General features: G+C 72.9%; 93 protein-coding genes, 1 tRNA gene and 5 pseudogenes (1 of these 99 running past the window's edge). 50 read left to right on the plus strand and 49 right to left on the minus strand.

Going from position 1 to position 114,453, the window contains the following annotated elements:
- From ACZ6O5_RS25830 to ACZ6O5_RS25855, 6 genes are all read left to right on the plus strand, one after another.
- A partial coding sequence (locus tag ACZ6O5_RS25830) for a carbohydrate-binding domain-containing protein (RefSeq protein WP_465980321.1) occupies positions 1-238 on the plus strand: 238 nt, incomplete at its 5' end.
- A complete protein-coding gene (locus ACZ6O5_RS25835) occupies positions 238-1,575 on the plus strand; it encodes an extracellular catalytic domain type 1 short-chain-length polyhydroxyalkanoate depolymerase (protein WP_465980322.1) in 1,338 nt (445 codons plus the stop codon). The genes ACZ6O5_RS25830 and ACZ6O5_RS25835, both read left to right, overlap by 1 nt.
- A 40-nt stretch (positions 1,576-1,615) precedes the next feature.
- A complete protein-coding gene (locus ACZ6O5_RS25840) occupies positions 1,616-2,626 on the plus strand; it encodes an alpha/beta hydrolase family protein (RefSeq protein WP_465980323.1) in 1,011 nt (336 codons plus the stop codon).
- Positions 2,623-2,856, plus strand: coding sequence for a cellulose binding domain-containing protein (locus ACZ6O5_RS25845; protein WP_465980324.1), 234 nt, complete (start codon positions 2,623-2,625; stop codon positions 2,854-2,856). Before ACZ6O5_RS25840 ends, ACZ6O5_RS25845 begins: the two co-directional genes overlap by 4 nt.
- Positions 2,857-2,884: 28 nt before the next feature.
- Positions 2,885-3,064 carry a hypothetical protein gene (locus ACZ6O5_RS25850; protein WP_465980325.1) on the plus strand — a complete coding sequence of 60 codons (180 nt, stop codon included), beginning with the start codon at positions 2,885-2,887 and terminating at the stop codon, positions 3,062-3,064.
- A gap of 558 nt (positions 3,065-3,622) precedes the next feature.
- The gene (locus ACZ6O5_RS25855; protein ID WP_465980326.1) at positions 3,623-4,924 is read left to right on the plus strand and encodes a hypothetical protein; all 1,302 of its coding nucleotides are present in this window, start codon (positions 3,623-3,625) and stop codon (positions 4,922-4,924) included.
- A gap of 236 nt (positions 4,925-5,160) precedes the next feature.
- On the opposite strand, the gene ACZ6O5_RS25860 is transcribed toward ACZ6O5_RS25855, so the two are convergent.
- A complete protein-coding gene (locus ACZ6O5_RS25860) occupies positions 5,161-7,038 on the minus strand; it encodes an RICIN domain-containing protein (protein ID WP_465980327.1) in 1,878 nt (625 codons plus the stop codon).
- Between the two features lie 11 nt (positions 7,039-7,049).
- Here ACZ6O5_RS25860 and ACZ6O5_RS25865 point away from each other — a divergent pair, with 11 nt between their 5' ends.
- Complete coding sequence (locus tag ACZ6O5_RS25865) at positions 7,050-8,051, plus strand: LacI family DNA-binding transcriptional regulator (RefSeq protein ID WP_465980328.1); 1,002 nt, start codon at positions 7,050-7,052, stop codon at positions 8,049-8,051.
- 78 nt (positions 8,052-8,129) lie between these two features.
- Here ACZ6O5_RS25865 and ACZ6O5_RS25870 read toward each other — a convergent pair whose 3' ends face one another.
- Positions 8,130-8,264, minus strand: coding sequence for a hypothetical protein (locus ACZ6O5_RS25870; RefSeq protein WP_465980329.1), 135 nt, complete (start codon positions 8,262-8,264; stop codon positions 8,130-8,132).
- A gap of 166 nt (positions 8,265-8,430) precedes the next feature.
- Positions 8,431-8,652, minus strand: a complete 222-nt coding sequence (locus ACZ6O5_RS25875; RefSeq protein ID WP_465980330.1) for a PLP-dependent transferase — start codon at positions 8,650-8,652, stop codon at positions 8,431-8,433.
- Here ACZ6O5_RS25875 and ACZ6O5_RS25880 point away from each other — a divergent pair.
- Both ACZ6O5_RS25880 and ACZ6O5_RS25885 read left to right on the plus strand, forming a co-directional pair.
- Positions 8,600-8,920, plus strand: coding sequence for an AbfB domain-containing protein (locus ACZ6O5_RS25880; protein ID WP_465980331.1), 321 nt, complete (start codon positions 8,600-8,602; stop codon positions 8,918-8,920). The genes ACZ6O5_RS25875 and ACZ6O5_RS25880 overlap by 53 nt on opposite strands.
- A gap of 133 nt (positions 8,921-9,053) precedes the next feature.
- Positions 9,054-10,496 (plus strand): RICIN domain-containing protein, encoded by a 1,443-nt coding sequence (locus ACZ6O5_RS25885; protein WP_465980332.1) that lies wholly within the window; start codon positions 9,054-9,056, stop codon positions 10,494-10,496.
- A gap of 121 nt (positions 10,497-10,617) precedes the next feature.
- Here the strand turns inward: ACZ6O5_RS25885 and ACZ6O5_RS25890 are convergent, their stop codons facing one another.
- Complete coding sequence (locus ACZ6O5_RS25890) at positions 10,618-11,754, minus strand: LacI family DNA-binding transcriptional regulator (protein WP_465980333.1); 1,137 nt, start codon at positions 11,752-11,754, stop codon at positions 10,618-10,620.
- Positions 11,751-13,697, minus strand: coding sequence for a heparinase (locus ACZ6O5_RS25895; protein WP_465980334.1), 1,947 nt, complete (start codon positions 13,695-13,697; stop codon positions 11,751-11,753). The genes ACZ6O5_RS25890 and ACZ6O5_RS25895 overlap by 4 nt, the downstream gene beginning before the upstream one ends.
- Positions 13,698-13,965: 268 nt before the next feature.
- Between ACZ6O5_RS25895 and ACZ6O5_RS25900 the strand changes: the two genes are divergently transcribed.
- The 10 genes from ACZ6O5_RS25900 (at position 13,966) to ACZ6O5_RS25945 (ending at position 23,880) form a co-directional block, all read left to right on the plus strand.
- On the plus strand, positions 13,966-16,014 hold the full coding sequence (locus tag ACZ6O5_RS25900) for a DUF2264 domain-containing protein (protein ID WP_465980335.1): 2,049 nt from the start codon (positions 13,966-13,968) through the stop codon (positions 16,012-16,014).
- Positions 16,011-16,817, plus strand: coding sequence for an ABC transporter substrate-binding protein (locus tag ACZ6O5_RS25905; protein ID WP_465980336.1), 807 nt, complete (start codon positions 16,011-16,013; stop codon positions 16,815-16,817). Before ACZ6O5_RS25900 ends, ACZ6O5_RS25905 begins: the two co-directional genes overlap by 4 nt.
- A 3-nt stretch (positions 16,818-16,820) precedes the next feature.
- Positions 16,821-17,315: a type 2 periplasmic-binding domain-containing protein gene (locus ACZ6O5_RS25910; RefSeq protein WP_465980337.1), complete on the plus strand. Its 495-nt coding sequence runs from the start codon at positions 16,821-16,823 to the stop codon at positions 17,313-17,315.
- 117 nt (positions 17,316-17,432) lie between these two features.
- Positions 17,433-18,296 carry a carbohydrate ABC transporter permease gene (locus ACZ6O5_RS25915; RefSeq protein ID WP_465980338.1) on the plus strand — a complete coding sequence of 288 codons (864 nt, stop codon included), beginning with the start codon at positions 17,433-17,435 and terminating at the stop codon, positions 18,294-18,296.
- A complete protein-coding gene (locus ACZ6O5_RS25920) occupies positions 18,296-19,192 on the plus strand; it encodes a carbohydrate ABC transporter permease (RefSeq protein WP_465980339.1) in 897 nt (298 codons plus the stop codon). Before ACZ6O5_RS25915 ends, ACZ6O5_RS25920 begins: the two co-directional genes overlap by 1 nt.
- A 3-nt stretch (positions 19,193-19,195) precedes the next feature.
- Entirely contained in the window at positions 19,196-19,876 is a 681-nt protein-coding gene (locus ACZ6O5_RS25925; RefSeq protein ID WP_465980340.1) for a hypothetical protein, read from the plus strand.
- A gap of 88 nt (positions 19,877-19,964) precedes the next feature.
- On the plus strand, positions 19,965-21,149 hold the full coding sequence (locus ACZ6O5_RS25930; protein WP_465980341.1) for a glycoside hydrolase family 88 protein: 1,185 nt from the start codon (positions 19,965-19,967) through the stop codon (positions 21,147-21,149).
- Between the two features lie 34 nt (positions 21,150-21,183).
- Positions 21,184-22,008, plus strand: a complete 825-nt coding sequence (gene iolB / locus ACZ6O5_RS25935; protein ID WP_465980428.1) for a 5-deoxy-glucuronate isomerase — start codon at positions 21,184-21,186, stop codon at positions 22,006-22,008.
- Between the two features lie 2 nt (positions 22,009-22,010).
- A complete protein-coding gene (gene kduD / locus ACZ6O5_RS25940; RefSeq protein ID WP_465980429.1) occupies positions 22,011-22,775 on the plus strand; it encodes a 2-dehydro-3-deoxy-D-gluconate 5-dehydrogenase KduD in 765 nt (254 codons plus the stop codon).
- 4 nt (positions 22,776-22,779) lie between these two features.
- The gene (locus ACZ6O5_RS25945; RefSeq protein ID WP_465980342.1) at positions 22,780-23,880 is read left to right on the plus strand and encodes a LacI family DNA-binding transcriptional regulator; all 1,101 of its coding nucleotides are present in this window, start codon (positions 22,780-22,782) and stop codon (positions 23,878-23,880) included.
- A gap of 569 nt (positions 23,881-24,449) precedes the next feature.
- Here ACZ6O5_RS25945 and ACZ6O5_RS25950 read toward each other — a convergent pair.
- Positions 24,450-25,148 (minus strand): ThuA domain-containing protein, encoded by a 699-nt coding sequence (locus ACZ6O5_RS25950; protein WP_465980343.1) that lies wholly within the window; start codon positions 25,146-25,148, stop codon positions 24,450-24,452.
- Positions 25,149-25,403: 255 nt separating this feature from the next.
- On the opposite strand from ACZ6O5_RS25950, the pseudogene ACZ6O5_RS25955 reads away from it, so the two are divergent.
- Positions 25,404-25,559, plus strand: a pseudogene (locus ACZ6O5_RS25955) (IS5 family transposase); the annotation flags it as partial.
- Here ACZ6O5_RS25955 and ACZ6O5_RS25960 read toward each other — a convergent pair.
- Positions 25,548-25,736 (minus strand): annotated as a pseudogene (locus ACZ6O5_RS25960) (transposase); the annotation flags it as partial. The pseudogenes ACZ6O5_RS25955 and ACZ6O5_RS25960 sit on opposite strands and share 12 nt — an antisense overlap.
- Here ACZ6O5_RS25960 and ACZ6O5_RS25965 point away from each other — a divergent pair.
- Positions 25,734-25,832, plus strand: a pseudogene (locus ACZ6O5_RS25965) (IS5 family transposase); the annotation flags it as partial. The pseudogenes ACZ6O5_RS25960 and ACZ6O5_RS25965 overlap by 3 nt on opposite strands.
- Positions 25,833-25,940: 108 nt before the next feature.
- Positions 25,941-27,311 carry a recombinase family protein gene (locus ACZ6O5_RS25970; protein WP_465980344.1) on the plus strand — a complete coding sequence of 457 codons (1,371 nt, stop codon included), beginning with the start codon at positions 25,941-25,943 and terminating at the stop codon, positions 27,309-27,311.
- Between the two features lie 49 nt (positions 27,312-27,360).
- Here ACZ6O5_RS25970 and ACZ6O5_RS25975 read toward each other — a convergent pair.
- A tRNA-Leu gene (locus tag ACZ6O5_RS25975) sits at positions 27,361-27,444 on the minus strand.
- 199 nt (positions 27,445-27,643) lie between these two features.
- On the opposite strand from ACZ6O5_RS25975, the pseudogene ACZ6O5_RS25980 reads away from it, so the two are divergent.
- From ACZ6O5_RS25980 to ACZ6O5_RS26005, 6 genes and pseudogenes are all read left to right on the plus strand, one after another.
- Positions 27,644-27,817 (plus strand): annotated as a pseudogene (locus tag ACZ6O5_RS25980) (hypothetical protein); the annotation flags it as partial.
- Positions 27,818-29,923: 2,106 nt separating this feature from the next.
- Positions 29,924-30,781 carry a hypothetical protein gene (locus ACZ6O5_RS25985; protein ID WP_465980430.1) on the plus strand — a complete coding sequence of 286 codons (858 nt, stop codon included), beginning with the start codon at positions 29,924-29,926 and terminating at the stop codon, positions 30,779-30,781.
- Between the two features lie 142 nt (positions 30,782-30,923).
- Positions 30,924-33,551 carry a fibronectin type III domain-containing protein gene (locus ACZ6O5_RS25990; RefSeq protein ID WP_465980345.1) on the plus strand — a complete coding sequence of 876 codons (2,628 nt, stop codon included), beginning with the start codon at positions 30,924-30,926 and terminating at the stop codon, positions 33,549-33,551.
- 28 nt (positions 33,552-33,579) lie between these two features.
- Entirely contained in the window at positions 33,580-34,575 is a 996-nt protein-coding gene (locus ACZ6O5_RS25995) for an AAA family ATPase (protein ID WP_465980346.1), read from the plus strand.
- A gap of 2 nt (positions 34,576-34,577) precedes the next feature.
- A complete protein-coding gene (locus ACZ6O5_RS26000) occupies positions 34,578-35,732 on the plus strand; it encodes a DUF58 domain-containing protein (RefSeq protein ID WP_465980347.1) in 1,155 nt (384 codons plus the stop codon).
- The gene (locus ACZ6O5_RS26005; protein WP_465980348.1) at positions 35,726-38,053 is read left to right on the plus strand and encodes a transglutaminase TgpA family protein; all 2,328 of its coding nucleotides are present in this window, start codon (positions 35,726-35,728) and stop codon (positions 38,051-38,053) included. Before ACZ6O5_RS26000 ends, ACZ6O5_RS26005 begins: the two co-directional genes overlap by 7 nt.
- 324 nt (positions 38,054-38,377) lie before the next feature.
- Here ACZ6O5_RS26005 and ACZ6O5_RS26010 read toward each other — a convergent pair whose 3' ends face one another.
- Both ACZ6O5_RS26010 and ACZ6O5_RS26015 read right to left on the minus strand, forming a co-directional pair.
- Positions 38,378-39,178, minus strand: coding sequence for an SDR family oxidoreductase (locus ACZ6O5_RS26010; RefSeq protein ID WP_465980349.1), 801 nt, complete (start codon positions 39,176-39,178; stop codon positions 38,378-38,380).
- 1 nt (position 39,179) lies between these two features.
- On the minus strand, positions 39,180-40,160 hold the full coding sequence (locus ACZ6O5_RS26015) for an LLM class F420-dependent oxidoreductase (protein WP_465980431.1): 981 nt from the start codon (positions 40,158-40,160) through the stop codon (positions 39,180-39,182).
- Positions 40,161-40,303: 143 nt separating this feature from the next.
- On the opposite strand from ACZ6O5_RS26015, the gene ACZ6O5_RS26020 reads away from it, so the two are divergent.
- Together ACZ6O5_RS26020 and ACZ6O5_RS26025 are read left to right on the plus strand one after the other, a co-directional pair.
- The gene (locus ACZ6O5_RS26020) at positions 40,304-41,515 is read left to right on the plus strand and encodes a low temperature requirement protein A (protein WP_465980350.1); all 1,212 of its coding nucleotides are present in this window, start codon (positions 40,304-40,306) and stop codon (positions 41,513-41,515) included.
- 129 nt (positions 41,516-41,644) lie between these two features.
- Positions 41,645-42,520: a DUF1028 domain-containing protein gene (locus ACZ6O5_RS26025; RefSeq protein WP_465980351.1), complete on the plus strand. Its 876-nt coding sequence runs from the start codon at positions 41,645-41,647 to the stop codon at positions 42,518-42,520.
- 51 nt (positions 42,521-42,571) lie between these two features.
- On the opposite strand, the gene ACZ6O5_RS26030 is transcribed toward ACZ6O5_RS26025, so the two are convergent.
- From ACZ6O5_RS26030 to ACZ6O5_RS26040, 3 genes are all read right to left on the minus strand, one after another.
- Positions 42,572-43,240: a maleylpyruvate isomerase N-terminal domain-containing protein gene (locus ACZ6O5_RS26030; RefSeq protein WP_465980352.1), complete on the minus strand. Its 669-nt coding sequence runs from the start codon at positions 43,238-43,240 to the stop codon at positions 42,572-42,574.
- A gap of 9 nt (positions 43,241-43,249) precedes the next feature.
- The gene (locus tag ACZ6O5_RS26035) at positions 43,250-44,131 is read right to left on the minus strand and encodes a phosphatase PAP2 family protein (protein WP_465980353.1); all 882 of its coding nucleotides are present in this window, start codon (positions 44,129-44,131) and stop codon (positions 43,250-43,252) included.
- Between the two features lie 346 nt (positions 44,132-44,477).
- Complete coding sequence (locus ACZ6O5_RS26040) at positions 44,478-47,375, minus strand: glycoside hydrolase family 48 protein (protein ID WP_465980432.1); 2,898 nt, start codon at positions 47,373-47,375, stop codon at positions 44,478-44,480.
- 836 nt (positions 47,376-48,211) lie between these two features.
- Here ACZ6O5_RS26040 and ACZ6O5_RS26045 point away from each other — a divergent pair.
- Positions 48,212-49,702 (plus strand): GH1 family beta-glucosidase, encoded by a 1,491-nt coding sequence (locus tag ACZ6O5_RS26045; RefSeq protein WP_465980354.1) that lies wholly within the window; start codon positions 48,212-48,214, stop codon positions 49,700-49,702.
- Between the two features lie 94 nt (positions 49,703-49,796).
- On the opposite strand, the gene ACZ6O5_RS26050 is transcribed toward ACZ6O5_RS26045, so the two are convergent.
- The 4 genes from ACZ6O5_RS26050 to wrbA form a co-directional block, all read right to left on the minus strand.
- Complete coding sequence (locus ACZ6O5_RS26050) at positions 49,797-50,219, minus strand: roadblock/LC7 domain-containing protein (protein ID WP_431932108.1); 423 nt, start codon at positions 50,217-50,219, stop codon at positions 49,797-49,799.
- The gene (locus ACZ6O5_RS26055; RefSeq protein ID WP_465980355.1) at positions 50,216-52,846 is read right to left on the minus strand and encodes a sensor histidine kinase; all 2,631 of its coding nucleotides are present in this window, start codon (positions 52,844-52,846) and stop codon (positions 50,216-50,218) included. Before ACZ6O5_RS26055 ends, ACZ6O5_RS26050 begins: the two co-directional genes overlap by 4 nt.
- Positions 52,847-52,947: 101 nt before the next feature.
- Complete coding sequence (locus ACZ6O5_RS26060; protein ID WP_465980356.1) at positions 52,948-54,348, minus strand: FGGY family carbohydrate kinase; 1,401 nt, start codon at positions 54,346-54,348, stop codon at positions 52,948-52,950.
- A 159-nt stretch (positions 54,349-54,507) separates the two neighbouring features.
- Positions 54,508-55,125: an NAD(P)H:quinone oxidoreductase gene (gene wrbA / locus ACZ6O5_RS26065; RefSeq protein WP_465980357.1), complete on the minus strand. Its 618-nt coding sequence runs from the start codon at positions 55,123-55,125 to the stop codon at positions 54,508-54,510.
- 89 nt (positions 55,126-55,214) lie between these two features.
- Between wrbA and ACZ6O5_RS26070 the strand changes: the two genes are divergently transcribed.
- Positions 55,215-55,706 carry a GNAT family N-acetyltransferase gene (locus tag ACZ6O5_RS26070; protein ID WP_465980358.1) on the plus strand — a complete coding sequence of 164 codons (492 nt, stop codon included), beginning with the start codon at positions 55,215-55,217 and terminating at the stop codon, positions 55,704-55,706.
- A 172-nt stretch (positions 55,707-55,878) separates the two neighbouring features.
- Here ACZ6O5_RS26070 and ACZ6O5_RS26075 read toward each other — a convergent pair whose 3' ends face one another.
- The 3 genes from ACZ6O5_RS26075 to ACZ6O5_RS26085 form a co-directional block, all read right to left on the minus strand.
- Positions 55,879-56,433 (minus strand): hypothetical protein, encoded by a 555-nt coding sequence (locus tag ACZ6O5_RS26075; protein ID WP_465980359.1) that lies wholly within the window; start codon positions 56,431-56,433, stop codon positions 55,879-55,881.
- A 10-nt stretch (positions 56,434-56,443) separates the two neighbouring features.
- Positions 56,444-60,508, minus strand: coding sequence for a polymorphic toxin-type HINT domain-containing protein (locus tag ACZ6O5_RS26080; RefSeq protein ID WP_465980360.1), 4,065 nt, complete (start codon positions 60,506-60,508; stop codon positions 56,444-56,446).
- 169 nt (positions 60,509-60,677) lie between these two features.
- Entirely contained in the window at positions 60,678-61,133 is a 456-nt protein-coding gene (locus tag ACZ6O5_RS26085; RefSeq protein ID WP_465980361.1) for a hypothetical protein, read from the minus strand.
- A 262-nt stretch (positions 61,134-61,395) separates the two neighbouring features.
- Here ACZ6O5_RS26085 and ACZ6O5_RS26090 point away from each other — a divergent pair, with 262 nt between their 5' ends.
- Positions 61,396-62,499: a winged helix DNA-binding domain-containing protein gene (locus ACZ6O5_RS26090; RefSeq protein ID WP_465980362.1), complete on the plus strand. Its 1,104-nt coding sequence runs from the start codon at positions 61,396-61,398 to the stop codon at positions 62,497-62,499.
- A 111-nt stretch (positions 62,500-62,610) separates the two neighbouring features.
- On the opposite strand, the gene ACZ6O5_RS26095 is transcribed toward ACZ6O5_RS26090, so the two are convergent.
- Genes ACZ6O5_RS26095 through ACZ6O5_RS26110 form a run of 4 tightly spaced genes read right to left on the minus strand, consistent with a single transcriptional unit; the run spans position 62,611 to position 66,942 of the window.
- Entirely contained in the window at positions 62,611-63,819 is a 1,209-nt protein-coding gene (locus ACZ6O5_RS26095; RefSeq protein WP_465980363.1) for an ABC transporter ATP-binding protein, read from the minus strand.
- A gap of 9 nt (positions 63,820-63,828) precedes the next feature.
- A complete protein-coding gene (locus tag ACZ6O5_RS26100) occupies positions 63,829-64,665 on the minus strand; it encodes a carbohydrate ABC transporter permease (protein ID WP_281938826.1) in 837 nt (278 codons plus the stop codon).
- Position 64,666: 1 nt separating this feature from the next.
- A complete protein-coding gene (locus tag ACZ6O5_RS26105) occupies positions 64,667-65,662 on the minus strand; it encodes a carbohydrate ABC transporter permease (RefSeq protein WP_465980364.1) in 996 nt (331 codons plus the stop codon).
- On the minus strand, positions 65,659-66,942 hold the full coding sequence (locus ACZ6O5_RS26110; RefSeq protein ID WP_465980365.1) for an ABC transporter substrate-binding protein: 1,284 nt from the start codon (positions 66,940-66,942) through the stop codon (positions 65,659-65,661). Before ACZ6O5_RS26110 ends, ACZ6O5_RS26105 begins: the two co-directional genes overlap by 4 nt.
- 206 nt (positions 66,943-67,148) lie before the next feature.
- Here ACZ6O5_RS26110 and ACZ6O5_RS26115 point away from each other — a divergent pair, with 206 nt between their 5' ends.
- From ACZ6O5_RS26115 to ACZ6O5_RS26130, 4 genes are all read left to right on the plus strand, one after another.
- Complete coding sequence (locus ACZ6O5_RS26115) at positions 67,149-67,727, plus strand: DsbA family protein (RefSeq protein WP_465980366.1); 579 nt, start codon at positions 67,149-67,151, stop codon at positions 67,725-67,727.
- 33 nt (positions 67,728-67,760) lie between these two features.
- Entirely contained in the window at positions 67,761-68,036 is a 276-nt protein-coding gene (locus tag ACZ6O5_RS26120) for a ribbon-helix-helix domain-containing protein (RefSeq protein WP_465980367.1), read from the plus strand.
- Positions 68,037-68,242: 206 nt separating this feature from the next.
- Positions 68,243-68,674, plus strand: a complete 432-nt coding sequence (locus ACZ6O5_RS26125) for a RusA family crossover junction endodeoxyribonuclease (RefSeq protein ID WP_465980368.1) — start codon at positions 68,243-68,245, stop codon at positions 68,672-68,674.
- A gap of 47 nt (positions 68,675-68,721) precedes the next feature.
- On the plus strand, positions 68,722-68,997 hold the full coding sequence (locus tag ACZ6O5_RS26130; RefSeq protein WP_405090278.1) for a hypothetical protein: 276 nt from the start codon (positions 68,722-68,724) through the stop codon (positions 68,995-68,997).
- A gap of 44 nt (positions 68,998-69,041) precedes the next feature.
- On the opposite strand, the gene ACZ6O5_RS26135 is transcribed toward ACZ6O5_RS26130, so the two are convergent.
- The 3 genes from ACZ6O5_RS26135 to ACZ6O5_RS26145 form a co-directional block, all read right to left on the minus strand.
- Complete coding sequence (locus ACZ6O5_RS26135) at positions 69,042-69,749, minus strand: AMIN-like domain-containing (lipo)protein (RefSeq protein WP_465980369.1); 708 nt, start codon at positions 69,747-69,749, stop codon at positions 69,042-69,044.
- 368 nt (positions 69,750-70,117) lie between these two features.
- Complete coding sequence (locus ACZ6O5_RS26140) at positions 70,118-70,903, minus strand: DUF4184 family protein (protein WP_465980370.1); 786 nt, start codon at positions 70,901-70,903, stop codon at positions 70,118-70,120.
- Between the two features lie 22 nt (positions 70,904-70,925).
- Positions 70,926-71,609 (minus strand): HAD family hydrolase, encoded by a 684-nt coding sequence (locus ACZ6O5_RS26145; protein ID WP_396771925.1) that lies wholly within the window; start codon positions 71,607-71,609, stop codon positions 70,926-70,928.
- 148 nt (positions 71,610-71,757) lie between these two features.
- On the opposite strand from ACZ6O5_RS26145, the gene ACZ6O5_RS26150 reads away from it, so the two are divergent.
- A complete protein-coding gene (locus ACZ6O5_RS26150; protein WP_465980371.1) occupies positions 71,758-73,086 on the plus strand; it encodes a hypothetical protein in 1,329 nt (442 codons plus the stop codon).
- Positions 73,087-73,110: 24 nt separating this feature from the next.
- Here the strand turns inward: ACZ6O5_RS26150 and ACZ6O5_RS26155 are convergent, their stop codons facing one another.
- The gene (locus ACZ6O5_RS26155) at positions 73,111-75,813 is read right to left on the minus strand and encodes an MGH1-like glycoside hydrolase domain-containing protein (protein ID WP_465980372.1); all 2,703 of its coding nucleotides are present in this window, start codon (positions 75,811-75,813) and stop codon (positions 73,111-73,113) included.
- 42 nt (positions 75,814-75,855) lie between these two features.
- Here ACZ6O5_RS26155 and ACZ6O5_RS26160 point away from each other — a divergent pair, with 42 nt between their 5' ends.
- The 4 genes from ACZ6O5_RS26160 to ACZ6O5_RS26175 all read left to right on the plus strand — a co-directional run bounded on the left by ACZ6O5_RS26160 (position 75,856) and on the right by ACZ6O5_RS26175 (position 82,803).
- Positions 75,856-77,799 carry an amylo-alpha-1,6-glucosidase gene (locus tag ACZ6O5_RS26160; RefSeq protein ID WP_465980373.1) on the plus strand — a complete coding sequence of 648 codons (1,944 nt, stop codon included), beginning with the start codon at positions 75,856-75,858 and terminating at the stop codon, positions 77,797-77,799.
- Between the two features lie 110 nt (positions 77,800-77,909).
- Entirely contained in the window at positions 77,910-79,235 is a 1,326-nt protein-coding gene (locus ACZ6O5_RS26165) for a glycosyltransferase family 4 protein (protein WP_465980374.1), read from the plus strand.
- A gap of 76 nt (positions 79,236-79,311) precedes the next feature.
- Positions 79,312-81,912, plus strand: coding sequence for a serine/threonine-protein kinase (locus ACZ6O5_RS26170; protein ID WP_465980375.1), 2,601 nt, complete (start codon positions 79,312-79,314; stop codon positions 81,910-81,912).
- A gap of 81 nt (positions 81,913-81,993) precedes the next feature.
- Positions 81,994-82,803, plus strand: coding sequence for a metal-dependent hydrolase (locus ACZ6O5_RS26175; RefSeq protein ID WP_281938795.1), 810 nt, complete (start codon positions 81,994-81,996; stop codon positions 82,801-82,803).
- Positions 82,804-82,814: 11 nt separating this feature from the next.
- Here ACZ6O5_RS26175 and ACZ6O5_RS26180 read toward each other — a convergent pair whose 3' ends face one another.
- From ACZ6O5_RS26180 to ACZ6O5_RS26190, 3 genes are all read right to left on the minus strand, one after another.
- A complete protein-coding gene (locus ACZ6O5_RS26180; protein ID WP_465980433.1) occupies positions 82,815-83,537 on the minus strand; it encodes a VOC family protein in 723 nt (240 codons plus the stop codon).
- A 101-nt stretch (positions 83,538-83,638) separates the two neighbouring features.
- Complete coding sequence (locus tag ACZ6O5_RS26185) at positions 83,639-87,061, minus strand: tetratricopeptide repeat protein (RefSeq protein WP_465980376.1); 3,423 nt, start codon at positions 87,059-87,061, stop codon at positions 83,639-83,641.
- Complete coding sequence (locus tag ACZ6O5_RS26190) at positions 87,058-87,489, minus strand: hypothetical protein (protein ID WP_465980377.1); 432 nt, start codon at positions 87,487-87,489, stop codon at positions 87,058-87,060. The genes ACZ6O5_RS26185 and ACZ6O5_RS26190 overlap by 4 nt, the downstream gene beginning before the upstream one ends.
- 131 nt (positions 87,490-87,620) lie before the next feature.
- Here ACZ6O5_RS26190 and ACZ6O5_RS26195 point away from each other — a divergent pair, with 131 nt between their 5' ends.
- Complete coding sequence (locus tag ACZ6O5_RS26195; RefSeq protein ID WP_465980378.1) at positions 87,621-88,610, plus strand: HIRAN domain-containing protein; 990 nt, start codon at positions 87,621-87,623, stop codon at positions 88,608-88,610.
- Positions 88,611-88,617: 7 nt separating this feature from the next.
- Here ACZ6O5_RS26195 and ACZ6O5_RS26200 read toward each other — a convergent pair whose 3' ends face one another.
- From ACZ6O5_RS26200 to ACZ6O5_RS26240, 9 genes and pseudogenes are all read right to left on the minus strand, one after another.
- Positions 88,618-89,292: a Scr1 family TA system antitoxin-like transcriptional regulator gene (locus ACZ6O5_RS26200; protein WP_465980379.1), complete on the minus strand. Its 675-nt coding sequence runs from the start codon at positions 89,290-89,292 to the stop codon at positions 88,618-88,620.
- Positions 89,243-89,398, minus strand: a pseudogene (locus ACZ6O5_RS26205) (Scr1 family TA system antitoxin-like transcriptional regulator); the annotation flags it as partial. The gene ACZ6O5_RS26200 and the pseudogene ACZ6O5_RS26205, both read right to left, overlap by 50 nt.
- 78 nt (positions 89,399-89,476) lie before the next feature.
- Positions 89,477-90,070 (minus strand): nucleotidyltransferase family protein, encoded by a 594-nt coding sequence (locus ACZ6O5_RS26210; RefSeq protein WP_107156896.1) that lies wholly within the window; start codon positions 90,068-90,070, stop codon positions 89,477-89,479.
- Between the two features lie 143 nt (positions 90,071-90,213).
- Positions 90,214-91,875 (minus strand): bifunctional 3'-5' exonuclease/DNA polymerase, encoded by a 1,662-nt coding sequence (locus ACZ6O5_RS26215; RefSeq protein ID WP_465980434.1) that lies wholly within the window; start codon positions 91,873-91,875, stop codon positions 90,214-90,216.
- 149 nt (positions 91,876-92,024) lie between these two features.
- Complete coding sequence (locus ACZ6O5_RS26220; RefSeq protein WP_374709224.1) at positions 92,025-92,981, minus strand: carbohydrate ABC transporter permease; 957 nt, start codon at positions 92,979-92,981, stop codon at positions 92,025-92,027.
- Between the two features lie 13 nt (positions 92,982-92,994).
- Entirely contained in the window at positions 92,995-93,936 is a 942-nt protein-coding gene (locus tag ACZ6O5_RS26225; protein WP_465980380.1) for a carbohydrate ABC transporter permease, read from the minus strand.
- Positions 93,937-93,959: 23 nt separating this feature from the next.
- On the minus strand, positions 93,960-95,369 hold the full coding sequence (ngcE, locus tag ACZ6O5_RS26230; protein WP_405090290.1) for an N-acetylglucosamine/diacetylchitobiose ABC transporter substrate-binding protein: 1,410 nt from the start codon (positions 95,367-95,369) through the stop codon (positions 93,960-93,962).
- 25 nt (positions 95,370-95,394) lie between these two features.
- Complete coding sequence (locus ACZ6O5_RS26235) at positions 95,395-96,144, minus strand: sugar isomerase domain-containing protein (protein ID WP_107156893.1); 750 nt, start codon at positions 96,142-96,144, stop codon at positions 95,395-95,397.
- Positions 96,141-97,088: a MurR/RpiR family transcriptional regulator gene (locus ACZ6O5_RS26240; protein WP_465980381.1), complete on the minus strand. Its 948-nt coding sequence runs from the start codon at positions 97,086-97,088 to the stop codon at positions 96,141-96,143. The genes ACZ6O5_RS26235 and ACZ6O5_RS26240 overlap by 4 nt, the downstream gene beginning before the upstream one ends.
- Before the next feature lie 158 nt (positions 97,089-97,246).
- Here ACZ6O5_RS26240 and ACZ6O5_RS26245 point away from each other — a divergent pair, with 158 nt between their 5' ends.
- Positions 97,247-98,236: an N-acetylglucosamine kinase gene (locus ACZ6O5_RS26245; protein ID WP_465980382.1), complete on the plus strand. Its 990-nt coding sequence runs from the start codon at positions 97,247-97,249 to the stop codon at positions 98,234-98,236.
- A 1,105-nt stretch (positions 98,237-99,341) separates the two neighbouring features.
- Here ACZ6O5_RS26245 and ACZ6O5_RS26250 read toward each other — a convergent pair.
- The 4 genes from ACZ6O5_RS26250 to ngcE (ACZ6O5_RS26265) form a co-directional block, all read right to left on the minus strand.
- Positions 99,342-99,866 (minus strand): hypothetical protein, encoded by a 525-nt coding sequence (locus ACZ6O5_RS26250; protein ID WP_465980383.1) that lies wholly within the window; start codon positions 99,864-99,866, stop codon positions 99,342-99,344.
- Positions 99,867-99,956: 90 nt separating this feature from the next.
- Positions 99,957-100,832: a carbohydrate ABC transporter permease gene (locus ACZ6O5_RS26255; RefSeq protein WP_465980384.1), complete on the minus strand. Its 876-nt coding sequence runs from the start codon at positions 100,830-100,832 to the stop codon at positions 99,957-99,959.
- Complete coding sequence (locus tag ACZ6O5_RS26260) at positions 100,829-101,740, minus strand: carbohydrate ABC transporter permease (RefSeq protein WP_465980385.1); 912 nt, start codon at positions 101,738-101,740, stop codon at positions 100,829-100,831. Before ACZ6O5_RS26260 ends, ACZ6O5_RS26255 begins: the two co-directional genes overlap by 4 nt.
- A 7-nt stretch (positions 101,741-101,747) precedes the next feature.
- The gene (ngcE, locus tag ACZ6O5_RS26265) at positions 101,748-103,163 is read right to left on the minus strand and encodes an N-acetylglucosamine/diacetylchitobiose ABC transporter substrate-binding protein (RefSeq protein WP_465980386.1); all 1,416 of its coding nucleotides are present in this window, start codon (positions 103,161-103,163) and stop codon (positions 101,748-101,750) included.
- Positions 103,164-103,308: 145 nt separating this feature from the next.
- On the opposite strand from ngcE (ACZ6O5_RS26265), the gene ACZ6O5_RS26270 reads away from it, so the two are divergent.
- Complete coding sequence (locus tag ACZ6O5_RS26270; RefSeq protein ID WP_465980387.1) at positions 103,309-104,658, plus strand: acyltransferase family protein; 1,350 nt, start codon at positions 103,309-103,311, stop codon at positions 104,656-104,658.
- On the opposite strand, the gene ACZ6O5_RS26275 is transcribed toward ACZ6O5_RS26270, so the two are convergent.
- From ACZ6O5_RS26275 to ACZ6O5_RS26285, 3 genes are all read right to left on the minus strand, one after another.
- Positions 104,630-106,120, minus strand: a complete 1,491-nt coding sequence (locus ACZ6O5_RS26275; protein ID WP_465980388.1) for a CoA-acylating methylmalonate-semialdehyde dehydrogenase — start codon at positions 106,118-106,120, stop codon at positions 104,630-104,632. The genes ACZ6O5_RS26270 and ACZ6O5_RS26275 overlap by 29 nt on opposite strands.
- Positions 106,117-107,415, minus strand: a complete 1,299-nt coding sequence (locus ACZ6O5_RS26280) for an aspartate aminotransferase family protein (protein ID WP_465980389.1) — start codon at positions 107,413-107,415, stop codon at positions 106,117-106,119. The genes ACZ6O5_RS26275 and ACZ6O5_RS26280 overlap by 4 nt, the downstream gene beginning before the upstream one ends.
- 182 nt (positions 107,416-107,597) lie before the next feature.
- Positions 107,598-108,284 (minus strand): Tat pathway signal sequence domain protein, encoded by a 687-nt coding sequence (locus tag ACZ6O5_RS26285; protein ID WP_465980390.1) that lies wholly within the window; start codon positions 108,282-108,284, stop codon positions 107,598-107,600.
- A 179-nt stretch (positions 108,285-108,463) separates the two neighbouring features.
- On the opposite strand from ACZ6O5_RS26285, the gene ACZ6O5_RS26290 reads away from it, so the two are divergent.
- From ACZ6O5_RS26290 to ACZ6O5_RS26300, 3 genes are all read left to right on the plus strand, one after another.
- Positions 108,464-109,207 (plus strand): TetR/AcrR family transcriptional regulator, encoded by a 744-nt coding sequence (locus ACZ6O5_RS26290; RefSeq protein WP_465980435.1) that lies wholly within the window; start codon positions 108,464-108,466, stop codon positions 109,205-109,207.
- A gap of 176 nt (positions 109,208-109,383) precedes the next feature.
- A complete protein-coding gene (locus ACZ6O5_RS26295; protein ID WP_107156882.1) occupies positions 109,384-110,013 on the plus strand; it encodes a DUF6230 family protein in 630 nt (209 codons plus the stop codon).
- A 2-nt stretch (positions 110,014-110,015) separates the two neighbouring features.
- On the plus strand, positions 110,016-110,492 hold the full coding sequence (locus ACZ6O5_RS26300; protein WP_465980391.1) for a DUF6114 domain-containing protein: 477 nt from the start codon (positions 110,016-110,018) through the stop codon (positions 110,490-110,492).
- A 57-nt stretch (positions 110,493-110,549) separates the two neighbouring features.
- On the opposite strand, the gene ACZ6O5_RS26305 is transcribed toward ACZ6O5_RS26300, so the two are convergent.
- Together ACZ6O5_RS26305 and ACZ6O5_RS26310 are read right to left on the minus strand one after the other, a co-directional pair.
- Positions 110,550-111,548 carry a hypothetical protein gene (locus ACZ6O5_RS26305; RefSeq protein ID WP_465980392.1) on the minus strand — a complete coding sequence of 333 codons (999 nt, stop codon included), beginning with the start codon at positions 111,546-111,548 and terminating at the stop codon, positions 110,550-110,552.
- Positions 111,545-112,528 (minus strand): hypothetical protein, encoded by a 984-nt coding sequence (locus tag ACZ6O5_RS26310; RefSeq protein ID WP_465980393.1) that lies wholly within the window; start codon positions 112,526-112,528, stop codon positions 111,545-111,547. The genes ACZ6O5_RS26305 and ACZ6O5_RS26310 overlap by 4 nt, the downstream gene beginning before the upstream one ends.
- 315 nt (positions 112,529-112,843) lie before the next feature.
- On the opposite strand from ACZ6O5_RS26310, the gene ACZ6O5_RS26315 reads away from it, so the two are divergent.
- Positions 112,844-113,692, plus strand: a complete 849-nt coding sequence (locus tag ACZ6O5_RS26315) for an AAA family ATPase (protein WP_465980394.1) — start codon at positions 112,844-112,846, stop codon at positions 113,690-113,692.
- Positions 113,689-114,453 carry the 5' portion of a vWA domain-containing protein gene (locus ACZ6O5_RS26320; RefSeq protein WP_465980395.1) on the plus strand. 396 nt of this gene lie beyond the right edge of the window, so the window shows 765 of its 1,161 coding nt (coding positions 1-765); it begins with the start codon at positions 113,689-113,691; its stop codon lies off the right edge, out of view. Before ACZ6O5_RS26315 ends, ACZ6O5_RS26320 begins: the two co-directional genes overlap by 4 nt.

A 114,453-nucleotide genomic window follows, 5' to 3' on the forward strand; every position in this document is an offset into this window, starting at 1 on the left:
ACACCCGTACTGCGCCAGCGCCGGCAGCGACCCCGACGGCGACGGCTGGGGCTGGGAGAACAACCGGTCCTGCGTGGTCCGGGGCGGACGGGCGGACAGCGGCACGCCGTCTCCCGCGGCCACCGCGCCCAACGGATACCCGTACTGCGCCAGCGCCGGCAGCGACCCCGACGGCGACGGCTGGGGCTGGGAGAACAACCGGTCCTGCGTGGTCCGGGGCGGACGGGCGGACTACTGATGGGCCGCCGCCGCGCCGCGAACCGGCTCCGCTCCCTGATCGCCGTCGTGGCCGCGAGCATCGTGGCCGTCGTCCTCGGTGCGCTGGTGGTGGCACCGCCGGCGGCTGCCGCCTCGCTCCAGGAGATCACCAACTTCGGCAACAATCCGAGCGGGACGCGGATGTTCCTGTACGTCCCGGCGAGCGTCACACCGAATCCGGCGGTCGTGGTGGGGGTGCACTGGTGTCACGGCACCGCTTCGGACTTCTACCGCGGCACCGGCTACGCGTCCCTGGCCGACCGCTACGGCTTCATCGTCATCTACCCGTCGGCGCCCAGCAGCGACGGGTGCTGGGACGTCCACTCCACCGCCTCGCTGAGCCACAACGGCGGCGGTGACTCCCTCGGCATCGCGTCGATGGTGAACTATGTCAAGCAGCGGTACGCCGCGGATCCGGGGCGCGTCTTCGTGACGGGTCATTCGTCCGGCGGCATGATGACCAATGTGTTGCTCGGCGCGTACCCCGACGTGTTCCGTGCCGGATCGGCGTACGCCGGCGTGCCGTTCGGGTGTTTCGCCGGCACCAGTTCGTGGCACACCGCCTGTGCCAACGGACAGGTCATCCGGTCGGCCCAGCAGTGGGGCGACACGGTACGAGCCGCCTACCCCGGCTACTCCGGTGCCCGACCACGGGTGCAACTGTGGCACGGCACCAACGACGACACCCTGCGCTTCCCCAACTTCGGTGAAGAGATCAAGCAGTGGACCAACGTGCTCGGCGTCAGCCAGACGCCGACATCCACGGAGCAGAACCAACCCCGCTCCGGCTGGGTCCGCACTCGCTACGGCAGTGGTGTCGAAGCGATCCAGGAGACCGGCCAACCGCACAACCTGCAGATTCTCGCGGACGAGACCATCCACTTCTTCGGTCTTGACGCCTCGACCACCCCACCGCCCTCGTCACCCTCGACGGCCGGCGCGATCGTCGGTGCGGCCTCCGGCCGCTGCGTGGACGTGGCCAACGCGTCACAGGTGAGCGGCACCGCGGTGGCGCTCTGGGACTGCAACGGCGGGTCCAACCAGCGCTGGGAACGCACCGGCGCGGGACAACTGCGGGTGTACGGCACCAAGTGCCTGGACGCCGAGGGCGGCGGCACGTCCCCCGGGACGAGGGCCACCATCTGGGACTGCACCGGCGGCGCCAACCAACTGTGGAACGTCAACGCCAACGGCACGATCAGCGGCGCCCAGTCCGGCCTGTGCCTGGACGCCGAGTCGGGCGGAACCGCCAACGGCACCCGGATCCTCCTCTGGACGTGTACCGGCGGGTCGAACCAGCGCTGGAGCCTCCGCTGACTGCGCGACGGGGACCTCTCACCGAACTGGAGTGACATCCATGCAACGACGCAACTTTCTGAGGCTGGGCGCAGCCGGCGCGGCGGGCGTGGGGGCGGCGTCCCTGCTCGGCACCTGGCAGGCCCAGGCCGACACCGTCGGCCCGCTGCGGACCGCGCCTACCACGCCCTTCGCGGTGGGTGTGCGCCAGTACAACTGGACGCGCGGCAGCCGCCAGGTGACCACCTTCGTCTACTACCCCGCTACCGGCCCGGCCGGCAGCGGCCCCACCACCAACGCACCGGTCGCGCCGGGCGTCTTCCCCGTCTGCCAGTACACGCACGGCAGTGGCGCCAGCCCTCAGGGCGCCCTGGCGCACATCCGCCCGATGGCGGCGGCCGGGTTCATCGTCCCGGCCCCCGTCTTCACCAGGGTCAGCGTCGGCGACACCTACAACGGCGAACTGCCCCGGGACGTCTCCGAAGCCATCACCCGGACGCTGGCCCTGAACACCGGCAGTGACCCGCTGGCCGGCCACATCGACACGGCAAACGTCGGTGTGTCCGGCTACTCCATGGGCGGCATGACCACCAACGCGCTGCTCACCGCGTTCCCCGACGCGCGGATCACGGCAGCGGTCGCGATGTCCAGCGTCAGGATGGGCAGTCCGAGCAGCGCGGTCCACGCCAACGTGCTGTTCATCCACGGCGACCGGGACCCGTTGACGACATACTCCTCGGCCCGCCAGTCGTATGCGGAGATGCCCGCCCCCAAGGCGTTCCTCACCTTCGCCGGCGGGGACCACAGCAGCTACTTCTCCGACAGCCGCGCCGTCAGAACCTACGTCGACTGGATGCGGTGGAGCCTGTACGGCGACACCACCGCCCGCGACCGCCTCGCCGCCGACGCGACGTCGTCCGGCACCAGGTGGGAGTTCGTCCCGGGCTCGGCCAGTCCGACGATCCCGCCGGTGACGCCGACACGACGACGACCACCCCGGCGCCCACCGGCCAGGTCAGCGCGACGTACCGAATCGTCAACACGTGGTCGGGCGGGTACCAGGCCGAGGTGACGGTGACGGCGGGCAGCGCACCGATCGACGGGTGGACCGTGCGGTGGACCCTGACCGGCGGCGCCACCATCAGCCAGCTCTGGAACGGCACGCTGAGCACCAGCGGTTCGTCGGTGACGGTGCGCAGTGCGGCGTACAACGGGTCGCTGGCCGCCAACGCCTCGACCACGTTCGGGTTCCTCGTCAACGGCGCACCACAGACGCCTTCGCTGAGCGTCACCACACCGTAGCGCCATTGTCGGCGGCAGCAGGACGGGCATGACCGGTTCGGAAGATCATCAAGGTTTCCACGCCGTGTTGATCAACGAATTGAGTCATGCCCATCCTGTCATCATCGCCGATCTCGTCATTCGCCGGCCCGGTGAGGTGCCGTGGCACCGGCTGCCGGCGGTGGTGTCTGCTGCGATGTACGCGGTCGCCACCACGCCGGCGATCTGACGCGTGCCGGCCGCCGCGAAGTGGATGCCGATCGTTGCAGAAGAAGGCAGCCACGCTTCGGCTGGAGGTTCGACGGCCTGCTCGCGTCGGGGGCCGGCGTGTCCGGTTCCCGGGTCCGGTTCGCCGACCTCAACGGCGACCGCAGGGCCGACCACCTCATCGAGGATCCAGGCGGGCAGAGCGACCGCGCCACCCGCACAGTCAGGTCAGCGTCTGCCGCCGGGTTTCCGAACGGGACACCGTCGATTTACCGGAGCCGCCCTCCGCCAGCGCCATACGATACGTCTCAGAGCCGGCCGACCGCGTCCCTGGACCGCTTCCTCGGGGGCGACTCAACCCGGAGGTGGAGACAGCGATGGTGGAGTCACCGGTGCGGGGTGGTCCACCCGGGCGACAAGCCGGGGTGTTGCGGGCCGCGCTGGCCCTGGTGCCGGTGGACCAGGGCATGGTGGCGGCGCCGGCAGTCGCCGATGCTCGTCGCCCTGTACCGCCGGCCGGCCAACCAACCACGCCGTGTGCCACCGGGCCGGCGCCGACGTCCGTCGTCGCGGTGAACCGGTGACCCGGGCCGGCCAGGCGTCGTACCGGTCCGCATTCTTCGTACCGCTGCTTCTGGTTGTGCTACTCGCGGCGTGCCTCGCCGCACCCGCCCGGGCGGCCGACGGACCCGGCGGCAACGGCCTGCCGCGCGCCGGTGACCTGATCGGAACCCCCACCGCCCTGCACAACGTGCCACCGGAGGTAGCGGCGGTGGCCGACGGCGAACTGATCGGGTATCAAATGCCGGGGATCCGCGGCGGGCCGGTTGACGCGACCGCGATGCTGTTCGTGCCGACCGCAGCGCCGCCGTCGGGCGGGTGGCCGCTGATGGTGTGGGGGCACGGCACGGTTGGCTGGGCGCCGGAGTGCGCGCCCAGCGTCCAGTTGGAGCAGCGCGGCGTCTGGGCGGACGGTCCGAACGCTGCCCTGTTCGCCGCCGTCCTCGGGATGGGGATCGCCATCGTGGCGCCCGACTACGAAGGGCTCGGCTACCCGGACCGGGGCGTTGTCGAGGGGCACGGCTACTACGACCTGTCCAGCGAGGGCCAGTCGATGATCTACGCGGCGGTGGCGGCGCAGCGGTACCTCGGCGCCCGCCTGTCCGGGCAGTGGGTGCCGGCCGGGTGGTCGGAGGGCGGCTTCGCGGCACTGGCCGCGGCCTCCTACGCGGAGGAGGCAAGCCAGGTCGACCCGGCCCTGGACTACCGGGGCACGATCACCCTCGCCCCGGTGCCGGACGTGCCAGCCATGAACCAGGTCCTGTGGCGCGACATCCGGGCCGCCGCCGGGTCTGGCCGGGAGCCGACCGCGCACCAGATCGACCAGTTGGTGTTCGCCAACGCGGAGACGATCTACTTCACCCGGACGCAGCGGCTCGCCGGCTACGACATCGACCCCGGGCAGGTGTACGGGCCGAACATGCTGCGGATCTACCAGGACAACTCGCGGGCCTGCCTGACCGACCTGAACCGGCTGGTCCGGCAGGACATCCTGAACTACCTGCGGGACGACCCGGCGCACCGCCTGGACACCTACCCAGGGGTACGTGGCGACGCGCCCAACGCGCTGCCCGAGAACCAGCGGTTCTACGCCGAGAACCAGGGACGGCTGGAAAACTCCAGGCTGCCCGGATCGATCCTGTGGCTGTACGGCACCGACGACATCACCAGTCCGGCCACGGTCACCTACGCCACCGTCAACAAGATGCTGATCAACGGGAACGACGTCAACCTCGGCGTGCTCGAAGGCGCCGGCCACTACGACGTGCCGATCGACGGACTCCCGCTCATCGAAGCCCGGCTCCGGCAACTCTTCACCTGACCGGTGATTTGCCAGTACGCGCGTTCGACCGTCCGTGCACTCAGCCGCGACGCCCTGTGCCTGGCTCACGTACGGGTAGCGAGCAGACCAGGCTGGCGTCTGTCCGGATCGGTAGCTCGTATCCCACCGCAATCGGATCGTGGCCGACTCGGGCGCACAAACCGTGCCCCCGAGTCGGCGCGACAATCGGCAGTCCGCTACCGGGCGGCCGAACTTGACACTCATCTTTGCCACTGTCAGGCGGGTACGAACTGCCACTGCTGGTTGGTCCCGCCGTTGGCGGTCCACTGCACGACTTGCGCTCCGTCGCTGGTCGAGGCGCCGGAGACGTCGGCCAGTAGTCCGCTGCTGCGGCTGACGATGGTGTAGTAGCCGTCGCTGGTGGGCCGCAGGTACCACATCTGGTTGGTGCCGCCGTTTGCCGACCACTGCTGCAGTTGCAGGCCCTGGGTGCTGCTGCTGCCGTTGACGTCGAGCACCTTTCCGGAGGCGGTGTAGCGCAGCGTGTAGGCGTCCTGTGTGGTGCTGATCGTCCAGGTGGGGGTGCCGCTCTGCTGGACGGTCTTGGCGCCGTCGGCGGTGGAGTTGCCGGCGATGGCGAGGGGCTTGCCGCTGTTGCGGTTGACGATGCGGTAGGTGCCGGGAGTGGGTCCGGTTCCGCTGCCTCCGCTGAGGTTGAAGTACTCGACTGCGTCGGTGAAGACGGTGCTGCCGGACTTCGTGGTCGATAGCTGCAGGTACACGCGGCTGCCGGTGGTGGGGGTGGTGAAGGACACCGGCTGGGTGGCCCGGGAGCCGAGCGGGATGGTCAGGGCCGTGCTGCCGGACGCCACGACCGCGCCGGTCGGGCTGTCGAGGCGCGCCGTCCAGGTGAAGCCCACCGAGGTGTCGACGAAGTCGTCGTTGAACACGGTGATGGTGCGGGTCACCGTGGCGTTGCGGGGGTAGCTGGGCACCGCCTGCGGCAGCGGGAAGGTGCCGTTCGAGTCCGAGTTGCCGGAGGCGGACCAGTAGGGGAGGTCGACCGCGGCCACCGGGTTGAACGCCGCCTGCACGCGTTGGATCTGTGGGTTGCTCCAGGGGTCGGGCAGGTTGTCGGCGCCGTAGATGGGGTGACCACCCTCCTCCGGGGTGAAGTCGGTGCTCCGCACGCCGGGCACGACGCTGGCCCAGGCGGACAACAGCGTGTACGGACGCAGGTCGGTGGCGCCCTTGCCGCGCTTGGCCAGGGTTGCCGTGGCGAACCACTCGAAGCCCTGCTTGTTGTTGCATGCCGGCCAGATGTACTCGCCCTCGCCGTCGGGCCGCCCATTCACGGTGATCAGGCCCTCCCCGTACCTGCCGAAGCCGTCGACGTAGTGCGGGATCACCGCGAAGTTGGCGTATGTCATCCCGGGATACAGGCTGACATTCCCGCCGACGCCCACCTCAACGATGATCGGCCGGGTGCCGTCGGCGCCGTTCATCGCCGCGTACAGGTCCTTCTCGAACTGTTCGGAATCCTGGCCGCTCTGGTTCGGCTCGTTGTTCTGACTCCACCGGACGATCGCGGGGTGGTTGCGGTCGCGCAGGACCAGCGCACGGGCGTGGTTGATCATGTTGTCGCGCCCGACGGAGTTCTGCCACTCCTGCGAGGATTGGGAGCCGCGAATCGCGACCTCGTCGATGATCATCAGGCCCATCTCGTCGGCGACATCCAACATGTACGGGCTCCCGGGCTCCTGGTGGATGCGCACCACGTTGTAGTTCAGCCGCTGGTAGTTGTCCACCGCCTGCGGCCAGCCGCCGTTGCCGGACGACGGGGGCAGGAAGCCAGGCAGGGTGTGGTATGCGTCGCCCTTGCCGCCGTTGTTGATCCGGTCATAGTCGGCACCCTGGAGGTTGTCGCCGCGGAAGTTCACGCGCACGCCGTTGAGGTAGTAGTAGTCACCGTTCTGGGTGGCCTCCCGGAACCCGAACCGGTACTCGGCGTCACTCGTCCGGCCGTCGTCGGTGACGGCATGCACCGTCAGCCCGTGCAGCTGCGCCCGGTACCCCGACCGGTACGGCACGTTGGGCCACCAGTACGAGGTGCTGTCGAGGTTCCACGCGACCGGCCCGACGGTCACGGTCACGCTCGGCCGACGTGCGCCGACGGGTCCTGGACGCCGCCGAGGAGCTCGGCTACCGGCGCAACCAGGTGGCCCGGGCGCTGGCCTCCGGGCGGACCCGGTCGATCGGCGTGGTGACGCTCGGCAGCGCCTTGTACGGACCGACGTCGTGGCTCATGGGCATCGAGCGGGCGGTCCGGGAGGTGGGCTACACGCTGCGGGTGGTCACCACGATCGAGGGCGACCCGGGCGGCATCGCGAGCGCCTTGGCGTCGCTGCTGGACCAGGGCGTGGACGGCGTGGTCATCTCCGAGCCGATCGACGAGGGCGTCGGCCTCATCAGCGTGGACGTGCCGGTCCTGGTCCTCGGCGCGCCGCCCACCTTCACCGCGCCGCAGCTGGTGACCGCCAGGGTCGGCGCGGGCCGGCTCGCGCGGGCCGCGACCGAGCACCTGCTGGAGTTGGGGCACGCGACCGTCCATCACCTGGCCGGCCCGCAGCGGTGGTATTCGGCACGGGACCGTATCGCCGGCTGGCGCGAGGCGCTGCGCGCCCACGGCGCGGACGAGCCGCCGGTCCTCGAGGGCGACTGGTCGGCCGCGTCCGGCTACGCGGCGGGCCGGGAACTGGCCGGCGACGGCACCGTGACCGCGGTGTTCGCCGCGAACGACGACATGGCGATCGGTCTCATCCGCGCGCAGCTCGAGGCCGGGCGTCGGGTGCCCGAGGACATCAGCGTCGTCGGGTTCGACGACATCCCGGTCGCCGCCTACGTCACTCCCCCGCTCACCACCGTGCGGCAGCCGTTCGACAAGGTCACGCGGCAGGGCCTCACGCTGCTGGTACACGTCATCGAGAAGCCGGACGTCGAGCTTCCACCGGCGGCCGACCAACCGGTCGAACTCGTCGTCCGCGCCTCGACGGCGCCACCACCGCCCGGCCGATCCCGGGACGTGGCCGCCGAGCGATCCCCCATGCCCACGGCGGCCAGCACGGTCAGCCCGCCGGCCGCGAAGTCCCCTCCACCCAGCCCCTGATCAGCGTCCGCCCGCAGGAGCCCGGCGCCAGGCCCGCCCAAGCCGCTGCCACCAGGCCGTACGCGGCACTGGTGTGCGTCAGGTCCGGTTGGACGCCAACGCGCCGTAGCTGCCGGCCGCGACGGCGAACTCCCGGGTGGGGTAGTTCTGCAGCGGCCCCATCACCACCGCGCACGCGAGCACGGTCGGATAGCCGAGCACGCACCGGGTCATGCGCCACTCGGGTCGGGCCGGTTAGGGCGAACCCACCAGGCGGTCCGCGGTCGCCGGCCCACCGCCGAGAGGACGGGAAGCGTGGCCGGCCGGCCCGGCCGCGACATGACGTCTTCTCGCTGTCAGGTTGGCAGACGGCCCGCTCGCCGTCTTCGGCCCGCACGGACTATCCCACGTCGGTCGCCCTGTCCGCCGCCGCGAGGAAGTCGTCCACCAGGTCGGCCGTGTCCTCGATGTCGGTGGAGACGCGCACCAGTCCGTCGCCGATGTCGGTGGCGGCCAACTGCTCGGCCTCCACCGATCCCGCCCACATCGACCGGGGGTGCACCACCAGTGTGCTGACGCTGCCCAGGCTGGCCGCCCGCCTGGCCAGCCGCAGCCCGCTCACCAGCGCGGCGGCACCCGGCCATGCTGGATCACGTCAGCGCGATCTCGCCGGCCGCCACTCGTCGTTCCAGTCCGACAACTTCCCCGACCGGTACGTCAGGCACAGCAGCTACCTGGTACGGATCGACATGATCGGCACTGGCACGGACCGGGCCGACGCCACGTTCCGCCGGACCTCCTGCCCCGGCAACCGGTGTTCGAATCCGAATGTTCCTGAACGTGTGGGTTCGAATGCTGGTGTCCCGTTGGCGGTTCCGTTACCGATGTAACAGAGACGACATCAGTCCGATGTCCGAACCAGAGAGGTCGGTTCTAGTGATGGGACATTCCACGGCACGGATCACGTCGTCTGATGGTCTCCGATCAGGACCGTCGCGGCGCACCCGGCCGTTTCGCCGGCTGTTGATCGCCCTGGTGGCCGCGGTGACCGCGTCGGTCGGCGGCGTCGTCGTCACGTCGTCGCCGGCCACCGCCGCCACCAGCCAGTTCCGCGGCATGAACTGGGCGGTGCTGGGCGACAACTTCAGCACCGGCCCGCTCGTCGTGCAGGGCCTGAGCATGTCCGACAGCAACGCGACCGTGCGGGCCAAGGCCAACGCCCTCTACGACGACATGGCGGCCACCATGGGCGTCAACACCGTCCGGCTGCCGATCAACACGCACACCGTGGGCACGGCGTGGTGGGAGGCGTACCGGGGCGCGATCGACGCCGCCACCGCGCGGGGCTTCAAGGTCATCCTGGCCTACTGGGAGGACGGCGCCGCCTCCGGCGGCCGGATCACGAACCTCGCCGCCTGGAACACGATGTGGTCCACGGTGACCAACACCTACGGCGCGAACCCCAACGTCTACTTCGAGCCGATGAACGAGCCGCACGGCTACAGCTCGGCGGAGTGGCGCGACGTCGCGGCCAACTGGCTCAGCTACCACTACTCGGCGGTACCCGGCCGGGTGCTCGTCGGCGGCACCGGCTTCAGCCAGGACCTGCGCGACGTCTGCAACGACCCCCGCTTCGCCGCGACGCTGCTCTCCTTCCACCACTACGCGTTCTTCTACGGCGCGATGACCTACGACGCCTTCCGCAGCCACATCCAGACCCGCCTCGGCACCTGCGCCTCCCGCGCGGTCGCCACCGAGTTCGGCGCACCGATGAACGACGGCCGCGACTACGCCGACGCGAACAGCACCGACAACTTCGTCCGCCACATCCGCGCCATGGCCCAGGTCATGCGCGACAACCGGATGGGCGGCACCTACTGGCCGGCCCTCGGCGGCAAGCCCGGCACCATCGGCTACGACTGGTACTCGATGTTCTCGCTCAGCGGCAGCGGCACGAACCTCAACCTGACCGTCCGCAACCCCTCCGGCGCCGACCGGATCCGCTACGGGTGGGGCGACACCATCGGCGGCACCACGCCTCCGCCAGCGACGTTCTACCGCATCGATGTCCGGCACAGCGGCAAGGCCATGGACGTCCAGGCACCGAACACCGACAACGGCGCGCGCGTCGGCCAGTACACGTACGGCGGCAACGCGTGGCAGCAGTGGCAGTTCGTCGACGCCGGCAGCGGCTGGTGGCGCATCATCAGCCGGCACAGCGGAAAGTGCCTCGACGTGGTGAGCGCTTCCACCGCCGACGGCGCCGAACTCGTCCAGTACACCTGTGGCACCGGCACCAACCAGCAGTTCCAGATGGTCACCAACGGCAGCTACTTCCAGCTCCGGGCGCGGCACAGCGGCAAGTGCGTGGATGTGCCGTCGGCATCGACCGCGGAAGGCGTGATCCTCAAGCAGTATCCGTGCAACACCGGCGCCAACCAGCAGTGGTCGCGCACGGCCGTCTGACGATCGTCCCGCACACCTCCGGACCGGGCACGAGCTCGGTATCCGGGGGTGTGCGGGTGCCGCCCGACGCCGACCGGGTCGGGGCCCCGACCGAGATGCGGCCCCGGCGCGGAGCCGCACCTCAGTCGCGCGGCGGGGCGGTCGACTCGCGCACCCGCAGGAACGGGCTGATGACGACCCGGTGTGCGGGGCGCTCGGGGTCGGTGAGCCGGTCGGCGACCAGGCGAACGGCGGCGCGGCCGATGGAGCGTCGGGGCGGCCGGACCGCGGTCAGCGGTGGACTGAACAGCTCGGCGACCTCGTCGTCGTACGCCACGATGGAGAGATCGCCGGGCACCGCCAGGTGTCGCTCCTCGCAGTGCTGGACCAGCGCGATCGCCTCCGGGTCAGCGTGCACCAGCAGCGCGGTGGTGCCGGTCACCTGACACCTGTGGAGGACGGCGTCGAGCGCGGCGTCGCGCTCCGCCGCGCGGGCGTCCGGCACCGCGGCCGCGACGGTGGCGTCCGGGTCCAGGCCGCACTCCGCGGTGGCGTCGAGCCAGCCGCGTCGCACGTGCCGGCTGGTGGGGCTGTTGGCGGCGACCACGAGGCCGACCTTGCGGTGGCCGAGGGAGGTGAGGTGTCGGACCGCCAGGGCCGCGCCGAGCGCGTGGTCGGTGACCACCGACTCCATCACGGCGTGGTGGCTGCCCACCGTGGCGGTGCGTTCCAGCAGGACGACGGGGAAGCCGAGCTGGTCGAGCCACTTGATCGTGCGTTCGGAGGTGGGCGCGTCCATCCGCGGCGCGATGATCAGGCCGTCGACGGCCATCCTTTCCACGAACCGGGCGAGCTGGGGCTTGTCGTCCTCGGTGTCGTAGGAGGAGCCGCGCAGCACCACGCGCATGTCGAGCTCCCGGGCGGCTTCCTCGGCGCCGCGGGCCACGTCCGGCCAGTAGTAGTCCAGCGAGGGCACCAGCATGCCGAGGGTGCGCCCGTCCAGCGGGTCGAGCCCCGCGCCGGGTGCCTCGTCGGCGGTCGGGGGGTCCTCCGGCGTGATCAGTGCGACCCCACCGTGGACCCGGTTGACCAGACCTTCGGCCGCGAGCTGGGCGATGTCGCGGCGGATGGTGACAGGCGCGGCACCGAGCGCGTGGGACAGGTCGGAGACACGCATCGCCCCGTCGCGTTGCAGCGCCTCCAGCAGTTGCTGGCGGCGGGCGACCTGCAGCGGTCCACGGGTCTCCGCCGGGCCGGCGGCGGGACTGTCCTTAGTCATGGTGCACCTCCGAGGAACGCTTCGTGCGGCGCGAGTTCCTCCACGATGAGGACGAGTTCGCCGGCTGGTCCGAACGCGGTGACGTCGATCGCGAGCCGGTTCAGCCGCGGCCCCCACACGTCGAAGAGCATAGGGTCCTCGACCGGGCGCACCGTCGCGGTACACGGGGCGGACGCCGGCCGCCAGCTGAGCCCGACCCGGCCGGCGCCTTCGAGCGCGGTGACCTCGGCGCGGTCGCCGCCGAGCCGCACCTGGCCGGCGACCAGCAGGTGGACGTGGGTTGGCGGCGGCTCGGTGGCCGGATCGAGTTTCCAGGCGTCGACGACCACGACGCGGCCACGGCGCCGATCCAGCCGGGCGGTGCGCCACCAGTGCCGCAGGTCCGGGCGCGGGTACGCGGCGACGATGTCCATCGTGGCCCTGGCCGTGGTGTCGTCGGTGGCATGGGTGACGTCGCGGGCGGCGAAGGTCCGGCCGGGCGACTGGCCGGTGGCGCGTACCTGCGGGACGTTGTGCCAGGTGCTCCGCATGGTCCAGATGCCGTACCGGTCCGGGCCGAACGTCTGCGCCGTGTAGGTGGGGCGGCCGGCGTCGATGAGCACCGGCACCGCGTTGAGGGCGACCACGACGCTGCCGACGTCGTTGTGGTTGTGGTGCTCGCCGTTGTGGCCGCCCTTGACCGCGAGGGTCAGACCCTGCGCGCTGCCGGCGGTGCAGCGGGCGAGCATGACCTGGGTGGACGGCAGCCACACGTCACGCGGTAGCGGCGACACGCCGGGTGCGGCGCGGACCCAGCCGGGGTCGGTCAGCGCCCGCAGCAGCCGCCCCAGTCCCTGTTCGACGCCGCCGACCGGTGCGTCGGGGCGGCGGTGGGCGGCGGCGTGGGCCTGTGCGTCCCGGTCGCCGACGCGGCGGGCGGCGCGGTGCAGGGCATGCCAGGGCTGGTTGGTGGTTGGCCGGGCGGCGCCGTCGCCGTGGTTGAGGTACCAGGGGCCGCCCAGGTGTACACGGTGCGGGAAGGCGACGGTGTGGCGCAGTGCGTCACCGGGCACGCCGTCCAGCGCGCCGCCCGTGGCGTGGGCCAGGATGTCGATCGCCTCCAGTGCCCGGCAGGCGCCGTTCCACCAGTACTCGTAGCCCTCGTCGACAGCGCCGTCGGCGGGCAGCGCCGCCACGTACCGGTCGAGTCCTTCGAGGACCAGGTCGACCAGCGTGGCCCGCCGGGCCTGGTCGTCGACCAGGCGCAGCGCGGCCACGAGAACGTTGCCGTGGATCCACGGGTTCCAGTTGTGCACGTCGCCGTCGAGGCCGAGCCAGTGCCAGTCGCGGCGGGTGGTGAACGGGGTCAACACGCGCCGGTCGACCTCGTGGCGGACCCGGGCCCGCAGACCGGGCGCGTACGCGTCGAGCGGCTCGCCGAGCAGGTGGTCGATCCAGGCCAGTTGGGCGGCGACCTCGCCGGCGCCGAGGTCGAGGTACGGGTCGGTCACGGTGGGCAGCACCGCACCGTGCACGGCGTGGGTGTCGTCGTGGGCGGGCCAGCACCAGGTGCTCTGCTCGCACAGCAGGGTCACCCCGTCGACGACCTCGTCGAGCCAGCCATCGTCCAGGGTGACGGCGGCGACGACGGCGGCCCGGGTGAGCCGCTGCTGCCGGGCGAAGACTCGCCGCTCGTACGTGTCACGGTCGCCGTCCCGGTGGTATCGGGCGTACTGGCTGGCCAGCGGGGTCGGCCACGGGCTGGTCCGGTCGCGTTCGGCGGACGCCCGTAGGTCGGCGAGCGTTGGCCCGTGCACGTGCGGCTCGGCCCAGGTGTCACGCCGCAGCGCCGGGGGCACCGGCAGGGCCAGCTCCGGCGGCAGGAGCAGCTTTTCGAGCCGGGCGATGTCGACCTCCGGCCAGGCCGAGGCGAGCGGGCCGGCGAAGCGGTCAGCGGTGGCCATGACTCCTCGGGGTGAAGCGGATGTGAGCGATTGTGATCGTATCAGAGCGATCCGCGGCGAGCGGTAGCCGCCATCAGGTGGCGGCGAGACGCGAGCCTGCGCCCTTCTGATCGGATGTGCTCGTCATAGTTCGATACAGGCATTGACATGTTCTGTTGTGAGCGTTTTACTTCGGAAACCTGGCTGTCGCCTCCGCGTCACATCTGCGGGCGACGCGCCGCTCCGACGCACTTCTTGGAGGCGGATCGATGCAACGGGACCGCGGCTGATGGGTGGCGGGATCGGCGAGCCGTCGTCCGCGCCGGTCCGCGGTGCCGGCACCGCCGGAAGCTGGAACCGGGGTGACTGGTTGGCGCTGGCTGACCGGATGCTCGCCGCCGTCCGGCCGTACGCGTCGCCGGGCCACTCTCTGGTCGTCGTTCCTGGCCGAGAGGGTGGCTACGGACGGGCCGTCGACGGACTGGAGGGGTTCGCCCGGACGTTCCTGCTGGCGGGTTTCCGGATCGCCGGCGCGCGCGGAGTGGGTGTCGAAGCGCTTGCCGACTGGTACGCGGCGGGACTCGCCGCCGGTACCGACCCGGGAGGTGCGGACCGCTGGGTGCGGCTGGACGAACACCCCCAGGCGAAGGTCGAGGCCGCCTCGATCGCGCTCGTCCTCGATCTGACCCGGCCGTGGTTCTGGGACCGGCTCTCACCCGAGGTGCGCGATCGGGTGGTGGACTACCTGGCCCCGGCGGTCGGCGACGCCACCTACCCGCGGATCAACTGGGTCTGGTTCCGCCTGGTCGTGCAGACGTTCCTGCGCTCGGTGGGCGGTCCCCACTCGCTGGACGAGATGGCGGAGGATCTGGCCACCCATGACGGATTCGCCCGCGCCGACGGTTGGATGTCCGACGGGCCCGAGCGAGCCTACGACCATTACGTGGGCTGGGCGCTGCACGCCTATCCGACGTTGTGGGCGCGGATGGCCGGCGCGGCGGATTTGGCCGCGGAGCGCCGTGAGCGGGACCTGGCCGGCCTCGACCGCTACCTGCGTGACGCGGTCGCGCTCGTGGGCGCGGACGGGTCGCCACTGGTGCAGGGGCGGAGCCTGATCTACCGGTTCGCGGCCGCGGCCCCGTTCTGGGTCGGCGCGATCGCGCGGGTGCCGTCGGTCAGCCTCGGCCAACTGCGCCGCGCGGCCACCAGCGTCGTACGGCACTTCGTCGACCACGACGCCTTCGATGACCGCGGTCTGCTCACGATGGGCTGGTACGGGCCGTGGCCCCGGCTGGCCCAGGCGTACTCAGGACCCGGCTCGCCGTACTGGGCCAGCAAGGGGCTGCTCGGCATCGCCCTACCCGAAGACCATCCGGTCTGGACGGCCCCGGAGGAGCCGTTGCCGGTCGAGCAGCCGGACACCGTCCGGGCCGTACGCGCGCCCGGCTGGCTGGTCTCGGCCACCCGCGCCGACGGCGTGGTCCGGGTGATCAACCACGGCACCGACCACGCCGTCGAGGACGCCACCGTCGGTGATTCGCCGCTCTACGCCCGGCTCGGCTATTCCACCGCGACCAGTCCGGTGCTCGACGAGAGCGGCTGGGCCAACCCGCTGGACCAGTCCGTCACCCTCGTCGACGAGACAGGCCGGGCCACCCACCGCACCGGGATGCGCCTGCTGATGGTGCATGTCGACGGCGACGGCGTGGGTGTGGCCGGGTCGCACACGCTCGCCCACTGGGTCGATCCCAGCCCGGATCACCGTGATCACGGCGGTGGCCGCGCGGGCACGTTCCGGCCGGCCGGGCACCTCACCGTGTACTCGCTGGTCCTCGGGCCCTGGGAGCTGCGCCTGGTCCGGGTCGACGACCTCGCCGATGGCATCGACCCCGCCGGGCTGCGGCTGCGGATCGGCGGTTGGGCCGTCGCCGGTGACGCGACGGCTGCCTTCGACGGCGGCGTGGTCAGCGTGACCAGCAAGGGTCTGACGAGCCGGCTGGAGGGCGTGCACGGCGGCGGCACGGCCGGTGCCACGTCCGTCCCCGACGGCGGACCGTTGGCCGGCGGGCTGGTGGTTCCCTGGGTAGCTCACCCGGTTCAGCCCGGTGTCTGGGTCGTCGTCCTCGCCGGCTTGTCCGGAGACCCCGCGGTCACGGTCAGACAGGGCTGCCGGGTCGCGCTGGGCGAGGACGCCGGCAGTCTCCGGGTCGCGGTCGTCTGGCCAGGCGGGGAGAGCACCATCACCCGACTGGATCTTGAGCGGGCCACCACCACAGTCCAGGGACCAGTTAGCAGTCCGGGCCCGAATGAGGCCCCTGACCCAAGGAGTAAGGGATGAAGCGCACGATATTGGCTGCCGTCAGTGCCGCTACGGCGCTGACCCTCGTCCTCGCCGGCTGCGGCGGCGAGGACGAGCCGGCCGACCCCAACGCCCCGGTGACGATCACCCTGGCGGGTTGGAGCCTGGACTCCACGCCGGAGTTCAAGACGCTCGCCGACGGCTTCAAGGCGACCCACCCGAACGTGACGGTGGAGCTCAAGGAGTACGCCCCGGGCAACGACTACGACACCCAGATGATCACGGACCTGGCCGCCGGTACCGCCCCGGACGTCTACGTCATGAAGAACCTCAAGAACTTCTACACGTACCAGAGTGGTGGTCAGCTACTCGACGTCTCCGACGCCGCCTCCGGTCTCGGCTCGGTCCCGGCGCTCGCGTCATACCAGGTGGACGGCAAGGCGTACGCGGTGCCGTACCGGCAGGACTCGTGGGTGTTGTTCTACAACAAGGACCTGTTCGCCAAGGCGAAGGTGACGCCCCCGGACGGCAGTTGGACCTGGGACGACTACACCGACGCGGCGAAGCGACTGCACACCGGGCTGAAGGGGGCCGGCTCGAACGCGACGGGCGCCTACCAGCACACCTTCCAGTCGACGGTGCAGGGATTCGCGCTCGCCCAGACCCCAAACGCGGACCTGCTCTCCGGGGACTTCGGCTTCCTGAAGCCGTACTACGAGAGGTCACTAGACCTGCAGGCGGCCGGCGCGCAGCCGACCTTCGGCACCGCGAAGACCAACAAGCTCACCTACCAGGCGCAGTTCGGCAAGCAGCAGTCGGCGATGCTGCTGATGGGCACCTGATACGTGGCCACGCTGCTCAACCAGCAGAAGAGCGGTGACGCCGACAAGTTCCAGTGGGGCCTCGCCCCGGCGCCGCAGTTCGACAAGTCCACCACCGGCACCTCCGCCACGCCTGTCACCTTCGGTGACCCGACCGGCCTGGGGATCAACCCGAAGATCAGCAAGTCCAAGACCGCCGCGGCCAAGGACTTCCTCAAGTACGCGGCCGGCCCGGAGGCCGGCAAGGCGCTGGCCGGGATCGGCATCACCCCGGCCCAGGTCACCGACGCGGCCACCGCGACGCTGTTCGGGCTGGACGGCGTACCGCAGGACGGCCTGTCGAAGTTCGCCTACACCAAGCACACCATCAAGCCGGAGAACCCGGTGTCGAAGCACACGGCCGGCCTCCAGAACCTCCTCAACGAGACGCATTCGGCGATCCTCTCCGACGGCAAGAGCGTCGACGCGGAGCTGCGCCAAGCGCAGGCCCGCGCCAAGAACGAGGTCCTCAACCAGTGAGCTGATGGCGGGACCCGGCGCGCCCGCGTCGCACGCCGGTCCCGCCACCATGCCGAACGCTCCCGGAGACTCCCTATGGCAACATTGCCGCACACGAGAGCCAGGAACCGGCGGCTGTTGTCGCGCAACACGGTGGCCGGCTGGTCGTTCATCCTGCCCAACTTCGTCGGCTTCGCCGTGCTCACCCTGCTACCCGTCGTCGTGTTGTTCTACGTGGCCTTCACCAACTGGAACGTCTTCGGGGTGGCCGAGTGGACCGGCGCCGCCAACTTCCGGCGGATGTGGGGCGACGCGAGCTTCTGGACCGCACTGGGCAACACCCTCTACTACACCGTCTTCCACATCCCGCTGACCCTCGCGGCGTCACTCGGGCTGGCGCTGCTGCTCAACCGCAAACTGCGCGGCGTGCGGTTCTTCCGCACCGTCGCCTTCTTCCCCTACATCACCTCGATCGTGGCGATCGCGATCGTGTGGAACCAGCTGTTCAGCCCGGAGTACGGCCCGATCAACGCTCTCCTCGGTGCCGTCGGGGTGGACAATTCGCCGGGCTGGACCACGTCGTCGACCTGGTCGATGCCGGCGGTCATCATCGTCGGCACGTGGCGGTACATGGGCTACTACATGCTGCTCTTCCTGGCCGGCCTGCAGACCATCCCGGCCCAGCTCTACGAGGCGGCCGAGACCGACGGCGCCACATCGTGGCAGCGGTTCGTGCACGTGACCCTCCCTGGGCTGCGACACACCACCTTCTTCGTCACCGTGCTGCTCACCATCGAGAGTTTCAAGGTCTTCGATCTCATCCTCGTGATGACCGGCGGCGGACCTGGCCAGTCGACACTGGTGCTCTCGCAGTACATCTACCAGAAGGGCTTCGAGGAGAACCAGTTCGGCTACGCCTCGGCGGTCTCCATCGTCCTGTTCGCCATCTGCTTCAGCATCACGGTCGTCCAGTTCATGGTCAACAAGCGGAGGAACAGCTGATGACGGTCACCGACCTCTCCGCACCGGCTCCGGTCATCACCGTGCCCGGCGGCACCCGGCCGGCCGGCCGCCGGGTGTCGTCCCGGGCCTGGCGGCTGGCCGGGTACGCCGCCCTCGTGCTCGCGGCGGCGGCGCTGCTGCTGCCCTTCTACTGGATGGTGATGTCGTCGTTGAAGGCCAACAACGACGTCTTCACCATTCCGATCAAATGGGTACCCGACCAGGTGGTGTGGCGCAACTACGTCGACATCTGGCAGCGCTCGGACATGACGACGTGGCTGAAGAACACCCTCCTGCTGTCAGTCGTCGTCACCCTCCTACAGGTGGTGACCGGCAGCTTCGCCGCCTACGGCTTCGCCCGGGTCCGCTTTCCCGGCCGCAATGCGCTCTTCCTGGCATACATCGGGACCATCGCGGTGCCGTGGCAGTCGTACATGATCCCGCAGTTCATCCTGATGTCGAAGCTGCAACTGTCGAACACCCTCTGGTCGATCGTCGCGCTGCAGGCGTTCGGCGCGTTCGGCGTGTTCCTGATGAAGCAGTTCTACGAGACCATCCCGGAGGAGTTGAGCGAGTCGGCGCGGGTCGACGGGCTCAGCGAGTTCGGCATCTACCGGCGGATCATGCTGCCCCTGTCCCGCCCCGCCCTGGCCAGCCTGGCCCTGCTGACGTTCGTCACCACCTGGAACGACTACCTGGGCCCACTGATCTATCTGCGCAGCCCCGACCTGCGCACCATCCAGCTGGGACTGAACACCTTCATCTCCCAGTACAACGCCGAGTACGCGCTCATCATGACCGGCTCGGTGCTTTCCGTGCTGCCGGTCGCGGTCATCTTCCTGGTCGGGCAGCGGTACTTCATCGAGGGCATCGCCACCACCGGACTGAAGGGCTGACCAATGATCCCGCGCCCGCGTCACGACACCATCGCCGCCGTCTTCGACAGCTTCTACACCGCGCTGGTCAGCAACATGTTGCTGGTGCTCGGCGGCCTGCCGCTGGTGGCCCTCGCGCTCACCACCGACGCCGCCCGGGCCTGGCCGCTGTACGCGCTGGCCGCCCCGTTGTGCGCCCCGGGCCTGTGCGGCGTCTTCGCGGTCATGTCCGGCTACTCGGCCGGCGGAGCCGGCGGGGTGCTCCGCACGTTCGGCCGAGCCTGGCGGGCCACCGCCCGGCGGGCCATCCTCTGGGCCGCCGCCGCCACCGCCGTCCTGGTCGTCCTCGGCGTCGACGCGTACGCGCTGTGGGGTCACCGGGCCGGTGCGCTCACGCTGCCGATCCTGGCCGTACTTGCCGTGCTGACCGCCGCCACCGCGCTGCTCGGACTGGTGACCATCGCCGAGCGGCCCACCGCGCGGCTGCGCGACGTGGCCCGTGCCTGCGCCTACCTGGCGGTGCGCCGGTGGTACCTCACCGCCGCGTCACTGCTGGTCCTGGCGCTGCTGGCGCAGCTCTTCGCGGCCCGTCCCGCGATCGCGCTCGGCGTCGCAGCCGCGCCACTGCTGTACGTCGTGTGGTCCAACAGCCGGTACAGCCTGCGTGCCGCGCTCGACCCACCGGCGGCGGCCCGGAGCGCCTGATCACCTCCGCCCTCCCGGCGATTCAGCCGGGACGCCGACGACACACCTGCCCGGCACCGGTCCGGACACACGAGGGAGAACTACATCCATGACGGGTACCGACGTCCGTCCCAGCCCAGACGCCGAAGCGATGGCGGCCGCGGCGACCGCCGCGATACGTACCGTCGAGGCGAACATCGACACCTTCGGCACGCGGTACCCGGCGGACACCACCGTTGCCAACCGCTACCCGCTACGACCACCGACCGCCGGGCAGCCCGAGGGCGCCAACGTCGGCTGGACAACCAGCTTCTGGCCCGGGATGCTGTGGCTCGCCCACGACCTGACCGGCGACCAACGCCACCTGCGAGCAGCCCTGACCCATGTCGACAGCTTCGCCGACCGGGTGCACGGCGGCATCGACCTGGACACCCACGACCTCGGGTTCCTCTACACCCTCGCCTGCGTCACGCCGGCCCGGCGCACCGGTGACCGGCGGGCCCGGGCGGCTGCCCTGGCCGCCGCCGACCACCTGATGACCCGCTTCCTCGAACCGGCCGGCATCATCCAGGCCTGGGGCGACCTGGGCGACCCCCGCCAACGCGGTCGCACCATCATCGACAGCCTGATGAACACTCCGCTGCTCTACTGGGCCAGCCAGACCACCGGCGACGGCCGTTACGCGGCCGCCGCCCGCCGGCACACCGCCCAACTGCGCGAGCACATCCTGCGTACGGACGGCACCACCTTCCACACCTTCTACTGGGATCCGGAGACCGGTGCACCGCTGCGCGGCGAGACCGAACAGGGCCACGCGGACCACACCTGTTGGGCCCGCGGGCAGGCCTGGGGCATCTACGGCTTCACCCTCAACCACCGGTACACCGGTGATCGCACGCTGCTGGCCGCCGCGTCGACCTGCGCGGACCATTTCCTCGCCCGGCTGCCCGCCGACCACGTCGCCTACTGGGACCTGGAGTTCGGCGACGGCAGCGGCCAGGAACGCGACAGCTCCGCCGCCGCCATCGCCGCCTGCGGCCTGGCCGAACTGGCCGGCAGCGTCAGCGACCCGACGCAGGCGGAGCGCTACCGGTCGGGGGCCGGCCGGATCCTGCGCTCCCTGGTGGACAACTACGCCAGCGACGGCCACCCGACCTCGAACGCACTCCTCCTGCACGGCGTCTACGACAAGCCCAAGGGCGTCGGCGTCGACGAGGGCAACCTCTGGGGTGACTACTTCTACCTGGAAGCCCTCACCCGCGCCACCACCCCCGGCTGGACCAGTCCCTGGTGACCGGCCCCACCGCACGGATCCCGAAGAGGTGACCATGAACCACCGCTACCACTGCACCATTCCGGCCGCCGACGGCCACAACACGCTGCCCGTCAACCCCTGCCGCCTGCTGGACTTCGGCCTGCTGAAGCTGTCGGCCGGCCAGTCCTGGACCGGCGGGTCCGGCGACCGGGAGATCCTCGCGGTCGTCCTCGGCGGCACCGCGAACTTCACCGTCGCCGACCACCACTTCCCGCAGGTCGGCCAGCGTGCCGACGTCTTCTCCGGCAAGCCGCACTCGGTGTACGTGCCGGCCGGCGCCACCGTCGTCGTGGAGGCGGTCACCGACGTGGAGATCGCCCTGCCCAGTGCCCCCAGCGACCTGGCCACCGATCCGTACGTCATCGCACCGGAACAGGTCGCGAGCGGGCGCTGGGGAGCGGCCAACTTCGGTCGGACCTACCACCAGATCCTCACCGAGATCAGCCAACCGGACCTGCCCGCCCGCCGGCTCATCGTCGGCGAGACCTACACACCCTCCGGAAACTGGAGCACCTACCCGCCGCACCGGCACCGGATCGACGACCTGCCCGCCGAGGCGGCGCACGAGGAGATGTACTACTACCGGGTCAACCCGCCGAACGGGTTCGGCATCAGCCGGGTCTACACCGACGACGGGTACGAGGAGAACGTCACCATCCGCGAGCACGTGATGCAGATGATGCCGGAGGGCTACCACACCCTCGTCAGCGCACCCGGCTACACCACGTACTTCCTGTGGTTCCTGGCCGGCACCCAGCGCACCCAGGGCGCACGCGAGGACGCCGACCTGGCCTGGGTCGGCCAGACCGTTCCGACCCTGCGCAGCCTGGGCCTGTGACGATGGTCCTGGACGCCTTCCACCTCGACGGGCGGGTCGCCCTCGTCACCGGCGCCAATCGCGGCATCGGTCAGGCCGTCGCGACCGCGCTGGCCCAGGCCGGCGCCGACATCGCCCTGCTGGGCCGCACCGACCCCGCCGAAACGATCGCCCTGGTGGAGAAGCTCGGTCGGCGGACCCTTGTCGTGCCCGGTGACCTGGCCACCGCCGGACCAGCGGAGTTGGCCGCGGCGGTCGAGGCGGCCGCGGCGGGACTCGGCCGCCTGGACATTCTGGTGAACAACGCCGGCATCATCCGCCGTGCCGCCGCCGTCAGCCACCCACCGGAGGACTGGGCGGCGGTGCTGCGCGTCGACCTCGACGCGGTGTTCCACCTGTGTCAGGCGGCTGGCCGGATCATGCTCGACCAGGGATACGGAAAGATCATCAACATCGCGTCGATGCTGTCGTACCAGGGCGGTATCCGGGTGCCGTCCTACACTGCCGCGAAACACGCGGTCGTCGGGCTCACCCGGGCGCTGGCCAACGAATGGGCCCCGGACGGCGTGAACGTCAACGCGATCGCACCCGGCTACATCGGGACCGACAACACCGCGGCCCTGCGGGCCGACCCCGACCGGGAACGCGCCATCCGCGACCGCATCCCGGCCGGCCGCTGGGGCACTCCCGAGGATCTCATGGGCGCGGCGGTCTTCCTCGCCTCCGACGCCGCCCGGTACGTACACGGAGCCGTCCTTCCGGTGGACGGAGGCTGGCTCGCCCGATAGGAGTGTGCGCAGCGTGGAAACAGATCGGCTGTTCAGCGCCCAGCGGCAGGAGCGCCTGCTCGCCGAAGTGCGCGGGCAGGGCGCGGTACGGGTGCGCGACCTCGCCCGCGAGTTCGGCGTCAGCGAGCTCACCATCCGGCGTGACATTGTCGCGCTCGCCGAACGGGGCCTGGTGTCGAAGGTCCACGGCGGCGCCACGCTGCCGGCCCACAGCAACGCCCTCAGCCAGCCCCGCCAGGCTCCGCTCCGCTTCACCATCGGCATGGTCGTGCCGTCGCTGGACTTCTACTGGCCACCCGTCGTGGCCGGCGCACGCGCCGCCGCGGCCGCGCTCGGCGTCAGCATCCAACTGCGCGGTTCGAGCTACGACCCCGACGAGGACCGCCGCCAGATGGGACGTCTCGTGGAGGCGCAGCAGGTCCAAGGTCTGTTGCTGGCGCCGAGCCTGGACGGCGACGACGCCGACGAGATCCTCGAATGGATCGGCCACCTGCCGGTCCCGACCATTCTCGTCGAGCGCCAGCCACGCCGGTGGACGCCGACCACCCGGCACATCGAGTGGGTACGCAGCGACCACTCACTCGGCCTCGAAATCGCCGTCTACCATCTTCGGCAGCAGGGGCACCGACGCATCGGGCTCGTCGTGGCGCAGGGCAGCCCCACATCGGTCCACCTGCGGCACGCGTGGCGGACAGCCGCCGCCGACCCGAGCACGGCCGGCGCCCTGGCCATGCAGGAGGCCGTCACGACGCCCGGCCAGCGAGACGTCATTGTCCGCATCCTGCGGGAATGCCGACTCTCCAGGATCACGGCGTTGATCGTGCACAGCGATCCCCACGCCATCGCGGTTGCCCAGTTCTGCGCCGAGATGGGCATCGCCATCCCCGGCGACCTGGCGATCGTCTCCTACGACGACGAGATCGCCCACCTGGCCGATCCCGCGATCACGGCCGTGCGGCCGCCGAAGAGCCACGTCGGCCGCCTTGCCGTCGAACTCATGGTCTCCCGCCTCCTGGACGGTGAACGCCGGCCACCGCACCGGGTACTGCTCGCCCCCGACCTCGTCGTCCGCGGATCCTCGCTGTCTCTCACGCAACGGCACTAGCGAGCGGGAAGTGGATCACCGACGACGTTCACCCATGTACGCTCGCGAATGAGTTCGTCCGGATCGTGGCGTCCTGGTTCGCGGTCGATTACCAAGGTGTCACCCGGTGTGATCGGTCACCGGTCGGCAGCGGATGGCACCGGACTTCAGTGTGTCGCTCCAACACCCGCGGCGGTCGCCGTCCGCCCCCGGGAGGACGAACACCGCCGACTACCTCAACGTGGCCACACTGGTCGGCGACTTCTGGAACGACGCCAGCCGCGAGCCCTGTTCAAGCGCGGCAGCACCTACTTCCTGCTCACCTCGGGGCTGACCGGCTGGGATCCCGAACCAGGCCAGGTACGCCACGACACTCAGCATCACCGGTCCGTTGACCGCCATGACCAGCGTCGCCGGCCACCGTCAACGACTCCCAGTAGGCGGCACCGCCGACGGCGCCGACATCACGCAGCACATCTGCGGAAACGGGGGCCAACCAGCAATGGTTCTGAGCACCGTCGCCGGATCCTGACGTATCGACGCCGTACGGCACGCACGGCGGACATCGGGAACGACCGGGCAGCGGGCGGCTACATCTGGCCCGCTTCCTGCGCAGCTGCTGCCCAGGTCAACCCGCGTTCGGTGATGGTTCTCACCGGTGGCACCAGGAGGTCGTCGGGGCCATGGCCAAGCGTCGACACGAACACCCGACCACGGCCGAAGCGTCGAAGCCACACCACCGGCATCACCACGCCCGCAGCCTCCGGGACGCCATGGTCCCCGGTGAAGGTCGTGGTGGCCAGCACCTTGACGGCGGGGTCGACGTGGCAGTAGTACTGCTCGGTGTGGACCTTGAAGTCGGTGACACCGTCCACGATTGCGTGCTCCCCCACGATGGTGACGTCGTAATCGACGAAGTCTCCGGGGTGGCAGAGAAAATGGCCCCCAACCATGTACTGGTACCACCGCGCCTCGCCGGCGGTGGCGACGACACCCCCGTGCCAGCCGGCGAAGCCCACGCCATCTCGGACCCTGGCGAGCAGACCCTGCTCCTGCTGGGGGGTCAGCCGGCCACCGGTCCAGCACTGCACGATGAGGTCGACAGGAGCGAGGGCGGCCGGATCGGCGTACACGTCCAGGGTCTCCGCGACATCGACGGTGAAACCGCGCGTACGCAGATGCCCGATGAACAGGTCCGTGCAAGCCACCGGCTGGTGTCCTTCCCAACCGCCCCGCACCACGAGTGCTCTCAATGTCCACCCCCTCTGCTCGAGTCGACCGCGTCGCATCGACGGCCGACTCGGCGCCCGGCCCGGGCCAACCCTAACTGGACGATTGTTTCGCGTTCGCGTCAGTAGCGACCGATTCACGTCTCAGCCTCGGTAGTGCAAGATGCCGGATTCGACCCGGAATAGACACATTCTGGCCGGCTCCATCCTGATCAGAATCCGAGCATTTCACCCCGCGACCGTGCTGGTTCACTTTCACCCGACATCGACGCACATGACGTCCGTCGAGTGGGCCCCCGGGCGCCGTACCCCTTGCTGCATGACGCGCGGCGAGCCTATCCCTCCGACCTGTCCGACGCCCGCTGGGCCCTGATCGCACCCCGTCTGACAGCCTGGCGACAGGCCCGCACCGACGCCGGCGTCAGCGGACGCACCCCCACCCACGACCTGCGCGAGATCTTCAACGCCATCCACGGCGGGTGCGATGGCGCGGCCGTGGTGGTCGCGGACGAGGTCGGTGAGCTGGTAGTTCAGGTCGGTGAAGATGCCTTCCCTGCGCCAGGCGGCGAAGTAGCCGTAGACCGTCGGGTGGGGCGGGAAGTCGTGGGGCAGGTGGCGCCAGGCGATGCCGGTGCGGTTGACGTAGAGTCCATCATGGACATCCGGAGCGTGAAGACCTCCACCAACGTCCCACTGTCCACACAGGGTATCGACGCCGGAAAGAAGATCGTCGGCCGCAATCGCCCGCGGAGGTGGCGCTGACGACGCCTCCGAGATGCCCGACTACGGTGATGAACGCCAGCGGACTACTTGTCCGACCTGACCGCAAAGATTTTTCGTAGGAATATCGGCGTGTCAGACAGCCCGCATGACGATCTGGACGATCCCCTGAATCGATGGCTCAACAGCCAACCGCAAGCCAGCGCACCTCCGTCCGCACGGCGGCGCAGTGGCCTGCGGTTTGTGTTCTACGGCCGGATGTCGACAGTCGAGCACCAGGACCGGGTGACGTCCCGGCACTGGCAACGGGACTGCGCCAGCGAGCTCATCGCCGCTCACGGGCTGATCGTTGCCGAGTACTTCGATGTCGGCTGCTCTCGCCGCCGCAGTTGGCGGCAGCGTCCGCAGGCCGCCGCGCTGCTGACCGCGCTCGACGACCCGGATCGCGGGTTCGACGCGATCGTGGTCGGCGAGTACGAACGGGCGTTCTCCGCCAACCAACTGCAGCACCTGGCACCCGTACTCGAACAGCACGGCGTGCAACTGTGGCTGCCCGAGACGCACGGGCCGGTCGATCACCACAACCCGACCCATCAGGCGCTGATCATGATGCTGGGCGCCCAGTCGAAACGTGAGGTGCAGCGCGCCCGGTTCCGGGTTGTCACGGCGATGCGGGCCCAAGCGCGGGAGCAGGGACGGTACCTCGGAGGCCGGCCGCCCTACGGCTACCGACTCGTGGACGCCGCCCCTCATCCGAACGCCGCGCACGCGCGCTGGGGTCGCCGGCTTCAACGCCTCGAACCGGATCCGGCCACGGCCGCACACGTGCGGTGGATGTTCGCCCAACGCCTGGATGGCCAAAGTCTCGCCAGCATGGCGCGCGCCCTCAACGACGCCGGCACACCGTGCCCGTCAGGCGTCGACCCCAACCGCAATCCCCACCGCAGTCGCGACCGGTGGACCCTACGAACAGTCGCGGCGATACTCGCCAACCCTCGCTACACCGGCCGGCAGGTCTGGAACCGGCAACCCGCGCACACCGACACCGATGCCAGCCGCCCAGAGCGAGAACCCACCCGAGGGAACCCGACCGCCGGCTGGGTGGTCTCCAAGCAACGGGCCCACACCGCGCTGGTCAGTGAGCAGGACTTCGTCGCCGTCCAGGCCATCCGCTCCCACCGCAGCGCCCACGACGGCACCACCCGCCGCTACCTGTTCACCGGCCTACTGCGCTGCGGACCCTGCGGACGGCGATTGGAATCCCATTGGGTCAATCAACGCCCCGGCTACCGATGCCGCCACGGCCACACCAGCACCCAACAGCCCTCTCATCACCGGCGCAAGATCCTCTACCTCAGAGAAGACCACATCATCGCCCGACTCGCCGACCATCCCCGCCTCCCCAGCGGGATCCAAGCTCCACACGACCTGGTCACACTCCTACACAGGAGGAAGATCACCATCGTCTGCGACCAGGAGCATTGCACACCAACAACAGAATGATCCGCGCAGGTCAACCCGCGCGGATCATGATCGATATGTGGTAATGATGTGTCCGAGGGGGGACTTGAACCCCCACGCCCTATACGGGCACTAGCACCTCAAGCTAGCGCGTCTGCCATTCCGCCACCCGGACCTGCCCGTCCAGCCTACCTGGTCGGCCGCGGTGACGTTCACACCGGTTCGGCCGGCCCCGAGGGCCGCACGGGGCATTACTGTACACGGGTCGAAACGATCATGCACATCACCTTCGGTGGCGCACGTCTTCGCAGGTCAACGCCGCCCACGGTCAGGCGGGTAGCGCGGAACCGGCGATTCCGGGCAGCATTGCCCACGTGTCCCACCCCTCCCCGCTGACCGCCGCGCAGCACCAGGCCCTCGCGCTCCGCGCCGCGGGAGACCTGACCGGTGCCCGTCGCCTGCTCGACGACGCGATCGCCGCGGCCCGACCGGCGTACGGCGAGGACCACCAGGACGTGCTGGCCACCGGCCACCTGCTGGCCCGACTGCACCGGGAGGCCGACGACCCGGCCGCTGCCCGGCGCGTCCTCGAAGAGGCGTACGCCGCCGGTGAGCGCCGTCGCGGCGACGCCGACCCGCTGATGCTCGCGCTCAGCTTCGACCTCGCGGGGGTCGCGGAGGAGCTGGGCAACCGACACGAGGCCCGCCGCAACTACGGCCGCGTCGCCACCGCCGGGCCCGCCGTGCTCGGTCCGGACCACCCCGCGGTACGCGCGGCGCGCCACTACCTCGGCGGCTCCGCCGCCGCTCCCGCCGGTTCCGGGCCGCTCCCCGGCGGCTCCGCCGCCGCTGCCGGCGGGCACCCCGATCCGGCGCTGGCCGGGCCCACCGTGTCGCTGCCGGCGGTCGCGCCGGCGCAGCCGTCCCGGGCCGCCCCGCCGCCCTCGACCGTCCCCGCACCGCCTGGGGTCACCCCGGTGACCGGCGGCGAATGGGCACCGCAACCGGCCCCTCAGTTCCGGGCACCGCAACCAGCCCCGGAATTCCGGGCACCGCAACCGGCCCCGGAGTTCCGGGCACCCGGGGCCACGTCCGGCGCCGGAGCGCACCTTGTTCCACCCCCGCCCCCGTCGCCCCGGTCCGCCCCGGGGCCGGCCCCGCTGCCGCCGCCGGTGGCCCCGTCCCCGCTCCCGCGCACCGGGGCTGGCCGGCCGGCAAACCCCTGGGCGCCCCCGCCACCCCGACCGGGCCTCTCGGCCACGCCGGCTCCGCCGGAAACGGGCCCGGAGACCGCCCCCTCTCCGTCCGACGCCGATGGCCCGCCGGCCCCACCGAGCCACGGAGCGCCGCCGATCCCGACGCCCCGCGGGGCGCCACCGATCCCCGCGGCGCACGGGGCTCCACCGATCCCGACGACCCACGGCGCACCGCCGGTCCCGACGCCCCGTGGGGCGCCACCGATCCCGCCGCCCCACGGGACACCGCCGATCCCATCGGGCCACGGGACTCCACCGATCCCCGCGGGCCACAGGACTCCACCGATCCCCGCGGGCCACGGGGTGCCGCCGATCCCGGCGAGCCACCGGGTGACGCCGGTACCGCCCGCTCCCGGCGTGACGCCGGTACCGCCCCGGGCACCGGACGCTCCGCTTCCGTCTCCCGATCCGGCGGCGTCGACCACCGGCGCCGCCGCACCACCACCGCCGCCGGTCATCCCCCCGCCTCGCCGGCCGTCGCCCCGCTCCCCCTGGGCGAGCACCGGCGCACTTCCGGATGCCGCCGTCCCGCCGCCGGCGCCCGCCACGGAGGCTGATGCGACACCGCCGTCTCCGTCCACCCTGGCACGCGTCGCCGGGGAGGAACGCGAGGCCGGCACACCCGTACCGCCGACGCCACGGGTCCCGGAGCCCGGGCCCGGGTCGCCAGCCCTCGACACCACGTCGGCGGGGACACCCGCTACGCCGTCGTCGACCTCCGCGCCGTCGCCCCGGCCCGACGAGCCGGCCGGGGCGACGGCGGACGGACCCGGATCCGGGCCGGTGACGCCCGGCCCGGGCTGGGACAAGCCGACCGTTCAGGTGCGGCAGATCGGCCCGTTGCTGCGCGAGGAGGCGGAGCGGCAGGCCGCCGCCGCCATGCCCTCGGCCGACGCCGTCCCGACGAGTGGGCAGCCGGCCGCCCCGCGTTCCGCCGGCGGGGCGTCGGCGGGCACCCGCTTCCCGACGAGCCCGCAACCGACGAGCGGGGCCCCGGGCGGACACCTGCCGGACGGACCGCCGTCGGACGGACCGCCACCGGTTGCGGGCTCGCCGAGCGCACATCGGCCGGAGACAGCCCCGGTGAGCGGCCCACCCGCGAGCGCACCAGCGCGCCCACCGGCGCCCCGTGCACTCCCGGAGAGCGGTCCGTCCGCGCCGGCACGCCCGACCGCCGGACCGGTGGCGCCGGGGTACCCGCCGGTCCCGCCGGGAAGTGCGGCGTTCGTGCACACCGGCGGCGGGTCACCGACCCGACCCGTGAGCGGACCGCCCGGCCACCCGGTGAGCGGGCCGCCGGAATATCCGGTCAGCGGCCCGCCCGTGAGCGGCCCGCCCGTGAGCGGCCTACCCGTCAGCGGCACGCCCGTCAGCGGCCTACCCGTCAGCACCGCACCCGTGAGCGGCACGCCGGCGCCGCCGTGGGGGATGACCGCGCCGCCCTGGAGCAGCGTGGCACCGTCCCAGCCGGTTGCCGGGCCCGACCCCGAACCGGCACCGGCACCGGCACCGGCACCGGCACCGGCACCGGACACCGTCGACGCCCCCGAGGCGGGACCGAACGTCGCCGAGGAGCGGCGCGGTGCCGTCGCGGAGCACCGGAGTACGGAGCACCGGAGTACGGACCGGCACGACCGGGACATCGACGGCGGCGCGCCGGACCGGGGGTGGCCGCTGCCGGTCCACGACGGGCTGCCGGACTTCCCGGAGGCGGAGCGGCCGGACCCGGCGGCGTACCCGGAGCAGGGTTCCTGGCCGGCGGTGCCGTCGGCGTTCCACCAGCCGGCCGCGTACCCGGTGGCGGTGGAGCCCGAGTCGCGCGGCCGGAACCGGGCGGTGCCGGCCCTGGTGGTCGGCGGCGCGGTGCTCGCACTGGTGGCGGTGGTCGCCGGGGGCGCGGTGTGGCTGAACCGGGACGCGGCGCCGCCCGCTCCCGCGCCCGGCGCGGTGAAACCGAAGGTGACCGGCCCGCCCCCGGGTGACCTGCGGCTGCGGGACGACACCACCACGATCACGGTGACCTGGACCGACCCGACGAACGGCGGGGTGCCGTTCGTGGTGGCCGGCGGCCGGGCCGGCCAGAAGCTCGGCGTGATGGCCACCGTGGACGCCGGGCAGACCCGGTACACCGTGAACGGGTTGAGCGCGCGGCTGGACTACTGCTTCACGGTGCTGGCGGTCTACTCGACCGACTCGTACGCCACGTCGGGTCAGGTGTGCACGGACCGGGAGGGCGGCGGCGCCACGCCGAACTGACCGGCCACCGAGGACACGCTCGGTGTCCACAGGAGGACGGTGCGGGTTTCACCTGCCCCGGCCGGCCCCTATGATGGCTCCGGCTCTGGGGAGGGTCGGCCGGGCACGGCGCCCTCCTCCACCGACGGGAAGGCAGCCGGCTGTGACCACCATCGAGGACGTCACGAGCACCGCCGGGCCGGAGACGGCCCGCCCCCGGAAGCGGATGCGCGGCGGGCTGGTGACCATCGGCACCGTGGCCGCGTTGCTGGCGGCGATGGGGTTGACGGTGCTCGGGCTGGGCGCGGCCGACAACGCGGTGGCCAACTTCGACTCGTCGTCCTGGCTGTGGAGCACCACGCGCAGCGAGTTGGCCCGGGTGAACGGCATCACCGCCCGGGTGGACACCCGGATGGAGGTGCCCGGCGGACGGCGGCACCAGACGCAGGTCTCCCAGACCGACCGGTTGCTGATCCTGCGGGACCTGAACACCGGCCAGGTCAGCTCGCTGGATCTGGCCACGTTGCAGATCACCGCCACCACGCCGACCGCGCCGGGGCTCGGGGTGAGCGTCGCGTTGCACGACGACGAGGCGTTCGTGGTGGACGCGGTGCAGGGCATCGTCCGGCAGCTCGACCCGCGGGCGTTGACGCCGGTGGGCGAGCCGGTCCGCTACCCGCCGGGCATCACCGGCGGGACGTTCGACGGCGCGGGCAAGCTGTGGATCGCGGTGCCGAGCGAGGGCACCGTCTCGGCGGTCACCGCCGCCGACCTGCCGGCCACGCCGGGTGACGCGCCGGCCGGCGGGCTCAGCCCGAAGCGGGTCGAGACGTACGAGGTGGCGGAGCCGGCGCACGAGCTTGTGGTGTCCACGCTGGACGAGGGGGTGGCGGTGCTGGACCGCACCTCCGCGTCGCTGGTGACGGTCAACGGCGGCCGGACGCGGCGGGCCGGCCTGACCATGACCGCGCCGGGCAGCCTGCCGACGCGGACCAGCGGGCCGCAGGTGCCGGTCACGGTCCCCGGTGACCGGTCGGTGCACGTGGTGCGCGACGGGGCCGAGGTGAAGCGGTTCACGGTGCCCGGCGAGGGTGCCCGGCTCAGCCCGGCGGTCGCCTGGGCGGGTCGGTTCTACGTCGCCGACGAGGGCACCGGCACGGTCTACTCGTTCGACGCCGGCGGGCAGCTGGTGGAGACGATCAAGGGCGCCGGCCGGCCGGGCCCGGTGGAGCTGGAGGTCCGCGAGAACCACCTGTTCATCAACCCGCCGGACTCGTCGACCGCGCAGGTGGTCGACGACCACAACCGGGTGCGCGAGGTGGACAAGTACGCCAACGACGTGCTCGGCGGCGACCCGCCGCCGGTGCCCCCGCCGCCGCCCCCGCCGAAGAAGCCGAAGGTGAGCCGGCCGGGCGCGCCGAAGGCGGTCACCGCCGCCGCCGGCGACGCGTCGGCGCGGGTGAGCTGGCAGGCCGCCGCGTCCAACGGCGCCGAGATCACCAGGTACGTGGTGGAGGGCGCCGGCCAGACCCACCAGGTGGGCGCGAACCAGCGCGCGCTGGAGATCACCGGCCTGACCAACGGCGAGACGTACACGTTCTCGGTGCACGCGGTGAACGCCAAGGGCGACGGTCCGGCGCGCCGCAGCAACCCGGTCGTGCCGACCGCCGAGGTGCCGGACCCGCCGACCGCGGTGACCGCCGAGGCGCGCCCGGACGGCACGGTCCGGGTGAGCTGGCCCGAGGCCAACGGCCAGGGCAACAAGGTCGCCCGGTACGCGGTGACCGCGACCTCGGCCGGCGCGAGCGCCCCCGCCGGCGAGTCGCCGAAGCCGGAGCTGGTGCTGCCGGCCGGCCAGTTGGAGTACGGCACCCAGTACGCGTTCACGGTGACCGCGGTCAGCGACAAGGGCGCCGGGTCGAAGGCGTCGCCGGTGAGCAACACGGTGGTGCCGTTCACCGCGCCGAAGGCGCCGACCGAGCTGCGCGCGTCCACGGTGGCCGACCAGCCCGGCACGGTCGCGGTGCAGTGGTCGCCGGCGGTGGAGAACGGCCGCCCGGTGACGAAGTACGTGGTGGAGGCCGGCGGGAAGACGGTCGAGGTGACCGACGTGCGGGCCACCGTGGGCGGGCTCGGCAACGGCCAGAACGTCACCGTGAAGGTCAAGGCCGTCAACGAGGCCGGCCCCGGCGCGGAGGCCAGCACCACGGCGCGCACCGTGGCCGCGCCCCGGATCACGGTGACCGGCTCGTCGGCGGACGCCACGTCGGTGACGGTGACGTTCACCGTGGACGCCGGCGGCGGAAAGGCCACCTGCACGGCCGCGACCGGCGGCAAGACGGCCACCGGGAGCTGTGCCAGCCTGCGGGTGACCGGGTTGACGCCGGGCACGGCGTACTCGGTGGCGCTGACCGCGAGCAACGCGGCCGGCAAGGGCACGGCCACCCGCGCCCAGACCACCGACCCGCTCTACGGCGTCGCCACCTGCAAGAACGGTCCGGACGGCGACCAGCGGACGTACTGCGACAAGGACGTCTCGGGCCGCAACGGCAACGAGATCTTCGAGGTCACCCGGCAGGACGACGACCGCCAGGCGGGCTGGGTGCCGGACGGCCACCGGCTGCGCGCGTACTGCAAGGCGAAGGGCGAGAACGTGGACGCCTGGATCTACAACAAGAACAAGCAGAGCACCTGGTGGATCCAGGTCGACTACAAGGGCAAGACCTACATCCCGTGGGCCTGGCTCAACCTGGAGGGCGGCGACGACCTCAACCTGCTGCCCGCCTGCTGACCACGATCTCTTCCTCGAAAGGCGCCCCGTGAACACGCACGAACCGCTCAGCCAGCCGGAGGTGCAGGGCTTCGCCGCCCTGGCCGCCCGGCTGGCCGACAACGTCAACGCGGTCGTGCTGGGCAAGCCGCAGGTGGTCCGGCTGGCGCTGACCGCGCTGTTCGCGCAGGGGCACGTGCTGCTGGAGGACGTGCCCGGGGTCGGCAAGACCACGCTCGCCCGGGCGGTCGCGGCCACCGTGCAGGGCGAGTGGCGACGGATCCAGTTCACCCCGGACCTGCTCCCCTCGGACGTGTCCGGGGTGACCATCTTCAACCAGGCCAGCCGCGGCTTCGAGTTCCACCCGGGGCCGGTGTTCGCGAACATCGTGATCGCCGACGAGATCAACCGGGCGTCGCCGAAGACCCAGTCGGCGCTGCTGGAGGTGATGGAGGAACGCACCGTCACGGTGGACGGCGTACGCCACCCGGTGCCGCAGCCGTTCCTGGTGGTGGCCACGCAGAACCCGGTCGAGATGGACGGCACCTACCGACTGCCGGAGGCGCAGCTCGACCGGTTCCTGGTGAAGCTCTCCGTCGGCTATCCCGACGAGGCGGTCGAGGTGGAGGTGCTGCGCGGCGCCACGGTCCGCTCCCCCGACTCGCTGAGCGCGGTCACCGACACCGCCACGGTCGGCGAGATGGTGCAGATGGCCCGGCGGGTGCACATCGCCGAGCCGCTGTACGCGTACGCGGTGCGGCTGGCCGCGGCGACCCGCACCCATCCGCAGGTGCGGGTCGGGGTGAGTCCGCGCGGGGTGATCGCGTTGACGCGGGCGGCGTGCGCGTACGCGCTGATCGACGGTCGGGGCTGGATCATGCCGGAGGACCTGAAGGCGCTTGTCGAGCCGGTCTTCGCGCACCGCCTGCTGCTCACCCCGGACGCGCAGGTGCGGGGCGTCACGTCGGCCGAGGTGCTGCGCCAGGCGGTCGCCTCGGTGCCGGTGCCGCTGCCGTCGGGCCAGCCCGCCCCGGTGCACGGCTGAGCGTGGGGATCACCGCCCGGGGGATCGGGTTGCTCGTCGCCGCCCTGGTGCTGCTCGGCGTCGGCTTCCGGTACGCGTACCCGGAGTTGACCGTGCTCGGCGCGGCGGCCGGCGTCGCGGTCGGCTACGCCGGGGTGACCGCGGCCTGGCGGCCCCGGTTGACGGTGGCGCGGCGGGCCGACCCGGACCGGGTGGCCCGGGGCGAGCCGGCGGCGATGGAGCTGACCGTGCGCAACACCGGCCGGCTGCGGGCGGCGAACCTGGTCGCCGAGGACCGCTGCGCCGGCGCGCTGGTGCCGGTGCCGCTGCTGCGGTTGCGCCCGGGGCGGGACACGGTGGTGCGCTACCCGGTGCCGACGCACCGCCGGGGGGTGGTGCCGGTCGGTCCGCTGCGGGTGGTCCGCCGGGACCCGCTCGGACTGGTGGCGCTGGCCCGTGGCTACGGCGGCACGGTCCCGGTGTGGGTGCACCCGCGTATCCACCCGATGTCGGCAGTGCCCACCGGTGCCGGACGCAGTCTGGACGGGCGCACCGACAGCGTGCCGCACGGGTCGATCACGTTCGACTCGCTGCGTGAGTACGTGGTCGGTGACGAGCTGCGCCGGGTGCACTGGCGGACCAGCGCCCGGGTGGGTGAGCTGATGGTGCGCGAGAACGTGGACACCAGCCTGCCGCGCCTCGTGGTGGTGCTGGACAACCGGGTGGCCGCGCACCCGGGGCGGGTGGCCGGGGTGGCGGAGTCGTTCGAGTCGGCGTGCGAGGCGGCGGCGTCGGTGGTGGCCGCGGCGGTGCGGGAGTCCCTCCCGGTGCACCTGCTGCTGGTCGCACCGGCCGACGCCGAGCCCGCCGGGGTGGCCGGGCCGCTGGACCGCCTCGCCGCGACCGAACTGGCCGGCGGCGGGCCGGAGGTGCTGTCGGCGGCGACGGGCCGGCTGCGCCAGGACCGGCTCGGCGACACGCTGGTCTTCCTCACCGGGCCGGGCGCCGCCGACGAGCTGGGGCACGTGGGCGCGCTGCGCGGCGCGTACCCGTCGGTGGTGGTGGGGATGTTCGGCGCGGCGGCGCCGACGGCGGCCGACGCGGCGGGCCTGGTGGTGCTGGACGCGGCCGACGGCGCGGCGTTCGCCGCCGAGTGGGACGGGATCCGCCGGTGGTGACCGGGGCGCCGGCACGGGAGTGGGCGGTCCGGGCGCTGCGGGCGGCGCCGGTGCCGGTGGCGCTGGTGGTGCTGGTCGCGCTCGCCGGCGTGGTGCTCGGCCGGGTGTACGCGGATCCGCTGCTGACCCGACTGATGGTCGGCGCGGCGGTCGGTTCGGTGCTGGTCAGCGTGGCCGCCCGACGGTTGGCGTCGTGGCTGGTGGCGCCGTTGTCGGTGGCCGCGCTGGCCGGCTGGACGCTGCTGTCGCTGCGGCTGGCGGCGAGCCACGCGGCGCTGCCCGGCGGGCTGGGCGAGGTGGCCGCCGACGCCGCCCGCAACGCGATCCCCCGGCTGCTGACCGCGCTGATCCCGGTGCAGCCGACGCCGGACACCGTGCTGGTCCCGGTGGTGGCCGCCTGGCTGGCCGGGCTGACCGCCGCCGAGGTGGCGGTGCGGGCCGGCCGGGTGCTGGCCGGGTACCTGCCGCCGGCGCTGCTCTACGCCGGCGCGCTCTACGTGGTCGGGCCGAACGCGGAGCCGGCGGTCCGCCCGACGGTGCTGTTCGCGGCCGTCGCGGCGGTCGGCCTGGCCGCGCCGGGACGCCGGCCCGGCCCGGCGGCGGACGCCGACCCGGTCGCCGGGCTCACCCCGGCGGTACGCGCGGCGGTGCGGCTGCGGCTGGCCGTGGCGAGCGCGGCCGGCCTGGCCCTGGTGGTGGCGCTGGCCGCGCTGCTCGCGCCGGTGGTCGCCGGTCAGGTCGACGCGCGTCCGGTCGACCCGCGCCGGTACGTGGAGCCGCCGCAGGTGGAGTCGTTGGACGAGAACCCGCTGATCCGGATCTCGGGGTGGGCGTTGAACCCGGATCAGCGGCTGCTCGACGTGCGCACGGTCGTCGGGCCGGCCGAGGGTGGGCCGCCCCGGATCCGGTTGGCGGTGCTCAGCGACTACGACGGGGTGACCTGGCGGGTCGGGGCCACGTACCGCAACGCGGGGCGGATCCTGCCGGCGGTCGAGCCCGCGCCGGGGGCCACCACCGAGGCGGTGCGCCAGGAGATCACGGTGGGCGACCTGACCGGGCGGCTGCTGCCGGCGGTGCCGACGCCTCGCGAGGTGGGTGGCGCGCGGGTGGCGTACGACCCGGCGAGCGGGACGCTGATCCGCCCGGAGGGGCTCGTGCCGGGGCTGCGGTACGAGGTGTCCTCGGTGCGGGAGCGCCCGGATGTGAACCTGGTGAGCACCGCGAACGTGCCGGCCGGCGACGCGGTGGCGCGGGTGCTGCGGGTGCCGGACGGGGCGCCGGAGCAGTTGCGCCGGCTGGCCGCCCAGCTCGCCGAGGCCAACGGCGCCCCGTACGCGCGGGCCGACGCGATCGCCACGTTCCTCGCCGAGCACTACCGGTTGACCGCGGACGCGCCCAGCGGGCACGCGTACCCGAATCTGACGTTCTTCCTGTTCGGGCCGCGTAACGGCGGCGGGCAGCGGGGCACCTCGGAGCAGTTCGCCGCCGCGTTCGCGGTGCTCGGCCGGCTCGCCGGGCTGCCCACCCGGGTGGTGGTGGGGTTCGCGCCGAACGCGGACGGGCCGGTGCGGGCCGCCGACGCGTACGCCTGGCCGGAGGTGCTGTTCGACGGCGTCGGCTGGGTGTCGTTCGATCCGATGCCGCGCCCGGACTCCGCGCCCCGCCCGGTGGAGGAGGACTTCCGGCCGAAGCCGGAGGAGCCGCCGCCGTCGGAGGTGCCGGCGCCGACCGAGCAGCCCTCGGCCTCGCCCCCGGCCGCGGCGTCCGCGCCGGACCGGGCCCGCGGCGGCCCGGGTACGCCGGTGCTGGTGGGCGGCGGCGTCGGCGGTCTGCTGCTGGTGGTCGGCGCGGTGTTGGCGGCCCTGGCGGCGGCGCGCCGCCGGTTGAGCCGGTCCCGGCTGGACCGGGGTGCTCCCGGCGAGCGGGTCGCCGGCGCCTGGCGGGAGCTGACCGACGCGCTACGGCTGGCCGGCCGCCCGGCCGGGTCGGACCTGGCGGCGGCGGAGGTCGCCGAGCGGGCCCGGAGGGCGCTGGCCGAGGCCCGCGCGGCGACCGGTGTGTCGCCGGCCGGCGACGGGGCTGCCGGCGACGGGGCTTCCGGCGGCGAGGCGTCCGGCGACGGGGCTTCCGGCGGCGACGTCGGCGAGCTGGCCGGGTTGGTCAACCAGGTGGCCTTCGCCCCGGGCAGCACCACCGGGCAGCAGGCGGACCGGGCGGCAACGCTCGTCACCGCGTACGGGGAGGCGCTGCGCGACGCCCGGCCACGCTGGCGGCGGCTGTGGTGGCGGGTCCACCCGGGTCCGCTGCGCTGGCGGCGCTGACACCCCGCGCACGCCGCGGGACCCGAGTGGTCGGCAGCACGACGGGCAGGTCGGTGCCGGTGCGGATGCCCTTTCGAGCTGATGTCACAAACGACTCACCCGTCGGACGTGACCGGCTCCGGGCGGGCAACACGGACGCCTGATCGGTGAGCACCGGCCGGGACCGGCGCGATATCACCAACGACTCAGCTCGAAAGGGCCCACGATGGAGACTTCCGGTGCCACGGGCGCACGGCGACGGGCGGCGGCGGGCGGCGGTAGGCGACGGGCGGCGGCGGACCGGGCCGGGCCGGGCCGGGCCGGGCCGGGCCCGGCGCGGGCCGGTCAGGAGTCGGCGGCGCGCAGCTTGCGGACGAGTTTGCGCAGGCCGGCCTGCCAGCCGTCCGGGTCTTCGGCGCGGCGGCGGGCGTAGTCGGCGACCTCCGGGTGGGGCAGGATGAGGAACCGTTCCTCGGCCAGCCCGGCGACGACCGCGTCGGCGACCTGGTCGGGGGTGAGGATCGCGCCGGACGCGGCGATCACCCGGGCGCCGAGATGTCCCTCGACGAGCCCGTCGGCGAGCATCGGGGTGTCCACGCCCTGCGGGCAGAGCGCGCTGACCCGGATGCCGGCGTCCCGGTAGGTGATGGCCAGCCAGTCGGCGAGGCCGACCGCCGCGTGCTTGGTGGCGGTGTAGGGCGCGTCCCCGACGGCGGTCAGCAGGCCGGCGGCCGAGCAGGTGAGCAGCAGGTGGCCCTGGCCCCGGCGCAGCATCCCGGGCAGCACCGCCCGGGCGCTGTGCAGGTGGCCGAGCACGTTGACCCGCCAGGCCCGGTCCCAGTCCGCGTCGGGCGCGTCGAGGCCGCCGCCGGTGGCGACGCCCGCGTTGGCGCAGAACAGGTCGATCCGGCCGTGGCGGCGTTCGGTCTCGTCGACGAGCGCGCGGACCGCCGCCTCGTCGGTGACGTCCAGCCCGACGCCGGCGGCCACCGGGCCGATCGCGTCGGCCGCCGCGCGGGCCGCGTCGGCGGCCAGGTCGGCGAGCACCACGGCGGCGGCGCCCTCGGCGACGAAGCGGCGGCCCAGCGCCGCGCCGATGCCACCGGCCCCGCCGGTGATCACCACCACCCGGTCGGTCAGGTTCATCTCAGCTCCCGTCCTCGGCGCCGGCCCCGAGCCGGGGCAGCAGGTCGGCCCAGGCCGTCGCGCCGCCCTCGGTCGTCTCCGGGGTGGGCAGCACCGCCAGCACCGGCACGTCGACGCCGTGCGCGGCGTACCGGCGGGCGGCGGCCACGCACCGCTCGGGTGACCCGTGCAGGATCAGCGCGTCGACAACCTCGTCGGGCACCGCGGCGGCGGCACCGCGCCGGTCCCCCGCCGCCCAGGCCCGCCACATCTCGCCGAGCGTCTCCTGCCGGCCCAGCCAGCGGTGGAAGGCGGCGTACGCGGGCACGGTGAGATAGCCGGTGATCAGGCGGCGGCCCAACGCGCGGGCGTACCCGGCGTCCTCGGTGGGGCAGACGAAGATCCGGGCGGCGACCTCGAAGCCGGGGCGGCGCTCTCCCAGCTCGGCGAGCGCGGTCGGCACGTCGTCGGCGGCGAGCCAGTTCAGGATCACCCCGTCGGCCTCGGCGGCGGCGAGCCGCAGCATGCCGGGGCGCAGCGCGGCCAGCAGCACCGGCGGTGGCACGGCCGGCGGGCGTTCCAGGGTGAACCGTCGGACCGTGAACGTGTCGTACGCCCCGTCGACGGTCTCGCCGCGCAGCGCCGCCCGCAGGAAGCGCAGCACGTCCCGGGTCCGCCGGTACGGCTCGTCGAACGGCACCGCGTTCCAGTCCCGCACCAGCGCCGGCGAGGACGCGCCGACGCCCAGCGCGAAGCGGCCCGGCGCGGCCTCGGCCAGCGCGGCGGCGCTCATCGCCAGCAGCGCCGGCCCCCGGGTGAAGACCGGGGTGATCGCAGTGCCGAGGCGCAGCCGGGGCGTCCAGGCGGCGGCGAGCGCGAGCGGGGTGAACGCGTCCGTCCCGGCCACCTCCGACGACCAGACGTCGGTGAACCCGGCCCGCTCCAGCGTCGCGTAGACCTCGGCGTGCTCGGCGAGCGGCACGCCGCCCAGCGGCACGGTCATACCCCATCGTTTCGTCACCCGTCGATCGTGCCCGCCCGGCACCGCCGGAGCAAGATCGGGGGCGATCCGACCGATCCGCGCCGCCGCGGCCGGTGGGGGTGTTACGACTGCCAGGTGGACGCGATCGCGGGCGGGGCACGGCGGTGAGGGTCGCCGAGCCCGCCGCGCTGCGCGCGGACGACGGCGACGGCGACCGGGCCACGTTCCTGGAGCTGTTCTTCGACCTGGTCTACGTGTTCGCGCTGACCCGGATCTCCGCGCGCGCCTTCGAGGACCTGGCGCTGGAGGGCGGCAAGAACACCTGGTCGGCGGTGACCGGCGGCGGGAAGACGTTGCTGCTGCTGATCGCGCTCTGGATGCTCTGGCAGGGCACCGCGTGGACCACCAGCCGCTACGACCCGTACCACCTGTGGTTGCAGGTCATCGTGATCACCGCCCTGGTGTCGGCGATGGTGATGGGGGTGGCGATCCCCCGCGCGTTCAGCGGGGGCGGCCTGGCGTTCGCCGTCGCCTACGTGGTGGCGAACGTCGGCCGTTCGGCGATCCTCCTGCTGGTGCTGCGCCGGATCCGGTACCGCCGGCTGAAGCTGCGGATGCTGATCACGTACGTCGTGTCCGGGGTGCTCTGGCTCGCCGGCGCGGTACTGCCCACCAACCCCCGGGTGGTGCTCTGGAGCGCCGCGTTGGTGGTGGAGTATCTCGGCAACCGGTTCGGCTGGCCGGTGCCGGGGCTGGGCCGCTCGACCATCTCGCGCTGGGACATCCACGGCCGGCACCTGGCCGAGCGGTACCAGCAGATCTTCCTCGTGGCGATCGGCGAGACGATCCTGGTCGCCGGCCTGACGTTCACCCGCTCGCCGGGCGGCTCGCAGAGCATCGGCGCGTTCTCGGCCGCCCTGGCGACGTCCGTGCTGCTGTGGCGGATCTACGTGCAGCGGGCCGGGCAGATCCTGGGCGAGGCGGTGACCGGGGCCGAGCACCCGGCCACCATCGGCCGTTCCGCCTCCGACACCCACCTGGTGATGGTGGTCGGGGTGGTGGCCACCGCGATCGGCTACGAGCTGGCCGTCGAGCACCCCGGCGGGCACAACGAGCTGGCGTGGCTCGCCATGGTGCTGGGCGGGCCGGCGCTGTTCCTGGCCGGCCGGGCCCGCTTCGAGTACGAGGTGTTCGGCCGGGTCTCCCCGTCCCGGCTGGTGGCGATCGTCGCGCTGCTGCTGCCCGTGCCGTTGCTGGTGCGCGTCCCGCTGCTGGTGGCGGCCGGGTACGCGGTCGTGGTGGCGGTGGCGGTGGCGGTGGCCGACCTCCGGCGCGCGTGGGGCCGCCCGCCGGAGGCGCCCGCACCGCCGTTCTGACCGGGTCCGCACCGCTGTTCTGACCGCGTCCGCACCGCTGTTCGACCGCCCGCGTCGCCGTGCCGGCCGCGTCCGCCGCCTCCCGGCGGTGTGCCGACGCCGCGCCCGCCGCCGGGCTACGATCCGCGCGTGACGTTCTCGCTCGTCGCCCGATCCGCCGACGGGCACCTGCACGGTGTGGCCGTGGCCAGCCGGTTCCTCGCCGCCGGGGCGCTGGTGCCGGCCGCCGAGGCACGGGTCGGGGCGGTCGCCACCCAGGCGCACGCCAACCTCGCCTACCGGGCGCAGGCGCTCGCGCTGCTGCGCACCGGCGTCACCGCCGCCGACACGGTGGCCGGGCTGGTCGCCGCCGACCCGGGGCGGGACGACCGGCAGCTCGCCGTGGTCGGCGCCGCCGGCGCCGGGGCCACCTGGACCGGGCCGCGCTGTCATCCCTGGGCGGGTGGCCAGGCCGGCGACGGCTGGGCCGCGCAGGGCAACATCCTGAGCGGCCCGCAGGTGATCGACGCGCTGCGCGACGCCTGGCTCACCGGCGTCGATCTGCCGTTCCCGCAGCGGCTGCTGGCCGCGTTGACCGCCGGCGACCGGGCCGGCGGTGACCGGCGCGGCCGGCAGAGCGCCGCGTTGCTGGTGGTGCAGCGCCACGGCGGGTACGCCGGCACCGGCGACGAACTGGTGGACCTGCGGGTGGACGACCATCCGGACCCGGTCGCCGAGCTGCGCCGCCTGCTCGGCCTGCACACCATGATCTTCGGTCGGCCCGACCCGGCCACTCTGCGCGACCTCACCGGGCCGCTCGCCGTCGAGGTGGCGGAGTTGCTCGCCGCCGCCGGGCACCCGGTCGGCCCGGCCGGCCTGGACGACGCGCTCGCCGCCTGGTCCGGCCTGGAGAACCTGGAGGAGCGCTTCGTGCCGGGCCGGATCGACCCGATCGTGCTGGACCACCTGCGACGCGGCGCGGCCGACCGGTCGGGTGCCGACGGGCCGGCGCCCGCGACCGGCTGACCCGGCCGCCGACGGGACCGGCTGACCGGCGTCGGCGATCGGTCGACCGGCTCAGCCGCCGAAGGCGAGTCGACGGATGCCGGCCGCCGCCAGCGCCGCCCGCTCCGGGTCGGTCAGCGGCAGCCGGCCGGTGGCCTTGCGCAGCACCGTGAGCGCGTCCCAGCCGAGCCGGTCCGGCACCGGCCGCCCGGCGGTGAGCACGTCGACCGTCACGGCCGCCGCGCTCGGGGCCGTCCAGGGCGGCCGGTCCAGCGCGTCGGCCAGGTCGAGGCCGTGCACCGCGAGCTCCACCACGCGGGTACGCAGGAACTCGGTCACCGTCATCGCGTCACCGTGCCGGGTGCGGACCCGGTCGGGCGGCTCGGCGGCCACCGCCGCGTCCGTGGCCCGCCAGGCCCGCCCGAACTCCCGGGCCACGTCGGCCGCGCCGGGCAGTTCCCGGGCCGCCGCCCGGGCCCCGTCGATCCGGTCCCGGTCGATCGCGGGGGCGAACTTGGCCGCGTCGAAGTACCCGGCGGCGGTCACCTCGGCCCGGGGCGGCGCGGGCTCGGCCAGCATCCCGGCCAGCCGGCCGGCGCCGGTGCTCACGTGGGCCAGCAGGTCCCGGACCCGCCACGGCGGGCACGGGGTGGGCCGGTCCAGCGCCGCCTCGTCGAGCCCGCGCAGAACCCGTTCCAGCCGCTCGCACTCGTCGCGGAACGCGGCCCGTACCGGGTCCATCCCGGCGCGTCAGCCCTTCCAGCGGGGCACCAGCCGGTGCACCAGGGCGAGCACCAACGCGGCCACCACGGCGATCGTGCCGGCGATGCCGGCCGCGCTGCCCGCGTACCCGATGAACAGCGGACGGCGGCCGAGCTCCTCGACGGCGACGGTGGACCGGTCCACCAGCCAGGACAACGCCACCGCGGAGGCCAGCAGCGCCACCGCGCCGCCGACCCCGAGCACGGCGGCGGCCAGCCGGTGCGCGTCGCCGGGCTCCACCACGGCCCGCTCCCGCTGGAAGACCAGCAACACCAGCCCGGCCACCGCGGCCCAGGCGCCGACCAGCAGGTACGCGGCGACCGCGTCGCTGGGTCGGTGCCAGCCGGCGGAGAGCGTGGCCACCCCGGCGGCGGCGGCGTAGCCGGTGCCGAGGAACGCGCCCGCGACCCGCAACTGCCGGGGCAGCACCAGGATCAGCGCGACCGCCACCGAGGCCGCGATCGTGGTGTGCCCGCTGGGCAGGCTGTTGCCGGCGGCGGCCCGCTCCGGGTCGACACCGAACTCGGGTCGGGTGATGACGTACTTGAGCACCTGGGTGCTGGCGTTCGCGCCGGCGATCAGCAGCGTGGCGGTGACGGCGAGCGCCTTGCGGCCCCGGATCAGCGCGATGAAGCCGATCACCGCGGTCGCGGCCAGCAACGACACCACCGACATGGCGTTGAGGATGGTGTCAACCGGCCCGTCGACCCGGTCCTGGCCGATCTGGTTGCCGGTCAGGGCGACCGTGTCGAGCCACTGCCCCAGCTCGGTGTGCACGGCGAACCGCCACACCACCAGAAACGCGGCCGTCTGGACCAAGGCCAGTACGACCAACCAGACCGCCGTCCAACCCCTCGCCGTCTCCCGCACCCGGACAACTTAGCGGTCGGGCCGGTGCGGCGCGCGGTGGAGGCCGGGCAAAAAAATAGTGGAGAGGCCGCCACGGGGGGAGCGGCCTCTCCGACAAATACGTTACTCCGTCCGCGCCACGGATGTGATCCCGTGGAGCGCTGATTTTTCGGTGCCTTTTCGCGCCATGGGTCGCCCCGGGCGGAGTGGTGGGCCGGTCCGTCCGCTGCGTCGGCCGGACGGCCGGCCCACCCGGCCTGACCGTGGGCGTCAGGCCGTCCGCCGACCCGGCCGCTCCGTTCCCCCATCGGCCGGGTCGACCTCCTCCGTGGGCGGGGCCTCACCCGCCCACGGAGGAGTCGTCATCTCATCCCTGCGGGAAGTAGGTCCCGTAGTCGGCGTACGCCATGGCGACGTCCGCCTGCGCCCAGAACCGGTGGTAGTTGAAGACCGGCTCGGCGCCACCGTCCAGGTACGCCTGCACCTTCGGCCAGTCCGGGTCGTTCTTGTAGAAGGACCGGATGTCCAGGAAGCTCTTGCCGGCGGCGATCGCGTCGCCGTTCGGCATCTTCCCGGTCCAGCCCGGCGGGACGTAGAGACCCTGACCGTCGGTGGCGTTGTAGACGTCGTCGAAACGCTTGTAGTCGCCGCGCTTCTCCGGCATCGAGACGCCCTTGCTGTCGGCGGCCGCCGAGAGCGCGTCCAGCAGGCCCTTGGCGGTGTTCTTCGCCGCGGTGTTGCCGGACTTGGCCGCGTACGCGATGAGCGTGCGGGCGTAGGCGGCGGCGACGCCGACGTCCTGACCCTTGACCGTCACCTCGACGTGCAGGTTGGTGTTCGGCTGCGGGCTGCTCGGGTTCCAGTTGGCCGGCTGGCCGGTCCACTTCATGTCCGACGGGATGGACCAGTTGGCGCCCGTGGTGGTGTTCGCGATCGCCCACGGGACCCACTTGTCCAGCAGCGCCTTGGCCTTGGCGTTGCCGGTCTGCAGGTACAGCTCGGCGATGCGCTGCATCGACCAGGCCTGCATGCCGAACCACTGGTTCGACGGCGGGTCGTTGTAGACCGGGTCGACGTCGTAGAACATGCCGTAGAAGGTGGCGGTGCCGGCCGGCGGCTGGGCGTAGCTGCCGTCCCAGCTGTTGGTGGCGCCGCCGGCGATGCCGCCCTCGGCGGACTGGAGCCAGGTGTAGAACTCGAGCTGCCGTTCGAAGCTCTTGGTCCAGTCGGAGACCGCGGTGGACGACTTCGGCTTGAGCTCCGGCACGTTGGTCAGCGCCCAGGCCGCGAGCGGGTTCTGGTAGCCGAAGTGGTTGTGGCTGGAACCGATCCGCCACGACCAGTTCTGCGACGTGTCGTACGCGCCGCCCCAGGCGTAGTACCAGGACATCAGGTAGTGCGCCGAGTCACGGCCGCTGCCGGCCGGGCAGGTGGACGCGCCGACGCAGTTGCCGATCTTCTTGAAGTACTTGTCGAACATCGCGTAGCGCAGGTAGTCGCCCATCTTGGCGGCCTTGGCCACGGTGGCCGCCACGTCGGCCTCCTTGCCCTGCGCCTTGGCCCAGGTCAGGGCCCAGTACGCGGCCTGCACGGCGCGCGCGTCGGCGTCCGGCGCGTTGGTGTACTTCCACTGCTTGGCCGGGGCGCCGGTGTCCTTGACGAACAGGTCGAGGTAGCCGTACTGGCCGCCGTGCTTGAACGTGTCGCAGGACGGCTGCGGCACGGTCTCCCACACCGACTCCTGGGTGCCCCGCTGGAACGTGTTGATGTAGGCCGGCTTGGTGGTGCCGTCGCCGCAGCGACCGAAGCCGTAGGTGTTGTCGACGTCCATCAGCCAGTGCATGCCGTAGATGTCGCCGGTGCCGTAGGTGGACTGGAGCTCCGAACGCAGCGGGTCCTGCCCGACCGGGATGCTCGGGTTCAGCGCCGAGGGGTACTGGCTGGGCAGGTTGTACTCGGCGGCGTACTGCGGGGTGCCCGCCGAGCCCGCCGTGGGCTGATCCGCGTGGCTGGGAATGATGTATTTTTCCATCACCGTCCACGAGTTGTTGAACGGGCTCCAGTTCTGGGTGACGCGGCCGTACTGCGCCTCCAACCAGATCCAGAAGCTGAACGCCTCGGAGGTGGTCTCGTGCCCGTGGTCGGGCGCCTCCACGATCAGCGTCTCGACCGAGTGGTACGGCACGCCCTCGGGGCTGAAGTAACCCGAGTTCTTGATCTTGCCGTACTGGTCGAGGAACTTCTTGATGTAGGCGTTGTCGCCGCCCGGGGAGTCGTTGTCGATCTCGGTGGCGACCACCGAGACCCCCGCGACACCGGTTGCCGACGCGGCGATGGTGGCGGTGCCGCCGACCGTGTCGGCGTCCTCCGCCGCGGAGACGGTGGCGGTGACGCCGGTGCTCCAGTTGCTCGGGGTGAGCGTGAGCGAGGCCGGCGAGACGGTGACGTCGCTGTCCCCGGTGACCGCGAGCGTCACCGGCACGTTGGCGGTGGGCGCCGCGCTGAGCGTGTACCGGACGGTGGCGCTGCCGCCCTCGTCGACGCTGACCGCCGACGGGGTGGCGACCAGCCTCGGCCCGGTGGCCGCGCCGACCGTGAACGACTTCTCCGCGATCGCGGTGCCGCCGGCGTTGTCGTACGCCTTGGCCTGCACGGTGTAGCTGCCGGCCGGCAGGCTCAGCAGGTCGTAGCCGTACGGGGCGGTGGTGTCGGTGTTGACCAGCAGGCCGTTGCGGTAGAACTCGACCTTGCTGATGGTGCCGTCGGCGTCACTCGCGGTGGCGGTCAGCGGAACGTCCGCCGGCGCCGTGAACGGACCCGCCGGCACGCCGAGGGAGACCGACGGCGGCTGGTTGCTGGGGGCGCCGTTGCAGGCGACCCCGTTGAGCGTGAACGCGGTCGGCTTCGGGTTGCTGCCACTGAACGTGCCGTTGAAGCCGATGCTGGTGGACGCGCCGGTGGGCAGGCTGCCGTTCCACGACTCGTTGGTCGCGGTCACGTCGCTGCCGCTCTGGCTCCACTTGGCCGACCAGCCCTGCGTCACACGCTGGCTGCTGTTCGGGAACGCGAACTTCAGCGACCAGTTGTTCAGCGCGTCACCCAGGTTCTTGATGGTGACGGTGGCGGTGAACCCGGTGCTCCAGTCGCTGGTCGCGTAGGTCACGTCGCAGGCGGGAGCGGCCTGGGCGGCACTCGCGGGCAGGGTCACCCCGCCGATGGCGAGGGCGGTGGCGGCGAGCATCGCCGTGCGGCGACGTCTGGCCATGAGTCTCATGTGGGCGGTGTCTCCTCGGACCGGGCCGGGGCCGGGGCCCCGGCAGGGCGCCTCCACGCGTCGACGGGCGTACGCGGGGGGACGGAGGCGTCCGGAAAGGTGGTCGTCCCGGTCGTGCCGGGAATCGGGCGCCGCACCGGATGTCCGGGTGCCCTCGGCGGCCCGCGCTCGCGAGATCTGGCTCCTCGTCGCGTGACGAGAGTGTGCCATGGAAGCGCTCCCACCACAATGTCCAGGGCAGATACCCACGTCCATGTTTCGATCTCGTTTAGGGGCTTTCACAAAGCCGTGACGGGCGTTACAGTCGCAGCATCGCCGATGGGAGCGCTTCCATCGACGGACATGTAAGTTACTGAAGCGCCGGGGACACCCGTGCCCGGCTACCGGCCCAGTGGCCGGCGGCGAACCAGCCCGGACGCCGCCGCCGGCCCTCACCCGCCAGACGGAGGGAGGTGGAACCAGAGCCACTCGCGTGGCCCGGCTCCCGCGCGACACGCACGACGGACGCCAATTCCCAATCGTGCGTGTGTGCATCTCGGTGGGGACGGGGGTTGCCCTCCCCCGTCCCCACACTAAACCCCCGTTGTCGACGGCAAAAGAGGCCGACGGGACAGGCGTGACACGCCACCCGGACGGCCTTTCTCGCTATCTGCCCCACTCTCGCCGCTCGCCCCAGCCCCCGAGCGACACCCGCCCACCCCATTCCGGCCGCCCGCCGGCCGCGCCGCCGCCCGCGCCGCGACCGCCGGATTCGAGGCCGGCCGCCTCCGGCCTATGCTGGGAGCGCTCCCGGCCCCGGGCGGCCCGTCACTTCGAGGAGAAGCCTCATGTCGTTACTCACCCGACGGCGCCTGCTCCGCCGCGCTGCCCTGTCCGCGAGCGCCGCCGGCGCGGTCCGGACCGGGCTCGCCGGTGCCACCGCGGCCGGGGTCGCCGCCACCACCGCCCTCGGTGGCTGCGACAGCCCACCCGAGCGGCGCACCGACTCGGAGCCGGACCGCGGGCTGCGCTTCCCGCCCAACTTCGGCTGGGGCGCGGCGACCTCCGCGTACCAGATCGAGGGGGCCGCCAAGGAGGACGGGCGGGGTGAGTCCGTCTGGGACACCTTCAGCCGCACCCCGGGACGCACCCGCAACGGCGACACCGGCGACGTCGCGGCCGACCACTACCACCGGTACGCCCAGGACCTCGACCTGATGCGCGACCTGGGGCTGCGCAGCTACCGGTTCTCCATCTCCTGGCCGCGTGTCCAGGCCGACGGCTCCGGCCGCCCGAACCAGCGTGGCCTCGACTTCTACCGCCGGATCGTGGACGGCCTGCACGAGCGCGGCATCGCGCCGATGGCCACGCTGTTCCACTGGGACCTCCCCCAGGCGCTCCAGGACGCCGGCGGCTGGGAGAACCGGGACACCGCCGAGCGCTTCGCCGACTACGCCGACGTGGTGTTCCGCGCGCTCGGCGAGCGGGTGCCGGTCTGGCTGACCATCAACGAGCCGAAGACCGTGGTGCAGAACGGCTACCTCACCGGCCACCACGCCCCCGGCCACCGGGACCCGGCGGCGGCGTACCTGGTCGCCCACCACCTCCAGCTCGCCCACGGCCTCGCCGTGCAGGCGCTGCGCGCCTCCGGCGTGCCCGGACGCATCGGCCCCGCGCTCAACCTGCACCCCTGCTACCCGGCCGACGAGACCGCCGAGGCGGCCGCCGCGGCCCGGCTCTACGACGGCTACGAGAACCGCCTCTACCTCGACTCCGTCTTCAAGGGCGAGTACCCGCGGGACGTGCTGGCCGACCTGGGGTCGGGCAGCCGGATGGTCCGGGGTATCCGGGACGGCGACCTGAAGATCATCTCCAGCCCGGTGGACCTGCTCGCGGTGCAGTACTACACCCCGATCTACGTCACCGGCAGCGGCGACACGATCCAGAAGTGGCCCACCTCCGAGGCCGGCTGGCAGCAGATCTACCCCGAGGGCCTGTACGACACGCTGACCCGGGTCACCCGCGACTACGGCCGGGTGCCGATCACCATCACCGAGAACGGCCTGCCCTGCCCGGACGCCCCCGGCCCGGACGGCACCATCGACGACGCCGGCCGGGTCGCCTTCCTGCGCGACCACTTCGCCGTCGCCCACCGGGCCATCCGGGACGGGGTGCCGCTGGAGAGCTACCACGTCTGGTCGCTGATGGACAACTTCGAGTGGAACGAGGGGTACGAGGAGCGCTGGGGCCTGATCTACGTGGACTACCCGACCCAGCGGCGGGTGTTCAAGCGCAGCGCCCACTGGTACCGCGACGTGATCCGCCGCAACGGACTCTAGGCGGGCGTGGCCCGGCCGGCGGCGTCGCCGGCCGGGCGCCCGGTCAACGCGGGAGCGCCTGGTTCCGGCTCAGCGCGGCAGCCCCTGGCCCGGCTCAGCGCGGCAGCGCCTGTTGCAGCTCGGCCCGCAGCGCCGGGGTGAGCATCTCACCGGCCTGCTTGGCCAGCCGCGCCATCTCGTAGCCGACCACGCCGATGTCGGCGTCACCGCCGGCCAGCGTGGCCAGGATCGAACCGTCCCGGATCTGCATCACCAGGAAGTAGCCGCGACCCATCTCGACCACGGTCTGCTTGACGACGTCACCGTCGAACATCTGGGCCGCGCCCGCGGTGATGCTCATCAGGCCCGACGTCACCGCGGCGAGCTTGTCCGCGTGGTCCCGCGGCAGGTGCGCGGAGAGCGCCACCAGCAGCCCGTCGGAGGACACCACCACGGCGTGCGCCACACCCGGAACCCGCTCGGCGAACGCGTTCACCAACCAGCTCAGGTCCCGTGCCTCCTGGCTCAACGTCGTCACTGTCGTCGTCCCCCTTCGTCACGCGGCAGGTACATCTCGGTCGTCTCCTCGGCCTCGGCCCGGCGCACCCCGCCGTAGAAGCGGGACAGCATACCGCCGACCGCCTCCGGGTCCGGCTCGTGCCGTACCGCCGCGCGGTCCGGCCCGGCCGGCGAGGAGACCGCGGCGAGCTGGGCCATCGGCACGCGTACCGGCAGGCCGCGCTCGTTGGTCCCCCCGGTGACCGGCGTCCGGGCCGGCGCCGGCGTCACACCGAGCACCGACGACGTCGGTCCCTGGCGGGTGAACCAGCCGCCGCCGGCCGCCGTCCCGACGGCCGGGGCCAGCACGTCCTCGGCCCGGCCGGGCACCGGCCGCGGGGCCACGCGGGGCGGGCCGGCGGGCGCGAGCGCCGGAGGGCCGGCGGGTGCCGGCTCCGCCACGTCGCCGAGCGGCCGGCCGGTCAACGGCGACACCGGCAGCGCCGGCTGCGGCGACTGGCCCGGCTGCGGCGACTGGCCCGAGTGCGGCGACGGACCCGGCTGCGGCCGGAGCAGCGGCGACACCGGGTGCCGACCGGCCACCGGCAGCTCTGCGGTCGCCGCGCCGAGCGCGCGGGACGCCGCGGCGGCCTGGCCGGTCAGCATCCGCGCCGGCACCGGCGGGTCCAGCCCCGGCGCGGGCGCCTCGGCCAGCAGGTGGCCCGGGATCCGGACCTGGGTCACCAGGCCCTCCCGGCCGGCGCGCAACCGCACCCGCACCCCGTGTCGGGCGCCCAGGTGGCTCACCACGAACAGGCCCATCCGCTCGGAGGCGGACACGTCGGCCGCCGGCGGCGCGGCCAGCACCGCGTTCGCCTCGGCCAGCGCGGCCTGGCTCATGCCGAGCCCCTGGTCCACGATCTCCACCAACGCGCCCGATCCGTCCGGCCCGACCACGACCCGCACCGCCGTGTCCGGCCGGGAGAACGCGGTGGCGTTCTCCAGCAGCTCCGCGAACAGGTGCACCAGGTCACCCACGGCGTGCCCGACCACATGCAGGGCGGCACGGTTCTCGTGGCGCACCCGCTGGTACTGCTCGATCTCGGCGCTCGCCGCCAGCAGCACCGCGCCGAGTCCCACCGGGCGGTTCCACCGCCGGGTCGACTCGGAGCCGGCGAGCACCAGCAGGCTCTCGTCGTTGCGGCGCATGCGGGCGGCGAGGTGGTCCAGCTTGAACAGGTTCTCCAACTGGTCCGGGTCGCTCTCCTCACGCTCCAGGTCGTCCAGCAGCTCCAACTGCCGCTCGACGAGCACCTGACTGCGCCGGGCCAGGTTGACGAACATGGCGTTCACGTTGCGGCGCATCATCGCCTGCTCGACCGCGACGTCCACCGCGCTGCGGTGCACCGCCACGAACGCCTCCGCCAGCTCGCCCAGCTCGTCCTGGGAGTCGATCACCGCCGGCGGCACGTCGATGCGGTTCACCGGACGGTCCACCACCCGCAGCCGCTCCAGCGTCATCGGCAGCTCCACCTGCGCGATGCGCAACGCCTGGCCGCGCAACTGGCGCATGGCCCGGGCCACCGACCGGCCCACCAGCAGGGAGATGAGCACGGCGACCAGGAGCACCGCGACGATGCCGCCGGCCACCAGCAGCGTCTCGCGCAACTGCCGGGCGCTCGCGTCGTCGGCCCGGCCCACCGCGTCGTCGACGATCTCGCTCTCCAACTGGCGGAACAGCTCCTGCCGCTGCTCGGTGGCCGCCCACCACTGCGGCGCGGACAGCAGCGCCGGCGTCGCCTCGCCGGTGGGCAGCGTCCGCTCCTCCAACCGGGTGGCCGCGACGAAGGCCGGATCGACCGACGTCCGGTCGTAGCGGCGGATCTGGTCGGCGGTCGCCGCCACCCGGAACGCGCCCAACGCGGTGAGCTGCTGGGCCCGCAGGTCGCTGAGCGTCACCTGGGCGTCCGGCTCGTACCGGCCGGCGCGGGCGGCAGCGTACAGCTCGGCGCGGATCCGTGAGGACAGCTCCTTGACCCGGGCCAGCTGCACGTACCGCAGCACCGCCTCGGTCAGCGCCCGCCGCCCGTCCCCCGGCGACGGTTCGGCCAGCAGGTTGAGCAGCGCCGCGACGGCCCGGTGGTAGTTGCCGAGCACGGTGTCGCCGGAGAGCACCGCGGGCGGCACCGCGGCCCGGATGTTCACCACCTGGTCGTACGCCTCCAGCGCCTCCGAGTAGGAGACCCGCCAGGCGGCGTCCGCGTCGGCCAGCGGCTCGGCCGCGGTCCGCAGCTCGTCCACCGCCCGGTCGGTGGCCGCCTGCAACGGCCGCAGCGCGGCGACCGCGGCGTCCCGGTCGGCGCCGGTGCCGGACCGGCGCAACGCGGCCAGCTCACCGGCGGAGCGGTCCCGCTCCTGCTGGAGCCGGTCGACCACGGCGGTGATCTGCCGGCCGATGCCGACCTGCTCGGCGAAGTCGCTCAACGTCGTGGTCTGCCCCACCAGCCCTCGGGTCTGCACGCCGGCCAGCACCAGGAACGCCACCGAGGGGATCACCAACACCGTGGCGAGCTTGGTGCTCAGCCGCCAGTCCCGCAGCCGGAACCCGGAGCGCCGCCGGTGCGGCGGTGGGGCCGCGCCGCGAACCGGGTCGGGACCTGCGCCCACACTTGCCTCCTCGTCCGACTCCACCACGCCGGGGAGCGGGATCCATCCAACCAGGCCGACGGGCGGTGTCAACGCCCGCCCGGACGGCATGAGCAGGACGGTCAGCGCGTCGGGGCGGCGCCCGGGTCGTCGGCGTCCGTGCGGCTGACATCACCGACGCCGCCGATGCGGGCCGCCTCCGCGACCCGCCCCAGGGCCACCAGCGCGGCGCCGGTCGCCCCGATCTCCGGGTTGCGCTGCCACCGCACCGTACGCGGGACGAGCGCCTCGGCGAAGGCCGCCCGCCACCACGGCGAGGCGGTCAGCGCCCCGCCGCCGAGCACCACCTCCATCGGGTCGTCGACACCGGCCTCCAGCAGCACGAGGTCGTCGGCGACGAGCCGGCACAGCCCGCCCATCAGGCCGGCGAGGAGTTCGACTGCGGTGGTGCCGAAGCTCAACCCGCCCAACTCGCCCGACCCGGCCGGCGACGTGCCCGGCGGCCGGTCGCCACCGAAGCGGGGATTGACCCGCAGCGTCCGGGCGTCGCCGGCACGGCGCAGCGCGGCCTCCAACTCGTCGCCCTCCGGCAGCCGCAACTCCCGGCTCGCCCAGGCGAACAGGTTCCCGCCGCTGGAGTACGCCGCCCCGGTCACCACGTGCTCGTGGTCGACCCGGTACCGCCAGAGCTGGTCCGGCAGCGGCGGCAGCTCCGCGCCGACCGGCACGGCCTGGATCACCCGGACCGCGGCGGACGTGCCGACGGTGACCGCGGCGCGGGACCCGTCGACGCAGCCGGAGCCCACGTTGGACGCCGCGCCGTCGCCCACCGGCGCCGCCCACCGCGCCTCGGCCAGTTGCGGCCAGCGCCGCGCGTGCTCCGGGTTCAACCGGCCGTGCCAGCCCGCCGGGGCCAGCGACGGCAGCCGTTCCGGGCGTACGCCGGCCAGCGCGCACGCCTCCGCGTCCCAGTCCAGGCGGCGCAGGTCGAGCAGGCCGGTGCCGGAGGCCAGCGACATCGACATGGGCGCGTCGTCGAGCAGCGCGCCGAGGACGTACTCGGCCAGGCCGACGAAGCGCGGGGACACGTCGCCCGCGCGTTCCCGCAGCCACGGCAGTCGCACCGACCAGTAGCAGCGGTGCCACCAGGTGCCGGTCCGCCGATGGTAGTCGTCCGGGTCGGCCGGGCCGGCGCCCCCGACGGGCGGCGTCGGCCGGGTGTCCAGCCAGGTCAGCACCGGACCCGACGGGGTGCCGTCGGCGGCCAGCGGCAGCACCGAGTGCCACTGCGCGGACGTCGCCACCAGCCCGACCTCCCGCAGGTGCCCGCCGGCGGCCAACTCGTCGAGGCACTCCACCAGGCAGGCCAGGTAGCCGGCGCCGTCAAGCGTCCCGGCGCCGTCGTCGCCGGTGGCCAGACGCACCTTGCGACGGGCCAGCGCGCCCGGGCGCGGCACCGCGTCCGCGTCCAGCACCAGCCCGCGAACCGACGAGGTGCCCAGGTCCAGAGCGAGAATGTCCATCGCCGGTCAACCTACCCGGCGCCGGCGCCGGCTCCGATCGGGTTCCCCGCCCGGAGCGCGCATGGCGGGGCCGATCGCGGGTAGGCCGAAGGACGACCGGTGGTCCGGACGGGTTCGAGAGCCCCCGTCCGGCCACCGGTCACCCGCATAGCGGGCCGGTCACCCGGCCATGCCCCGCTTCAGCGCGGCCCCCATCAGCACGGCCCGCTTGGCGGTGAGCGCGGTGGCGCCCAACGCGACGTGGTCCGGGGCGACCTCACCGTTGTTGCTGGTGTGCGACGCGCCGTACGGGTTGCCGGCGACGAACTGGCTCTGGTCGGTGTAGCCGGGCGTCACCACGACGCCGCCCCAGTGGTAGAAGACGGTGTAGAGCGACAGCAGCGTCGCCTCCTGACCGCCGTGCGACGTCGCGGTCGAGGTGAAGCCGGTGTAGATCTTGTCGGCCAGCGCGCCGTTGGCCCACAGCGGTCCGGTGGTGTCGATGAACTGCTTGAGCTGGGCGGCGATCATGCCGTACCGGGTGGGCGAGCCCATGATCACGACGTCGGCCCAGGACAGGTCGTCCGGCTCGGCCTCCATCACGTCCTGGGTCTCCAGCCGGTGCGCCTGCCAGCCCGAGTTCGACCGGATCGCCTCGTCCGGCGCCAGCTCACGCACCTTGCGCAGGCGCACCTCGGCACCGGCCTCCTCGGCCGCCTCGACCGCCGCCCGGGCCATCTGGTAGGTGATGCCGGTCGCGCTGTAGTAGATCACCGCGACCTTGACCTGGCCATCCATCAGAGCTTCTCCTTCGCGATTTCGCCGGTGAGCTTCGGCGACTACCCGTTGTTTGCCACGTCAAACGTCGCGCGTGCCATGCTCGACCGGTGGAGATCCGTACCGCGACGGCAGCCGACTGGCCGCTGATCTGGCCGTTCCTGCACGACATCGTGGCCGCCGGGGAGACGTACACCTGGCCGCCTGACGTCACCGAGGAGCAGGCCCGCCGGCAGTGGATGGCGACGCCGCCCGGGCGGACCCTGGTCGCGGTCGACCCGGACGGCACGGTGCTCGGCACCGCCCGGCTGGCGCCGAACCAGGCCGGCCCGGGCAACCACGTGGCCAACGCCGGCTTCATGGTCGCCCCCGCCGCCGAGGGCCGCGGCGTCGGCCGGGCGCTCGCCGAACACGTGCTGGACGCGGCCCGCGCGGACGGCTACCGGGCCATGCAGTTCAACGCCGTGGTGGCCAGCAACACCCGCGCGGTACGCCTGTGGCGGTCGCTGGGCTTCGACGTGGTCGGTCGGGTGCCGGAGGGGTTCCGGCACCCGACCGACGGGTACGTCGACCTGCTGGTGATGCACCGCCGGCTGGACTGACCGTGGCTCAAGATTTGCGCAAGTTCGGCGGGCAACCGCTCTCCCGGCCGGCCGCGCCAGGGATCCTGGTCAGACCGGCGCCGGCCGACCGCCGCCCCGCGCCGGGAGCCTGAACGGGGGATCGCGCTCCGTCGGCAACGACGCCGGCGCAGCGCGATCAGGGGCGCCGTGGTCAGCGCCGGCGCAGCCGGGTGCGGCTGAGGACCAGGTCCGCCGCGGCGGTGAACGATTCGACAGGCGACGTCACCCGGAGCTGGTAGAGAAGCGCCTCCGGCGAGTTCGTCCGGGTCTTCGCGAGATAGCCGTACTCGTCCACCACCTCGCTGTCGGCGCACTCGGCGAACGCGACGCAGGCGGCGATGCTCAGCACCTGGGAGGCGGGATCGTGCTGCGACGTCACCCAGACGAACACCCCCGCCTCCGGGTCGTCGACGCCCGGCAGGAACTCACTGAGGCTCAGCAGCGCGCCGGCGCGCCACTCGGGAATCTCGAGAAAGAAGTCGACGTCGGCGCCGAGGCCGGCGGGTTCGGCGACGCGGGCCAGAGCGTCCCCCGCCAGCGGCACCCCGGGCCCGCCGCGCCGGCGCTCCGCGGACGCCTCGACGACGCGGACGGGCGGCGGGGCGTCCGGCTGGCCGAGCAGGTCGGCCAGCCGGACGCTGGTGAGATCGACGGCCTCGTGGAGGGTGAACCGACGGTTCACCCGGAGGTGCCACTCGATCGCCATGTCGCAAACCCTAGCTACAGGACCCGGCGAGGCAGTGGATCCAGCCGGTGGCGGTCTTGATGTAGACCTCCTTCACGATGCCCTGCCGGGTGATGTCCCTGATCGCCGGCCCACCTTCGATGAAGCTCTGCAACCGGGCATGGTCGAGCTTGTCCGCCCGGACGTAGACGATCGCGTCGCGGTAGTTCGCGTTGCGCAGCTGGGACTCGGCCTTCGACAGGTGCTTGAGCACCGCGCTCGGGCTGACGCTGTCGGTGGCCTTCAGGCTGGTCGGTACGCCGTCCAGCCAGCCGTCGATGCCGGGGGTGTCCCGCACCGGCTGCCCCACGAACTCCTTGCCGCCGACGTGGTTGCCCAGCTCGTGCGCCTGGGCGATCTCCACGTCGTTCATCTTGCCGGTGTTGGTGACCTTGCAGGCGCTGGTGTTGTGCACCAGCGCCGACGTCCGACCGACGCCGACGTAGTAGGTGTGCAGCTCGGCGACGGTCAGGTTGTGCACCCGGGTCGTCACCGTACGGCGGCTGACCTGCTCGACCTGCACCGACGTGCCCGCCGCCGTGCGCAGCCACTCGCCCCGGTGCAGCTCACCGGCGGACACCCAGGCGTTGCGCGCGGGCACCCAGAAGGGGTGGTTCTCGGTCGCGGTGACCGTCGCGGTCGCCCGGCCGGCGGCCCCGTCGACGTCCAACCGGACCCGGACGAGGTTCTTCTTCCCCTCGCTCTGGATGGTCCGGGTGATCTCCCTGGCCCCGGTCACCCGCCCGACCGGATCGGTGGCCAGCACCCGGTCACCGATCCGCAGCTTCTCGATCGGCTTCCGGCTGCCGTCGGCCAGCAGCACCGGCGTGCCGGGCAGGAAGCTGCTCGCCTTCTTGCACGCCTTGCTGCCGAACTGGTACAGCTCGCGCAGCAGGTCCACGCCGCGTTTGCCGCCGCCGACCCAGCCGACCACCGGAATCATCCCGGCGAGCGACAGCAGCGCGCCCTGCGTGTCGCCTTCGAGATAGGCGATGAGCGCGTCCACCGCGTCGCACGGCTCCCCCACCACGGGGATGAACCCGCAGATCGTCAGCACGAGCTGCCCGACGAGCTTGCCCTCCTCGGCGTCCTTCTGGTCGAAGTACTTGACCACGCCCTCGCAGAGCGGACCCTGGCCCCACCGGATCGTGCACCAGTTGTCCCCGCGTTCGAGCGCGCCGAGCAACGGGTTGTGGCACATCCGGTTCAGGTGCATGTAGAGGTTGCACTCGACGCTGCCCGGGTCCGTCTGACCGGCCGCACGCCGCGCCTCGGCCTCCTGACGTTGCAGGGCCACCACCGCCTGGAACGCCTCGGTCGCCGCCTGCCGCGCCTCGGCCGCGCTCCGGCCGGCCTCCTCGGCCGACGCCTTCGCCCGCGCCGCGGACTGCTGCGCCGCCGCGGCGTAGTTGGCCGCGCGCCGCTCCGACACGGTCGCCGCCGCCGCGGACTGCTGCGCGGCCTGCGCGTCGCTGCGGGCCCGGGCCGCCGCGGCCTGGGCGGTCGCCGCCGACTGCGCGGCCGCGGCGGCGGACTGCTGGGCCGCCAGCGCGGACTGCTGCGCCTGGTCGGCGTAGCCCTGCGCGGCCGCGGCCGACAGCTCCGCCTGCCGGGCGTACTCCGCCGCCTCGGCCGCCGCCGACCGGGCCCGGGCCGCGGCCTCGGCCGCCCGGGCCGCGTCCACCCGCGCCGTGGCCGCGTTGCGCGCCGCGTCGGCGACGAGCGCCCGGACCTTGGCCACGTGCGCCGTCGTCTCCTCGTCCCGGAGACGGGCCTTGTACTGGCCGGCGTCGATGAAGTGCCGGAGCGCCGCCCGGGGGCCGGAGAGCGCGATGGTCGCCGCGGCCTTCACCTCCGGGCCACCCGCGGTCATGATCTGACCGACCCGGATCCGGTCGTCCTGCTCCGCCGCGTCGTAGCGGCCGGACCGGAGGAACTCGTGCCGGTCCTGGTCGGTCCCGTTCAGCGCGGCCTGGGCGGCCGTCTTCATGGTGGACCCACCGGTGGTGATCAACTGACCGATGAGGATCCGGTCGTCGTCGGCCTTGCCCGGGTACGCCCGGGTGCGGAGGAACTCGCGGACCTGCGCGTCGTCACCGGCCAGGGCGGCCACCGCGGCGGTCTTCGCCGCCGGCTTCGTCGCGGTGTCCGCGAGGTGGCCGACCACCGCCCGGTCGTCCTGTCCGGCGGCCAGCGGCAGCTCGGTCGTCAGGAACGCCCGGACGTCCAGCTCCGAACCGGTCAGCGCGCGCTCGGCGGCCGCCCGGGTCCACGTCCCCCCGGTGGCCAGCAGCCGGACGGCGACCCGGCGTCCGTTGGTCAGCACCACGTCGGCCGGCGCGTTCGGCGCGGTGGCCTCGGCCAGCCAGCGGCGGGTCTCCTCGTCCCGCTGGGTCTCCTGCGCCTCGTCCCAGGCCGCCTGCGCCAGGCGGGTCTCCTCCTCCTTGCGCTCGACCTCGGCGGCCATCACCCCCTCGGCCGTCATGGCCGCCAGCCGCTCGACGTCCGCCTGACGGGCCGCCGTCTCGACGTCCCGTGCCTGGTTGGCGTACTTCTCCCCGTCCTCCGCCGCCTTCATCGCGTTGACCGCGTGCTGCGTGGCCATCTGCGCCGCGTAGGCCGCCTCCCCGGCGTGCGCGGCGGCGTCCTCGGCCGCCGCGGCGGCGTTGTCCGCGTGGGTGGCCGCCGCTCGCGCGGCGGTCGTCGCCTGGCCGGCCGCGGTCGCCGCGCGCCGCGCCTCGGCGCTGGCCGCGTTCGCCGCCCGCTGGGACTCCTCCGCCTTGGCCCGGGCCCGGGCAGCCGCCTCCCGCGCCCGCGCCGCCTCGGCGGCGGACACGTTCGACTGACCGGCCGCCTGCTCGGCCGCGTCGGCCGCCAGCTTCGCGTTGGCCGCCGCGCTCGCCGCCGCGGTGCCGGCGTTGCCGGCGGCGACGGAGGCACGCTGGGACGCCTCGGACGCGTCCGCCGCCTTCCGCGCCTGCTTAGCCGCGTCCCGGGCGATCCGGGCGGCGTCGCGGGCCTGTTGTGCCTTGGTGGCGTCCCCCGCCGCCTTCGAGGCCGCCGTGTTGGCGCGGGAGGCGGCGTTCCCGGCGAGCGCCGCCGCCTGCGCGGCACGCGCGGCGGACGCCGAGGCGACCTTCGCCGCGGAACTCGCGGCGTTCGCGGCGCCGATCGCGCGTTGCGCCGCCGCGGCGGCGCGACCGGCGGCGGACGCGGCACGCGCAGCCGCCGCCGCCGCGTCCTCCGCGGAGTCCTTCGCCGCCGCGGTCTCGGCCGCGGCACGCTGCGCGGCCTCCTTCGCCAGCCGGGCGGACTCCACCGCACGGTCGGCCGCCTGCTCGGCCTGGAGCGTCTCCTGCGCGGCGAGCCGGCCGGCCTCCTGGGACAGGTCGGCGAGCTGGGTGACGGTGAGCATCTCCTGGTCACGCGCGCGGGCCACGTGCTGCCCGTACAGCAGGAACTCCCGGATGTCCTCGGCCGTGCCGTTCAGCGCGGCCTGCGCGCCGGCCCTGACGTAGGGACCACCGCCGGTGAGGATCTGCCCGATCCGGATCCGGTCGTCGATCTCCCGGGCCTCGTACTGACCGGTGCGGAGGAACTCGGTGATCGCGTCGTCGGTGCTGTTCAGCGCCGCCTGGCCGGCGCGCTTCACCTCGTTCCCACCGGCGTTGACGACCTGCCCGAGGCGGATGCGCTCGTCGACGGCGAAGGCGGCCTCCCATCCGCCGTTGAGGAACGCGCGGCGGTCCTCGACGGAACCGCTCAGCGCGGCCACCGCCGCCTGCTTCATCGTCGGGCCGCCCAGGCCCGCGTACTCCTCGACCCGGACCAGGTCGTCCTGCTGGCGAGCGGTGAAGTAGCCCTCGTCGAGGAAGTCGGCGACCGCGTCGTCGTCCCCGACGAGCGCCTCCGCCGCCGCTCGCTCCACACTGGCGCCGCCCGACTTCAGCAGGAGAAGCGCCCGGAGCCGGAGTTCACCCGGCTCCGTCTCGTCCGCCGCGTACGACGGGCCGGGCACGACGAGGAACGCGGCGAGCAGCGTCAGGACGAGGCTCATCGCCAGCCCTGCCCGCCTTCGCACCGCACTTGCCCGCCGGAAACCACTGGGTCTTGCCGACACGGTCCCTCCCTGGAACTGACGCGTCAGAGCAGCGAGCGCACGTCGCTGCGGATGGCGAGAAGGAGGGAGCCGACCTCGGCGTGCGAGGTCGGCTCCCGGTGGTGCGTCAGTTGGCGGTGGGGAAGCGAAGCTCGAGCAGCGTCGCCGTGCCCCGGGACTGTCCCTCGCCGACGGGCTGCCACTCGCCCGGGTCGACCTGCTCGGTCTCGACCACGGTCGGGTCGTCCTTGACTTCGACCTTCGCGTCGACCGTGTTGGTCGAGTCACCCCGGACGAAGTAGACCATGGGGATCTCCATGGTGAGGTAGCCGCTGGCGCCCTTCGCCTTGAAGCAGAAGTTCTTGCCGGCGGGCAGGCTGAAGTCGTTGCTCTGCACCAGGATCAGGTCGGCCGGCGGGTTGTTGGGAGTCGCGCCGCAGTCGGCCAGCACGATGTGCCCGTCGCCCTTCAGCAGCTTGATCCCCCGCTGGGTGAGCACCTGCGCGGCGCCCGGGTAGTTGAAGTCCTCCTCCAGGGAGGGCTGGGTGTCGACCGCGGCCGACGAGGACTGCTGCAAGGCCACAACGGCCAGACCGAGTGAGAGCGTTGCCGCGACGGCACCCGCCTTGAACGTGCGAGACGACACTCGCCTTACCCCCGTATCGAGTGAAAACAGCAGCGGTGAGGCGACGACAGGTCGCCGCATCACCGAATGTCACCGCCAGCACACCTGGTGCCATCGGCGACGGTGTCATCCTTCCACAGGCCGATCGATGTGTGGGGGCACCTCCGGCGGGGGTCCGGCGTCCTAAGCTGACCGTCCACCTGTCGACGGGAGGCCCGCCGTGACCGTACGCCTCACCCGCGCCGAGGCGCTCGCGCTGCGGATGACCGGCCTGCTGCTGCGTCCGCACCCGATCGCCCGGCCGGAGCGGGTGGCCGACGTGGTCGAGTGGTTCGGCGCCATGCAGGCCCAGGACGCGGCCAGCGGCCTGTGGTCGCTCGGCGTACGCCTGCCCGGCCGCACCCGGGACGACGTCCACGCGGCGCTGGAGCGGCGCGAGGCGTTGCGCACCTGGCCGATGCGCGGCACGGTGCACCTGGTGCCGGCGCGGGACGCGCACTGGATGCTGGCGGTGACCGGGGTCCGCGCCCTGGCCGGGTCGGCGGCCCGGTGGCGGCAGCTCGGGCTGACGCTCGCCGACGGGGACCACGCCGGCGACGTGCTCGGCGCGGCGCTGGGCGGGGGCGGCCGGCTCACCCGCAGCGAGTGCCTGGCCGCGTTGCGCGCCGCCGGGCTGGACACCACCGGTCAGCGCGGCTACCACCTGCTCTGGTACGCGAGCCAGCGCGGCATCACCTGCATCGCGCCGCACGTCGGCACCGAGCAGACGTTCGCGCTGCTCGACGAGTGGGTGCCCGACCCGCACCGCCCGGAGCGGGACGAGGCGCTGGCGTTGCTGGCCCACCGTTACGTGCGCGGGCACGGGCCGGTGACCCGGCACGAGCTGGCCCGGTGGAGCGGCCTGACCGTCACCGACGCGACCCGGGCCGTGGCGCTGGCCGGCGACCTCCTCGCCCCGGTCGAGGTCGACGATGAACCCGCCGTGGTCGACGCCGCGCTGCTCGACACCCCCCGTGACCCGGTCGACGACCTGCACACGCTGCCCGGCTTCGACGAGTACCTGCTGGGCTACCGGGACCGTTCGCTGATGCTCGACCCGGCACACGCCGCCGCCGTGGTGCCGGGCAACAACGGCATGTTCCAGTCCACGGTGGTGCGTGGCGGCCGGGTGGTCGGCACCTGGCGGCGGACGCTGGGGGCGACCACGGTGACCGTGACGGTGCGGCAGCTCGTCCCGTTCGACGCCGAACTGCGCGCCCGGGTGGACGCGGCCCTGGCCCGCTACGCCCGCTTCCTCGGGCTGGCGCTGCGTCACTCCTGGTGACGCCGCGCGCTGGCAGCAGCCCGGCGGGCACGGTGTGCCGGCACGACGCGTCCGCCCGGAGACGGTGGAAGGGCCGACGGCACCCGCCGCCGGCCCCGCCACCCGGAGCGCTCAGTCGGCGAGCGCGCCGGCCGCCCGCCCCTCGTGCAGCGTCAGGTTGCGCCCGCTGCCCGGGTCGAACAGGTGGATCTTCTCCAGGTTGAACCACACCCGGCGGGACTCGCCCTCCCGCGCCGGCGACTCCGCCGACAACCGGGTGACCAGGCTGGAACCCGCGCCGGCGAAGTCGGCGGCGCCGGCATCGGCGGCCAGCTCCTCCAGCTCGGCGGCGGTGGCCCGCTCCCCCTCCACGGTGAGGTAGACGTACTTGTCCGAGCCCATCGACTCGACGATGTCGACAGGCGCCTCGAACTCCAGGCCCCGGCGGCGGGTCTCGTCGTCGATCAACGCGGCGTCCTCGAAGTGCTCCGGCCGGATGCCGAGGATCAGCTCGCGGGGCGCGTCACCGGCCTCCAGCTCGCGGCGGACCCGCTCGCCGATCGGCACGTCGCCCAGCGCGGTCCGCAGCTTCCCGTCCTCCACCGCGGCGTGCACGAAGTTCATCGACGGCGAGCCGATGAACCCGGCGACGAAGAGGTTGCGCGGGTGGTCGTACAGCTCCTGCGGCGGACCGACCTGCTGCACCGCGCCGCCCCGCATGATGACCACCCGGTCGCCGAGCGTCATCGCCTCGGTCTGGTCGTGGGTCACGTAGACGGTGGTGGTGCCGAGCTGCTTCTGCAACCGGGACACCACGGTGCGCATCTGCACCCGGAGCTTGGCGTCCAGGTTGGACAACGGCTCGTCCATCAGGAACGCCTTCGGCTGGCGCACGATCGCCCGGCCCATCGCCACCCGTTGCCGCTGGCCGCCGGAGAGGTTGGCCGGCTTGCGGTCCAGCAGGGCGGTCAGCTCCAGCACCTTGGCGGCCTCGTCCACCTTCTGGTTGATGGTCTCCTTGTCCATCTTCGCCAGGCGCAGCGGGAAGGCCATGTTCTCCCGGACCGTCATGTTCGGGTAGAGCGCGTACGACTGGAAGACCATGGCGATGTCCCGGTCCCGGGGCGCCTTGTCGTTGACCCGCTCGCCGCCGATGCGCAGCTCACCGTCGCTGATGTCCTCCAGCCCGGCGATCATGTTCAGGGTGGTGGACTTCCCGCAGCCGGACGGGCCGACCAGGATGACGAACTCGCCGTCGGCGATCTCCAGGTCGACGTCCCGCACCGCCGTGGTCCCGTCCGGGAACCGCTTGCTCACCTTGTCCAGCACGATGTCAGCCATTGTTGTCACCTATCCCTTGACTGCGCCGGAGGTCAGGCCGGAGACGATGCGGCGCTGGAAGAAGAGCACGAACAGGATGATCGGTACGGTGATCACCACGGCGGCGGCGCAGATCGCCCCGGTGGGGTCCTCGAACTGCGACTCGCCGGTGAAGAACTGGAGGGCCACCGGGACCGTGCGGGACCGCTCGGTCGAGGTGAGCGTGATCGCGAACAGGAAGTCGTTCCAGCAGAAGATGAAGACCAGGATGGCCGTGGTGAACACGCCCGGCGCGGCCAGCGGGGCGATCACCCGCCGGAACGCCTGCCCCTGGGTGGCGCCGTCCATCTTCGCGGCCTTCTCCAGGTCCCACGGGATCTGCTTGAAGAACGCCGACAGCGTGTAGATCGCCAGCGGCAGCGCGAACGTGATGTACGGCAGGATCAGGCCGGGCCAGGTGTCGAAGAGGCCGAGCTGCCGCTCGATCTCGAACAGCGGCGACACCAGCGACACCTGCGGGAACATCGCGATCAGCAGGGAGACCCCGACCAGCAGCTTCTTGCCCGGGAAGTCCAGCCGGGAGATCGCGTACGCGGCCATCGTGCCGAGCACCACCGCGATCGCGGTGGCGATCAGCGCGATGCCGATCGAGTTGACCAGGGCCCGGACGAACTGGTCGGTGTCGAAGATCGTCCGGTAGTTGTCGAGCGTCCACTCCCGCGGCCAGAAGTTGCCGTCCGTGAGCGTGCCCGGCGTCTTGAACGACAGCGAGGCGATCCAGAGCACCGGCACCAGCGCGAAGACGACGACCACGACGTCCAGCACGCCCCAGCGCAGCTTCGCCCGCGTGGTGGTTTCCACGGCCATGTCAGCGCCTCTCCCCATCGTCGCTGCCGGGAGCAGCGGTGCCGAACAGCTTCACGAAGACGAACGCGATGATCGCCACGGTGATGAAGATCAGCACCGACATCGTGGAGCCGATGCCGAGGTTCAGGCCCCGGATCAGGTTGTTGTAGGCCAGCATCGACACCGACGAGGTCTCGTTGCCGCCGTTGGTGAGCACGAAGATGTTGTCGAAGACCCGGAACGCGTCGAGCGTGCGGAACAGCAGCGCGACCAGGATCGCCGGCTTCATCACCGGCAGCATCACCTTGGTGAACCGCTGCCACGCCGTCGCGCCGTCGGTGGAGGCCGCCTTGAGCAGGTCCTCCGGCACCAGCGCCAGCCCGGCCATCAGCAGCAGCGCCATGAACGGGGTGGTCTTCCAGATCTCCGCCAGCATGATGATCGCCAGCGAGCTGGCCCGCTCGGTGAGCGGCGCGCTGCCGTCGAACAGGTTCGCCAGGTAGCCGGTGCCCGGCGTCCAGGCGTACCGCCAGGAGAACGCCGCGACCACCGTGACGATGCCGTACGGGATCAGCGCCGCGGTGCGGACGATGCCCCGGCCGACAAGTGTCCGGTGCATGATCATCGCCAGGCCCATGCCGAGCACCAGCTCGATCGCCACGGTGACCACCGTGATCAGCATGGTCACCCCGAACGCGGTCCACCAGAAGTCGTTCGTCAGCACGGTGACGTAGTTCTCCAGCCCGACGAACTGGCGCTCGTCGGGGAACCGCAGGTCGTAGCGCTGCAACGACAGCCAGATCGAGTACAGGATCGGGTACGCGGTGACCAGCACCATGACCAGCGCGGCCGGCGCGCACAGCAGCCAGCCGAGGCGACGCTCGGCCCGCTTGTTGTCGCTCAGCGGAGCGCGGGCGCCCCGGCGGGCCCGCTGGGCGGGCACCGCGGCGTGCCTGGCGGCCGGCTGCTCCGCCTCGGCGGCGGCCTGGGCGCCGGCCGGAGTGGCGTTCACGCTCATGGCAGGACACCCTTCGACTCCAGCGCGTCGGCGATCGCCTTGCGCAGCTCGTCCGCGGTCCGCTCGGGGTTGATCCCCGAGGGCGGCGACAGGATCGCCGACATCACCGTGGAGATGCTCTGGTACGCCGGGGTCAGCGGTCGCACCGCCGGCTCCTTCAGCTCCTCCAGGATGGTCTCCTTCATCGGGTACGCCTCGGCCATCTCCGGGTCGTCGTAGACCGCCTCGATGGTCGGCGGCACGCCGTCGTTGACCGCGGAGAACTTCTGGTGCTCCGCGTTGCGGATGCACCGGGCCGCCTCGAACGACTCGGTCGGGTGCTTCGAGTACTTGCTCACCGCCAGGTTGACCCCGCCGATGGTGACCTTGCTCGGGGTGTTCGCGTCGATGCCGGGCACCCGCGCCCACTTGACGTCCTTGGCCAGCTCCGGGTTGGCCTCCTGCATCGCCGGGTACACGAACGGCCAGTTGACCTGGAACGCGCCGCCGCCGGACTGGAACTCCAGCCGGACCGGGTCCTCGACCGCGTTGCTGAACGACGGTGAGGTCACGCCCGACGTGGCGAGCGTCTTGAGCTGCTCCAACGCGCGGACGGTGCCGGCGTCCATGACCGCCTTCTTGCCGTCGTCGCTGAGGATCTTGCCGCCGGCGCTCTCGGCGAGCGTGTTGTAGAGCACCACCAGGCCCTCGTACTGGGCGCCCATGGTGAGCACCCGGTAGGGCTTGTTCTGCTCCTTGAGCTGCTGGGCCGCCGAGATCATCTCGTCCCAGGTCTTCGGCGGCTGCGACACGAGGTCGGCGCGGTACCAGAGCAGTTGCACGTTGGTGTTCTTCGGCGCTCCGTAGAGCTTGTCCTCGTACTTGGCGGTGCCCAGCGGGCCGGCCAGCGTGCCCTGCTCCACCTCGGCCTTGTCCTGGCCGGTCCACTCCCGGATCCAGTCCGCGCTGGCGAACTCCTGCGTCCAGGTGACGTCCAGGCCGAGCACGTCCATGCCGCTGTCCTGCGCCGCGAGCCGTCGCACCATCTGCACCCGCTGCTCGTCGGCCTCGCGCGGCAGCACCCGGTAGCTGATCCGGTAGCGCCCCTCGGCCTGCGCGTTGCAGTCGTCGACCACCTTCTGGAGGTTCTGCTCCGGCGGGTAGTACAGGTTGATCGTCGGCGGGCCACCGTCGCCGCCGGACCCGCAGGCAGCCAGCGGGGCCACCAACGCGAGCGCGGCGACCGCCGCCGCCGCGCGTCCGGCCGGCCGCCGTGCGGCCGTGTCGGGGACTGTCGTCATCACCCTCCCCCTCTCTTCGGCGAGAGCCGGGGAGATCACCCGCGCCCCGGCGCACGGCGAGACGGTCGAGGCACCGGCCCTGCGCCCGACGCCCCGGGCGTTTCGTGCGGCAGAACGTGCCCGACCTGCGACGAAGCGAAACATCACGGTCACGTGACGGTGACCGCCGCGCTGCGCGCCGACCCGTCCGCCCCTAGGTTGGGGGGATGGACGCCACCTTCTTCTTCGACCCGGTCTGCCCATGGACCTGGCGCACCTCCCGCTGGCTCGTCGCCGTCGCCCAGGCCCGCGGGCTGACCGTCGAGTGGCGGGCGTTCAGCCTGGCCATCCTCAACGACGGGCGGATCGCCCCCGAGTACGCCGAGGCGATGGCCGCCTCCGGCCGGGTGCTGCGGCTGGTGGAGGCGCTGCGGGCGCAGGGCCGGCACGAGGACGCGGGGCGCCTCTACACCGAACTGGGGGCACGCAGCCACGACGCCGGGGACCCGCTCGGCGACCGAACCGTCGCGGCGGCGGTGGAGGCGGCCGGCGTGACGGACGCGGCGCCCGCGCTGGACGAGGAGCGCTGGGACGAGGCGGTCCGCGAGTCGCACGCGCTGGCGTACGCCTCGGCCGGCCCGGACATCGGCTCGCCGGTGCTCATGGTGCCGGACGCCGGCCGGGGCATCCACGGGCCGATCATCACCGAGGTCCCGGGCACCGAGGACGCGCTGGTCATCTGGGACTCGATGCTGCCGCTGCTGCGCCTGGACACGTTCCACGAGCTCAAGCGCGCCCGCCGCTGACCATCGACGTTTTACGCGTTGTACGCTCAGCGGGTGACGGCGAACCGTGATCCGCGGGCGATGAGCCGCGAGGAGTTGGTCGCCTACTTCGACCGGGGCGGCGACATCTCCGAGTTGCTGCGGGACGCGACCCGGGGGCCCGACCTCGGGCCGGAGAGCGTCCCGATGGTGGTGACCGGAGTCAGGCTTCCCTCGACGATCGTCCGGCAGCTCGACGAACTCGCCGGCAGCGACAAGGGCGGTCGGTCCGGTCTCATCCGCCGGGCGATCGACGAGTACCTGGCCCGACACGCCGGTGAGGCGGCCTGAGCCGCGTCCCACCAGGTGAACGGCGAGACTACCGGGAGGGACGGGGCTGGACTAGCGTTTTCCTCACTCCGTGGCCCCGCGTGTCGCCGCCGCTGTCGACCCGCCGCCGGCTGTCCCCCACAGCCTGCTCGATCGGTGGGTTCTCCCGGGAACCGCCGCCCCCGTGCGTGCCGGTTGGGCAGGATTCGCCCCGAGGAGGTGCCGTCGTGCAGGACACCCGCGCTCTCGCCCTGTCGTTCGAGGTGAGCGGCCTGCCCCCGGTCAAGACCGAGGCCCTGTCCATCTTCGCCGCCGGACACCGGCAGGCGACGAGGGTCCGCACCCTGCTCCAGGCCGCCTGCACGGCGGCCCAGCGCACCGGGTGGACCCCACTCGCCGGGCCGGTCGAGGTGGACCTGACCCTGCGCTGCCCGCCCGGGCACCGCACCTCCGACGCCAGCACCCTGCTGGGCGGTGTGTGCGCGGTGCTCCAGGACAAGAAGCGGGTGTCCACCATCGGCCTCGCCCACCTCGGGGTGCTGGTCGACGTCGCGCTCTGGTCCGACGACCGGCAGATCCGCCGGCTGTCGTACGCCGAGGAGCCGGCGGAGGCCTTCTCGTACCTGGTCCGGGTGGCGGCCGTACCGACGATGGTTTGACCGACGGACGCGGTGGGGTACCGCGGACGCCGACGAAGGGAGCGCCGATGTCGGAGCCACATGTCACGCTCGACCCGAGCGGGCTCGATCCGGTGCAGCAGAAGCTGCGCGGCCCGTTGGAGGATCAGCTGACCTCGGCCCTGCAGGCGGCCACCGAACGGATCCGCGCCGGCTACGCGGGCGAGCCCGTGGAGGACGTCTGCCGGCGGCTGCTCGACGAGACCCGGTCCGGCCTGCACCCCGACATCGCGGCCGGGTTCCAGCCGGACATGGACGAGTTCTGTCGGGTGGCGGTGGCGATCGTCCGGGGCGAGACCGGCTGAGCCCGGCCCGCGCCGGCCCCGACCCGGGCGGCGCGGGCTGGTGGTCAGCCGCGCCGGACGTCGACGGAGACGACGTGGGCGCCGTCCGGGCGGGTGGACTCACCCAACCGCACCGGCAGCCGTGCGCCGTCCGGGGGACGCAGGCCGAGCCCGAAGCTCAGGTGCCCCTCGAAGTCGCCGGCCGCGGCCCAGCCGAGCAGCGTCGGGTAGCCGACCGCGGCCGGCGGCACGTCGGCGGTCCGGCCACCCCGCGCGTCGTGTGCCTGCGCCGGGAAGAACCGCACCGACAGGTAGCTCGTGCCGGGCAACTCGACCGGGGCGCCGCGCCCCTCGGTCACCACCTGCGGCACGTACCCGACCCGGTAGGACGGGACGGGCCCACGGAACGCGAACGTGATCCGGCTGAACCCCTCGGCGGGGTGGTCGCCGACCTGCACCGACACCAGGACGGGCAACGACGCGCCGGGCGCCGCGGTGACCGGCGCCCGCACCGGGTGGGTGACCCGGGCGGACGTGCCGGGCACCCCCCAGCCCCAGGTCACCCGCCAGGGCCCGGCGGTCCCCTGGTCGGTCGACGTTGGTCGGGTGGCGGCCGGGGGCGGTGCGGCGGCCGTCGTGGTGGCCGGGGCCGATGTGCTGGCCGGGGCGGTGGTCGGTGGCGCCGGGGGTGCGCCGTCGTGGCCGGTCGTCGTGCAGGCCGCCGCGAGCAGCACGACCAGGCCGGCGAGCAGCGGTACGCGCTGGAGAGTCATGGTTCAGTGTCGCTCCGTGACCGGCCGGCGCACCAGGGGTGTGCCGCAGCGGCCCGGACGGGTCAGGACCGGGTCCGCAACTCCCCGGCCCTGACCCCGGTCGTCCGGAAGTGGTAACGGCGCACGCCGCGGGAACACGGCGGGTGCGGCACGACGCCCACGCCGGGCTCCAGACGGCGAGCCGCTCTGCCCGCACTCAGCTCCACGGTGCTCTTACCACCGGACTCCGGTGCGCCCCCGACTCACCCCGACGAGGCGTGGACGCCGGCTCAGGTTAGGCGCGTCCGCGCAGGTCGGACAAGCTTCGACCGGGACGGGCGGCTGTGATTGATGTCTATGTCGAAACGCGGCATGTCGACGTAACGGGGTCAGCCGGGCCGACGCTGTTCGTCTTCGAGACGCCGGGCGCGCTCGGCCCCGCGAACCGGCGCGGACCGGGCCGCCGCCGCGCCGGCGATGAGCGCCAGCCCGCCGACGTGGAGCGCGCGTACACCGGCCGGCCCCGGCACGGTGGCCGCCGGCAGTCCGGGCAGCAACAGCGCCCCCAGACCGGTGACCGTCAGGGCGACCCGCCAGAACACCAGCGGGTTCGCCGCCGGGGCGGGCGGGGGTTCGCCGTCGAAGATCTCGCCGTCACGGGCCGCGCGGATCGCCAGCGCCACCACCAGCAGTCCGCCGCCACCACTGGCGAACACGTCCGCGAACTGGAACCAGTACAGCCCGGTCAGGCCGTGGAAGTCGGCGATGCCGAGCAGCCGCGGCAGGCGCTCGCTGTGGCTGACCCGGTCCCACCCGACGTGGCTGAACGCGCCGATCAGCGCGGAACAGACCGTGACCTGCCAGGGGTGCCGTACGCCGGCCAGCCCGACGTACCGGGGCCAGCCGAACAACCGGGGCGCGGGCAGGTGCACGGCGATGCCGGCGACCACCCGGCGGGCGATCCAGGCGTACCCGAGGGCGACCGGCAGGCACCACCAGAGCAGCCCGCCGAGCGTGTGGGTGCGCATCCCGAGGTCGAACCGGGTGCCGCTGAACAGGTAGCCGACGTCCGGCGCGACCGCGCCGGTGGCCAACGCCACCCCGTCGAACCAGCGCGGTCGCCACAACTTCAGCGGCAGCACCGGCGCCAGGTGCGACGGGAACGTGAGCGGCACGCTCCGGACGTTACCGGCCGGCTCAGAAGTGCCGGGCCAGGTCGGGAAAGGCGGCGAGTCGGATCACCCGGGGGTCGGACGGGTCCAGCTCCTCGTGCTCCAGCACCCAGGTGTTCTCGTTCGGGATGAAGACCGCGTTCATGCCGGCGGCCCGCGCGGGCAGGATGTCCGAGCGCGGCGAGTTGCCGATCATCCAGGCGACCGCCGGGTCGAACGCGTGCTCGCGGGCCAGCCAACGGTAGGTGGCGACGTCCTTCTCCGGCACGATGTGCGCCGCCCGGAAGTGGTGCAGCAGCCCACAGGCGTCGAGCTTGCGCTGCTGCTCCTCGCGCTCGCCCTTGGTGAGCAGCAGCAACTCGTGACGGGTGGCGAGGTCGTCGAGCGTCTCCGCCACGCCCGGCATCAGCTCGACCTGGTGGCCGACCAGCGCGGCGGCGAGCTGCTCGATCTCGCGGCGTTCCCGTTCCGTGGCGGGGCGCTCCCGCAGCTTCTCCAGGCACTCGCCGAGACTGCGCAGGAAGACCTTGCTGCCGTAGCCGTGCGCCACCGCGTTGGCCCGTTCCACGTCGTCGAGCACGGCCCGGAGCTGCGCCCGGTCCAGCGTCGGGTGGTCCAACCAGGTGAGGAAGTCCTCGATCACGCGCTCGAACAGGACGTTGTTCTCCCAGAGCGTGTCGTCGGCGTCGAAGACCAGCACCGATCGCATCGCACCTCCCCCGTCGCGGCCCCGCCCACCCTACGTGCAAGGCGGGACCCGCCGCCCGCCGGACGGACCGCGCGGACCGGCCGATCGTCGACCGGCGCGGAGCGGCTGCCCGACTGTGGATCGCCTGCTCCGGCGGGATGCTTCGACCATGACTCCCGCACCCGCCCCACCCCCTCCGCAGCGGGTCCGGCGCCGGCGACGCACCGCCGTCGTCGTGGCGGCCACGCTCGCCGCCGGCGGCGCGCTGCCGACGGCTCCGGCCCTCGCCGTCAACGCCACGCACACCACCGTGGTCAGCGCCCGGCCGGCGGCCTGGACGCCGCACGCGCTCGACGGCACCGTGTACCGGATCCTCCAGATCGGCGACCGGGTCTACCTGGCCGGCTCGTTCACCAAGGTGCGCAACGCGAACACCACCGCGCAGCTCGCGATGCCCCGGCTGGTGGCGTTCCACGCCGACACCGGCCGGATCGACACCGCGTTCAAGCCGGTGGTCAACGGCACGGTCAAGGCGCTCGCCGCCTCGGCGGACGGCCGCTCGCTCTATCTCGGCGGCGCGTTCACCACGGTCAACGGCGTGGCCGCGCCGCGGGTGGCCCGGATCGACGCGGCCACCGGCGCGCGCGTCGCCGGGTTCGCCCCGGCCGCGCTGAACAACCAGGTCAACGACATGCGGCTGGTCGGCAACCGGCTGCTCGTGGGCGGCGCGTTCCAGACCGTGGGCGGGGTGACCCGGCGCGGCCTGGCCGCCCTGAACGCGACCACCGGCGCCGCCGACGCCTCGGTCGACCTGCGGCTGGACGGCGCGCGGGTCACCTCCTCCGGGGCCACCTCGCCAGTCAAGGTGGAGGCGCTGGACGTCTCCGCGGACGGCGGCCGACTGGTCCTCGCCGGCAACTTCAGCACCGTGTCCGGCGCGGCGCGGCACCAGCTCGCGGTGGCCGACCTGAGCGCCACCGGCGCCACGCTCTCCGGCTGGGCCACCACGCGCTACCAGCCGCAGTGCGCCAAGACGATGCCGGCCTACCTGCGCGGGGTGGACATCTCGCCGGACGGCGCCTGGTTCGCGGTGGTCACCACCGGCGGCCCGTTCCCCGGCACGCTCTGCGACACCGCGGCGCGTTTCGAGTTCGGCGCCGCCACCGCCGGCAAGCAGCCGACCTGGGCCAACTACACCGGCGGCGACACGCTGCTGTCGGTGGCGGTGACCGGCGCGGCGGTCTACGTCGGGGGGCACCAGCGCTGGCTGGACAACCCGTCGGGGCGCAACTCCGCCGGCCCCGGCGCGGTGTCCCGGCCCGGCATCGGGGCGATCCACCCGACCACCGGCAGGGCGCTGGCGTGGAACCCGACCAAGGACCGTGGGGTCGGCACCGCCGAGCTGTACGCCACCGACCGCGGCCTGTGGGTCGGCAGCGACACGGTGACCGTGGCCGGCGAGTACCACGCCCGGGTGGCGTTCTTCCCGCTGGCCTGACCGGGCCGGGACAACGGCGCGGGCTCAGCGGCGCAGCGTGAGGATCAGGTCGGCGACCAGGGCCGTCCACCCGGTCTGGTGCCACGCGCCGAGCCCCGCGCCGTTGTCCCCGTGGAAGTACTCCGGGAAGCAGATGAGGTCCCGCCAGTCCGGGCGGGTCTGGAACAGCTGCGCCGCGCCGTAGATCGGTCGCCGCCCCCACCCGTCCCGGGTGAACAGCGAGATCAGCCGGGCCGACAGGTCGTCGGCGATCTCGTCCAGCGTCCGCTTGACCCCCGACCGGGTCGGGTACTCGACCTGGAGGTTGTCGCCGAAGAACGCGGCGTGGTCGCGCAACGCGGTGATCAGCAGGAAGTTCGTCGGCATCCAGATCGGGCCGCGCCAGTTCGAGTTGCCGCCGAACAGGCCGCTGGTCGACTCGGCCGGCTCGTAGCCGACGCTGAACTCCTGCCCGCCGAGCGTGACCGTGAACGGCTTGTCCAGGTGGGCGCGGGACAGCGTGCGCAGGCCGTACTCGGAGAGGAACTCGTCGGTGTCGAGCATCCGGGCCAGCAGCCGCACCACCTGCTCCGGGCCGACCATGGACAGCAGCCGCTGCTGGGTGCCGTCCGGGCCGAGCCGGCGGGCGCCGATCACGTCCGCGTACTCGGGGCGGTTGGTGAGGAACCAGCGCAGCCGGGCGCCCAGCTCGGGCAGGCGACGCATGGTGCGCGTGGTGAGCCGGGTGACCGCGGCCAGCGGCAGCAGTCCGACCACCGAGCGGACCTTCAGCGGCACCTGCGTGCCGTCGGCCAGCCGCAGCACGTCGTAGAAGAACGCGTCCTCGGCGTCCCAGAGCCCCTGGGAGTACGCCGCCGCGGCGATGTACGCGAAGTGCTCGAAGAACTTCGTCGCGGTGTCCACGTACGCGCGGTCGTGCTCGGCCAGCACGATGGCGATGTCGAGCAGGTTGAGCGCGTACATGGCCATCCAGCCGGTGCCGTCGGACTGCTCCAGCGTGCCGGCCACCGGCAGCGCGGCCGAGCGGTCGAACGGGCCGACGTTGTCCAGCCCGAGGAAGCCGCCCTCGAACACGTTGTTGCCGCCGGTGTCCTTGCGGTTGACCCACCAGGTGAAGTTGAGCAGCAGCTTCTGCATCACCCGGGCGAGGAAGTCGTGGTCACGGGCGCCGTCGATCTCGAAGACCTTCAACGCGGCCCAGGCGTGCACCGGCGGGTTCACGTCGCCGAACGCCCACTCGTACGCCGGGATCTGCCCGTTCGGGTGCAGGTACCACTCGCGGAGCAGGAGCAGGATCTGCTCCTTGGCGAACCCGGGGTCGACCCGGGCGATGGTGACGCAGTGGAAGGCCAGGTCCCAGGCCGCGTACCAGGGATATTCCCACGGGTCCGGCATGGAGAACACGTCGAAGCTGGTCATGTGCCACCAGGCGCTGTTGCGTCCGTGCCGCCGGCCGGCCGGCGGCGGCGCCGAGCCCGGATCGCCCTCCAGCCACCGCTTGACGTCGAAGTGGTAGAACTGCTTGCCCCACATCAGCCCGGCGATGGCCTGGCGGGCGACAAGCGCCTCGTCGGCGGTCGCCGCGGCCGGGACGATGCTGTCGAAGAACCGGTTCGCCTCGGCGCGCCGGGCCCAGAGCACGGTGTCGAACCCGTCGCCCAGGTCGGCCGCGGCGGGCGGGTCGCCCGCCGGCGGCGGCGCGGTGCGGGTCAGCCGCAGCCGGATCCGCCGCTGCCCGCCGGCCGGCACGTCCAGCACGTAGTGCAGCGCGCCCTTGGTGCCGACCCGCTCCGGGTTGACGGTGGCGGCGCCGGCCACCACGTGGTCGTTGATCCCGTCCTTCGGGTACGCCGACCGCCCGGGCAGCCCCCACAGCCGCTCGGCGTTGGTCTCGTTGTCGCACAGCAGCGGCGTCGGGTCGCCGTCGCCCTCCAGCAGCACCTGGCCGAGCACCCAGTGCTCGCCGACCAGCCGGGAACCGGTGCCGCGCAGCTCGGGGACCCGGTCGGCGCCCGGCAGGCCCCACGCCCAGGTGTTACGGAACCAGAGCGTGGGCAGCACGTGCAGGGTGGCGTCCTCCTCGCCCCGGTTCGCCACGGTGACCAGGATGCACATGTCGGTCGGGGACGCCTTGGCGTAGTCGACGGTCACCGCCCAGTACCGGTCGTCGTCGAAGATGCCGGTGTCCACCAGCTCGTACTCGGTGTCGTCCCGGCCGCGCAGCGCGTTCACCGCGACCAGCTCGTCGTACGGGAAGGCGGCCTGCGGGTAGTGGTACCGCCAGCGCATCCAGGAGTGCGTCGGCGTGCTGTCCAGATACCACCAGTAGTCCTTGGCGTCCTCGCCGTGGTTGCCGCCGTCGCCGCCGAGGCCGAACATCCGTTCCTTGAGGATCGGGTCGCGTCCGTTCCACAGCGCCAGCGCGAAGCAGAACGTCTGCCGGTCGTCGCAGACGCCCGCCATGCCGTCCTCGTTCCACCGGTAGGCTCGGGACCGCGCATGATCGTGGGGGAAGTAGTCCCAGGCCGTGCCGTGCTCGCTGTAGTCCTCCCGTACCGTCCCCCACGCCCGTTCGGACAGATAGGGGCCCCATGCGCGCCAGTCCTGCTCCCCGGCATCGGCCTGGGCGAGCCGGTGCCGCTCGGGGTCGGGGGTCGCGGAGGTCGGGCGGTCGGTGATCACCCGCACATCTTCGACGCCGCCGGAGTACTTCTCCACAGCGGCCATTGTCGTCGTGGCCTGTCACACCTCGCTGCCGGTGGAGGAAAGTTGATCGACATCCGTTTCGGCCCGCAGCTCTGCGGGACGCTGTCCGCCGCCGCCGGGCGGGAATGGCTGGTCACGGACGGGCGCGGCGGCTACGCCACGGGCACCGTGGCCGGGCTGCGCACCCGGCGGTACCACGGTCTGCTGGTGGTGCCCGGCCAGACACCGGCGTCCCGCAAAGTGGGACTCGTGAGCCTCGACCCGGCGGTGACGCTGCCGTCCGGTCGCCAGGTCCGGCTCGGCGCGCACGAGTGGAACTCCGGCGTGGTCGACCCGCGCGGCTTCGAGTTGCTGGAACGCTTCGACCTCACCGACGGGGTGCCGCGCTGGCGGTGGCGCATCGGCGACGTGGTGATCGAGCGGGAACTCGCCATGACGTACGGCCGGTCCTGCGTCGCCGTGGTCCACCGGCTGGTCTCCGGCGGCCCGGTCCGGCTGGACCTGGCCGCGGCCTGCACCTGGCGGGACGCGCACGGCGAGCGACGGGCCGACGGTCCCGTCCCCCGGCTGGAGCCGGTGGCCGGCGGCGCGGTGGTCGACGGCGCGTTCCGGCTCGCCGGGCCGGACTGGACCCCGGAGGGCCAGTGGTGGCTCGGCGTCCACCACCGGGCGGAGGCCGCCCGCGGCCTCAATCCCGACGAGGACCTCTGGTACGCGGGCCGGTTCTCCGGCGCGCTCGACGAGCCCGGCGCGACGGTGACGGTGCTGGCCTGGGCGGACGACCTGGCCGAGGAGCCGCCACCGGCGACCGCCGTCGTCGAGGCGGCCCGCCGGCGCAGCCGGGCGGTGGTGGCCGCCGCGAAGCCCGCCGACGCGGTCGAGGCGACGCTGGCGCTGGCCGCCGACGCGTTCGTGGTCCGCACCGCCACCGGCCCCGACGTGGTGGCCGGCTACCCCTGGTTCGGCGCCTGGTCGCGGGACACGATGATCTCCTACGAGGGGTTGTTCCTCTGCGCCAACCGGGCCGACGAGGGCCGGGAGCTGCTGCGCGCGTACGCGGGCACGCTGAGCGAGGGCATGTTGGCGAACACCGCCGACACCGGCCGGGTCGAGCACAACACGGTCGACGCCACGCTCTGGTTCCTGCACGCGGTGAGCCGGCACGTCACGGTCACCGGCGACACCGACCTCGGCGACGAGTTGCTGCCCGCGCTGCACGGCGTGGTCGAGGCACACGTCGCCGGCACCCGCTACGGCATCGGCGTCGACCCCGCCGACGGGCTGCTCGCCCAGGGCGGCCCGCCGGACGTGGCGCTGACCTGGATGGACGCCCGCGTGTACGGGGTGCCGGTGACCCCGCGTACCGGGAAGCCGGTCGAGGTGAACGCGCTGTGGATCAACGGGCTGGCCGGGCTCGCCGAGTTGACCGAGCTGGCCGGCCGGGACGCCGGCGCGCTGTGGACGCTGCACTCCCGGGCCACCACGTCGTTCCGCGACCGGTTCCCCGCGCCGGCCGGTTGGCTGCACGACGTGGTGGACGCGCCGGCGCCCGCGTACCCGCTCGGCGGCGCCCCGCACCACGACGACGACCTGCTGCGCCCCAACCAGCTCCTCGCCTGGTCGCTGCCGTTCGCGCCGCTGGAGCCGGACGAGGCCACGCTGCGCCGGATCACCGAGGCGTTGTTCACCCCGCTCGGGCCGCGCAGCCTCGCCCCCGACTCCCCCGGCTTCACCCACCGGCACCGGGGCGGCCCGGCCGAGCGGGATGCCGGCTACCACCAGGGCACGGTCTGGCCGTGGTTGACCGGGCCGCTGCTCGACGCGTACCGGAAGGCGGGCCTGCCCACCGCGGACCTGCTGGTCGGGCTGGAGGGGCACCTGGTCGAGGACGGCCTCGGTTCGGTGAGCGAGACCGCCGACGGCGCGGCCCCGCACACCGCCACCGGCTGCCCGTTCCAGGCCTGGTCGGTGGCGGAGCTGCTGCGCGCGCGGCGGATGCGCCGGTAACGCGTTACAGACCGGCAACCGGCGCGTCTCCGCCGGTTAGCGACGCCTGGGCAGGATGGGCCGCGACCCCGCCGACGGTTCGGGGACGTCCACAACTCCAAGGGGGCCGCGTGTCAGCTGACGCCGAAGTGATCGACATCCAGCCCGCCCGGCGCCTGCGGGTGCTGCTGCTCTCCTGGGAGTACCCGCCGGTGCTCGTCGGTGGCCTCGGCCGCCACGTGCACGCGCTCTCCGTCGCCCTGGCCGCCGCCGGGCACGAGGTCACCGTGGTCACCCGGCACGCCGAGGGCGCGCCGCTGGAGGAGTACGCCGACGGCGTGCGCGTCGTCCGCGCCGCCGAGGACCCGGTCACGTTCCCGCTCGCCACCGGGTCGCTGCTGGCCTGGACCATGGCGTTCAACCACACGCTCACCCGGGCCGCGCTGCGCGCCGCCGAGTCCGGCGCGTACGACGTGATCCACGCCCACGACTGGCTGGTCGCGCACACCGCGATCACGCTGGCCGAGCACCTGGACGTGCCGCTGGTGACCACCATCCACGCCACCGAGGCGGGCCGGCACCAGGGCTGGCTGCCCGAGGAGATGAACCGCACCATCCACGGCGTCGAGCACTGGCTGAGCAACGCCTCGGCGCGGGTGATCGCCTGCTCCGGCTACATGCGCGACCAGGTCGCCCGGCTGTTCGAGCTGCCGACCGGCCGGATCGACGTGGTGGCCAACGGCGTGGACGACCGCGCCTGGCGGGCCCGCCCGCAGGCGGTCGCCGCCGCCCGCGCCCGCTTCGCCGGCGACGGGCCACTGGTCGGGTACGCCGGCCGGTTGGTCTACGAGAAGGGGGTGCAGCACCTGGTGCACGCCGTGCCGCACCTGGTCGACCGGCACCCCGGCCTGCGGGTGGTGATCGCCGGGGACGGGCCCTACCGGGACGAGCTGGTCGACCAGGCGCACCGGCTGCGCCTCGGCGACACCGTGCGGTTCGCCGGCTTCCTGGACGCCACCCAGCTCCCCGCGGTGCTCGCCGCCACCGACGTCACCGTGGTCCCCAGCCTCTACGAGCCGTTCGGCATGATCGCCCTGGAGGCGGCCGCGGCCGGCGCACCGCTCGCGGTGGCGCGGACCGGCGGGTTGGCCGAGATCGTCGAGCCCGGCGTGACCGGGGTGACGTTCCCGCACGGCGACCCGGACGCGCTGGCCGGCGCCGTCGACCGGCTGCTCGGCGACGAGGTCTTCGCCCGCCGGGTGGCGCGCAAGGCGCGCGCCATGGTGTCCCGGCAGTACACCTGGTCGGCCATCGCGGCCCGCACCGCCGCCAGCTACGCCGCCGCCCGGCGGGAGCACCACACGTTCCAGACCCGGCGTGCCGCCGCGATGCTGGCCGGGGGCCGGTCCGCGGTCGCGATTCCGGAGGGAAATCTGCTGGCCGGAGCGGCGAGCTGAGGCGACCCGCCCGGACGGGATAGGTACCGTCCGATCCGTTGGCTATTGTGGACCACGACCAGCGGTGAGGAGTGCGGTGCGGGACGTGGTGATCGCCGGACGATACCGCCTGATCGAGCTGGTCGGCCGCGGTGGGATGGGCCAGGTCTGGCGCGCCCGGGACGAGGAGCTCCAGCGCGAGGTCGCGGTGAAGCAGGTCGTCCCACCGAACTGGCTGGCCGAGCACGAGCGGGACGAGCTGCGCGCCCGGACGCTGCGCGAGGCGCGCACGGCCGCGCGGCTCAACCACCCCAACGTGGTCCGGGTCTACGATGTGGTGCGGGTCCAGGGCGACCCATGGCTGATCATGGAATACGTCCCGTCCCGGTCGTTGCAGGAGCTGATCGAGGCCGACGGCCGGCTGCCGCCCCGGCGGGCCGCCGGGATCGGGATGGCGGTGCACGCCGCACTGCGCGCCGCGCACGAGGCCGGTGTGCTGCACCGCGACGTGAAACCCGCAAACGTGCTGCTGGCCCGGGACGGCCGGGTGCTGCTCACCGACTTCGGGCTGGCCGTGTTCGAGGGCGGCGACGGCGCCATGACCCGCCCCGGGCTGGTGCTCGGCTCCCCGCAGTACGTCGCGCCGGAGCGCGCCGCCGAGGGCGTGTCCAGCATCGAGGCCGACCTGTGGTCGCTCGGCGCCACGTTGCACGCCGCCGTGGAGGGCCGGTCCCCGTACGCCCGCAGCACCGCGATGGCGACGCTGGCGGCGCTGGCCAGCCAGCCGCCGGACCCGGCCCCGCACGCCGGCCCGCTGATGCCGGTGCTGGTCGGGCTGCTGCGCCGCGACCCGCGCCACCGGCTCGGCCACGACGACGTCGCCGGGCTGCTCGCCGACGCCGCCGAGCCGGTCACCGACGTGCCACCCCGGCCGGCCATCGACGCCCCGACCGTGCCCAACCAGCCCCTCCCGTCCGACCGCCGCAAGTCCGGCTCGGGGCGTGCGTCCGCAGCGGGGCGCGGGTCCCGGATCGGGCCAGCCGTCCCGCCGCTGAGCGGGTCCGGCATCGGCGTCCCGCCGGTCCCCCGGCCCGCCCCCACCGTCCCACCGCTGAGCGGCTCCAGCATCGGCGTCCCACCGGTGCCCCGGTCCGACCCGGCCGAGCCGCCGGCGAGCGCAGCCGGTGGCGGTGCCCCACCGGCGAGCGGGAGCACACGGACCGTCCCGCCGGGCAACGGGGCCCCGTCCCCGGTTCCGCCCGGCGGTGGGGCCGGGCCACCACCGGCGGGTCCGACCGGCCGGGCCGGGGCGCCCTCGACCTCCGGTGAGGTGCGGGCGCAGCCGGACGCCGTAGCGCCGGGCCGCCCGGACCCGGCCGACGGCCCGCCTCGACGAGCCCCTGCCGGCCCGGCTGCCGCTCCGGACGACGCGGACCCCCCCGTCCCGCCGACCGTGGCCTACCCGGACCTGATGCCGCCGGCCGCGGCGGCCCGGGCGTGGAGCCGGGCGGCGCTGGGCAGCGAGTGGGCACGCCCGGCCGACGGCGAGCCGGAGTCGCGGCCCGACCGGGAGCGCCGCTCGGGCGAGCCGGAGCAGCCGGAGACCGGCGGCCGGCCCCGGGACACTCCGGACCGGCCGGTGGGCGGGTTCGGGCCCACGGTCCTGACCAGCTTCGTGGACCCGGGCAGCCCCACCGGCCCGGAGGGGCCGGCCGCCCGCGCCGACGCCGCCAGCCCGGTGCACACGCCGGGGCTCGGCGGCGCTCCCACGACGAGCCCGCCCCCGGTCATCTCCGGCGGCCCGGTCGACCCGGCAGCCGGCCGGCTGACCGGCAGTGGCGCGCTCCGTGACGACCGCGCGCGAGGGAACGCACCGGCGGGCGTGGTCGGCGACAGCGGCGCCACCTCCGGCGGCCTGACGCCCGGCCGGCCCGAGACCACGGGCATCGGCTCGCCGGGCGACGCCGCCGACGGCGACCGGCGCCGGGCGGCCACCCGGCGCTGGCTCCTCGCCGCGGGGGCCGCGTTGCTGGCGGTGCTGGCCGGCGTCGGCACCGCCCTCGCTGTCGACGGTGACCACCGGCATCAGCCGGACGGTGACGACCAGGGCGCGCCGCCAGGCCAGCCCTGGGAGCGACCGCCCCCGCCCGGCAACGGTCCGGGCGGGCCGCCGCCCCCGCCGTTCCCCTGCATCCGCCCCGACGTGGCCGGCACGCCGGTGCAGAAGGGCCCGCCGCCGGCCGACCCGGCGGTGACCATTCCCGCCGGCTGGGTCTGGCCCGCCGACACCGGCGGCTTCCACATCGCGCTGCCCGCCGGGTGGCTCCAGCTCCGCTCCGGCGACACCACCTGCTTCCAGGATCCGACCACCCGGCGCATCCTGGGCGTCGAGCCGTACCCGGGTGGTGATCCGGTCGGTCGGCTGCGCTCGGCCGAGCGGGACCTCACCTCCGCCGGCCGCCTCCCCGGCTACGACAAGGTCCGGCTCGCCGCCGACGGCGACGGCGCGGAGTGGGAGTGCCGCTGGGACGCGCCGTACGGCGAACGCATGCACGCGCTGCGGGTGCTGCCCGGCGAGGAGGCCGGGTGGACGCTGGGCCTGACCACCTCGGACGCCGACTGGGCCGCCGCCGAGGACCAGTTCGCGTTGATCCGGGACAGCATCCGGCCGATCCGACCCACCCGCACGGCGGGATGACCGCGGGCGTCCCGGCGTCGCACCGACTGACTACAGTGGCGTAGTTTCGTCGATCAAGATCTTCGGGAAGGGCGAGCCGAGATGATGGGACCGTCCCACGCGCTGTCCGGCGCGGCGGTGTGGCTGACCGGCTCCTGGGCGCTGGACCAGTTCGCCGACTATCACCAGACGCCGCTGGCGCTGGCGGTGGGCACCGCGGTCTGCGCGGGCGGGGCGCTCTTCCCCGACCTCGACCTCTCCGGCAAGGTGACCCGCAACCAGGGCGGCGCCACCGTGGCCCGGACGTTCGGCGTGTTCAGCCTCTTCGTCGCCGAGGTGATGGAGAAGATCTCGCTCGGCGTCTACTACGCCACCAAGCTCAGCAAGGATCCGCGCCGCAACAACGGGCACCGCACGCTGACCCACACCGTGCCGTTCACCGTGCTGGTCGGGTGGGGCACCACCGCGCTCTGCGCCCACTACGGCAAGTGGGCGGTGGTCAGCATCCTGTTCTTCATGATCGGCCTGGCGTTGCGCGGGCTCTTCGACGAGTGGGCCGAGCGGGCTGGCTGGGTGGTGGTCACGCTGGTGTCTGCCGCCGCGGCCTGGTTCACGTTCGCCAACCTGCCCGGCGACCGGGGCTATCCGATGATCGGCCTCGCGGTCGGCGTGGGCTGCTTCGTGCACATCCTCGGCGACATGATCACCCGGGCCGGGGTGCCGATCCTCTGGCCCATCCCGATCAGACGGCGGATGTGGACGATGATCGGGCTGCCCAACAAGATCGCGCTGCGCACCGGCAGCAAGGCCGAGACGGTCGTGCTGCGGGGCGCGCTGACCGTGCTGGCCGTGCTCGCCGCGCTGGGCCTGGTCGCGCCCTCGGTGCTGCAACGCTTCGACATCCAGGTCTGACGCGGCTCGCGTCACCGGGGCGTCAGCAGGCATAACTCGTTGCCGTCCGGGTCGGCCAGCACCACGTCGTCGGCGGTGTGCCGGCCCCGGCCGACCCGCGTCGCCCCGAGGGAGAGCAGCCGGTCGATCTCCGCCTCCCGGTCGCCGTCGGCCGGTGGCGCGAGATCCAGGTGTACGCGGCCCCGGCCGTGCCTCGGCATCAGCGGCGGACCGCTCCAGGTGATCTTCGGCCCGCCGCGCGGCGACTGGATCGCGGTCTCCTGATCCTGGTCCCAGACCAGCGGCCAGCCCAGCGCCGCGCTCCAGAAGTAGCCCACCGCCTGCGTACCGTCGCAGTTCACCGCGCCGACGGACCCGCAGCCGGCGAGGAAGCTGTTGCCCGCCTCGATGACGCAGAACTCGTTGCCCTCACGGTCGGCGAGCACCACGTGGTCCTCCTCCGCGCCCTGGCCGATGTCGACGTGCCGCCCGCCCAACTCGATCGCCCGGGCCACCGTGCCCCGCTGGGCGTCCCACGACGCGCTGGTCAGGTCGAGGTGGATCCGGTTCTGCCCGACCTTCGGCGCCCCGGTCGGCAGGAACCGGATGCGCAGGCCGGCGTCGCCGTCCGGCCGCAGCGCGACCCCCTCGTGCGGGTCGTCGACCATCTCCCGGCCGAGCAACTCCCCCCAGAAGCGCACGAGGCGCAGCGGCTCCCGCGCGTCGATGCTGATCGCGTAGAGGTGGCTCGTCATCGCCGCGTTCATCTCCGATCCGCCGTCCGGCCCGGTCCGGCTGGTGGCTCAGACTAGGGAAGAACGCCGCCGACCACAGCCGAATATCGGCGGCCGGCGGTTCAGCGCTCGCCCTCACCGAGCCACTCGACGAGGGCGGCGCGGTTCTGCCGGGCGCTGGACAGGGAGTCGGCGAACATCTGCGGCGACCGCCGCGCCAGGGGCTCGTAGAGACCTATCGACTCGGTGATCGCGGCCAGCGCCCCGGCAAGGTCCACCTCCACCTCGACACACACCGACGCGTACGCCCACAACGTCTTCGCGAGGTCGGGCCCGTGAACGGCGGGGTTGGCCTCGGCCAACCGGCGGCGAATGGCCACGGCCTCCTTCGCCGCGGCCAGCGCCTCCTCCTGACGCCCCACCTCCGACAGCCGGTTACCGAGGCTGGTCAACGAGCCCGCGAGGCCGGGCAGGTAAGCGGCCGGGTTGGCCTCGGCCAACCGACGGTGGATGCCGGTGGCCTCCTCCGCCGTGGCCAGGGCCTCCTCCCGCTGGTCCGGCGCGGACAGGAGGACGCCGAGGTTGGCCAACGAGATGGCGAACTCGGGCAGATAGAAATCAGGGCTGGCCTCCGACAGCCGCCGGTAGACGGCGACGGCTTCCGCCCCCAGGGTCAACGCCTCCTCCCCACGCCCCACCTTCGACAGGAAGGCACCGAGGTTGGTCAGCGAGATCGCGAGGTCGTGCAGGTAGATGTCCGGGTTGGCCGCCGCCAACCGGCGGCGAATGGCCAAGGCCTCCTCCGCCGGCGCCAGCGCCTCCTCCCCACGCCCCACCCCGAACAGCCGGGTACCCAGATTTGTCAACGAGCCCGCGAGGTGGGGCAGGTAGGCGGCCGAGTTGGCCGCCGCCAACCGGCGGCGAATGGCCACCGCCTCCTCCGTCGGCGCCAGCGCCTCCTCCCCACGCCCCAGCTCCGACAGACGGACACCGAGATTGTCGAACGACGTCGCGAGGTCGGGCAGGTGAGCGGCCGGGTTGGCCGCCGCCAACCGGCGCCAGATGCCGGTAGCTTCCTCCGTCGGCGCGAGCGCCTCCTCCCGACGCCCCGATTCCGACAGGAGGGCGCCGATGTTGTTCAACGATGCCGCGAGGTCGGGCAGGTGGGCGTCCGGGTTGGCCGCCGCCAACCGGCGGCGAATGGCCACGGCCTCCTCGACCGGAGCCAGCATCTCCTCCCGACGCCCCACCCCCCACAGACGGCTACCGAGATTGGCCAACGACATCGCGAGGTCAGGCAGGTAGGCGTCCGGGTTGGCCGCCGCCAGCCGACGGCGAATGGCCACCGCCTCCTCGACCGAAGCCAGCGCCTCCTCCCGACGCCCCACCTCCGACAGCCCGTTGCCGAGGTTGTGCAACGAGGTCGCGAAGTCGGGCAGGTAGGCGTCCGGGTCGGCCTCCGCCAACCGGCGGTAGATGCCGGCGGCTTCCTCCGTCGGGGCCAGCGCCTCCTGTCGACGCCCCACCTCCGACAGCCGGCTGCCGAGGTTGGCCAACGCCCCCGCCAGCCCGGACAGATTGGTGGCGGGGTTGGCCGCCGCCAACCGGCGGCGAATGGCCACCGCCTCCTCGACCGAAGCCAGCGCCTCCTCCCGACGTCCCACCCCCGACAGGTGGTTGCCGAGGTTGTGCAACGCCCCCGCGAGCTCGGGCAGGTAGGCGGTGGAGTTGACGGCCACCAACCACCGCCAGATGCCGGCGGCTTCCTCCGTGGGGGCCAGGGCATCATCCCGACGCCCCACCCCCGACAGGTGGTTGCCGAGGTTGTTCAACGACATCGCGAGGCGGTGCAGGTAGGCCGGATTGGCCGCCGCCAACCGCCGGTAGACGCCGGTGGCTTTCTCCGCCGCGGCCAGCGCAGCGGTGTGTTGTCCGGCGTTGGCCAACCGCCAGGCGTGGACGGCGTGCAGCCGGGCACGGTCGGCGTCGTCGTCGGTGCGGTCCAGGCGCTCCCGGGTGAGATGTCCGGTGATCGCGGCGGCGGCGATGTCGAGATCGATGTGCCGACCTTTGGGCAGCAGGGGTTCGAGGGCCGCCAGGATGGCGGTGTCGATGTCGGGGACGCCCGCCAGGCGGGTGAGAGTGGCCCCACCGGCGGCGATCACCAGATCGGGCTGGCGACGGACCAGCGGGTACAGCACGTCGGTGGCGATGTGCGGCCACCGGCGCGCGGTCTCGACGAGCGTGGTGACCACAGCCGTGGCCCATGCCGGCGGCCGTGTCCCGTCGACGGTGAGCAGGTCGGCGAGCGTGCCGGGCGCCCAGTCCTTCGCCCGGGTCGGGAGCTCGCCGTGGCCGGGGACGGACAGCGCGATGAGATCCTCACCGAGCCGGTCGGGGTGCAGCGGCTCGAACACGAGTCGGGGGTCGGTCGGCGGGTAGCAGGTCGTGTGGTCGTCGATGATCCGGTCCGCGGCGATGCTGTCGGTGGCGAACCCGGCCCGGGTGAGGGCCTGCCGGGCGGCGGATCGGGGCTGTGCCCCGGTCAGGGTCGCGGTGTAGACGGCCCGGTGCATCACCTCGGGTGGGCTCGCCAGGGGGTCTTCGGGTCTGACGTGCAACTGGTGCCAGTACGTCTGCTCCCGGGCCAGAAGATACGCCGAAACCGCGTTCGCCCGCACCGGTGGGGCATCGCCGTGCCGGATGGCGTCGACGGTGGCCAGGGCGGCCATGTGCACGGCCAGGACCTGCGCGAACGCGGGACCGGTCAGATCCGGTACCGGCCAGCCGGCCGGTTCGAGATCCATGACCGCGGCGAAGCGCTCGGCCGCGGTGGTGAACAGTGCCGGCCGGTCGTCGTCGCTGTCCGCGGCCAGCGGTGACAACGCCACCTGCTCGGTCTCGATGCCGAGGTCGCTCTCGGCCCGGCTGGCCACCGCGGGCCACCAGTAGCCGTCCGAGCGGGCCAGCATCAGCACCCGTACCCGCACGCCGGTCCGCATGTGCAGGTCCCGTAGCTGGGTGAGCAGGGCCACCAGCGCCGAGGCCGGCCAGCGGTCGGCGTAGTCCACGACCGCCAGCACCGCGCCACCGGGCAACTCGACCCGGGACGTCGGCACGGTTCCGGGCACCGGGGTCGGAGTGTGCACCACCTTCCACACCGCCCACCCCGCGGCGGCGCACTGCGCGGTGACCTCGGCCGCGAGACGGGTCTTGCCCTGCCCACCCGCCCCGTGTACCAGCAACGCCGCGACCGGCTCGCCGCCGCGCACCCACTCGGCCAACGCGTCCAGCGTCCGCTCCCGTCCGGTGAACGGCACGACCTGGTGGCGGGCCAGCAGCAGGCAGCTCGGGTGCGACCGGGCCCTGGACACACTCACCGGCACCGGGGAACTGTTGGCCGCGCTCACCCGGTAGGGCGGCCGGTCCGGGCTGGTGACGGTGACATTCCCGTCGACGTGGGAGATCTGGTTGACGTCCCCGAAGACCACGGTGCCGGTCACCGCCTGACCCGCCGTCGGCTGGGCCCACCACCTACGGCTCACCTGTCGATGTCCACGTCACCGCCGGCACCGTCGACCTGCCGTACCGGCCCCGCCGTCCACGACCGCGTCACCGACTGTCCGTCCCCGGCCGGCACGCCGCCGGTCCGTGACCCGGCGGCCGGCGGCCACGCGGTGGGTGTCGACGGCGACCCGGTCGCCGGTGCGGACGGGCCGATGCGCACGTCGCCGCGCACCCCGCGGACCTGGGTCACCCCGCCGCCGACGACGCTGTCGGTCACCGACTGCCCACCTGCTGCCCGCCGCGCGCCGACCAGCCCGTACGCGGCCAGCCCCACGCCGGCGAGCGCGACGAACACCCCGAACACGCCGGCCAGTTTGTTCGCCCGTTCGAGGGTCTGGGCGGCCAGGAACGCCCCCAGGCTGGCGCCCACCACGCCGACGAGGATCACCACCGCCCGTCTACGCACCCGCTCACCTGTTGCCATCACCCCATTGTGGTGGGCCAGATCATCGCGGAACGTGCATGTCGGATGCCTGACATCCACCCGGACCGTTCAGGCGAACCCGATTCGGGTTGCGGGAACGGTACCTTGCCCCGATGACCCGAACGTTTGATCTTTGGGGCCAGCGCGGTTGGTGTTCGCAGGAAGTCGCGGGCGAATCGCACTACGCCAAAAACATCAGGTCCCTGTTCGGGCGGGCATTCGACCCGGACGGCAGCAATGAGCTGATAGTGCCGGCGCAGCTCATTCCGGAGCCGAATAACCGCTTCGACCCGTACGCCGTCAAGGTCGTCTGTTCCGGCAGGCAAGTCGGCCATCTGCCGAAGGAACGGGCCCGGGACTTTTCCCCGGTTCTCACCGCGCTGTTGGATCAGGGTTGGACGCCGCAGGCGCAGGCGCGGGTCTGGGCACAGGAACGCGAGGACTGGGACGATCCGCGACGTCGAACCTTCATCGGTTCGGTGCGGGTCGATCTCGCCGAGCCGCACATGATCGTGCCGACGAACATGCCACCGTCGGAGCTGCACACCGTGCTTCCCACCGGCCGCGTCGTTCAGGTGACCGGCGAGGAGAAGCACATGGCCCACCTCGCCTCACTGATCAGTCCGAACGGTGAGTCCTGGGTGTACGTGACCCTGCACGAGGTTGAGGTGCAACGCGCCCGGTCGACTCGTACCCTCGTCGAGGTCCGGATCAACGGCCTGGCCGTCGGCACACTGAGCCCAGCCATGTCCACCGAGAACCTTCCGGTGATCAATCATCTCAGGGGCATGGGGCTGACCACGGCCGCGCGTGCGGTGTTGAAGGGCAACCGGGTCAAGGCCGATGTCTCGGTCAACCTCGCCAAGGCGAGTGAACTGTCCGACGCCTGGCTGGCGTCACCGCCCACCGCCCGGGGCAGCAATCCGGCTCAGCGAGCGGAGTCCTCGACCAGTCAGGAGGTGGCGACCCCCGCCCGGTGGCGGTTCGTGGTGCCTCCGGGATGGCCCGCGCCTCCGGCGGGATGGGTTCCCCCGTCGGGCTGGCGGCCGGATCCTTCATGGCCGCCCGCACCGCCCGGCTGGCAGTTCTGGATCCAGGAGTAGGGCCGGCCTACCGGGCCGAGTCGGCCTTGAGCCCGGCCACGAAGCGGACCCACGAGCGGCCGTCGAAGGCGAGCATCGGGCCGGGCCAGTCCTTGGTGTCGCGGACGCCCACCGTGCCACCGACGAACCGCACCTCGACGCAGTTGGCGTTGTTGGAGCTGCGGGAGGACTTGAACCATCCCCGCCCGGGGCTGCGGTGCGACGAGGTCACGTCATCTCCTTGGCGATCCGGCGGACCAGGGCGAGCGAGTCGTTCCAACGCGCGGTTCCGCGCCTCGGCGAACGTCACCTGGTAGTCGGTGACGCGGATGGACTGGTCGATGATGTCGATCGAGGTCAACACCTCCTGCCGGACCAGGTCGGGCAGCCGGGGCGACGGGAGCGTCAGGATCTGGAAGGCTCCGCCCAGCGCCGGATGCGCACCGGCGATGAAGGGCAACACCCGGATCTCGATCTGTTCCGGTCGCTCGCTGGCCAGCCGAACCAGGTGGTCGAGCTGAGCCCGCATCACCGCCGGCCCGCCGACCTGCTGCCGCAGCGCGCCCTCGCCGAGCAGCGCGGTCAGCCGAATCGGGTTCGCGCCATCGAGTCGCCCCCTGCCGGGCCATCCGGGCGGCGACCCGGCGCTCGACCTCGGTGAGTCGGATCGTCGCGGTGCCGCCGGCAATGACCGCTCGGGCATAGTCCTCGGCCTGCATCAGGCCCGGCACCAGCTCGTTGCCGTAGAAGCGGATGTGCCCGGCGTCCGCCTCGTAAACCGAGAAACCGGCCATCTCGCACGAGGACATCAACTGGTCCGGCAGCGGCGTTCTGGTCCCGGCCGGACAGTCGACGTAGACCGACACACCACTGGAGCTACCTTCGGGTCACGCCCCGATGCGCTGCTCGGGGATGGAGAGGCCGTAGAGCGCCATCAGCTCCGGGCTGTCGATCCGGCTGCCGTCGGCCACCGCGTCGCAGGCGATGTCGACGATCTGGTCCTTGTGCGCCAGCAGGTAGGGCCGGGCACCGACGTCGGCGCTGGCCAGCGTGGCGATGCCGGGCCAGTGCCGGCGGCCGAACAGCATCGGGTAGCCGCGCAGGCCGTCGTAGGTGGCGCAGACCAGCACGTCCGGGTACGGCAGCGCGGTCACCCGGCGGACCGCCACCTCGGTGAGCCCGGGCATGTCCACCGGCACCACGACGACCGCCTCGATGCCGTCGTCGGTCAGCGCGGCGAGCCCGGCCCGGATCGAGGAACCCACGCCGGTGCCCCAGGCGCGGTTGACCACGACAGTGGCGCCGGTCAGGTCGGTGGTCCGCCGGACCTGCTCGGCCGCCGCGCCCAGCACGACCACGACCTGCGCGCAGCCCGCGTCGGTCATCGTGTCGATCATCCGGCGGACCAGCGGCTTCTCGCCCTGGTGCAGCAGCGCCTCGGGACCGCCGATGCGGCGTCCCCCACCCGCGGCGATGATCATTGCAGCGATCCGGTTCAGCGGTGCCCCCTCGACCAGGGGGACGGACCGGGCACAGCCGCGCCCGGTCCGTCCCGTCGTACGCACAACGGGCCCAACGAGCACGGCGGCGAGCGGGTAGCGGGGCAAAACGGAAAAATGTGTGACTATGCCGCGTCGGCGTAGCAATCCACCGTGGACAGGTCGAGCGGGAACCGGACCGGGGTGTCGCCGAACAACAGCCGGGTGGCCCGTACCCCGGCGGCGGAGACCGCCTCGGTGACCGCGTCCGCCTCGTCGACCGGGCAGTGCACCATCACCTCGTCGTGCTGGAAGAAGACCAGCTCGGCCGCCATGCCGGCCAGCTCGGTGCGGAGCGTGGCCAGCAGCGTCGACGCCCACTCGGCGGCGGTGGCCTGGATGACGAAGTTGCGGGTGAACCGCCCCCGGGACCGGGCCGCGCGGGCCACCGGGCCGTGCGGGTCCACCGGGCCGTCCGACGCCGCCTCGTCCCCGTCGGTGAACCCGACCGTGCCCGGCGGGCAGGTGCGCCCCAGCCACGACCGGACCAGCCCGCCCGCCTCGCCGGTGCGGGCGGCGGCCTCGACGTACCCGAACGCGGTCGGATAGTTCTTCCGCAGCACCGCCAGCGCCGGCACCGCCGCGCCGCCGGTCTGCCCGTACATGGCACCGAGCAACGCCACCTTGGCCCGGGCCCGGTCACCGGCGAACGCGTCCCGGGCCAGCGCGGCGTACAGGTCGCCGGCGCCACCGGCGGCGGCCAGCCGCTCGTCGCCGGAGACCGCGGCGAGCACCCGTGGTTCGAGCTGGCCGGCGTCGGCCACCACGAACGTCCACCCCGGGTCCGCCACCACGGCCCGCCGGATCACCTTCGGGATCTGCAACGCGCCGCCGCCGCGCGTCGCCCACCGGCCGGAGACCACGCCGCCGGGGACGTACTCCGGGTGGAACCGGCCGCCGGAGACCCAGGCGTCGCGCCAGGCCCAGCCGTGTGCCGTCCAGACGCGGTACAGCTCCTTGTATTCCAGGACCAGCGGCACCGCCGGGTGCTCCACCCCGCGCAGCACCCAGGCCCGGGTGTTCGGCAGCTCCACCCCCGCGCGGGCGAATGCCCGCAACAGCTCCGCGGGCGAGTCGGCGTGCAGATGGCGTACGCCGAACGCGGCGGCGATCCGGGACTGGAGTTCGGCCAGCCGGCGGGGCGGCCCGCCGACCGGGGACGCCTCGCCGAGCAGCTCGGCCAGGATCGCGTCGTGCACGTCCGCACGCCAGGGCAGGCCGGCCGCACCCATCTCGGCGGCGATCAGCGCGCCGGCCGACTCGGCGGCCACCAGGAGCCGGAACCGGCCGGGGTGGGTGGTGGCGGCGATCCGGGCGAGCTGGTCGGCGTACACCCGGGTCAACGCCGTGATGCCCGGGCCCGGCGGGCCGGCCGGCGGGTCGAAGAGCGCGCCCTGGCCGTGGCCGGGCGGCTCGGGCGGGCGGGGCGTCGGGTCCGGCGGGACCGGCGCCCCGGTCAGCCGGGCCCAGGCGGCGGGCAGCGCGCGTGGCTCGCCCCAGCGGCCGGCGTGCCCGAGCAGCAGCGTCTCGGTCAGCTCGACGTCGTGGCAGCGGTCGAGCCGGACGCCGGCGCGCAGCAGCGCCGGATAGACCGCCGCCCCGCCGGCCCACACCCAGCGGGGCCGCTCGGCCGCCTCCCGGGCGCCGACGGCGGCGGCGAGATCCGCCACCTCCTCGACCGCCCCGGCGGCACGCCCGTCACCGTCCAGCGGTTGCAGCACACCGCCGCCCCGATCCCCCGCCACCATCGCCACCAGCACGGACGTGATTCTGCCTCGCCCCACCGACACGCTGCGCGGGTAAGGAGGGGCCCCTTGTTAACGCCTGCGGTAGAGAAGGGGCACCTTCTCACCGCGACGCGTTAAAAGGGGGCCCCTCCTTACCCGCGAGCGTGGGGCTACTTGCCGACGCCGGCGGTGAGGCCGGACTGCACCTGGCGCTGGAAGACGATGTACACGATCAGCACCGGCAGCATCGCCATGGTCACGCCGGCGAACAATCCGGACCAGTCGGACTTGTAGCCCTGGTTGACCGACAACTCGATCAGCCCCTGCGCGATGACCTGGTGCTTCGGCTCACCGGCCACCGACTGCATGAGCAGCGTCGGCAGGTACCACTGGTTCCACTGGCCCAGCACGTTGAAGATGCCGATGCTGATCAGACCCGGCTTGGCCATCGGCAGCATCACGCTGAAGAACGTGCGGGTGTGCGAGGCCCCGTCCACCGAGGCCGCCTCCGCGATCGAGTCGGGCAGCGTCCGGAAGAAGGAGTGCATGAAGAAGATCGTGAACGACAGCGACCAGGCCACGTAGACCAGGATCAGCATGACGTGCTTGTTCGGGCCGAGCAGCGGGAAGCTGACCCCGGTGTTGTAGACGCCCTTGAACAGCGGCACCGCGGCCAGGTAGATCGGCAGCGTCAGGCCGGACAGGAACATGTAGTAGATCAGCCGGTTGCCGCGGAACTCGAACCGCGCCAGCGCGTACGCGGCCATCGAGCCGAGCAGCATGGTCAGCGTGACGCTGCCGACCAGCACCAGCAGGGTGTTCAGGAAGAACGAGCCGAGGTGCCCCTCGGTCCAGGCCCGACCGAAGTTCTCGAAGTGCAGTTTGTCCGGGATCAGGGACAGCGGCTCGCGGATGACCTCCGAGTCGTCCTTGAGCGCGGACATCACCACCCACAACAGCGGGTAGATGACCATCACGGCCCAGACCACCAGGAAGATGTGGGAGAAGCCGTTGAAGATCCGGGCGCCGACTCCGCCGCGGTGCCGCTCCCCCCGGCGTACGGGGGCAGCCCCGGACCCGCTGGTGGCCTGTCCGGCCCGGTCGAGATCGGATGTCGCCGTGCTCATCGCCGCGCCTCCTTCAGTACTCGATACGGTCACGACGGGTGATCCTCAACTGCACGGCGGCGAGCAGGATCGTGAAGATGGCCAGCGCGACACCCATCGCGCAGGCGTAGCCGAACTGGCCCTTCTGGAACGCGGTGAAGTTGAGCACCGACGCGAAGATCTCGCTGGCGTGGTTCGGCCCGCCCTGGCTCGGCGTCATGACGAAGACCAGCGCGTACATGTCCAGCGCGATGAAGCCGAGGTAGACCCAGGCGACCGAGATGCTGTCCCGCAGCAGCGGCAGGGTCACCTTGAAGAACGTGGCGAAGCGGCCCGCCCCGTCCAGGATCGCGGCCTCGTAGATGTCCTTCGGGATGGACTGCATGGCGGCCGAGAAGAGCACCATGTAGAAGCCGGCGCCGCTCCACACCGCGATGAGCAGCAGCCACCAGAGCACCGCCGGCACACCGAGGAACGGCTCCGGGTCGGCGGTGAACGCGATCGGGTTGTCCGCGTCCACCAGTCCGATCTTGATCAGCAGGCCGTTGATCAGGCCCTGCCCGTCGGTCCGGTAGATCTGCTGCCACATCACGGCGATGACCACCAGCGACAGCACCTGCGGGAAGAAGAAGATCACCTTGTAGAGCGCGGAGCCGAACACCCCGCGGATGCCGGCCCTGTCCTCGCGTCCGCCCACGTTGAGCAGGAACGCGAGGAACAGGGCCAGCGCGATGGTGAACAGCGGCACGGTGACCAGGAAGAACACGTTGTGCCAGAACGCCTTCCGGATCAGCTCGTCGGAGAACAGCCGGACGTAGTTGTCCAGCCCGACGAAGCGCTGGGAATCCGAGTACCCACCCCAGTCGGTCAGCGAGTAACCCGCCGCCTGGGCGAACGGCCACACCACGTAGAACAGGTACAGCGCGACGGGCAGGGCCAGGAAGCCCGTGACGAAACGCGCGACTCCGTGCCGCATTGGACTCACTTCCTCGAACAGCGTCAGGCGGTGCGGGTCTGCTTCTTGATCGACGAGTCCTTGGCGACCTTGTCGGCGGCCGCCTGCATCTTGTCGACGAACTGCGCCGCGGTGAGCCGGCCGGCCATCAACTCCTCGGAGAGGTTCTGGCTCTCCTTGTCCAGGTCGGCGTAGAAGTCCGGGAACTTCACCGAGATCAGCTCGCCACTGCCGCCCTTGACCAGGCTGTTGGCGCTGGCCAGCGCCGTGTCCTGGACGTTGTCGCCGGAGCCCTTGGTGGAGGCCAGCGACTTGGTCAGCTCGGCGAACTTCGCCGAACCGGCCTTGGACAGGATGGCCCGCAGGAACTCCTTCGCGGCCTCCTTGTTCGGCGCCTTGCTGGGCACCACGAAGCCCTCGCCGGAGGCGGCGAAGACGTCCTTGGCGGCCTTGTCGCCGGGCTTGCTCCAGTAGTCCGACATGGTCAGCTCGAAACCGGGCGGGATGGTCGCCGCCATCTCGTTCTTGAGCCACGTGCCGACCTGGATGAACGCCGCCTTGCCGTCGAGGAACGCCTGCTGCGACTGGGTGTGGTCGAGCTTGCCCGGCAGCAGCAGCTTGTCCTTGACCAGCTTCTCCCACGGCTCCAGCGCGGCGACGATCCCGTCGGCCTTCCAGGCGCCGTCCTTCAGGTTGTCGATGTCGACGACGGCCTGCTTGCCGACCGCCTTCCAGATGCTGGCGAACAGCGCCCAGCGCGGGTAGTAGCCGTGCGCCGCGTCGTGCACGTACGGCGCCATGCCCTTGGCCTTGATCTTCGGCGCCAGGGCGAAGAACTCGTCCCAGGTCGTCGGCGCCGTCCAGCCCTCCTTCTTGAACAGTGCCGCGTTGTACCAGTTGCCCCAGACCGTGTACGCGACGTTCACCACGTAGAACTTGCCGTTCTGGGTGCCGTCGCCGACGGTGCCCGGCAGCAGCGAGTCGCCGACCGTGCCCTCGCCGTCCCAGGCGGGCGCCGTGAGCAGGTCGTCGAGCGGCTCGATGGCGCCCTCGTTGATCAGCGTGCTGCGGTCCATCATGTCGGCGCCCGAGTTCATCACCAGGTCGCTCGGCTGGGTCGCCATCTTGGGCTGCTCTTCGGTCTTGATCTTCTGGGTGGAAGACATGTTGACCGTGACGTTCGGGTGCTTGGCGTTGAAGACGACCTTGTCCTCCTTGGCCCACTGGTCGCCCAGCCCGCCGTTGAAGACGACCACCTTGACCGCGCTGCCGTCCTTGACGCCGAACGGGTTGTCCTTGCTCTTGGCCGCGCCGCCGCCGTCGGACTTGCTCGGCTCGCTGCCGGCGCAGGCGCTGAGCAGACCGGCCGCCGGGATGGCCAGCAGACCGGCCGCGCCGGCGCGCTGGAGCAGCGTCCGACGGCTCAGGTCGGACTTCTCGGGGATAACCGACATCTTTGTCTCTCCTTGTGGTGTCGGGTCAGGCGGTTCGCCGGAGGCGCCCGGCGTACCGCGACTCGAGGGCGTTGTTGTGCTCGTCCCCACCGGGGACGTTGGCGGAGAGGTAGACAGGGGGTACCTCTCCGGCCTGGTGGAACCGTCGTACGACCTCCGCGGTCAGCAGCTGCGCCAACAGCGCCGCGGTGACCGAGGAGACCGCACAGACCGCGCCGCCGCCCTCGAGCGGCAGCAGTGCGTCGCCGTACGGCGCGCCGTTGTCCAGCACGACGTCGGCGAGGTCGGCGAGCCGGTGCCCGGAGGGGTGCCGAGAGGCGACCCGGGCGGTGTGCTCGACCGAGGTGACCGCGATCAACGGGTGGCCACCGCGCTTGACCAGCGTCGCCAGCTCGACCACCGAGCCGTTGATGCCGGACTGCGAGGCGACCACGAACACGTCCTCGGGCTGCGGCGCCGCCAACCCGAACAGCCGGTGCGCCACCGCCGGGTCGCGTTCCAGCTTGGGGTCGGCGAGCACGTCGCGGGGCGCGTCGCCGTGCAGCACGAGGTCGTGCAGGGAGAGTCGGTTGCTGGGGACCAGGCCACCGGCGCGGGCCACCAGCTCGGCGGCGAACGCCTCCGAGTGGCCGGCGCCGAACGCCTGGAGGACGCCGCCGGCACGTAGTCCGCCGGCGATCAGGTCCGCCGCCCGGTCCACCGCGTCCGCCTGGCTGTCCACCAGCCGGTCGAGGACCGGGCGGACGGCGTCCGCGTACCGCTGGGCACTGATCATGAGTGGGCCCCCTTGGCGGCCTTGTGCCCGTCGACGGCCTGGGCGGTACGCCGGAAGGCCGCGTGGGCGCGGTCGTGGGTGCGCTGCGCCACCGCGATGTAGAGCAGGTCGAGCACGACGAGCTGCGGATGCCGGGCGGAGAGCGCGTCCGGCCGGAACGTGGTGGCCTGGCTGGCGGTGACCAGCACGATGTCGGCCAGCTCGGCCAGCGGCGAGCGCGGGAAGCCGGTCAGCGCGACGGTGGTGGCCCCGCGACTGCCCGCCTCGGCGAGCAGCTCGATGGTCTCCCGGGTCTGGCCGGTGTGCGAGATGCCGAGCGCGACGTCGCCGGCGCCCAGCAGCGCGGCGCTGGCCAGCCCTTCGTGCACGTCGCTCCAGGCCCAGGCGGCCACCCCGATGCGGTGCAGGCTGAACTGCATCTCCTCGCCGACCAGCGCGCTGCCGCTGGCGCCGAAGATGTTCACCCGGTTCGCCCCGGCGATGGCCATCGCCGCCCGCTCCACCTCGTGCAGGTCGAGCAGCGCGGCGGTGTCGTGCATGGCCCGCGTGTCGGCGGCCATGATCTGGTCGAGCACCCGGGACAGCGGGTCGCCGGGCTGGATCTCCCGGCCGATGTCGACGGTCCAGCCCGCCGAGCGGGCCCGGCCGGTCTCGGCGGCGATGCCGAGCCGCAGGTCGGCGTAGCCCTCGAAGCCCATCGCCCGGCAGAACCGGGTGATGGTCGCCGGTGACGTGCCGCTCCGCTCGGCCAGCTCGACGATGGTGGCCCGGGCCGCCGCCTCCGGATCGCTGAGCACGTGCTCGGCCACCCGGCGCAGCGCCCCGGTCAGCTCCCCCGCGCCGGCCCGGACCCGGGCCAGCACCCCGTCGACGCTCCGCCGGTCGGCCGGCGCGGCATCGACCACCGCGGTTGCCGCGGAAGTCTCGACCTCGTGCTCGACCATCGGCGAAAGCCTTTCGGAAAAGAGTGTTAACTGTTAGTGGTAAAAGTTCTTACTGACGGCCCCTCCGTGTCAAGAGCGTGGGCGAAGTTTTCAAACTGTTACCTGGCGCACGGCCGCGATCTTGCGCGCGGAGGGCCTGGCCGGACAGCATGAGGACCATGTCGGACACCGTCGTGGTCGGCCTCGATGTGGGAGGCACGTCCACCCGCGCCACCGCCGTGAGCCTCGCCGGCGCACGTCTGGGCACCGGCCGGGCCGGGGGCGGCAACCCGACCAGCCACGGCGCCGACCGGGCCGCCGCCGAGCTGCTCGCCGCCCTCCGCGCGGCGCTCGCCGAGGTCGACCCGACCCGGGTACGCGCCGGCGTGATCGGCCTCGCCGGCGCCGGCCGCCTCCGCGCCGACCCCGAGGGACGCGCCGCCTTCGACCGGGCGTGGGCCGAGGCGGGGCTGCGCTGCCCGTACACGGTGCACGGCGACGCCCTGGTCGCGTACGCCTCCGGCACCGCCGCCCCGGACGGCACCGTGCTGATCGCCGGCACCGGCGCGATCGCCGCCCAGGTGCACGCGCTCCGCCTGGACCGCGTCGCCGACGGCCACGGTTGGCTGCTCGGCGACGCGGGTTCCGGGTTCTGGCTGGGACGGGAGGCGGTCCGCCGGCTCCTGACCGACCTGGACCGGGCCGAGGCGCCGGGGGAGCTGGCCCGCCGCGTGCTGGCGGAACTGACCGGCTCGACCGAGGTGGCCGCCCGCCCCCGGGAGACCGCCGGGGCCGTGGTGCAGGCGGTCACCCGACGACCGCCGGTGGACCTGGCCCGACTCGCGCCACTCGTCGTCACCGCCGCCCGCCAGGGCGAGCAAGCCGCCAGTGCGATCATCGCCGAGGCCGCCACGCTGCTGGCCGAGAGCGTCTCCCGGATCCGTCCCGCCGACGCGACCGACCCGGTGGTGCTCGGCGGCGGGCTGCTCACCGGCGACACCCCGCTGGCCACCGTCGTCCGCGCCGAGCTGGCCCGCCGCTGGCCGGCCGCCCCGCTGCACTCCGCCGGGGACGGCGCCGCCGCGGCGGCCTGGCTCGCCGCCCGGGACCTGCCCGAGGTCACCGACCCGGCGGCGCTGCACGCCCGACTCGTCCCGCCCCCCGCCTGACCCCACGCGCGCCCTCACCGGCGCCGGACTCCACCTCCGACCCGCCCCTGCGACCCGGACCTGCCCCGACCCGGGCCTGCCCCGACCCGGACCTGCCCCGGCCCAGACCGCCCCCGCGACCCAGACCTCATCCCGGCGAGTGTGCTGAGCCGAAAAGTCGGGCCCGCTGCCGAGCCGGGCCCACACACGGGCGTCCCGCTCCTCGCCCCGCCTTGCCACCGGCCTGTCCGGCGTCGTCACGGGTCGCGGCGCCGATTCGTCGCACACGCCGTCCGCCGGCCCGCGCCGTCACGGGGTCGCCCCGTCGGCTCGCCGCACGAGCGGTCCGCCGACGCCGCGTCGTCACGGGTCGCGGCGTCGGGTCGCCGCAAGCGCCGTCCGCCGTCCCCACGCCCTCACCCGGCACACAACCGCCGTGTCTTCCCGGCCCGGGTTGCGCCGGACAAGTCCCGTCACACCCCCTTTGGAGCTGAGAGCACGAACGACTCAACGCCAGCAACCAGCCGCAGCCGCCACTGCCGAGCTGCCGGGCCCGGCAGCCCGTGGCAGACCGACCAGCCCTGGCAGACCGACCAGCCGTGGCAGCCCGACGGACCGTGGCAGACCGACCAGCCGAGGCAGCCCGACGGACCGTGGCAGCCCGACCAGCCGTGGCAGAGCGACGGGCCGAGGCAGCCCGACGGACCGTGGCAGACCGCGATCATGGGCAGTCCGACGATCGGGGCGGCGGTGGTCGAGTTCGTTGAGTCGTTTGTGCTATCAGCTCCACAGGCACCTGAGGAGAGGGTCGCCTCCGGCGGAGCCGGCAGTCGGACGCCCGGGGACGCGCGGGGGCGGGGGCGGGGGCCAGCGGCACACGGCTGGTCCACACCGACAGGCTCTCGTCACCGGCCAGCCGCCCCGAGGCCACTCGCTGGCCGGGGGGCGGCGACGGTGCCGGAACCGGCACGGCACCGACGCCGGCCAGATCAAAAACGGACAGGATCGTGAGACTCGGTCTGACCCAAGGACTCCGTCATCGACTCAGGCGCGCTTGTCGAGGCTCTCCCGGCCGTCCCGAGGGGCCGGCCGACGCACAGTCGGCCGGCCCCTCGGCGGCACCGGCTCAGGAGGTGGGCTGACCCGGTTGGCCGGACTGCCAGCTCTGCGGGGCCGGCTGACCGTACTGCGGCTGCGCTTGGGCCTGCGGCGTCGGCTGGCCGTACTGGGGCTGCGGCGCGGGGTGACCGTACTGAGGCTGCGGCGCGGGGTGACCGTGCTGGCCCGGCTGGCCCGGCTGGCTCTGCGGCGCCATGCCGTACGGCGCAGGCTGACCGGGGGCGGCAGGGGGGAACATGCCGGGCTGCGGCGCACCGGCGAACTGGTGCGCGGCGGCCTGCTCGCGAGCCTCCCGGCGGGCCTTCACCGCGCGCACGATCAGCAGGATCGGCAGGATGAAGACGTAGAAGAAGATCCGGTAGCTGCCGCCGTCGAAGAGGAACAGCAGGTAGAAGCCATACGCGAAGAAGGCCAGGCCGACGATCACGTTGAGGACGCGCGACCCGGTCCCCTGCTCCTTGATGGCGATACCGACGGCGACCATCGCGATGCCGCCGAGCAGCAACAACAGCGTGTAGATGAGAAAAAACATGGAGTTTCCTGTCAACAAGGTGAGTGTGCCGGCTCACCTTATTGGAGCGCGATCATTCGCACTGTCCCGTTGCCTGTGGCAACCACCACCTCACTTGAGCTGCCCGGCGGTCAGGCCGGCCTGGATCTGCCGCTGGAACGCCACGTAGACCACCAGCACCGGCAGCACCGCGATGGCCAGCCCCGCGAAGAGTTGGGCGTAGTCGCCGGCGTAACCCTGGCTGACCGCCAGCGAACTCAGGCCCTGGGCGAGCATCCGGTTCGGCCCGTCACCGGGGATGAGCACCTGCGGCAACAGGAACTGGTTCCAGTGACTGAGGAAGTTGAAGATGCCGACACTGATCAGTCCCGGTCGCGCCATCGGCAGCATCACCCGGAAGAAGAGCCGGAAGTGGCCGCATCCGTCGATCATCGCGGCCTCCGCCACCGAGGTCGGCAGCGTCCGGAAGAACGCGGTCAGGAAGAACACCGTGAACGGCAGCGAGTACGCCGTGTAGACCAGGATCAGCCCCGGCCAGGTGCCGAGCAGGCCGACGCTGCGCACCACGAAGAAGAGCGGCACCAGGGCCAGGAACACCGGGAACATCATGCCGCCGACGAACAGGTAGTAGACGACCTGACGGCCGCGGAACTCGTACCTGGCGAAGACGTACGCGGCGGTGGCGCCGAGCAGCATGGTCAGGCTCAGCGAGCCGGCCACCACGACCAGGCTGTTCAGGAAGAACCGGCCGATGTGGGCGGTGGTCCAGGCGCGCGCCCAGTTGTCGAACCGTAGCGCCTCCGGCAGGCCCCACGGGTCGGCGATGATCTCGCCGTTGCTCTTCAGGGAGCTGAGCAGCATCCAGGCCAGCGGCAGGATGGTCATCGCGGCCCAGAGCAGCAGGAAGCCGTGCGAGAAGACGTTGGCCACGCCCGTCTCGCGGCGGGGTGGGCGGTCGGCCGGCACCCGGGTCTGCACTGTGCTCACGAGTACTCGATCCGATCACGCCGGGCGGTGGGCAGCGCCAACACCGCCACCGAGAGGGTCAGGAAGAACATGGCCACGCCGATCGCGGAGGCGTACCCGAACTTGTTCTCGCTGCCGAACGAGGTGTCGTACATCCGCAGGCCGATCACGTCGGAGGAGAAGTTCGGCCCGCCGTTGGTCATGAGCTGCACCAGGATGAAACCGTCAAGCGCGGCGATGGCCAGGTAGATCCAGGCCACCTGGATGGTGTCCCAGAGCAGCGGGATGGTGATCTTCCGCAGCATGGTGGCGCGGGACGCCCCGTCGAGCAGCACCGCCTCGTAGATGTCGCGCGGGATGGCCTGCATGGCGGCGCCGAACAGCACCACGTAGAACCCGACGTTGCTCCACACCATCACGGCCAGCACGCACCAGAACGCGAACCGCGGATCGCCCAGCCAGGCCGGCGGCTCGGCCAGCCCGATCGCGCGCAGGGCGCCGTTGAGCAGGCCGCTGGTCGGGCTGTAGATCTCCTTCCACAGCAACGCGATGATCACCACGGAGAGCACCTGCGGGAAGAAGTAGACCAGCCGGTAGAGCGCGGTGCCGCGTACCCCGGTCACCCCGGCGCGGCCCTTGCGCCCGCCCATGGTGAGCATGCTGGCGAAGAAGAGACCCAGCGCGATGGTCACCACCGGCACCACCGCGAGCAGGATCGCGTTGTTCTTCAACGCGTTCCAGACGTACCCGTCGTGCAGCAGGGTGCGGAAGTTCGCCAGGCCGACCTGGTCGGCCTGCGCGGAGTAGCCCAGCCAGTCGGTGGTCGAGATCTGGAACGCCTGGAGGTACGGCGAGAGCACAAAGATGCCGTAGATCGCCAGCGGTGGCAGCAGGAAGCTGAGGATCAGCGGGAGTCGGCCGTGTCGCATCCGATCGTCACGCGGCCCGCTTGTACTTCTTGACGGAGTTGTCCTGCGCGATCGAGTCGGCGCCCCGCTGGCACTGGTCGAGGAACTCGGTCGGGGAGATCCGGCCGCTGAAGAACTCGCCGCAGGCCGCGTCGACCAGGTTGCGCTCCAGCTTGCGGTAGTAGTTGTTGTAGACCCAGTTGAACCCGTTGGCGCCGGACGCGTCCAGCGCCTTGACCACGGTGGCCAGCCCGAACGGCAGCTCGACGCCGTCGGTGGCGCCGGCGACCACGGGCAGGCTGGCGACCTTCTTCGTGAAGTCCTGGGCGCCCTTGCGCGACAGCATGGTCCGGAAGTACTCCAGCCCGCCGGCCACGTTCTTCGCCTTCGCCGGCACCATGAACGGCTCACCCGCGGTGCCCCGGATCGCCTCGAACGGCAGCTTGTCGCCGCTGCCCAGGCTCGGCGTCGGCGCGACCGTCATGTTGAAGCCGGCCGGGGTGACGTCCTTCTGCTCGCTCTCCAGCCAGGAGCCGCAGGAGATGAACGCGGCCTTGCCCTGGCACCAGGCGGTCTGTGACTGCTTGTGGTCCAGCCCCGGGGAGCCGGCGAGGATGAACTTGTCCTTGACGATCTGGTGCCAGGCGTCGGCGGCGGTCTTCATCGCGTCCGACTTCCAGGCGTTGGGCTCCAGGTTGTCGATGGCCAGCGCGACGGACGGGCCGCCCACCTTGATCGCGGTGGAGATCACCGGCCAGCTCATGTAGCGCGGGTGCAGGCCGGCGTACGTCCAGGGGGCGATGCCGGCGGCCTTGATCTGCCGGCAGAGCGCGATGTGCTCGTCCCAGGTCTTGGCGTAGGTCCAGCCGCGGTCGGCGAAGAGCTTGGTCGAGTGCCAGATGCCGTACACCGTGTAGGTGTAGTTCAGCACCAGGAACCTGCCGTCGTAGGAGCCGACCTCGACGGTGCCGGGCAGCAGCGTGTCCCTGACCGTCTTGCCCGGTACGTCGAGGCTGGGCGCGGCGAGCAGCTCACCGAGATCGGCCAGCGCGTTCTGCGAGACCAGGCCGTTGAAGTCGATCTGGCCGGCGCCGGAGTTGTTGACCACGTCCGGAGGGCTGCCGTCGACGAAGCGCGGCTGGAGCGTCTTGCTGATCTCCTGGGTGGCCGAGTGCTTGATCTCCGCCTTCGGGTACCTCTCCCGGTACATGGCCTCGTGGGCCTTGGCGTACTCCTCGCCGAAGCCGCCGTTGAAGATCACCACTTCGAGCGGCGCGTCCTCCTTGACGCCGAGCGGGTTCTGCTCGCTCTTGGTGCCCTGGTACGTGCCGCCGTCGCCCTTGTCGTCGCCGCCGGAGGTGGCACAGCCGGCGAGCAGCCCGGCGGCGGGGGTGGCCAGCAGACCGGCGGCGGCACTGCGCCGGAGGATCTCACGCCTGTTCATCGCATCTCCTCGGTGACTCCGTCGCTTCTCTTCACAGAGCACATTTTCGTTGAAGAATTTCTACGCCGACCCGGCGCGGACCACAAGACCTCATGGCCGATCCGTTATCCGTCCCGGCCGGAGCCGACTGGCATAGCCTGGGTCCATGCGCCGCCTGCGGCAGCTCGCCGAGCGCACGCCGCCGGGGCGGGAGCGCTACGTCGACCTGCTCCGGGCGCTGGCCATCACGATGGTCGTGCTCGGCCACTGGGGCGTGACCGCGATCGGGTACGACCACGGTCGCCCGGCCGGCCACTCGGCGCTCGCCGACCTGCCCTGGGCCTGGCCGCTGACCTGGCTGGCCCAGGTGATGCCGGTGTTCTTCCTGGTCGGCGGCTACGCCAACGCCGCCTCGCTGGCCGCCCGCCGCGGCCGGGGCGGGACCGCGTCCGGCTGGCTGGTGGACCGCAGCGCCCGGCTGGTCCCGCCGACCACCACGCTGCTGCTGGTGCTGGCCACCGGCGCGGCGGTCGCCTCGGCGCGCGGCGCCGACCCGGCGCAGGTCCGGACCGTGGTCTGGTTCGCCACCATCCCGCTCTGGTTCCTGGTCGCCTACTTCGTGGTGGTGGCGCTGACCCCGCCGATGACCGCGCTGCACCGCCGGTTCGGGCTGGCCGTGCCGGTGGTGCTGGTCGCGCTCGTCGCGCTCGGCGACCTCGGTCGGCTCCTCGGCCCGGCGGTCCTGGCCGACGGCAACTACCTGTTCGCCTGGCTGGCCGTGCACCAGCTCGGTTTCGCCTGGTTCGACGCGAGCCGGGCCGGTCCGCGCCGTCGCCGGCTGCCACTGGGCCGCCGGGCCGGCGGTACGCTGCTGGCGGTCGGGTTGGTCGCGCTGGTGCTGCTGACCGTGGTCGGGCCGTACCCGGTGGCGATGCTGCACGTGCCCGGCGAACGGCTGGACAACGCCGCGCCGCCGAGTCTGGCGCTGCTCGCCGCCGCCACCGCCCAGCTCGGGCTGATCCTGGTGCTGCGCCGCCCGGCCGGCCGTTGGCTGCGGCGGCCCGGCCCGTGGCAGGCGGTGATCGCGGTCAACGCGGTGGTGCTCACCGTCTTCCTGTGGCACCTGACCGCCGCGATCCTGCTGATCGGCCTGCTGGACGCGCTCGGCGTGCTGCCCACTCCCCCGGTCGGCTCGGCGGCCTGGTGGGGCTGGCGGGTGCCGTGGCTGCTCGCCCTGACCGTGGTGCTGGCCGCGCTGGTCGCCGTCTTCGGCCCGGTCGAGGCCCGCACCAGCCGCCCACCCCCGACCGGGCCGGCCGGCGACGGCGGCCGGCGGCTGCGCACCACGCTCGCCGTCATCGGGTACGCCGGGCTGGTCGCCGGCCTGCTGCTGAACAGCCTCGCGCCGAAGGCCGCGCCGGAGCCGCTCGGCCTGCCCGTCCCGGCGCTTGTCGCGTACCTGGCCGGGGCGGGCCTGCTGCGGCTGCTCAGGTCTGGGTGGGGAAGCCGAGGTTGACCCCGCCGTGGCGCGGGTCGAGCCAGCGGCTGGTGACCACCTTGCCCCGGGTGAAGAACGCCACCCCGTCGGCGCCGTGCGCGTGCAGGTCGCCGAAGAGCGACGCCTTCCAGCCGCCGAAGGAGTAGTACGCCATCGGCACCGGGATCGGCACGTTGATGCCCACCATGCCGGCCTCCACCTCGTGCTGGTAGCGCCGGGCCGCGCCGCCGTCGTTGGTGAAGATCGCGGTGCCGTTGCCGTACGGGCTGGCGTTGACCAGTTCCACCGCCTCGTCGTACGAGTCGACCCGCAGCACGCTCAGCAGCGGCCCGAAGATCTCGTCGGTGTAGATCGACATCTCCGGCGTGACGTGGTCGAACAGCGTCGGGCCGAGCCAGAAGCCGCCGGGTTCGCCGTCCGGGGTGACGTCCCGCCCGTCCACCACCGGCACCGCGCCGGCCGCGATCCCGGACTCCACGTAGCTGCGGACCCGCTCCGCGTGCGCGGCGGTGACAAGCGGCCCCATGTCGCAGCCGCGTCGGCCGTCCCCGGTGCGCAGCCGGCCCATCCGCGCGGCGATGCGGTCCACCAGCGCGTCGGCCACCGGCTCCACCGCGACCAGCGCGGAGATCGCCATGCACCGCTCCCCCGCCGAGCCGAAACCGGCGTTGACCGCGGCGTCGGCGGCCAGGTCCAGGTCGGCGTCGGGAAGCACCACCATGTGGTTCTTCGCCCCGCCCAGCGCCTGCACCCGCTTGCCGGACAGCGCGCCACGCTGGTGCACGTACCGGGCCACCGGGGTGGAGCCGACGAACGACACGGCCCGGACGCCGGGGTGGTCGAGCAGCGCGTCGACCGCCTCCTTGTCGCCGTTGACCACGTTGAACACCCCGTCGGGCAGGCCCGCCTCGGTGAACCACTCGGCCAGCAGCAGCGCCGCGCTCGGGTCCTTCTCGCTGGGCTTGAGCACCACCGCGTTGCCGCAGGCGATCGCCACCGGCACGAACCAGAGCGGCACCATCACCGGGAAGTTGAACGGGGAGATCACCGCGACCACGCCCAGCGGCTGCCGCAGGCTGTACGAGTCGACCTCGGTGGAGACGTTCTCGCTGAATCCGCCGCGCAGCGCCGGGGCGATGCCGCAGGCGTACTCGATCACCTCCAGGCCGCGCTGCACCTCGCCGGCGGCGTCCGCGAGCACCTTGCCGTGCTCGGCGGTGATCGCCTCGGCGAGCCGGTCCCGGCGGGCGTGCACCAGCTCCCGGACGGCGAACAGCACCGCCGTGCGCCGGGCCAGGGAGGCGTCCCGCCAGCCGCGGGCCGCGCGCTCGGCGGCCTGCACCGCGCCGGCCACGTCGGCGGTCCCGGCGAGCGCCACCCGACCGGTACGCCGGCCGGTGGCCGGGTCGAAGACGTCCCCGCGCCGCTCGGAGTCCCCGGTGGTCCGCTTGCCGTCGACGTAGTGCCCGAGGACGGTCATGCCGCCACCGCCACGCAGGTCCGGATCGCGTCGACCAGGATGGCCAGACCTTCGCGGGCCTCGTCCTCGGTCAGCGTCAGCGGCGGGCCCATCCGCACCACGTTGCCGTACAGGCCGCCCTTGCCGACCAACAGACCGCCGGCCCGGCACGCCTCGAAGACCCGGGTGGTCAGCTCCGGGTCCGACTCGACGGTGCCGGGGCGGACGAACTCGACGGCCAGCATGAGGCCCTTGCCGCGGACCTCGGCGACCCGGTCCAAGCCGGCGGTGGCGGCCCGCAGGCCGTCGGCGAGGATCGCGCCGACCCGGGCCGCGTTGGCCTGGAGGTCGTGGTCGAGCAGGTAGTCGAGCACCGCGTTGCCGGCGGCGGTGGAGACCGGGTTGCCGCCGAACGTGGAGAAGCTGATCGCCGGCACCGTCTCCAGCACCTCGGCCCGACCCACCACGCCGGCCAGCGCGAAGCCGTTGCCGATGCCCTTGGCGAAGGTGAGCAGGTCCGGCGTGACGCCGTGCGCCTGGTAGCCCCAGAAGTGCTCGCCGGTGCGTCCCCAGCCGGTCTGCACCTCGTCGCTGACCAGCAGGATGCCGTGCTCGTCGAGCACCTTCTTCCAGGCCGCGAAGAGCCCGTCCGGGGCGTAGGTGAAGCCGCCGACGCCCTGGATCGGCTCGGCGATCAGGCAGGCCACGTCGCCGGCGGTCTGGGTGGCGAGCACCTCGCGCAGGTCCTCGACCGCGGCGTCCACCCGGTCGGCGGCGTCGAGCCGGGCCAGCAGGCCGCGCAGCCGCTCGCCGGAGTGCAGCCAGGCCACCTGCAACGGGTTGAGCGCGCTTGCCGTCCAGCCGCGGTTGCCGGTGACGCCCATGGTCGCGTACGACCGGCCGTGGTAGCTGTTGCGCACCGCGAGGATCTGGTGCGAGCGGCGGTGGTTGGTGGCGACCAGCAGCGCCGCCTCGTTCGCCTCGGTGCCGGAGTTGGTGAAGAAGACGCGGGCGTCCGGGATGCCGGAGAGCCGGGCGATCTTCTCGGCCAGGTCGACCTGCTGCCGGATCAGGTAGAGCGTGGAGCTGTGCACCAGGCCGGTGCGCAGTTGCCGCTCCACCGCCTCGCGGATCTCCGGGATGTCGTAGCCGATCATGTTGGTCAGCACGCCGCCGAAGAAGTCCAGGTAGCTGCGGCCGGCCGAGTCGGTCACCCGGCGGCCGGAGCCGGCGACCAGTTCGAGTGGTTCCGCGTAGTAGAGCGGCATCCAGGACGGGAGCACGGCCCGGTGCCGGGCCAGCAGGTCGTCGGTCATCGGGCGCACCCTTCAGCGGCGGGTCTGGTTCCCGCACGCTGCCACCGCGCCGGGGCCGGGACAACTGGCACTGTGTCGCGCGACGACCCCGCCCACCTGACACCACGTACCCGATCGGGTCGGCGCACGGCGGGGGGCCGGTGCACGGCGAACCGCCGCGCACCGGCCCGGGGGCCGGGTGGTCAGTTGACGAAGACCGCCGGGCTGCCGGTCTTGCTGGTGTCCCGCACCGGCGAGTACGTCGCGGTGAAGTACGCGGTGCCGAAGCAGAGCGACGGGCCGGAGAACTTGGTCAGGGTCTGGTTGGTGAACGCGATCGAGTTGGTGGCGTTGGCCGCCACGCCGGTGAGCGTGTTGGTGCTGGTCCGGTAGACGCAGGTGATCGGGCCGAGCAGCGAGTTCAGCACCACGGTGCTCTGGATCGGCGCGGTCGCGGTGCCGGAGATCTTCACCACGCCGCCGCTGGTGACCGACGTGGTGTACGGCAGGTTGTTGACGGTCACGCTCTGCACGCCGGTGGTGCCGAAGATGTTGCTGGTGCAGCTCGTGAACGACTGCGCGGTGAGGCTCTCGGTGGCGGTGCCGGGAGCGGTCGGGTTGCTCAGCACCTTGGCGCTGAACGTGGACGCGGCGCACTTGACGCCGGTGGTGCCGCTGGCCGAGGAGTAGAAGGTCGCGTTGGTGCCGGTCTTCAGGCTGGCCTGGATGACGTCGTTGACCGACACGGCGGTGCCGGCCGCGGTGGGGTAGGTCAGCACGGCGCTGGCCAGCGAGGTGGAGGGGGCGGCGGTGGCGGGGGTGGCGCCGACCAGACCGGTCAGCAGCGCCAGGGCGGCGAGGCCCGCGCCGATGCGTCCGTACCTGGGCATGGTGGTTCCTTCCGGCAGTGGGACGGGGGTGGTGGTGGAGCCGGACGGCGATAATGACGCCGTTCGAGCCCTTCCGTGGTGATCACCAATGGTGACGGGCTATGAACTGAGCGTGTCGAAAGTTATAAACCTCAGAGGGTCGTAAAGTCAACGCATCAAGGAAGGCCGATATCTTGACCATGCAGAGCCCGCCGCCGCCGGCCCCGCTGCCGGGTGCCCGGCACGGCCGCGACCCGGACCGCGCCATCAAGCGCGGGCCCCGGCGGGTACCGGCCGAGGAGGTGGCCGCGACCCAGCGCGACCGCCTCTTCGACGGGCTGGTCCGCGAGGTCGCCACCCGGGGGTACGACAACGCCCGGGTCACCGACATCTGCCATGCCGCAGGCGTCACCCGGCCGGCCTTCTACGCGCTGTTCAGCGGCAAGCAGGACGCGTTCCTCGCCACCTACCGGCACGGCATCGCGGTGGTCTCGCAACTCATGGAGACCGCCTACGCCGACGCCGGGCCGGCCTGGCCGGACGCCGCCCGGGCCGCGCTGCGCACCCTGCTCGACGTGCTGGCCAGCGTGCCCGCGTTCGCCCGGATGGCACTGGTCGAGGTGGATGCCGCCGGCCCGGACGCCCGCCGGGAACGCGACGTGCTGCTGCACAGCTTCCGCCGGTTCTTCGCCGACGCCGGACCGGGGCCGGCGGTCGCCGGGGTGGACCGGGACGTGCTGGTGTCCACCGTGGTCGGCGGCATCCACGCCACCATCCGCGCCCGGGTGGCGCAGGGGCGGGCCGAGGAGCTGCCGCTGCTGCTGCCGGTGCTCACGTACGCGGCCACCGCGCCGTTCCTCGGCCCCGAGGGCGCGCGCCGGGCCACCCGGCGCGCCGGCCCGGGCGACGGCCCGAGCACGACCGCGCCGTGCGCGGCCGACTGACGATCCGGTGAGAAACCGCTGCGGTTTTTCACTTTGGCCGCATTTGGCACATGCCGGCGAACTCTCTGTTGACCGCCACTTTACTCAGCGGTAACTTCGGCCTGCGCCCCTGGCGCGAAATCCTGCGAAGCCAATTCACATCGTCGCAAATGAATTGATCTCGAAAGGAAGCCGCCATGTCGGAGCAGACCGCACCGATCGAGCCCGGCCAGCCGAGCAGCGGCGTACGCTGGCGCCGCTTCGCCGTCACGCTCGGCGCCGTCGCGGCCGGCGCCGCCGGCATGGTCGTGCTGACCGCGCAGGGCGTGCTCGGCGCGCAGTTCGCCATCTCCGGCATGCCGTTCACCGTCACCGCCGACAAACTCGAAGGCACCGGCTTCGAGCAGTTCGCCACGCTCGACCAGATGATCCCGGACAGCCCCAACCAGGGCGACACCGGCGGCCAGGTGGTGGTGATCGTGTCGGCCATCGACAAGGCCGAACTGACCAACCTCTGCCAGAGCATCAGCCTGGGCGGAATCAACCTGCGGATCACCGCGGGCGGCTCCGGCAAGCCGGTCTCCGCCCGCACGCTCGTCGTCGACGGCGACGAGGTCGCCGGCAACGCCTCGTTCCGCAACATCAACGTCGGGCAGGACGCCAGCACCGTCGACCAGGTCCCCGGCGTGAAGGGCAACCCCGGCGTCTTCGCCCAGCAGGCCGACTCGGTGACCATCACCAACCTGCGGCAGAACAACTACGCCACCACCGCCGCGGTCTTCACGCTGCCCAACCTGCACATGGGCTTCAGCTCCGACGGGTGCTGACGATGACCGTCGGACAGCACGCGGCGCCGGCCGCCCGCCCCGGCGGGCGCTGGCGCCGCTGGCGGCGGGCCCGCCCGTTCACCGCCGGCCTGCTCATCGCGCTCGGCGGTATCGAGATGCTGGTGACGCTGCGCGCGCCGCTCGGGGTGCTGCTGCACGTCGGGCCGCAGGGGCTGGCCGCCTACCTGGTCCCGGCGATCCTCGTGCTCTGCGGGGCGCTGCTGATCGCCACCCCGCAGCAACGCGTCTTCTACGCGCTGCTGTCGCTGCTGCTCGGGCTGGTCTCCTGGCTCACCTCGAACCTCGGCGGGTTCGTCATCGGCATGCTGCTGGCGCTGGTCGGCGGCGCGCTCGCGTTCGCCTGGACGCCGGACAAGCAGCGGGCCGGGAGCGCCCCGCCGGTCACCGCGCCACCACCACCCGCGCCCCGGGAGCCGGCCGACGACCCGACGGACGTCGTCCCGCTGGACCGGGGCTGACCGCGCCTCGTGACGGGCCCGACCGAGACGGGCCGGCCGAGACGGCGCCGGTCACGCTCAGGCGACCGCCTGGTACAACACCCGCATGGACCGGATGGCGGACCGGACCTCCTGAAGGATCGCGGAGGTCGCCGGCGGCGGGACCCAGGGATCGTCGCCGCTGTCGAAGCCCACCGTCTCCACCGCACAGCCGTACCGCAGGCCCAGCAGCCGGACCGCGTCACAGTGCTGGAACGGCACGAAGATGTCGGTCGTGACCACCAGCAGCCGCGCGCCGACCGACGCCGGCCGCACCAGCTCCGCCCAGCCGACCAACGTGTCCGCCGTGTTGGCCCGCTCCCCCGGCCGGGTCGACGGTGCGGCCAGCACGTGCACCGGCGGGTCCACGTCCCGGTGGGACCGGACCCACCAGTGCTGGCCGGCCCCGGTCGTGCCGGAGCGCCGCTCGGCGGCGGGCGCCGCGCCGAAGGCGTGCCGCAGCGCCTCGTCGACCGCGTCGCCCTCGGTCGCGACGGCGCCCAGCCCGAGCCCGGCGGCGACCACGTTCTGCTCCGGAATCGGCCGCAGGCTGCCCAGCCCCGCGACCGAGCCGGTGCGGACCCCCCGGCGCAGGATCGTGGCGGCCAGATGCGCGCGGGCCATCATGGTGCGGACGCCACCACCGAGCACCAGGACGTGGTCGAACGACCGGTGCCGCGGCGTCACCCGGCCGGCCAGACCCAACGACCTCGCCGCCGACCGGATGCGCGCGTCGGTGTCGGCGGCGAAGCTCTCCCCCACCACCTGGTGGCGCTCCAGCCGCCCCTTGCGGTGGTCCCACCGGGCGGAGAACTCCTCCAGCGCGTCCAGCCGGTCGCCGAGCGGACCGACCGGCCGCGGTCCGCCACCGAACTCGGCCAGCAGCGCGGCCATGGCCGGTGAGTCCACCCAGGAGGCGATCCCCTCGGCGATCCCGGCCCGGTCCGGTGGACCGGAGCCGACGCCGGCCCCGTCCGCCCGGCCCGCCGGCGGCCCGGTGGTGGGCAACGGCACCGCGGCGAAGACCGTCGCCGTCACGCGGCCAGACTCCCGGCCAGCGCCCGGTGCAGCCGCTGCATCGACAGGATCCCGGACCGGATCTCCTGGAGGTAGCGGTCGGGGTTGGTGGCGTCCGGCGCGAGCGGCACGGTGGCCCGCGCCGGATCGAACCCGACCGTGTCGATCCCGCAGCCGTGGCGGGCCGCCAGCATGCGGATCGCGTCGCTGTGCTGGAACGGCACGTAGATCGGCGAGGTGACGACGAGGATCCGGTCCGACGGGCGGAGCCGGGAGCGCCGGGCCCAGAAGTCGTACGTGTCGGGGGTGTTGGCGCGACGCAGCTCGGGCTCGCTGGACGGCGCGGCGAGCACCTGCACCGGCGGACCGTCGGCGGGGCGGTAGGTGCGCACCCGCCAGGACCGGTGCGTCACGGCCCCCTCGGAGGACTCGTCGCGCGCCGGCTCGGTGAGCCCGAACGCGTGGCGCGCGCCGACGTCCATCGCGTCCATCTCGAACCGACCGTCGGCCAGGCCGGGCAGCGTGGTCTCCGGCTCGGTGAGCGGTCGGAAACTGCCCAGCGCCGCCACCTCGCCGACGGCGACGACACCGTCGCGGACGAGCCGGGCAGCGTACTCGGTGCGTTGCAGGCAGGCCCGCCCGAGACCACCCAGGACGAGCAGGTGGTCGTACGCCGCGCGGGGCGGGTCGACCGGCTCGACGAGACGCAGGGCGGTCGCCGCGGCGAGCACGAGCGCCGCCCGGGCCGGCTCGAACGTCGGCGCGGTCACCTGGTCGCGCTCGACGTTGCCCCGCTTGCGGAAGTCCCAGTGCCGGTCGGAGAACGCGTCCAGCCACTCCAGCAGCTCGCCCACGCCGGCCGACGGCAGGGCGTCGCCGTACTCCTCGACCAACGCCCGCATCGGCGGCGACGAGATCCAGGCGAGAATCTGCTCGGCCGTCGCCTGCGGACGGAAGTTCGGCTCGCAAGTCGGAAGGGCGACAGCGTCGAAACTGACCATGTTTCTCCTTCGCGGAACTCGTCGCGGACGGGCCGAGAAGTCGCGACCGCGCCTCGCACTCTAGACGACAACGACGTCCGTCGGTCGCTGGCGCTCCCGGCGTCGGACCATGCATCGTGGCCGGTCAACAGGGATCCGACCGCACGTCGCCCGGCCGGCCCCACCGTATTCGCGACACCTGCGGAACCGATCGGGACGACCCGCCCGGCGGGCCGGTCGGCACGTGTCGTGGCACACCCGCTCGGTCGACCGGTAACGGCGGCTCACCCGTTCATAGGATCGACAGGCGTGCGGCCCCGGGCCGAACCTCGACCGATGCCGAACGCTTCCTTCTCCACCCCGGAACGGATCGCGGAGGAACTCGCGAGGTTGAACTACCTGGCCGATCCCGGACTCGCCGCGGCGGTCTTCCTCGCGATGAAACTCAAGCTGCCGCTGTTCCTCGAAGGCGACCCGGGCGTGGGAAAGACGGTGCTGGCCAGGAAGATCGCCGAGCTGCTCGGCGTCACCCCGATCCGGTTGCAGTGCCACAGCGGCATCGACCGGTCCCAGGCGCTCTACGAGTGGGACTTCACCCGCCAACTGCTGCATCTGCGCGGCACCCCGGACGGCGAGTCGATCTACCGCAAGGAGTTCCTGATCCCCCGGCCCATTCTGCGGGCCGTGCAGCAACGTCCGTCGGTGTTGCTCATCGACGAGATCGACCGGGCCGACGACGAGTTCGAGGCCTTCCTGCTGGAGGTCCTCGAAGGCGAGACGCTCACCATTCCCGACTACCAGACCATCACGATCGACGAGCCGCCGTTCGTGGTCCTCACCTCCAACGGCACCCGGGAGGTGCACGGCGCCCTCAAACGACGGTGCGTCTACCACTGGGTCGACCATCCGGCCGAAGCGGACGAGGCGGAGATCATCCGGCGCAACGTGCCGGAGGTGGCGGACACGCCGTTGGCCGCGCAGATCGCGGCCGCCATGGCCAAGCTGCGGCAACTGTCGCTGGTGCGACCGCCCGGGGTCGCCGAGTCGATCGCCTTCGCCCGGGCTGCCGCGGCGCTCGGCCGGCGCACCGTCGCCGAGGCCGCCGACGACGCGCTCGGGGTGCTGGTGAAGCAGCGCGAGGACCAGGAGACCGTCCGCGAGGTCCTGCGCGCGGAGGCCCCGTGACGTCGGACGACGACCCGGTCCGCGACCTGGTCGGGTTCGCCGGTCGGCTCCGCGCCGACGGGCTCCGCGTCGAGGTGGCGCGGGTGACCACCGCGATGCGCGCGCTCGGCGCGTACGAGCGGCTCGACCGGGACGCCGTCTACTGGGCGACCCGGTTGACGTTGTGCTCGCGCCGCGAGGACCTGCCCGTCTTCGACGCCGCGTTCGCCGCCTGGTTCGGGCCGGCGGCGTCCACCGGGCCGGGTGCCTCCACGCTGCCCGGCCCCGCGCGGGTCCGCCCGGCGACGGTCGAGGAGCCGGGTCGGGACGACACCGCCGACCCGGGATCGGCCCGGTCCCGGGCCGGCTCCGGCGAGCGGCTGGCAACCGCCCCACCGTGGACGTTGAGCGCCGCCGACCGCGCCGAACTGGCGTCCTTCGTCGCGGCGTTCGCCACGTCGGTTCCGCTGCGCCGCACGATGCGCCGTGCCTCCGGCGGGCGGCGGCACGTCGACGTGTCCCGCACCGCGCGGACGATGATGCGCACCGCGGGTGAGCCGACCCGGCTGTGGTACCGCCGTCGCCTCCACGCGCGACGTCGCCTGGTCCTGCTGCTCGACCTCAGCTACTCGATGCGGGCGTACCGCGCTCTGCTGCTGCGGTTCGGGTACGCGGCGGTCGCCGCCGCACCGCTGACCACCGAGGTGTTCACCATCGGCACCCGGCTCGACCGGATCACCCGGGAGCTGCGGTCCCGCGATCCGCAGGCGGCGATGCACGCG

The organism is Micromonospora sp. NPDC049201, assembly GCF_055586805.1.

What these genes read in the sequence shown, in the direction of transcription:
- ACZ6O5_RS25835 (WP_465980322.1), top strand. Translation starts at nt 238, where the DNA reads ATGGGCCGCCGCCGCGCCGCGAACCGGCTCCGCTCCCTGATCGCCGTC.
- ACZ6O5_RS25840 (WP_465980323.1), top strand. Translation starts at nt 1,616, where the DNA reads ATGCAACGACGCAACTTTCTGAGGCTGGGCGCAGCCGGCGCGGCGGGC.
- ACZ6O5_RS25850 (WP_465980325.1), top strand. Translation starts at nt 2,885, where the DNA reads ATGACCGGTTCGGAAGATCATCAAGGTTTCCACGCCGTGTTGATCAAC.
- ACZ6O5_RS25870 (WP_465980329.1), bottom strand. Translation starts at nt 8,264, where the DNA reads ATGACCCGGTGCGTGCTCGGCTATCCGACCGTGCTCGCGTGCGCGGTG.
- ACZ6O5_RS25890 (WP_465980333.1), bottom strand. Translation starts at nt 11,754, where the DNA reads ATGACTAAGGACAGTCCCGCCGCCGGCCCGGCGGAGACCCGTGGACCG.
- ACZ6O5_RS25895 (WP_465980334.1), bottom strand. Translation starts at nt 13,697, where the DNA reads ATGGCCACCGCTGACCGCTTCGCCGGCCCGCTCGCCTCGGCCTGGCCG.
- ACZ6O5_RS25900 (WP_465980335.1), top strand. Translation starts at nt 13,966, where the DNA reads ATGGGTGGCGGGATCGGCGAGCCGTCGTCCGCGCCGGTCCGCGGTGCC.
- ACZ6O5_RS25905 (WP_465980336.1), top strand. Translation starts at nt 16,011, where the DNA reads ATGAAGCGCACGATATTGGCTGCCGTCAGTGCCGCTACGGCGCTGACC.
- ACZ6O5_RS25920 (WP_465980339.1), top strand. Translation starts at nt 18,296, where the DNA reads ATGACGGTCACCGACCTCTCCGCACCGGCTCCGGTCATCACCGTGCCC.
- ACZ6O5_RS25925 (WP_465980340.1), top strand. Translation starts at nt 19,196, where the DNA reads ATGATCCCGCGCCCGCGTCACGACACCATCGCCGCCGTCTTCGACAGC.
- ACZ6O5_RS25930 (WP_465980341.1), top strand. Translation starts at nt 19,965, where the DNA reads ATGACGGGTACCGACGTCCGTCCCAGCCCAGACGCCGAAGCGATGGCG.
- iolB (WP_465980428.1), top strand. Translation starts at nt 21,184, where the DNA reads ATGAACCACCGCTACCACTGCACCATTCCGGCCGCCGACGGCCACAAC.
- kduD (WP_465980429.1), top strand. Translation starts at nt 22,011, where the DNA reads ATGGTCCTGGACGCCTTCCACCTCGACGGGCGGGTCGCCCTCGTCACC.
- ACZ6O5_RS25950 (WP_465980343.1), bottom strand. Translation starts at nt 25,148, where the DNA reads ATGCGACGCGGTCGACTCGAGCAGAGGGGGTGGACATTGAGAGCACTC.
- ACZ6O5_RS26010 (WP_465980349.1), bottom strand. Translation starts at nt 39,178, where the DNA reads ATGAACCTGACCGACCGGGTGGTGGTGATCACCGGCGGGGCCGGTGGC.
- ACZ6O5_RS26015 (WP_465980431.1), bottom strand. Translation starts at nt 40,160, where the DNA reads ATGACCGTGCCGCTGGGCGGCGTGCCGCTCGCCGAGCACGCCGAGGTC.
- ACZ6O5_RS26030 (WP_465980352.1), bottom strand. Translation starts at nt 43,240, where the DNA reads ATGGACCCGGTACGGGCCGCGTTCCGCGACGAGTGCGAGCGGCTGGAA.
- ACZ6O5_RS26040 (WP_465980432.1), bottom strand. Translation starts at nt 47,375, where the DNA reads ATGGCCAGACGTCGCCGCACGGCGATGCTCGCCGCCACCGCCCTCGCC.
- ACZ6O5_RS26045 (WP_465980354.1), top strand. Translation starts at nt 48,212, where the DNA reads ATGTCGTTACTCACCCGACGGCGCCTGCTCCGCCGCGCTGCCCTGTCC.
- ACZ6O5_RS26060 (WP_465980356.1), bottom strand. Translation starts at nt 54,348, where the DNA reads ATGGACATTCTCGCTCTGGACCTGGGCACCTCGTCGGTTCGCGGGCTG.
- wrbA (WP_465980357.1), bottom strand. Translation starts at nt 55,125, where the DNA reads ATGGATGGCCAGGTCAAGGTCGCGGTGATCTACTACAGCGCGACCGGC.
- ACZ6O5_RS26075 (WP_465980359.1), bottom strand. Translation starts at nt 56,433, where the DNA reads ATGGCGATCGAGTGGCACCTCCGGGTGAACCGTCGGTTCACCCTCCAC.
- ACZ6O5_RS26080 (WP_465980360.1), bottom strand. Translation starts at nt 60,508, where the DNA reads ATGAGCCTCGTCCTGACGCTGCTCGCCGCGTTCCTCGTCGTGCCCGGC.
- ACZ6O5_RS26095 (WP_465980363.1), bottom strand. Translation starts at nt 63,819, where the DNA reads ATGGCTGACATCGTGCTGGACAAGGTGAGCAAGCGGTTCCCGGACGGG.
- ACZ6O5_RS26100 (WP_281938826.1), bottom strand. Translation starts at nt 64,665, where the DNA reads ATGGCCGTGGAAACCACCACGCGGGCGAAGCTGCGCTGGGGCGTGCTG.
- ACZ6O5_RS26105 (WP_465980364.1), bottom strand. Translation starts at nt 65,662, where the DNA reads ATGAGCGTGAACGCCACTCCGGCCGGCGCCCAGGCCGCCGCCGAGGCG.
- ACZ6O5_RS26110 (WP_465980365.1), bottom strand. Translation starts at nt 66,942, where the DNA reads ATGACGACAGTCCCCGACACGGCCGCACGGCGGCCGGCCGGACGCGCG.
- ACZ6O5_RS26115 (WP_465980366.1), top strand. Translation starts at nt 67,149, where the DNA reads ATGGACGCCACCTTCTTCTTCGACCCGGTCTGCCCATGGACCTGGCGC.
- ACZ6O5_RS26130 (WP_405090278.1), top strand. Translation starts at nt 68,722, where the DNA reads ATGTCGGAGCCACATGTCACGCTCGACCCGAGCGGGCTCGATCCGGTG.
- ACZ6O5_RS26135 (WP_465980369.1), bottom strand. Translation starts at nt 69,749, where the DNA reads ATGACTCTCCAGCGCGTACCGCTGCTCGCCGGCCTGGTCGTGCTGCTC.
- ACZ6O5_RS26145 (WP_396771925.1), bottom strand. Translation starts at nt 71,609, where the DNA reads ATGCGATCGGTGCTGGTCTTCGACGCCGACGACACGCTCTGGGAGAAC.
- ACZ6O5_RS26150 (WP_465980371.1), top strand. Translation starts at nt 71,758, where the DNA reads ATGACTCCCGCACCCGCCCCACCCCCTCCGCAGCGGGTCCGGCGCCGG.
- ACZ6O5_RS26155 (WP_465980372.1), bottom strand. Translation starts at nt 75,813, where the DNA reads ATGGCCGCTGTGGAGAAGTACTCCGGCGGCGTCGAAGATGTGCGGGTG.
- ACZ6O5_RS26175 (WP_281938795.1), top strand. Translation starts at nt 81,994, where the DNA reads ATGATGGGACCGTCCCACGCGCTGTCCGGCGCGGCGGTGTGGCTGACC.
- ACZ6O5_RS26180 (WP_465980433.1), bottom strand. Translation starts at nt 83,537, where the DNA reads ATGACGAGCCACCTCTACGCGATCAGCATCGACGCGCGGGAGCCGCTG.
- ACZ6O5_RS26195 (WP_465980378.1), top strand. Translation starts at nt 87,621, where the DNA reads ATGACCCGAACGTTTGATCTTTGGGGCCAGCGCGGTTGGTGTTCGCAG.
- ACZ6O5_RS26200 (WP_465980379.1), bottom strand. Translation starts at nt 89,292, where the DNA reads ATGCCCGAGCGGTCATTGCCGGCGGCACCGCGACGATCCGACTCACCG.
- ACZ6O5_RS26210 (WP_107156896.1), bottom strand. Translation starts at nt 90,070, where the DNA reads ATGATCATCGCCGCGGGTGGGGGACGCCGCATCGGCGGTCCCGAGGCG.
- ACZ6O5_RS26215 (WP_465980434.1), bottom strand. Translation starts at nt 91,875, where the DNA reads ATGGTGGCGGGGGATCGGGGCGGCGGTGTGCTGCAACCGCTGGACGGT.
- ACZ6O5_RS26220 (WP_374709224.1), bottom strand. Translation starts at nt 92,981, where the DNA reads ATGAGCACGGCGACATCCGATCTCGACCGGGCCGGACAGGCCACCAGC.
- ACZ6O5_RS26225 (WP_465980380.1), bottom strand. Translation starts at nt 93,936, where the DNA reads ATGCGGCACGGAGTCGCGCGTTTCGTCACGGGCTTCCTGGCCCTGCCC.
- ngcE (WP_405090290.1), bottom strand. Translation starts at nt 95,369, where the DNA reads ATGTCGGTTATCCCCGAGAAGTCCGACCTGAGCCGTCGGACGCTGCTC.
- ACZ6O5_RS26235 (WP_107156893.1), bottom strand. Translation starts at nt 96,144, where the DNA reads ATGATCAGTGCCCAGCGGTACGCGGACGCCGTCCGCCCGGTCCTCGAC.
- ACZ6O5_RS26240 (WP_465980381.1), bottom strand. Translation starts at nt 97,088, where the DNA reads ATGGTCGAGCACGAGGTCGAGACTTCCGCGGCAACCGCGGTGGTCGAT.
- ACZ6O5_RS26245 (WP_465980382.1), top strand. Translation starts at nt 97,247, where the DNA reads ATGTCGGACACCGTCGTGGTCGGCCTCGATGTGGGAGGCACGTCCACC.
- ACZ6O5_RS26250 (WP_465980383.1), bottom strand. Translation starts at nt 99,866, where the DNA reads ATGTTTTTTCTCATCTACACGCTGTTGTTGCTGCTCGGCGGCATCGCG.
- ACZ6O5_RS26260 (WP_465980385.1), bottom strand. Translation starts at nt 101,740, where the DNA reads ATGCGACACGGCCGACTCCCGCTGATCCTCAGCTTCCTGCTGCCACCG.
- ngcE (WP_465980386.1), bottom strand. Translation starts at nt 103,163, where the DNA reads ATGAACAGGCGTGAGATCCTCCGGCGCAGTGCCGCCGCCGGTCTGCTG.
- ACZ6O5_RS26270 (WP_465980387.1), top strand. Translation starts at nt 103,309, where the DNA reads ATGCGCCGCCTGCGGCAGCTCGCCGAGCGCACGCCGCCGGGGCGGGAG.
- ACZ6O5_RS26275 (WP_465980388.1), bottom strand. Translation starts at nt 106,120, where the DNA reads ATGACCGTCCTCGGGCACTACGTCGACGGCAAGCGGACCACCGGGGAC.
- ACZ6O5_RS26280 (WP_465980389.1), bottom strand. Translation starts at nt 107,415, where the DNA reads ATGACCGACGACCTGCTGGCCCGGCACCGGGCCGTGCTCCCGTCCTGG.
- ACZ6O5_RS26285 (WP_465980390.1), bottom strand. Translation starts at nt 108,284, where the DNA reads ATGCCCAGGTACGGACGCATCGGCGCGGGCCTCGCCGCCCTGGCGCTG.
- ACZ6O5_RS26290 (WP_465980435.1), top strand. Translation starts at nt 108,464, where the DNA reads ATGCAGAGCCCGCCGCCGCCGGCCCCGCTGCCGGGTGCCCGGCACGGC.
- ACZ6O5_RS26295 (WP_107156882.1), top strand. Translation starts at nt 109,384, where the DNA reads ATGTCGGAGCAGACCGCACCGATCGAGCCCGGCCAGCCGAGCAGCGGC.
- ACZ6O5_RS26300 (WP_465980391.1), top strand. Translation starts at nt 110,016, where the DNA reads ATGACCGTCGGACAGCACGCGGCGCCGGCCGCCCGCCCCGGCGGGCGC.
- ACZ6O5_RS26310 (WP_465980393.1), bottom strand. Translation starts at nt 112,528, where the DNA reads ATGGTCAGTTTCGACGCTGTCGCCCTTCCGACTTGCGAGCCGAACTTC.
- ACZ6O5_RS26315 (WP_465980394.1), top strand. Translation starts at nt 112,844, where the DNA reads ATGCCGAACGCTTCCTTCTCCACCCCGGAACGGATCGCGGAGGAACTC.